Annotated in this window: 105 protein-coding genes and 2 tRNA genes (1 of these 107 cut by a window edge); 69 read left to right on the top strand and 38 right to left on the bottom strand. The window is 35.9% G+C overall.

Features of this window, described 5'->3' with window-relative positions; all coding sequences use genetic code 11:
• Positions 1–53: 53 nt before the first annotated feature.
• Positions 54–707, bottom strand: a complete 654-nt coding sequence (gene upp / locus WFH39_RS02370) for a uracil phosphoribosyltransferase (RefSeq protein ID WP_271162126.1) — start codon at positions 705–707, stop codon at positions 54–56.
• Between the two features lie 83 nt (positions 708–790).
• On the bottom strand, positions 791–2,101 hold the full coding sequence (gene der / locus WFH39_RS02365) for a ribosome biogenesis GTPase Der (protein ID WP_336688644.1): 1,311 nt from the start codon (positions 2,099–2,101) through the stop codon (positions 791–793).
• Positions 2,102–2,411: 310 nt separating this feature from the next.
• Here der and WFH39_RS02360 point away from each other — a divergent pair.
• Positions 2,412–2,482 (top strand) — tRNA-Gln (locus WFH39_RS02360).
• A gap of 57 nt (positions 2,483–2,539) precedes the next feature.
• On the opposite strand, the gene WFH39_RS02355 is transcribed toward WFH39_RS02360, so the two are convergent.
• Together WFH39_RS02355 and katG are read right to left on the bottom strand one after the other, a co-directional pair.
• A complete protein-coding gene (locus tag WFH39_RS02355; RefSeq protein WP_336688643.1) occupies positions 2,540–3,142 on the bottom strand; it encodes a hypothetical protein in 603 nt (200 codons plus the stop codon).
• A 139-nt stretch (positions 3,143–3,281) separates the two neighbouring features.
• Complete coding sequence (gene katG, locus WFH39_RS02350) at positions 3,282–5,561, bottom strand: catalase/peroxidase HPI (RefSeq protein WP_336688642.1); 2,280 nt, start codon at positions 5,559–5,561, stop codon at positions 3,282–3,284.
• A gap of 335 nt (positions 5,562–5,896) precedes the next feature.
• On the opposite strand from katG, the gene WFH39_RS02345 reads away from it, so the two are divergent.
• Positions 5,897–6,358, top strand: coding sequence for a heme-binding domain-containing protein (locus WFH39_RS02345; RefSeq protein ID WP_214590760.1), 462 nt, complete (start codon positions 5,897–5,899; stop codon positions 6,356–6,358).
• A 12-nt stretch (positions 6,359–6,370) separates the two neighbouring features.
• Positions 6,371–6,784, top strand: coding sequence for a thiol-disulfide oxidoreductase DCC family protein (locus WFH39_RS02340; protein ID WP_336688641.1), 414 nt, complete (start codon positions 6,371–6,373; stop codon positions 6,782–6,784).
• Between the two features lie 98 nt (positions 6,785–6,882).
• Here the strand turns inward: WFH39_RS02340 and WFH39_RS02335 are convergent, their stop codons facing one another.
• A complete protein-coding gene (locus WFH39_RS02335) occupies positions 6,883–8,319 on the bottom strand; it encodes an alpha-amylase (protein ID WP_214590762.1) in 1,437 nt (478 codons plus the stop codon).
• A gap of 190 nt (positions 8,320–8,509) precedes the next feature.
• Between WFH39_RS02335 and WFH39_RS02330 the strand changes: the two genes are divergently transcribed.
• Together WFH39_RS02330 and murA are read left to right on the top strand one after the other, a co-directional pair.
• On the top strand, positions 8,510–9,172 hold the full coding sequence (locus WFH39_RS02330; RefSeq protein WP_214590763.1) for a DUF4290 domain-containing protein: 663 nt from the start codon (positions 8,510–8,512) through the stop codon (positions 9,170–9,172).
• Between the two features lie 2 nt (positions 9,173–9,174).
• Positions 9,175–10,482 carry a UDP-N-acetylglucosamine 1-carboxyvinyltransferase gene (gene murA, locus WFH39_RS02325; RefSeq protein ID WP_214590764.1) on the top strand — a complete coding sequence of 436 codons (1,308 nt, stop codon included), beginning with the start codon at positions 9,175–9,177 and terminating at the stop codon, positions 10,480–10,482.
• A gap of 341 nt (positions 10,483–10,823) precedes the next feature.
• On the opposite strand, the gene WFH39_RS02320 is transcribed toward murA, so the two are convergent.
• The 5 genes from WFH39_RS02320 to WFH39_RS02300 all read right to left on the bottom strand — a co-directional run bounded on the left by WFH39_RS02320 (position 10,824) and on the right by WFH39_RS02300 (position 16,541).
• Positions 10,824–11,135, bottom strand: coding sequence for an NIL domain-containing protein (locus tag WFH39_RS02320; RefSeq protein WP_235129732.1), 312 nt, complete (start codon positions 11,133–11,135; stop codon positions 10,824–10,826).
• Between the two features lie 241 nt (positions 11,136–11,376).
• The gene (locus WFH39_RS02315) at positions 11,377–12,042 is read right to left on the bottom strand and encodes a YiiX/YebB-like N1pC/P60 family cysteine hydrolase (RefSeq protein ID WP_336688640.1); all 666 of its coding nucleotides are present in this window, start codon (positions 12,040–12,042) and stop codon (positions 11,377–11,379) included.
• The gene (locus tag WFH39_RS02310) at positions 12,017–12,475 is read right to left on the bottom strand and encodes a DUF1801 domain-containing protein (protein WP_235129730.1); all 459 of its coding nucleotides are present in this window, start codon (positions 12,473–12,475) and stop codon (positions 12,017–12,019) included. The genes WFH39_RS02315 and WFH39_RS02310 overlap by 26 nt, the downstream gene beginning before the upstream one ends.
• 1,446 nt (positions 12,476–13,921) lie before the next feature.
• Positions 13,922–15,346: a hypothetical protein gene (locus tag WFH39_RS02305; protein ID WP_235129728.1), complete on the bottom strand. Its 1,425-nt coding sequence runs from the start codon at positions 15,344–15,346 to the stop codon at positions 13,922–13,924.
• Between the two features lie 10 nt (positions 15,347–15,356).
• Positions 15,357–16,541 carry a hypothetical protein gene (locus WFH39_RS02300; RefSeq protein WP_214590771.1) on the bottom strand — a complete coding sequence of 395 codons (1,185 nt, stop codon included), beginning with the start codon at positions 16,539–16,541 and terminating at the stop codon, positions 15,357–15,359.
• A gap of 199 nt (positions 16,542–16,740) precedes the next feature.
• Between WFH39_RS02300 and WFH39_RS02295 the strand changes: the two genes are divergently transcribed.
• The 4 genes from WFH39_RS02295 to proC all read left to right on the top strand — a co-directional run bounded on the left by WFH39_RS02295 (position 16,741) and on the right by proC (position 20,407).
• Entirely contained in the window at positions 16,741–17,946 is a 1,206-nt protein-coding gene (locus WFH39_RS02295) for a pyridoxal phosphate-dependent aminotransferase (protein WP_076390929.1), read from the top strand.
• Positions 17,947–17,962: 16 nt separating this feature from the next.
• Positions 17,963–18,442 (top strand): hypothetical protein, encoded by a 480-nt coding sequence (locus WFH39_RS02290; RefSeq protein ID WP_336688639.1) that lies wholly within the window; start codon positions 17,963–17,965, stop codon positions 18,440–18,442.
• Positions 18,443–18,446: 4 nt separating this feature from the next.
• The gene (gene murB / locus WFH39_RS02285) at positions 18,447–19,460 is read left to right on the top strand and encodes a UDP-N-acetylmuramate dehydrogenase (protein WP_336688638.1); all 1,014 of its coding nucleotides are present in this window, start codon (positions 18,447–18,449) and stop codon (positions 19,458–19,460) included.
• A 143-nt stretch (positions 19,461–19,603) separates the two neighbouring features.
• Positions 19,604–20,407 carry a pyrroline-5-carboxylate reductase gene (proC, locus tag WFH39_RS02280; protein WP_336688637.1) on the top strand — a complete coding sequence of 268 codons (804 nt, stop codon included), beginning with the start codon at positions 19,604–19,606 and terminating at the stop codon, positions 20,405–20,407.
• Between the two features lie 397 nt (positions 20,408–20,804).
• Here proC and WFH39_RS02275 read toward each other — a convergent pair whose 3' ends face one another.
• Positions 20,805–21,227 carry a VanZ family protein gene (locus tag WFH39_RS02275; RefSeq protein WP_336688636.1) on the bottom strand — a complete coding sequence of 141 codons (423 nt, stop codon included), beginning with the start codon at positions 21,225–21,227 and terminating at the stop codon, positions 20,805–20,807.
• Between the two features lie 55 nt (positions 21,228–21,282).
• On the opposite strand from WFH39_RS02275, the gene lnt reads away from it, so the two are divergent.
• From lnt to WFH39_RS02245, 6 genes are all read left to right on the top strand, one after another.
• Positions 21,283–22,917: an apolipoprotein N-acyltransferase gene (lnt, locus tag WFH39_RS02270; RefSeq protein ID WP_336688635.1), complete on the top strand. Its 1,635-nt coding sequence runs from the start codon at positions 21,283–21,285 to the stop codon at positions 22,915–22,917.
• Positions 22,918–23,108: 191 nt separating this feature from the next.
• Positions 23,109–23,351 (top strand): 50S ribosomal protein L28, encoded by a 243-nt coding sequence (rpmB, locus tag WFH39_RS02265; RefSeq protein WP_002976757.1) that lies wholly within the window; start codon positions 23,109–23,111, stop codon positions 23,349–23,351.
• Between the two features lie 3 nt (positions 23,352–23,354).
• Positions 23,355–23,537, top strand: coding sequence for a 50S ribosomal protein L33 (gene rpmG / locus WFH39_RS02260; protein WP_027379950.1), 183 nt, complete (start codon positions 23,355–23,357; stop codon positions 23,535–23,537).
• 20 nt (positions 23,538–23,557) lie between these two features.
• Positions 23,558–23,707: a DUF4295 family protein gene (locus tag WFH39_RS02255; RefSeq protein WP_087712364.1), complete on the top strand. Its 150-nt coding sequence runs from the start codon at positions 23,558–23,560 to the stop codon at positions 23,705–23,707.
• 197 nt (positions 23,708–23,904) lie between these two features.
• Positions 23,905–24,858, top strand: coding sequence for a signal recognition particle-docking protein FtsY (gene ftsY / locus WFH39_RS02250; RefSeq protein ID WP_087712363.1), 954 nt, complete (start codon positions 23,905–23,907; stop codon positions 24,856–24,858).
• A 69-nt stretch (positions 24,859–24,927) separates the two neighbouring features.
• Positions 24,928–25,188 carry a GlsB/YeaQ/YmgE family stress response membrane protein gene (locus WFH39_RS02245; RefSeq protein ID WP_273075080.1) on the top strand — a complete coding sequence of 87 codons (261 nt, stop codon included), beginning with the start codon at positions 24,928–24,930 and terminating at the stop codon, positions 25,186–25,188.
• 78 nt (positions 25,189–25,266) lie between these two features.
• Here the strand turns inward: WFH39_RS02245 and sppA are convergent, their stop codons facing one another.
• The gene (gene sppA / locus WFH39_RS02240; RefSeq protein ID WP_214590779.1) at positions 25,267–27,024 is read right to left on the bottom strand and encodes a signal peptide peptidase SppA; all 1,758 of its coding nucleotides are present in this window, start codon (positions 27,022–27,024) and stop codon (positions 25,267–25,269) included.
• 20 nt (positions 27,025–27,044) lie between these two features.
• Between sppA and folK the strand changes: the two genes are divergently transcribed.
• From folK to fmt, 5 genes are all read left to right on the top strand, one after another.
• Positions 27,045–27,464 carry a 2-amino-4-hydroxy-6-hydroxymethyldihydropteridine diphosphokinase gene (gene folK / locus WFH39_RS02235; protein ID WP_214590780.1) on the top strand — a complete coding sequence of 140 codons (420 nt, stop codon included), beginning with the start codon at positions 27,045–27,047 and terminating at the stop codon, positions 27,462–27,464.
• Between the two features lie 17 nt (positions 27,465–27,481).
• Positions 27,482–28,597, top strand: coding sequence for an outer membrane beta-barrel protein (locus WFH39_RS02230; RefSeq protein WP_214590781.1), 1,116 nt, complete (start codon positions 27,482–27,484; stop codon positions 28,595–28,597).
• Positions 28,598–28,638: 41 nt separating this feature from the next.
• Positions 28,639–30,099, top strand: a complete 1,461-nt coding sequence (locus WFH39_RS02225) for an OmpA family protein (RefSeq protein ID WP_336688634.1) — start codon at positions 28,639–28,641, stop codon at positions 30,097–30,099.
• 79 nt (positions 30,100–30,178) lie between these two features.
• The gene (locus WFH39_RS02220; RefSeq protein WP_336688633.1) at positions 30,179–32,080 is read left to right on the top strand and encodes a RecQ family ATP-dependent DNA helicase; all 1,902 of its coding nucleotides are present in this window, start codon (positions 30,179–30,181) and stop codon (positions 32,078–32,080) included.
• Positions 32,081–32,179: 99 nt separating this feature from the next.
• Positions 32,180–33,127 carry a methionyl-tRNA formyltransferase gene (gene fmt / locus WFH39_RS02215; RefSeq protein ID WP_336688632.1) on the top strand — a complete coding sequence of 316 codons (948 nt, stop codon included), beginning with the start codon at positions 32,180–32,182 and terminating at the stop codon, positions 33,125–33,127.
• Between the two features lie 116 nt (positions 33,128–33,243).
• On the opposite strand, the gene ribB is transcribed toward fmt, so the two are convergent.
• Together ribB and WFH39_RS02205 are read right to left on the bottom strand one after the other, a co-directional pair.
• Positions 33,244–34,365, bottom strand: coding sequence for a 3,4-dihydroxy-2-butanone-4-phosphate synthase (gene ribB / locus WFH39_RS02210; RefSeq protein ID WP_214590785.1), 1,122 nt, complete (start codon positions 34,363–34,365; stop codon positions 33,244–33,246).
• A 68-nt stretch (positions 34,366–34,433) separates the two neighbouring features.
• Positions 34,434–35,438 (bottom strand): LLM class flavin-dependent oxidoreductase, encoded by a 1,005-nt coding sequence (locus WFH39_RS02205; protein WP_336688631.1) that lies wholly within the window; start codon positions 35,436–35,438, stop codon positions 34,434–34,436.
• A 234-nt stretch (positions 35,439–35,672) separates the two neighbouring features.
• On the opposite strand from WFH39_RS02205, the gene WFH39_RS02200 reads away from it, so the two are divergent.
• The 5 genes from WFH39_RS02200 to WFH39_RS02180 all read left to right on the top strand — a co-directional run bounded on the left by WFH39_RS02200 (position 35,673) and on the right by WFH39_RS02180 (position 38,695).
• The gene (locus WFH39_RS02200) at positions 35,673–36,179 is read left to right on the top strand and encodes a hypothetical protein (protein WP_214590787.1); all 507 of its coding nucleotides are present in this window, start codon (positions 35,673–35,675) and stop codon (positions 36,177–36,179) included.
• A gap of 16 nt (positions 36,180–36,195) precedes the next feature.
• Positions 36,196–36,651 carry a hypothetical protein gene (locus WFH39_RS02195; protein WP_336688630.1) on the top strand — a complete coding sequence of 152 codons (456 nt, stop codon included), beginning with the start codon at positions 36,196–36,198 and terminating at the stop codon, positions 36,649–36,651.
• Complete coding sequence (locus WFH39_RS02190) at positions 36,648–37,340, top strand: endonuclease/exonuclease/phosphatase family protein (protein WP_336688629.1); 693 nt, start codon at positions 36,648–36,650, stop codon at positions 37,338–37,340. Before WFH39_RS02195 ends, WFH39_RS02190 begins: the two co-directional genes overlap by 4 nt.
• A gap of 54 nt (positions 37,341–37,394) precedes the next feature.
• Entirely contained in the window at positions 37,395–38,195 is an 801-nt protein-coding gene (locus tag WFH39_RS02185) for a hypothetical protein (RefSeq protein WP_336688628.1), read from the top strand.
• 62 nt (positions 38,196–38,257) lie between these two features.
• Positions 38,258–38,695 (top strand): hypothetical protein, encoded by a 438-nt coding sequence (locus WFH39_RS02180; protein ID WP_336688627.1) that lies wholly within the window; start codon positions 38,258–38,260, stop codon positions 38,693–38,695.
• 43 nt (positions 38,696–38,738) lie between these two features.
• On the opposite strand, the gene WFH39_RS02175 is transcribed toward WFH39_RS02180, so the two are convergent.
• Entirely contained in the window at positions 38,739–39,110 is a 372-nt protein-coding gene (locus tag WFH39_RS02175; RefSeq protein ID WP_336688626.1) for a hypothetical protein, read from the bottom strand.
• Positions 39,111–39,221: 111 nt separating this feature from the next.
• Positions 39,222–41,348, bottom strand: a complete 2,127-nt coding sequence (locus WFH39_RS02170) for a helix-turn-helix domain-containing protein (RefSeq protein WP_336688625.1) — start codon at positions 41,346–41,348, stop codon at positions 39,222–39,224.
• Positions 41,349–41,430: 82 nt separating this feature from the next.
• On the opposite strand from WFH39_RS02170, the gene WFH39_RS02165 reads away from it, so the two are divergent.
• Positions 41,431–41,871 carry a hypothetical protein gene (locus tag WFH39_RS02165; RefSeq protein WP_336688624.1) on the top strand — a complete coding sequence of 147 codons (441 nt, stop codon included), beginning with the start codon at positions 41,431–41,433 and terminating at the stop codon, positions 41,869–41,871.
• A 150-nt stretch (positions 41,872–42,021) separates the two neighbouring features.
• Here the strand turns inward: WFH39_RS02165 and WFH39_RS02160 are convergent, their stop codons facing one another.
• Positions 42,022–42,558, bottom strand: a complete 537-nt coding sequence (locus tag WFH39_RS02160; RefSeq protein ID WP_214590795.1) for a gamma carbonic anhydrase family protein — start codon at positions 42,556–42,558, stop codon at positions 42,022–42,024.
• A gap of 392 nt (positions 42,559–42,950) precedes the next feature.
• Between WFH39_RS02160 and WFH39_RS02155 the strand changes: the two genes are divergently transcribed.
• The gene (locus tag WFH39_RS02155) at positions 42,951–43,829 is read left to right on the top strand and encodes a NifU family protein (protein WP_336688623.1); all 879 of its coding nucleotides are present in this window, start codon (positions 42,951–42,953) and stop codon (positions 43,827–43,829) included.
• Positions 43,830–43,896: 67 nt separating this feature from the next.
• Positions 43,897–44,919 carry a ferrochelatase gene (gene hemH, locus WFH39_RS02150; RefSeq protein ID WP_214590796.1) on the top strand — a complete coding sequence of 341 codons (1,023 nt, stop codon included), beginning with the start codon at positions 43,897–43,899 and terminating at the stop codon, positions 44,917–44,919.
• A gap of 81 nt (positions 44,920–45,000) precedes the next feature.
• On the opposite strand, the gene WFH39_RS02145 is transcribed toward hemH, so the two are convergent.
• Positions 45,001–46,953 (bottom strand): M4 family metallopeptidase, encoded by a 1,953-nt coding sequence (locus tag WFH39_RS02145; protein WP_235129706.1) that lies wholly within the window; start codon positions 46,951–46,953, stop codon positions 45,001–45,003.
• 451 nt (positions 46,954–47,404) lie between these two features.
• On the opposite strand from WFH39_RS02145, the gene WFH39_RS02140 reads away from it, so the two are divergent.
• Together WFH39_RS02140 and WFH39_RS02135 are read left to right on the top strand one after the other, a co-directional pair.
• Positions 47,405–47,632: a hypothetical protein gene (locus WFH39_RS02140; protein ID WP_336688622.1), complete on the top strand. Its 228-nt coding sequence runs from the start codon at positions 47,405–47,407 to the stop codon at positions 47,630–47,632.
• 51 nt (positions 47,633–47,683) lie between these two features.
• Positions 47,684–47,887: a hypothetical protein gene (locus WFH39_RS02135; RefSeq protein ID WP_336688621.1), complete on the top strand. Its 204-nt coding sequence runs from the start codon at positions 47,684–47,686 to the stop codon at positions 47,885–47,887.
• A gap of 109 nt (positions 47,888–47,996) precedes the next feature.
• On the opposite strand, the gene WFH39_RS02130 is transcribed toward WFH39_RS02135, so the two are convergent.
• The gene (locus tag WFH39_RS02130; RefSeq protein ID WP_336688620.1) at positions 47,997–49,208 is read right to left on the bottom strand and encodes a type IX secretion system plug protein; all 1,212 of its coding nucleotides are present in this window, start codon (positions 49,206–49,208) and stop codon (positions 47,997–47,999) included.
• Between the two features lie 129 nt (positions 49,209–49,337).
• Here WFH39_RS02130 and WFH39_RS02125 point away from each other — a divergent pair, with 129 nt between their 5' ends.
• From WFH39_RS02125 to WFH39_RS02100, 6 genes are all read left to right on the top strand, one after another.
• Positions 49,338–49,976: an MBL fold metallo-hydrolase gene (locus WFH39_RS02125; RefSeq protein ID WP_336688619.1), complete on the top strand. Its 639-nt coding sequence runs from the start codon at positions 49,338–49,340 to the stop codon at positions 49,974–49,976.
• 303 nt (positions 49,977–50,279) lie between these two features.
• Complete coding sequence (locus WFH39_RS02120; protein ID WP_336688618.1) at positions 50,280–51,272, top strand: phosphotransferase; 993 nt, start codon at positions 50,280–50,282, stop codon at positions 51,270–51,272.
• A 26-nt stretch (positions 51,273–51,298) separates the two neighbouring features.
• Positions 51,299–51,667: a hypothetical protein gene (locus tag WFH39_RS02115; protein ID WP_336688617.1), complete on the top strand. Its 369-nt coding sequence runs from the start codon at positions 51,299–51,301 to the stop codon at positions 51,665–51,667.
• 11 nt (positions 51,668–51,678) lie between these two features.
• The gene (locus tag WFH39_RS02110) at positions 51,679–52,074 is read left to right on the top strand and encodes a DUF6678 family protein (protein ID WP_336688616.1); all 396 of its coding nucleotides are present in this window, start codon (positions 51,679–51,681) and stop codon (positions 52,072–52,074) included.
• On the top strand, positions 52,075–52,698 hold the full coding sequence (locus WFH39_RS02105) for a hypothetical protein (RefSeq protein WP_214590805.1): 624 nt from the start codon (positions 52,075–52,077) through the stop codon (positions 52,696–52,698).
• Between the two features lie 50 nt (positions 52,699–52,748).
• Positions 52,749–53,339, top strand: a complete 591-nt coding sequence (locus WFH39_RS02100) for a leucine-rich repeat domain-containing protein (RefSeq protein WP_336688615.1) — start codon at positions 52,749–52,751, stop codon at positions 53,337–53,339.
• 56 nt (positions 53,340–53,395) lie between these two features.
• Here the strand turns inward: WFH39_RS02100 and WFH39_RS02095 are convergent, their stop codons facing one another.
• The 3 genes from WFH39_RS02095 to WFH39_RS02085 are packed head-to-tail and all read right to left on the bottom strand — an operon-like array spanning position 53,396 to position 58,570.
• Positions 53,396–55,834: a TonB-dependent receptor gene (locus WFH39_RS02095; RefSeq protein WP_336688614.1), complete on the bottom strand. Its 2,439-nt coding sequence runs from the start codon at positions 55,832–55,834 to the stop codon at positions 53,396–53,398.
• 26 nt (positions 55,835–55,860) lie between these two features.
• Positions 55,861–57,339 (bottom strand): trehalase family glycosidase, encoded by a 1,479-nt coding sequence (locus tag WFH39_RS02090; RefSeq protein ID WP_336688613.1) that lies wholly within the window; start codon positions 57,337–57,339, stop codon positions 55,861–55,863.
• A 1-nt stretch (position 57,340) separates the two neighbouring features.
• Positions 57,341–58,570 (bottom strand): MFS transporter, encoded by a 1,230-nt coding sequence (locus tag WFH39_RS02085; protein ID WP_336688612.1) that lies wholly within the window; start codon positions 58,568–58,570, stop codon positions 57,341–57,343.
• Between the two features lie 123 nt (positions 58,571–58,693).
• Here WFH39_RS02085 and WFH39_RS02080 point away from each other — a divergent pair, with 123 nt between their 5' ends.
• On the top strand, positions 58,694–59,599 hold the full coding sequence (locus tag WFH39_RS02080) for an AraC family transcriptional regulator (RefSeq protein ID WP_336688611.1): 906 nt from the start codon (positions 58,694–58,696) through the stop codon (positions 59,597–59,599).
• Positions 59,600–59,773: 174 nt separating this feature from the next.
• Here the strand turns inward: WFH39_RS02080 and WFH39_RS02075 are convergent, their stop codons facing one another.
• Positions 59,774–60,328, bottom strand: coding sequence for a thioredoxin family protein (locus WFH39_RS02075; RefSeq protein WP_076390886.1), 555 nt, complete (start codon positions 60,326–60,328; stop codon positions 59,774–59,776).
• Positions 60,329–60,629: 301 nt separating this feature from the next.
• Between WFH39_RS02075 and WFH39_RS02070 the strand changes: the two genes are divergently transcribed.
• The 6 genes from WFH39_RS02070 (at position 60,630) to WFH39_RS02045 (ending at position 68,827) form a co-directional block, all read left to right on the top strand.
• The gene (locus WFH39_RS02070; protein ID WP_076390885.1) at positions 60,630–61,226 is read left to right on the top strand and encodes a TetR/AcrR family transcriptional regulator; all 597 of its coding nucleotides are present in this window, start codon (positions 60,630–60,632) and stop codon (positions 61,224–61,226) included.
• Between the two features lie 361 nt (positions 61,227–61,587).
• Entirely contained in the window at positions 61,588–62,748 is a 1,161-nt protein-coding gene (locus tag WFH39_RS02065; protein ID WP_336688610.1) for an efflux RND transporter periplasmic adaptor subunit, read from the top strand.
• 213 nt (positions 62,749–62,961) lie between these two features.
• On the top strand, positions 62,962–66,144 hold the full coding sequence (locus WFH39_RS02060; protein WP_336688609.1) for an efflux RND transporter permease subunit: 3,183 nt from the start codon (positions 62,962–62,964) through the stop codon (positions 66,142–66,144).
• A 288-nt stretch (positions 66,145–66,432) separates the two neighbouring features.
• Positions 66,433–67,845 (top strand): efflux transporter outer membrane subunit, encoded by a 1,413-nt coding sequence (locus WFH39_RS02055; RefSeq protein WP_336688608.1) that lies wholly within the window; start codon positions 66,433–66,435, stop codon positions 67,843–67,845.
• Positions 67,846–67,948: 103 nt separating this feature from the next.
• A complete protein-coding gene (locus WFH39_RS02050; protein ID WP_336688607.1) occupies positions 67,949–68,281 on the top strand; it encodes a hypothetical protein in 333 nt (110 codons plus the stop codon).
• A gap of 6 nt (positions 68,282–68,287) precedes the next feature.
• Positions 68,288–68,827 carry a GNAT family N-acetyltransferase gene (locus WFH39_RS02045; protein ID WP_336688606.1) on the top strand — a complete coding sequence of 180 codons (540 nt, stop codon included), beginning with the start codon at positions 68,288–68,290 and terminating at the stop codon, positions 68,825–68,827.
• Between the two features lie 23 nt (positions 68,828–68,850).
• Here WFH39_RS02045 and miaA read toward each other — a convergent pair whose 3' ends face one another.
• The gene (gene miaA, locus WFH39_RS02040; protein ID WP_336688605.1) at positions 68,851–69,771 is read right to left on the bottom strand and encodes a tRNA (adenosine(37)-N6)-dimethylallyltransferase MiaA; all 921 of its coding nucleotides are present in this window, start codon (positions 69,769–69,771) and stop codon (positions 68,851–68,853) included.
• A gap of 236 nt (positions 69,772–70,007) precedes the next feature.
• Between miaA and WFH39_RS02035 the strand changes: the two genes are divergently transcribed.
• From WFH39_RS02035 to nadA, 4 genes are all read left to right on the top strand, one after another.
• Positions 70,008–70,226 (top strand): hypothetical protein, encoded by a 219-nt coding sequence (locus tag WFH39_RS02035; RefSeq protein ID WP_336688604.1) that lies wholly within the window; start codon positions 70,008–70,010, stop codon positions 70,224–70,226.
• On the top strand, positions 70,198–71,055 hold the full coding sequence (locus WFH39_RS02030; RefSeq protein ID WP_302715958.1) for a YicC family protein: 858 nt from the start codon (positions 70,198–70,200) through the stop codon (positions 71,053–71,055). The genes WFH39_RS02035 and WFH39_RS02030 overlap by 29 nt, the downstream gene beginning before the upstream one ends.
• 91 nt (positions 71,056–71,146) lie before the next feature.
• On the top strand, positions 71,147–71,713 hold the full coding sequence (gene gmk, locus WFH39_RS02025) for a guanylate kinase (protein WP_214590819.1): 567 nt from the start codon (positions 71,147–71,149) through the stop codon (positions 71,711–71,713).
• Positions 71,714–71,818: 105 nt separating this feature from the next.
• A complete protein-coding gene (gene nadA / locus WFH39_RS02020) occupies positions 71,819–72,838 on the top strand; it encodes a quinolinate synthase NadA (RefSeq protein ID WP_336688603.1) in 1,020 nt (339 codons plus the stop codon).
• A gap of 40 nt (positions 72,839–72,878) precedes the next feature.
• On the opposite strand, the gene WFH39_RS02015 is transcribed toward nadA, so the two are convergent.
• Together WFH39_RS02015 and WFH39_RS02010 are read right to left on the bottom strand one after the other, a co-directional pair.
• Positions 72,879–73,061 (bottom strand): hypothetical protein, encoded by a 183-nt coding sequence (locus tag WFH39_RS02015; RefSeq protein WP_336688602.1) that lies wholly within the window; start codon positions 73,059–73,061, stop codon positions 72,879–72,881.
• 19 nt (positions 73,062–73,080) lie between these two features.
• The gene (locus tag WFH39_RS02010) at positions 73,081–73,278 is read right to left on the bottom strand and encodes a bacteriocin-like protein (RefSeq protein WP_336688601.1); all 198 of its coding nucleotides are present in this window, start codon (positions 73,276–73,278) and stop codon (positions 73,081–73,083) included.
• Between the two features lie 504 nt (positions 73,279–73,782).
• On the opposite strand from WFH39_RS02010, the gene thrA reads away from it, so the two are divergent.
• The 9 genes from thrA to WFH39_RS01965 all read left to right on the top strand — a co-directional run bounded on the left by thrA (position 73,783) and on the right by WFH39_RS01965 (position 82,381).
• Positions 73,783–76,227 carry a bifunctional aspartate kinase/homoserine dehydrogenase I gene (thrA, locus tag WFH39_RS02005; protein WP_336688600.1) on the top strand — a complete coding sequence of 815 codons (2,445 nt, stop codon included), beginning with the start codon at positions 73,783–73,785 and terminating at the stop codon, positions 76,225–76,227.
• A gap of 10 nt (positions 76,228–76,237) precedes the next feature.
• Entirely contained in the window at positions 76,238–77,161 is a 924-nt protein-coding gene (locus WFH39_RS02000) for a homoserine kinase (RefSeq protein WP_336688599.1), read from the top strand.
• 10 nt (positions 77,162–77,171) lie between these two features.
• Positions 77,172–78,473 carry a threonine synthase gene (gene thrC / locus WFH39_RS01995; RefSeq protein ID WP_336688598.1) on the top strand — a complete coding sequence of 434 codons (1,302 nt, stop codon included), beginning with the start codon at positions 77,172–77,174 and terminating at the stop codon, positions 78,471–78,473.
• Between the two features lie 5 nt (positions 78,474–78,478).
• A complete protein-coding gene (gene folB, locus WFH39_RS01990; protein WP_336688597.1) occupies positions 78,479–78,841 on the top strand; it encodes a dihydroneopterin aldolase in 363 nt (120 codons plus the stop codon).
• A gap of 29 nt (positions 78,842–78,870) precedes the next feature.
• Entirely contained in the window at positions 78,871–80,235 is a 1,365-nt protein-coding gene (locus WFH39_RS01985) for a DUF4403 family protein (RefSeq protein ID WP_336688596.1), read from the top strand.
• Positions 80,236–80,260: 25 nt separating this feature from the next.
• Positions 80,261–80,746 (top strand): RDD family protein, encoded by a 486-nt coding sequence (locus WFH39_RS01980; protein WP_336688595.1) that lies wholly within the window; start codon positions 80,261–80,263, stop codon positions 80,744–80,746.
• A 56-nt stretch (positions 80,747–80,802) separates the two neighbouring features.
• Positions 80,803–80,876: transfer RNA gene (locus WFH39_RS01975), tRNA-Cys, on the top strand.
• Positions 80,877–81,112: 236 nt separating this feature from the next.
• Positions 81,113–81,616 (top strand): hypothetical protein, encoded by a 504-nt coding sequence (locus WFH39_RS01970; protein ID WP_336688594.1) that lies wholly within the window; start codon positions 81,113–81,115, stop codon positions 81,614–81,616.
• A 537-nt stretch (positions 81,617–82,153) separates the two neighbouring features.
• Positions 82,154–82,381 (top strand): hypothetical protein, encoded by a 228-nt coding sequence (locus tag WFH39_RS01965; RefSeq protein WP_336688593.1) that lies wholly within the window; start codon positions 82,154–82,156, stop codon positions 82,379–82,381.
• A 408-nt stretch (positions 82,382–82,789) separates the two neighbouring features.
• Here WFH39_RS01965 and WFH39_RS01960 read toward each other — a convergent pair whose 3' ends face one another.
• Positions 82,790–87,253 carry a fibronectin type III domain-containing protein gene (locus WFH39_RS01960; RefSeq protein ID WP_336688592.1) on the bottom strand — a complete coding sequence of 1,488 codons (4,464 nt, stop codon included), beginning with the start codon at positions 87,251–87,253 and terminating at the stop codon, positions 82,790–82,792.
• Positions 87,254–87,679: 426 nt separating this feature from the next.
• A complete protein-coding gene (locus tag WFH39_RS01955) occupies positions 87,680–88,114 on the bottom strand; it encodes a hypothetical protein (RefSeq protein ID WP_336688591.1) in 435 nt (144 codons plus the stop codon).
• A gap of 227 nt (positions 88,115–88,341) precedes the next feature.
• Here WFH39_RS01955 and WFH39_RS01950 point away from each other — a divergent pair, with 227 nt between their 5' ends.
• The 9 genes from WFH39_RS01950 to WFH39_RS01910 all read left to right on the top strand — a co-directional run bounded on the left by WFH39_RS01950 (position 88,342) and on the right by WFH39_RS01910 (position 98,503).
• Positions 88,342–88,884, top strand: a complete 543-nt coding sequence (locus WFH39_RS01950) for a YMGG-like glycine zipper-containing protein (protein ID WP_336688590.1) — start codon at positions 88,342–88,344, stop codon at positions 88,882–88,884.
• A gap of 54 nt (positions 88,885–88,938) precedes the next feature.
• Positions 88,939–90,573: an LIC_10190 family membrane protein gene (locus WFH39_RS01945; protein WP_336688589.1), complete on the top strand. Its 1,635-nt coding sequence runs from the start codon at positions 88,939–88,941 to the stop codon at positions 90,571–90,573.
• Positions 90,574–90,624: 51 nt separating this feature from the next.
• The gene (aroC, locus tag WFH39_RS01940) at positions 90,625–91,695 is read left to right on the top strand and encodes a chorismate synthase (RefSeq protein WP_336688588.1); all 1,071 of its coding nucleotides are present in this window, start codon (positions 90,625–90,627) and stop codon (positions 91,693–91,695) included.
• 17 nt (positions 91,696–91,712) lie between these two features.
• Complete coding sequence (locus WFH39_RS01935; protein WP_308004307.1) at positions 91,713–92,276, top strand: thioredoxin family protein; 564 nt, start codon at positions 91,713–91,715, stop codon at positions 92,274–92,276.
• Between the two features lies 1 nt (position 92,277).
• Positions 92,278–93,030, top strand: coding sequence for a hypothetical protein (locus WFH39_RS01930; RefSeq protein ID WP_336688587.1), 753 nt, complete (start codon positions 92,278–92,280; stop codon positions 93,028–93,030).
• 14 nt (positions 93,031–93,044) lie between these two features.
• Positions 93,045–93,584 carry a TlpA family protein disulfide reductase gene (locus tag WFH39_RS01925; RefSeq protein WP_336688586.1) on the top strand — a complete coding sequence of 180 codons (540 nt, stop codon included), beginning with the start codon at positions 93,045–93,047 and terminating at the stop codon, positions 93,582–93,584.
• 83 nt (positions 93,585–93,667) lie between these two features.
• On the top strand, positions 93,668–94,015 hold the full coding sequence (locus WFH39_RS01920; protein ID WP_336688585.1) for a YkvA family protein: 348 nt from the start codon (positions 93,668–93,670) through the stop codon (positions 94,013–94,015).
• A gap of 237 nt (positions 94,016–94,252) precedes the next feature.
• Positions 94,253–95,632 carry an orotidine-5'-phosphate decarboxylase gene (gene pyrF, locus WFH39_RS01915; protein WP_288460172.1) on the top strand — a complete coding sequence of 460 codons (1,380 nt, stop codon included), beginning with the start codon at positions 94,253–94,255 and terminating at the stop codon, positions 95,630–95,632.
• A gap of 54 nt (positions 95,633–95,686) precedes the next feature.
• On the top strand, positions 95,687–98,503 hold the full coding sequence (locus WFH39_RS01910; protein ID WP_336688584.1) for an aminopeptidase: 2,817 nt from the start codon (positions 95,687–95,689) through the stop codon (positions 98,501–98,503).
• An 80-nt stretch (positions 98,504–98,583) separates the two neighbouring features.
• Here the strand turns inward: WFH39_RS01910 and WFH39_RS01905 are convergent, their stop codons facing one another.
• Positions 98,584–99,444: a lamin tail domain-containing protein gene (locus tag WFH39_RS01905; RefSeq protein ID WP_336688583.1), complete on the bottom strand. Its 861-nt coding sequence runs from the start codon at positions 99,442–99,444 to the stop codon at positions 98,584–98,586.
• Positions 99,445–99,543: 99 nt separating this feature from the next.
• Complete coding sequence (locus WFH39_RS01900; protein WP_336688582.1) at positions 99,544–100,335, bottom strand: T9SS type A sorting domain-containing protein; 792 nt, start codon at positions 100,333–100,335, stop codon at positions 99,544–99,546.
• A gap of 192 nt (positions 100,336–100,527) precedes the next feature.
• On the opposite strand from WFH39_RS01900, the gene WFH39_RS01895 reads away from it, so the two are divergent.
• Together WFH39_RS01895 and dusB are read left to right on the top strand one after the other, a co-directional pair.
• Complete coding sequence (locus tag WFH39_RS01895; protein ID WP_214590837.1) at positions 100,528–103,734, top strand: hypothetical protein; 3,207 nt, start codon at positions 100,528–100,530, stop codon at positions 103,732–103,734.
• A 176-nt stretch (positions 103,735–103,910) separates the two neighbouring features.
• Positions 103,911–104,909 carry a tRNA dihydrouridine synthase DusB gene (gene dusB, locus WFH39_RS01890; protein WP_336688581.1) on the top strand — a complete coding sequence of 333 codons (999 nt, stop codon included), beginning with the start codon at positions 103,911–103,913 and terminating at the stop codon, positions 104,907–104,909.
• Between the two features lie 58 nt (positions 104,910–104,967).
• On the opposite strand, the gene deoC is transcribed toward dusB, so the two are convergent.
• The 5 genes from deoC to WFH39_RS01865 form a co-directional block, all read right to left on the bottom strand.
• Positions 104,968–105,714 (bottom strand): deoxyribose-phosphate aldolase, encoded by a 747-nt coding sequence (deoC, locus tag WFH39_RS01885; RefSeq protein WP_336688681.1) that lies wholly within the window; start codon positions 105,712–105,714, stop codon positions 104,968–104,970.
• A 3-nt stretch (positions 105,715–105,717) separates the two neighbouring features.
• A complete protein-coding gene (locus WFH39_RS01880) occupies positions 105,718–106,188 on the bottom strand; it encodes an Lrp/AsnC ligand binding domain-containing protein (protein ID WP_076390855.1) in 471 nt (156 codons plus the stop codon).
• A gap of 22 nt (positions 106,189–106,210) precedes the next feature.
• A complete protein-coding gene (locus WFH39_RS01875) occupies positions 106,211–107,155 on the bottom strand; it encodes an endonuclease/exonuclease/phosphatase family protein (protein WP_214590839.1) in 945 nt (314 codons plus the stop codon).
• A 378-nt stretch (positions 107,156–107,533) separates the two neighbouring features.
• The gene (trmD, locus tag WFH39_RS01870; protein WP_336688580.1) at positions 107,534–108,205 is read right to left on the bottom strand and encodes a tRNA (guanosine(37)-N1)-methyltransferase TrmD; all 672 of its coding nucleotides are present in this window, start codon (positions 108,203–108,205) and stop codon (positions 107,534–107,536) included.
• Positions 108,202–109,464: an NAD(P)/FAD-dependent oxidoreductase gene (locus tag WFH39_RS01865; RefSeq protein ID WP_235129661.1), complete on the bottom strand. Its 1,263-nt coding sequence runs from the start codon at positions 109,462–109,464 to the stop codon at positions 108,202–108,204. The genes trmD and WFH39_RS01865 overlap by 4 nt, the downstream gene beginning before the upstream one ends.
• Before the next feature lie 76 nt (positions 109,465–109,540).
• On the opposite strand from WFH39_RS01865, the gene WFH39_RS01860 reads away from it, so the two are divergent.
• Entirely contained in the window at positions 109,541–110,392 is an 852-nt protein-coding gene (locus tag WFH39_RS01860) for a glycoside hydrolase family 25 protein (RefSeq protein WP_336688579.1), read from the top strand.
• Between the two features lie 134 nt (positions 110,393–110,526).
• On the opposite strand, the gene WFH39_RS01855 is transcribed toward WFH39_RS01860, so the two are convergent.
• Both WFH39_RS01855 and WFH39_RS01850 read right to left on the bottom strand, forming a co-directional pair.
• On the bottom strand, positions 110,527–111,657 hold the full coding sequence (locus WFH39_RS01855) for an 8-amino-7-oxononanoate synthase (protein ID WP_336688578.1): 1,131 nt from the start codon (positions 111,655–111,657) through the stop codon (positions 110,527–110,529).
• Positions 111,658–111,703: 46 nt separating this feature from the next.
• Positions 111,704–112,219 (bottom strand): DUF1761 domain-containing protein, encoded by a 516-nt coding sequence (locus WFH39_RS01850; protein WP_308196689.1) that lies wholly within the window; start codon positions 112,217–112,219, stop codon positions 111,704–111,706.
• A gap of 270 nt (positions 112,220–112,489) precedes the next feature.
• Between WFH39_RS01850 and abc-f the strand changes: the two genes are divergently transcribed.
• Complete coding sequence (gene abc-f, locus WFH39_RS01845; protein ID WP_336688577.1) at positions 112,490–114,385, top strand: ribosomal protection-like ABC-F family protein; 1,896 nt, start codon at positions 112,490–112,492, stop codon at positions 114,383–114,385.
• Between the two features lie 255 nt (positions 114,386–114,640).
• Here abc-f and WFH39_RS01840 read toward each other — a convergent pair whose 3' ends face one another.
• Positions 114,641–115,343: the 3' portion of a Gfo/Idh/MocA family oxidoreductase gene (locus WFH39_RS01840; RefSeq protein ID WP_336688576.1), read on the bottom strand. 353 nt of this gene lie beyond the right edge of the window; the window shows 703 of its 1,056 coding nt (coding positions 354–1,056); its start codon lies beyond the right edge, outside the window; its stop codon occupies positions 114,641–114,643.

The raw sequence follows: 115,343 nt of genomic DNA, 5'->3' as shown, positions 1-115,343 counted from the left end.
AAATAAAAGAAATTCAGATGTAAAAATGATTCCGAAAAAAAATGATCAGAAATTTATCGCTGTAGTTTTTCGCCATAGCTTAAGTCTCCTGCATCTCCCAATCCAGGAGTGATGTAGCCTTTTGAGGTAAGGTTTTCATCAATAGCTCCTACCCAGATTTTAGCATCGGGATACGCTTTTTCTATGGTTTCTACTCCCTGTCTTGAAGCAATTGCTGCAACAATATGAAGTTCTGTAGGCTTTCCGTTTGTTAATAAATCTTTGATGGCTTCGATAAGAGAAGCTCCGGTTGCCAACATCGGATCGGCAACAATTAAAGGTCTGCCTTCGATATTCGGACACGTTAAATAGTCCTGCTTAATAGAAAAATAATCGTTGGCGTCGTGTTTTCTGTAGGCGGCAACAAATCCACAGTCTGCTTTATCAAGATAATTCAAAATTCCTTCAAACAAAGGAACTCCGGCTCTCAAAATGGTCGTAATAACCGGCTGAACAGCAATTTCCTTTACTTTAATCGTATCCAGAGGTGTCTGAATTTCAATTTCTTTTTGCTCCAGTGTTTTGCTGATCTCGAAAGCAGCAATTTCGCCGATTCTTTCCATATTTCTGCGGAATCTCATACGGTCGTGCTGGATTTCAACATTTCGAAGCTCATTGATCCATGAATTAACTAAAGAAAATTGTTCTGATAAAACGATTGTGTTCATTATTTTGAAAAGCTTTTATCTAAAATATATATATTTAATGAAGAATAAAATCCCTCTCAGAAAAATCTGAAAGGGATTATAATTTATTTTTGTCTGAAATACACTTCGATAGGAACTCCGGTAAACCCGAATTCTTTTCTCAGCTGGTTTTCAGTAAATCTTTTATATGGTTCTTTTACGTATTGCGGCAAGTTACAGAAGAATACAAATTGTGGCGACGGCGTCGGAAGCTGTACACAGTATTTGATTTTAATGTATTTTCCTTTGTTTGCAGGAGGCGGAGTCTGTTCAAAAATTGGAAGCATTACTTCATTAAGTTTTGAAGTTTTGATCTTTTTCTTACGGTCTTCATACACCTGCATTGCCATATCTACCGCTTTCAGGATTCTCTGCTTCGTTAATGCAGAAACGAATAAAATAGGAATATCCTGAAACTGCCCGATCTTATCTTTAATCTGCTTTTCGAAATCACGCATGGTATTCGTCTCCTTACCTTCAATCAAATCCCATTTATTAACAAGAATCACAATTCCTTTTCTGTTTTTCTGAGCCAGACCAAAAATGTTCATATCCTGAGATTCCCATCCCTGAGTAGCATCCACCATGATAATTACCACATCAGAATACTCGATGGAACGGATAGAACGCATTACGGAATAGAATTCCAAATCTTCGCTTACTTTGGATTTTCTTCTCATTCCGGCTGTATCTACCAATACAAACTCGTGTCCGAATTTATTGTAAAGCGTCTGGATACTGTCTCTTGTTGTTCCGGCAACATCTGTTACGATATTTCTTTCCGTATCCAGCAAAGCGTTCGTCATCGTAGATTTTCCTACGTTCGGACGACCTGCAATGGTAATTTTCGGTAAACCTTCGAAAGGATCTTTGTAGTCGGTAGTCGGGAAATCCTTTACCACATCGTCCAGTAAATCTCCTGTTCCTGAACCTGTTGCGGAAGACAAAGTATAATATTTTTCAATTCCCAACTGATAAAATTCTGTAGCAGCCAATTCTTCTTTGGAAGAATCTACTTTATTGATTACGATATAAACCGGCTTGTTTGATCTTCTTAACATCTCGTGGATCTCGAAATCCGTATCTGTAAGACCTTCTTCCACATTTAACATGAAAATGATAGAAGTTGCCTCATCAATCGCCAGCTGAACCTGCTTTGAAATTTCTCCCTGAAAGACATCATCATTGTTTACATCATATCCTCCGGTATCGATTACCGTGAAATCTACTCCGTTCCAGTCGGATTTTCCGTAGTGACGGTCTCTGGTAACACCGGCTGTAGAGTCTACGATGGCCTCTCTCCTTTCCAGTAAACGATTAAAAAGCGTGGATTTTCCTACGTTGGGACGCCCAACGATTGCGACAATATTCGACATAAAAATGTTTAATAATTAAGATTATTAATGGGTTTCTCCAACTTTTGGAGCCCAATTTTTTGCAAAGATACGCTTTTTATTTAATTTGATATTCCGTTAATAACAGTACTGTAGACAGTTCAAGAAATCGTAATGTGGGATGTGTGTATTACTTCAGTTCAGCTAAAATACCGTATGCTGCTTATTTTGAATAAAAAAGTTAAAAAATAAATCTTTGTAAATCAATTAATAATCGATAACTAAGCACTTTTTCTTTCAATATCATTTTTATTTTTAAAATAATTTATATAATTTCGCGTCATACAAATACAGACCCATGGTGTAGCGGTAACACTACTGATTTTGGTTCAGTCATCTGGGGTTCGAATCCCTGTGGGTCTACAAAAAACCGTTAATTATAAATAATTAACGGTTTTTTATTTGTCCAATTTTTCTTCCTTAATATCTCGAAATAATCACCCAAGCCGATCCCGTACTCTGAACGACAATTCCTCTACCCAAATCGCTGTTATTTAAGCCGTAATTTGAAAAATTTCCGCCATTAATCCTGAATGTTCCTGTTATCGTTACATTTCCGGAAGTATCATTAATCAGCTGGTAAACTTTTCCTCTGTTTGTAGAGGTTGCAGAAGGTAAAGTAATATTTCCTCCTACTAAAACAGTATAATCATCTGCTGCAACAGTTCCTGAAGACATTGACTTTATTTTTTGAGTTGCTGCCGCCGACAATAGCTTTATCCATTTCCCGGAACTTCCGTCAAAATAATAATACCCGGAAGCTGTAACATCTACCGTCTGTCCTGCAGGAGAAGTATCTTCCTGAGTAACAAAAACAACGGCTCCGTTTTGTGAGGTGGTATAGTTTTTTGCTCTTAGTTGTGTTCCTGTAATTCGCGGTGCTATAATGCCATCAAATTTTGCCGGATCTGCCGGATTACCTGTAATGTCTAATGTTGCACTGGGATTTTCATTATTGATTCCTATCTGAGCGTAACTAAAAGAGCCTACCAATAATAAGGCAGGAAATAATTTTTTTATCATGTTTAGATTTGTTTTTTTAGCAAAAATATATTTTATTTAAACAAATCCTAATTTTTAGTTGTTAAAATTAAATAAAAACAAAAAAAAGACAACAAAAACCGTTGCCTTTTCAATTATTATGTTAAATATTTTAATTATACTAAATCAGATCAAACCGATCAAGATTCATTACTTTTACCCAAGCTGAAACAAAATCATTCACAAACTTTTCTTTGGCATCCGAACTTGCATATACTTCTGCAATAGCTCTCAGTTCGGAATTCGATCCGAAAACAAGATCCGCTCTCGTGGCTGTCCATTTTTTCTCTCCGGTTTTTCGGTCTGTCCCTTCATACAATTCATTATCATCTGAAGCAGATTTCCACTGAGTACTCATATCCAGTAAATTAACAAAGAAATCATTGGAAAGCACTCCCGGATTCTGCGTAAAAATACCGTGGGAAGAAGCGTCGAAATTCGCATTAAGAGATCTCATTCCTCCGATTAATACAGTAAGTTCAGGAGCTGTAAGTGTTAACAACTGTGCTTTATCAATCAATAAAGATTCTGTAGATACCGAGAATTTTTTCTTTAGATAGTTTCTGAATCCATCTGCTGCAGGCTCAAGATATCCCATAGATTCTACATCGGTCTGTTCCTGTGAAGCATCCATTCTTCCCGGCGCAAAAGGAACGATGATCTGATAGCCACCGTCTTTTGCAGCTTTTTCAACAGCAGCACTTCCTGCAAGAACAATAAGATCTGCTAAAGAAACTTTTTTACCACCTGTCTGATTTTCGTTAAACTCTTTCTGAATATTTTCAAGATTACTTAAAACTTTCTGAAGCTGTGCCGGATTATTTACTTCCCAGTCTTTTTGTGGAGCTAAACGAATTCTCGCCCCGTTTGCTCCTCCTCTTTTATCACTCCCTCTGAATGTGGAAGCCGATGCCCAGGCTGTAGAAACCAATTCTGAAACACTTAAACCTGAATCTAAAATCTTTGATTTTAAAGCTTCAACGTCTGAATTATTGATTAATACGTGATCAACCTCCGGAATCGGATCCTGCCATATTAATTCTTCTGCGGGAACATCCGGTCCTAAATAACGGGCTTTAGGTCCCATATCTCTGTGGGTCAGTTTGTACCATGCTCTTGCAAATGCGTCTGCAAAAGCATCCGGATTTTCATAAAATCTTCTTGAAATTTTCTCATAAACAGGATCAAACCTCAACGAAAGATCCGTTGTAAGCATTGTTGGTCTGTGTTTTTTATCGGGATAAAAAGCATCGGGAATAATTTCTTCTCCGTTCTTGGCAACCCACTGATGAGCTCCTGCCGGACTTTTTGTAAGTTCCCATTCGTTTTCAAAAAGATTTTTAAAGAAATAATTACTCCATTCCGTCGGAGTTTCCGTCCATGTTACTTCCAGTCCGCTAGAAATGGCGTCCGGTCCTTTTCCTGATTTATAGGTGCTGTTCCATCCAAATCCCTGCGCTTCAATTCCTGCTGCTTCGGGCTCTTCTCCCACATGATCTGCAGGTCCTGCTCCGTGTGTTTTACCAAATGTGTGACCGCCCGCAATTAAAGCAACGGTTTCTTCATCGTTCATTGCCATTCTTCCAAACGTATCACGAATATCTTTTGCTGCTGCAATAGGATCAGGATTTCCGTCCGGACCTTCAGGATTTACATAAATAAGTCCCATCTGTACCGCAGCCAAAGGTTTTTCTAAATTTCTTGTGTGAATATCTCCGTCCGCATTATCATCAGTAGGAAGAACTCCTCTGTTTTCTACCACCCCGTCTGAGCCGTGTGCATAGCGAAGATCTCCGCCCAACCATGTTTTCTCTGTTCCCCAATATACATCCTGATCAGGTTCCCAAACATCTTCACGACCTCCGGCAAATCCGAACGTTTTGAATCCCATCGATTCCAAAGCAATATTTCCGGTAAGGATCATTAAATCTGCCCACGAAATTTTCTTACCATATTTTTGTTTAATAGGCCAAAGAAGTCTTCTCGCTTTATCCAGACTTACGTTATCCGGCCAGCTGTTTAATGGCGCAAAACGCTGCTGTCCCGCTCCTGCTCCGCCTCGTCCGTCACCCACACGATACGTTCCCGCACTGTGCCAAGCCATACGGATGAACAAGGGTCCGTAATGTCCGAAATCTGCCGGCCACCAATCCTGAGAGTCCGTCATTAAAGCATGAAGATCTTTTTTTACTTCTTCCAGATCGAGGCTTTTAAAAGCTTCAGCATAATTGAAATCTTTATCCATAGGGTTGGAAAGCACAGAATGCTGACGAAGAATATCTACTCTTAGCTGATCGGGCCACCAATCTGTATTTTTAGTACCGCCTCCTGCAACATTTTCTTTTTTCATCGTTCCGTTGTGAAAAGGGCATTTGCTGATGTCTCCTGAAGTATTTTCCATATCGTTTAAATTTTTATGTTGATTAACAATTTTTTAAATATTGAACAATACAAACATACAACTGTTATAAAATAAATACAATCTATTGAAATTATTTTTACGATAGCTAAAAACAATAATCGGTTTTAAATTACTGTTTTGCAATTCTTTAAATAAATGGATCAGTAATAATTCATTTAAGGTAAGCATTTTTTATCTGAATTTGAATAATATTCAATCTCATATACAGATATTTAGAAACATTAAAGACAAGGCAACGTGTACTGCATTTTAAACTTCTTACATCTCAAAAATTTGACTATCTTTATCTATTCAGAAAACATAAAATTTTAGCAATGAAAAAAATATTGGTCATCGTTCTTGTCGCTTTTATCATTATACAGTTTTTTCCGATCGACAAAACAAATCCTGCTCCTACTCCCGGAATGGATTTTTTAAAGATTAAAAATGTACAGCCGGAAGTGGCTCAACTGATTACCAATTCATGCTACGACTGCCATTCTAATGAATCAAAATATCCGTGGTATTCTAACATTGCCCCTGCTTCATGGATTCTGAAGCATCATATCGACGAAGGGAGAAAAGAACTCAATTTCTCTACGTTTGCCACGTACCTTCCCAAACAGCAGGCTCATAAGCTTGATGAATGTATTGAAATGATCGAAAAAAAAGAAATGCCTCTGGAATCGTATTATATCGGACATCAGGATGCAAAACTTACGGATGAGCAGCGAAAAATACTGGTAGATTATTTCAAAAAAGAAAAAGCTGAAACTGAAAGAAAAATGGCTCTTTAAAAATCAAAAATCATGGAGGAAAAATGGATGGGGAAACATATTGTATTTTTTGACGGTGATTGCGGAGTCTGCAATTTCTGGGTTCAGTGGATTCTTAAAAGAGATAAGAAAGACAGGTTTCTTTTTGCTTCGTTACAGTCGGATTTCGGACAACAGTTCTTAACCGAAAGAAAACTGAATACGGAAGTTTTCAATACGCTTTATTTGTGGAAGCCGAATCATTATTATCTTGAAAAATCCAAAGCCGTTCTGCAAATTGCCCATCTTTTAGGCGGGATCTACAAATTTTCAGCCATCGGAAAAATCATTCCCGGATTTTTAAGCGATCAAATTTATGATGCTGTATCAAGAAACAGAATGAAACTGGCAAATCAGAAATGTTATCTGCCGACTCCTGATGAAAGAAAAAAATTTATAGAAGTCTGATTGATCTTTAAATGATAAAAGCTGTAAATAAATAAATAAATAAATAAAGACTGTTTCAATTACGAAACAGTCTTTTTCATTTTAAAACCTTGATTCTATTATTGGTTTAAAGACCATACAGAATAAGATTTCGGAGCGCATTGAATTTTCACCCATTTATCGCCCTGAGTTGTAGGATACCAGCCTGAACTTCCGGTAAAATCTTTAATCTGCTGACTTGCCCAGTTCGTCTGAATCCATCTTTCCTGCCACGTTGAAGAATTGTTGATATAGACTACCAATCCCGGATTTCCGTTGTAGCCGTTTCTTCTTGCAATATACTCGTCGTTATCCGTATATAAAATAGAAGTTGTTCCGGTAGCTTTATTATTGTGAATCCAGATCAGATTGTTTAATCTCTCCTTGTTTAGCCATTCTTCATAATCTCTGTAAAAAATGGTAGGATACCCTTCATGAGTTAAAATATACGCATAAGCCAACATTTTATTGTAAATGATATCCGTATCATGATTTGCCACGAAAGTCACCGCTTTGAAAGGGTTTCTTTTCCACATCATATCATCATTCAAAGCATTTAAATTATTATTATCAAACGCTTCATCCATTTTATAATAGGCTGCAAAATCGAAAACGGAACTGTTGGCATTATTCGCCCACCATTCCAGCGTGTTTACGTTAGAATCCCATAATTCTCCCACAGAAAATCCTCCCACATTCGCATTCCACTTATTCACCACCCATGGTCCGAAACCTTTTACATAATCGAACCTCCATCCGTCAAACTTCATAACGTTTTTATAATACTTACCAACAGAATCATCTCTTTCCCAAAGCCAGCTTTGCACATAGGGATTGGCATGGCAAAGATCAGGAAAACCGCCGAAAGCGCCCTCATCATTATTACCATAGGCATTCTTGTAAAAATCGTTGTAATTTCTTGTAAACTTTCCTGATGCCACCCCCGAAAAATTGGTCCATGTATTGGTTCCCGTGTAAGGATTCGCCTCCGACTGACCACCGCTGTTATGATTGATGACAATATCAGCATACACCTGCATATTTTCAGTGTGAGCCTGCGTAATTAATGCTTCCAGTTCTGCTCTGGATCCGAAACGTGTTTCTACACTTCCGTTCTGGTTAAAGTTTCCGAAGTCGTAATAATCTGTAGGATCATATCCCATAGAATAAGCTCCGTTCTGTGCTTTTGAAGCCGGAGGAAGCCAGATTGCGCCAATTCCGGCATTGGACCAGTCGGTTACTTTTGCCTTTACAGTATTCCACCAGTTTCCGCCGTCGGGAACATCCCAGTAAAATCCCTGCATAAGAACACTTCCGCCCGGTCCGGCTACGAATTTTGAAGTTGAAGAAGTTCCGGCTCCCGTACTGAAAGGACGCCCGTCGTGATTTGTAACATTCACGATTTTATCATGAATTTCTAACTGTTTTGAGCTTTCGCTAATTGTTTCATCATTGTTCTGGCAAGAACTTACCATACCTAAAGCCAGCAATGAAAGTAAAATGTGTGTTTTTTTCATGTTAAAAATTTTTAATTATTAAAGTATTAACTAAATTACAATTTTATTAAAAAAATTCTAAACTACGTGAAATAATTTTATTTTTTCTTTAAAAATCCCATCAAATCGCTAACAGGACCAATCATTAAAAAATCATAAACTTTTAAGATTTTCGGTACAATTTTTCCATTATTCCATATATTTGCATACTATGGAATACAATACCCAAAGAACTCAGCTTCATTTGCCTGAATACGGCAGAATTATACAACAGTTGGTTGAACGTTGCAAAGAGCTTCCTACAAAAGAAGAGCGAAGCGAAATGGCAATGGCAATCATTGATTTTATGGGTCAGAGAAACCCGCAATTGAGAGACGAAGAAAATTATAAACATAAACTTTGGGATCATCTTTACATTTTAGCCAACCATGATCTGGATGTAGATTCTCCCTATCCTTTCCCTACAAAGGAAGAACTTGAAGAAAAACCAAAAAGGATGGAATATCCTAAACTTCAGGGAGATTTTAAATTTTACGGGAAAAGTATTCTTCAGTTAATAGAAAAAGCAATCGAACTGGAACAGGGCGACGAAAAGGAAGCGCTAATCGAAGTGATTGCCAATAATATGAAGAAGTCCTACAATGTATATAATAAGGAACACGTAACAGATGATGTTATTTTCCGTCATCTGAAGGAACTTTCGGAAAACAGGCTGGATCTTACCGGAATAGATTCTCTTGAAAAGAGCAAAATCTACTACACCACCAACAATAACAACCGAAATAATAACAATAACAACAGGAATAACAACCGAAACAACCAAAACAACAAAAGAAGACACAACAACAATAACAATCATAATAAAAGAAAGTAAACATGAGTGGAACATTTCAAATAAGAGGAGGAAAAAGACTGCAAGGCGAAATTACTCCACAGGGGGCTAAGAACGAAGCTCTTCAGATTCTTTGTGCTGTTTTGTTGACTGATGAAGAAGTTAGAATTAAAAATATTCCGGATATCCATGACGTTAATCGATTAATTGAGATTCTGGGTGATTTTGGAGTAAAGGTTACCAAAAACGGACACGGAGATTATACTTTTAAAGCAGACAAAGTAAATTTTGATTATATAAAATCCAGCGAGTTTAAAAAAGACGGCGCAAAACTGAGAGGCTCGATTATGTTGATGGGCCCTATGTTAGCCAGATATGGTGAAGCGTACATGCCGACTCCGGGAGGTGATAAAATCGGAAGAAGAAGATTAGACACCCATTTTCAGGGACTTGTAGAGCTTGGTGCTGAATTTCATTATGATGAGGAGGAATATTTTTACTCTTTAAAGGCAAAGGAACTGAAAGGGAAATTTATTTTGCTTGAAGAAGCTTCCGTTACGGGAACGGCAAATATTGTAATGGCTGCCGCTTTGGCAAAAGGAAAAACCAGAATTTATAACGCTGCATGCGAACCTTATCTTCAGCAGCTTTGTAAAATGCTGAACAGAATGGGAGCCAATATTTCAGGAATAGGTTCCAATTTATTAACTATTGAAGGCGTTTCTCATCTTCACGGAACGGAACACACAATGCTTCCGGACATGGTGGAAATCGGTTCCTGGATTGGTCTGGCTGCGATGACGAAATCTGAAATCACCATTAAAAACGTCAACTGGAACCAGCTTGGTGTTATTCCGAATACGTTCAGAAAGCTCGGGATTCAGCTTGAACAGAGCAATGACGATATTTTTATTCCGGCTCAGGAAAATTATAAAATTCAAAAATTTATCGACGGATCTATTTTAACGATTTCCGATGCTCCGTGGCCAGGATTTACGCCCGATTTATTATCGATTATTTTAGTCGTGGCAACTCAGGCAAAAGGAAGCATTCTCGTTCACCAAAAAATGTTTGAATCCAGATTATTTTTCGTGGATAAGTTGATTGATATGGGTGCGCAGATTATCCTTTGCGATCCGCACAGAGCAACAGTAATCGGGCTTAATCAGGAAACTCCGCTGAGAGGAACCACGATGGTTTCTCCTGACATCAGAGCAGGAAATGCACTTTTAATTGCTGCGCTTTCCGCGGAAGGAAAATCTATTATTCACAATATTGAACAGATCGACAGAGGATATGAAAATATCGACGGCAGACTGAAAGCAATAGGAGCGGATATTGAAAGAATTTAATTTTTATTTTAAAAATATTGAGACCACTTTTTAGAGTGGTCTTTTTTTACTTATTGAAAGTTTGTAAGCTAAACAAAGGCACTTCCTTTATTTAAAAAACACAAAAATGGTATTACTTTGATCAATTTTACGCCTTTGTATATCTTAAAAGCTGAATTCCTGATAATTGAATCTCTATGTTTAACATGGCGTTTAAAAAGACTTATCCCTAACTCAGGCTAAAATAAGATGTAAAAAAGAATTATAAAAATTTAAGAGAATCTTAATTTTAATGAAAAATAAAAACGACCGTTCACAAAAATGCAACGGTCGTTTGTCGTAATTAAAACTATATGAATCTCTTAAGTGTACTTTCTGCAGATATATTCTACAGTAGTACTCAAAAGCCTATTTTTTTCAAGATAAAATTCTAACTTCTTAAAATCTTCTGAAGTTACATTAATATATAACTGAACTGTACCGAAACTTCTTCCGTCCACATACTCAACATTTGCAGATAACACCTTATGACAAATCCCGAACTGTTGGTAAATGGTATTCATTAAATGTTCAAATTTCATTTTACCATTCAGCTCTATTTCCAGTATCCACTCTTTTTTTGGCACATTTAATGGGGTTGGTAAAACCTGTAGTCCCGGATTTGGTGTAATCATAACTCAATATTTTAAGGTTAGACTTTCAGAGAAAACTGAGTTTCAGAATCTGCATCTTATTTCTCTGCGTTAATTGTATGACAAAAATAGAAAAAAATATTAGTCTACCAAATTAGTAGGGTAATATTTTTTTTAATTTTATTACATTTTTGCGGTGATGTTTAATTTTAGGTTAAAATCATTTGATTTTTTTTCATAAAAAAAACGAGCTTAGCCCGTTCTTATTCAATCTGAATATAATTTATTTTTTATTTAGTTCCATTATTCTTTCCAGCTTTTCGGAAGCAGCCAGACCATTTGGATTACATCCTAACTCTCCTTCAGGAACTTTCAGATTTTTCTTTTGATAGAATTCTTCCCAAAAAGCATTTGTTTTTCCTGTTTTCGGATCGATGAAGGTCATTGGTTCCAGCTTAAAAATATGATCTTCCCGAAAAGCTCTTTCTATAAAATCTGAACAGTAATACGAGTTTTCATCCAGAATATAATTGAAGTTATATGGTTTCCCTAACATGGAATTTGCCTTTTCAAGCGCGGAAGGAATCGATTTTTGATATTCGGATTTCAAACGGTATATTATAATCCGCTGTCCTTCTTCCGACTGATCTTTCAGGAAATCATTCATTTCCTGCTTTTGCGAACCGCCTTTTGGAGCGGCATGAAGCACGAAAATTCCGTCTTTACTTTTTTCCACAATACCGATGTGGTCGAAGGAAGCATTTTTCTGCTTTTGGGTGACATTATTGATTGCCCCTGAAAGTCCCGTTTCTTTTGCCGTTACAAAAAGTAAATCTCCGTTTTTCAAACCTGAAACCTGCGAGTTTTTACAGGCTGTAATCACGATAAAAAGGAAAAAAGCCGTAAAAACTTTCAGTAAAAAATTATTTCTTTTTAAAATTGGTTTCATAAATATCAATCCATTCTTCAACAGTCATTTTTTTGCTCATTTCTGCCAGTAATTCCATCGGAATATCTTCCATTTTTTTGAAGCGGACGCAGGATTTCCCCATATCCAGCTTTTTTTTGGAATGTTTCGGAAATTCTTCTACAAACCAGTTCAGCAGTTCGGGTTTCGCATACATTCCCATATGATACAACGCAACGAAATTTTTCTGGGAGGCAATGCTGATGAAAGGCAAAGGCGATCCGGGTGTACAGTGATAACCGTCGGGATACGTTTCCAGAGGAACTGCCCAACCGATCATTCCGTAGCTTGAGCCCTGCGTAAAACCTTCGGGTAAATTATCATTAATTGTATTAAACATTTTTCTGAATATTTCCTGTCTTTCTTCGGGAATCTGGGAAATATAGTCGTCAACGGAAACGGATGGAATCTGCATATTTTTCAGTTTTAATAATTCTTCAAATTAACAAAATTTTAGTGGAACAGGATTTTAAATGAATTACTTTGTTTTAACTTTTTTGATTCGTAGGTTTTAATCATGATTCTTCATTGAACACAAAGCTCACGAAGGTTTTTTAATTACTAAACTTTTTTAGGTTCACAAAGCCGTTACACTTAACAAAGAATAAGGGAAAGTTTTTTTAAGTTTTTGATTCGTAGGTTTTAATCTTGATACTTCATTGAACACAAAGCTCACAAAGGTTTTTTAATTATTAAGTGTTTTTAGGTTCACAAAGCCGTTACACTTAACGAAGAATAAGAGAAAGTTTGTTTCAACTTTTTTGATTCGTAGGTTTTAATCTTGATGCTTAATTGAACACAAAGCTCACAAAGGTTTTTTAATGATTAAGTGTTTTTAGGTTCACAAAGCCGTTACACTTAACGAAGAATAAGGGAAAGTTTGTTTTAACTTTTTTGATTCGTAGGTTTTAATCTTGATGCTTCATTGAACACAAAGCTGAAGAAGGTTTTTTAATTATGAAACGTTTTTAGGTTCACAAAGCCGTTACACTTAACAAAGAATAAGGGAAAGTTTTCTTAACTTTTTTGATTCGTAGGTTTTAATCTTGATGCTTCATTGAACTCAAAGCTCACGAAGTTTTTTTAATTATGAAATGTTTCTAGGTTCACAAAGCCGTTACACTTAACAAAGAATAAGAGAAAGTTTTCTTAACTTTTTTTGAGTCGTAGGTTTTAATCTTGATGCTTAATTGAACACAAAGCTCACGAAGGATTTTTAATTATGAAATCAGTTTACACTTTTTATTTAACCGCAAAAGGTTCAAAAGATAAACTAAATGTTTATTTAAAGCTGGTGATTATAAATAAAAAAGATCATAATAGTTTTTAAAAATTTTTGATTTTTATTCTTTTGAGCGCTTTGATTATTCCGGAAATTCGCTTTATCATTATCTTTTGCATCTTTTGCGGTTAATTCCGAAATTAATTTAAAGAAGTTCCTAAAATATGCTCACTCCGGCGTTTTAGCTTCGGAGGTTTCCGAAATCATATTCCTTTTGGCGAGATGATTTCGGCAGTTCCCGATAGTATATAATCTTGGGCGGAATACCCTCGGAGAGTTCCGAAAGTTTACTCCTTTTGGCGAGATGGTTTCGGCAGTTCCCGAAGGCTTCCTCCTTTCGGCGGTGGCTCTGGAAAGGCGATTGCTTAATTGAACACAAAGCTCACAAAGTTTTTTTTAATTATAAAATGTTTCTAGGTTCACAAAGCCGTTACACTTAACGAAGAATAAGGGTTTTGAGAATATTCAATTTTATGGTTTTGCAACGATTTCTCATCTTCAAACTGAAACTATTTTTAAGTCAAAAAAAATCAGCCCTAAAAATTTAAGGCTGATTCTTTCAATATTTTTTTGATTAAATTATTTCACAAAATTGTAAACGCTGAACATCTGAACGTCTTTCCCGTTTTTGTTCAGAAACAATAATTTATTGTTTGCCGGAACAAATTGTACTAAGTTTCCGTCTGTGAAACCATAATTCTGGAAGAAATTTCTCCCTTTATAATCGAGTGTAAGTTCTTTCGGAGCCAGAGTGCCAAAATCGAAAGATTTCATGGAGAAACCTGTATTTCCGAATGCTCCTTTCGGATAGAATGCAGAAACATACAGATTGTCTCCGGATTCAATCACCTGAACTCTTCTTCCCGAAGGATTGCTTCCAAGCGGTACAAACTGCTTTACTTCTCCTTCTTTATTGAATTTCATTAAAACGCCCACATCAAGCTTATATTCAGGATCCGGAAAACGGTTCATTGCAGTCGGCATCGGTCTCGAAATTGTTTCCTGCTGCACCGCCATTAAAACCTCATCCCCTTTTACGATGGTTTTAATCACTTTCACATCGTTCATATCTTTCGCTCCCGCAAGATTGGTATTGCTGATTACGGCTTTTCCGGATTTGATGTCGTAGAACATTACTGTTCCGAAGGTACTTCCGCCCATCGTAACTGCCTGATTTTTTCTTCCGAAGGTTACCAGATAATCGCTGTCATTTTTGCTGATGGCATATAATTTTTCAGGAATATATTTATCGTCAAAAGGCAGATCTTTATCTTCCGTGTTGGAAACCATCTCTATTTTATAGGATTCTTTCCAGCCTGCTGCTTTACGAAGCAGTACAATTTTTCCGGAGTTGGTCAAGGTCAAAGATTTTTCCACATAATCGCTGCTTAAAGAAATTTCTTTGTTCCAAAGCGGCGTTAATGTTCTTAAATCAATCACCAAAGCATCATTGATGTTATCTGTCTTTTTCGTGGCATATCGGTCGTTGAAAACGGCTGCATATTTTCCGTTCTCAGAAAAAACTACGTAGGTCGTTCCCGATTTGTTCGTAGATTCAATTGTATATTTCGCAATACTTTTTGTGGTAAAAGTTCCCGATTTTTTGCTGAAGACGTGCTGAAAAACCTCTTTTCTGTTTTCTTTTCCGAAATATTCTTCCGTAAATGCCACAAAACGGTCTTCATCAATCTGCTGAGAACCCAGATAATTGTGAAGAACACCATTGGTTTTATTCGCGTAATCCTGAATGTAAGTATCTACAAGGCTTCCGTTCTGATCGAGTTTTCTCATCAGCAGTTTTTTATGCGGAAATACGTTTCTCATCAATCCGTCGATATTAATTGCGCTGAACATATAAGAATTGTAATCGTCTGCCAAAACCAGCTTTTCGTCGGTTTCAAGATTGTCGTCCGTAGTAAATTTTGTTCCCTCCACCACTTTTACCTGAGCAAATGCGCATACAGAAGCGGTAATCATTACAGAGGCAATAATCTGTTTAATCATATTATTTTCTTTAGTTATTATAAATTTTTTCTTCTAATCTTTTTAATTCGAGGTTGGCATCATAAGACAGCTTAATGTCTACCAAATGTTCCTGAAGTTCGTTTAAATATTTTTCTGCTTCTGTGTAATTTCCCAAAGCAAGATTCAGCCTTATTAAATTGAAGTAAAGGTACTCTCCTATTTTCTGATTGTAAAGGGCTTTTTTATCATTGTAATTTACTTTTCCAAGTGCTGTTTTCCACATTTCGATTCCCTTCTGCATATTTTCCATGGCTACCTTATTGGGAGCGTAATCGGATTTTGCCTGAAGCTTTTTAAGATTGGTGGTTACATAGATATACGCTTTTTCCAGATCATCGTAATCCCCTTTATTTTTTACCGTTTCTAAAGTTACCGATGAATTGATGGTCTGATATCCGAAATTGTCGTTGATGATATTTCTTGTACGGTCCATTGTTCTCTGCAGATATCTTTTTTCGTGGACATTGAGGTTGATTTCGTTTGTAGGTACACTTGCAATTTCGGCAAAGTCTGAAAAATAGGTTTTGTCCAATTTCACCACTCCGTTCTGTTTTCCGACAATTCGCACCGGCTGATTGGCAAATGTTTTTCCCTGATTGTCCTGAAAATTGGTTCTCTCCATTTCAACAAGCACATCAAGATAGTTCCCGCCTTTAGAAAAACCCGCTACATCCATCTGTGAAGCAAGAATTTTATTATCGACAATGAGAGCATCTTTAAGATCGGGCTGTCTGTACACCGGCATCGGCGGAATATTGAGAACAGGTCTTGAAGGCAGCCTTAAAATTGGCGCTCCGTTTACAGCGGCTATTTTTTCAACCGCAGATAATTTATTGTACTCGGCAGATTCAAGCTTGAATTTCTCCTGAAGCTTTTTCACTTCTGCTTCATAATCTTTCAGCCTTTCCTGATGTTCGATCTTTGCTGTTTCTACATTCGTCTGATAATTATTTACCTGATTCTGGTACTCTTCTTTAGACATCCTTAAAACATCATCTTTTGTAATATTATAAGGAGATTTTACCGTGATGGTGTAATTTCTGTTGGCAAGATCTGTTGTAAAAACAGGCTCTTTCAGCAACTGAAAACTGATGGTTTCTTTATCAATTCTCTGTCCGAATACAGACTGAACCGAAAACAAAACGACAGGAAAAAGTAAATTTAATTTCTTCATATATCTATTTAAGTTCCGCGCAAAAGTAAAATAATTTATTAACAAAACACTTTCTGTATCTATTATTAAGGAAATATTCATTTTACAGGAACCCTTAAAGCAAAACATTCAACTTAACCCGTTAAAATTCTTTCTTTATAAGCTTTATTTCTTTATTGCGAAATTATATCTTATTTTTGCCATACAAATTTTTTGAACAATGCCGAATATTTCAAACAGAGCACTCCACATGCCGCCATCGCCGGTAAGAAAATTGGTTCCTTTTGCGCTAAAAGCGAAGCAGAAAGGGACAAAAGTTTATCACCTTAATATCGGGCAACCGGATATTGAAACTCCGGAAACGGCACTTAATGCTTTAAAAAATATCGATTTAAAAGTATTGGAATACGCGCTTTCTGAAGGAAATATCGACTACAGAAAAGCACTTACAGAATATTATCATTCTTTGGATTTCACAGATCTTACACCGGATAATTTCATTGTAACCAACGGAGGATCAGAAGCTTTAAATTTCGCCATCTCTACTTTGTGTGATGATGGTGATGAAGTAATTATTCCTGAACCTTATTATGCCAATTATAACGGATTTACAAGTACTTTCAATGTAAATGTAGTAGCGATTCCTTCTACCATTGATACTGGTTTTGCACTTCCTCCGGTTGAAGAATTTGAGAAAAAAATCACCGAAAAAACAAGAGCCATCGTTATCTGCAACCCCGGAAATCCTACCGGTTATCTTTACACCCGTGAAGAACTTCAGAAATTAGCAGAGATTGCTTTAAAATATGACATCGTAGTTATTTCAGACGAAGTATACAGAGAGTATGTTTACGACGGAAAACAGCAGGTTTCTATGCTGGCTTTTCCTGAACTGGCAGAAAACTGCATCATTATCGATTCAGAATCAAAACGCTATTCAATGTGTGGCGTAAGAATCGGATGTATGATTACCCGTTCTAAAAAAATCCATGATGCGGCTATGCTTTTTGCACAGGCAAGATTAAGCCCTGTTTTATTGGGACAGATCGCGGCAACGGCAGCTCACCAGAATGACGGAGCTTACATCAGAGCGGTAAGAGAAGAATACACCCACAGAAGAAATGTTCTTGTCGATTTACTGAACGCCATTCCGGGAGTAATCTGCCCGAAACCGAAAGGCGCATTCTACTGCGTTGCGGAACTTCCGGTAGACGATACTGAAAAGTTTGCGCAGTGGCTTCTGGAAAGCTATTCCCACAACAACGAAACCATTATGGTGGCTCCTGCAGGAGGATTCTACAGCAATCCGGAACTGGGGAAAAAGCAGGTAAGAATTGCTTACGTTCTGAAAGAGGAAGATTTAAGAAGAAGCGCAGCAATCCTTAAAGATGCTCTTGAAAAATACAAATCAGAATTCAGTCTTTAATTTAAACGAACATAATATGTCAGCAATAAAATATCATAGTTTGAAATTGTTCTCACTATTTATTTTATTGCTGATATTTTTTTCATGTAACAGCAAGAAGGAAGAAAATTATTCCGGAAACGCCAACGAAATTATTTCGATAAGCTATTCGGATATCGGCGGAGATCTCGGAAATTACAAAATCGTAAAAATTAACAAGGATTCTGTTTTTGCAGAACAGGGAGTTTCAGCAAAGAAAATCCATAAAGAATGGAAATCTGCAATAACCCCGCAAATCTGGAAAAGAGTAACGGCGTCTCTTAATATAAAAACGTTAGACAAAATCGAAAGCTCTCCCAGCAAACAGCCGGTTGACGGATTTGATGAAACTTTCCAGATCAGAACACCGAAGAAATACCACGTTTATGTAAATTCGTATTCAGATACCATTTATTATCAACAGCTTCAGAAATTAAAAGACCAGATTAACGCCCTCCTTCCAACAGAATATAACTAAAATAATGCACGAAAATTATTCACTAAAGCCATACAATACTTTCGGGGTAGATGTAAAAGCAAGATATTTCACCGAAATACATACCGTTGAAGAACTGAAAGAAGCCATTAGTTTCTCCAATTCTCATTCGCTTACTACTTTATTTTTAGGAGGCGGAAGCAATGTTTTATTTACAAAAGATTTTGACGGACTGGTGATTAAATTAAACCTGAAAGGAATTTCCGTGCTGCCTGTAAATGAAAACGAAGTTTTGGTAACCGCAAAAGCTGGCGAAAACTGGCACGAATTCGTGATGTTCTGTCTGGATAAGAATTTTGGCGGACTGGAAAACCTTTCTTTAATTCCGGGGAATGTAGGAACTTCGCCGATGCAGAATATCGGAGCTTACGGAACTGAAATTAAAGATGTTTTTTATGACTGCAAGGTTTTAAATCTTGAAACACTGGAAATTGAAACTTTTGATCTTGAAAAATGCAGATTCGGGTACAGAGACTCAATTTTTAAGCAGGAAGGAAAAGGAAAATATGTGATTTTAGAAGTTTCGTTCAGACTTACCTTCCGAAATCATAAAATTAAAACAGAGTACGGTGCCATACAGTCTGAACTTGAAAGTTTAGGCATTGAAAATCCTAGGATTCAGGATGTTTCCAGAGCGGTTATCAATATCCGGCAAAGCAAATTGCCTGATCCTAAAGAAACAGGAAATGCGGGAAGTTTCTTTAAAAATCCGACGATTCCTTTGGCTCAGTTTGAAGTATTACAGCAGAAATTTGAAAATATTCCGGGATATCCGAACGGAAATTCTGTAAAAGTTCCGGCAGGATGGCTGATTGAACAATCCGGCTGGAAAGGAAAACAAATAGGAAATGCTGCCTCTCATAAGTTGCAGGCTCTGGTCATCGTTAACGCAACAGGAAACGCAACCGGAAAGGAAATTTTTGATTTTTCGACGGAGATTATTAATTCCGTGAAAGAAAAATTCGGGATTGAACTGGAAAGGGAGGTAAATATTATTTAAAAACATTTCCAAAAAGATCTTTCAATTTGTTATAAAAATTAATCACTAAAACTATTTAAAATCCAACCTGTTGTGATTTTCATGATTTTAAACAATTTTACTAACTTTAGAACTAATTATCAGAATAATAAAAACACACAAATATGAAAATAGCAATTCTCGGAGCGGGAAATATGGGCTTATCCTTTTCAAAGTCTTTTTTGAAATACGAACTGATAAAGCCTGAAAACCTTCATTTAATTACAAGAAACCAGTCTAAATTTTCTAAAATCTCGGAAGAATTTCCAAAGTCTAAGATCTCTACTTTTGATGAAGTGAAAGATTTAAATGCAGATTTAATTATCATTGCCGTAAAACCTCAGGATTTTCAGCATGTAGCGGAGAATTTCCGGTTTCAGTTAAAAGAAAACCAGATGGTTTTATCGATTATGGCAGGAATTAAGATCGAGAAAATTCAGAAATTATTAAATCATCCATTGGTTGTAAGAGCCATGCCCAACTCTCCTACTCTTCTGGGAATGGGAATTACAGGCTACACTTCTGCGGAAGGAATTTCTTTCAGCCAGTTAATCAATATCGAAAGACTATTAAATTCTACCGGAAGATCTGTTTATCTGGAGAATGAAGAATTGTTAGACAGCGTTACCGCGCTTTCGGGAAGTGGACCTGCCTATTTTTATTATATTATCGATGCGATGATAAAAGCGGGGGTAGAAATGGGAATTGAGGAAAATCTTTCTCAGCTTTTTGTAAAACAGACGATGTTGGGAGCGTATCATTTAATCAACAATTCGGATAAAAGTCTGGAAGAACTCATAAAAGATGTGGCTTCCAAAGGCGGAACCACTGAAGCTGCCCTGAAATCATTCAATGAAAATAATTTAAAGGAAATTCTGAAGGATGGAATTCTGAGTGCAGAAAAACGCGCGAAGGAACTGAACGGATAATCAGACTTTTTCAGAGGATAAATAAAAATCGACTTCAGCCTGAATTTATACAAGTTTCGGCTAAAGTCGATTTTCTTTTTTTAACCTGAGTTCGGAATAAGTCTTCTTAAACGCCAGGTTAAACAAAGAGATTCAATGATTATCAGGAATTCAGCTTTTAAGATATACAAAGGCGTAAAATTGATCAAAGTAATACCATTTTTGTCTTTTTTAAATAAACGAAGTGCCTTTATTTAGCTTACCAACTTTTAATAGGTAAAAAAATCTTTTGTTTTGCTTTGCGATAAATCAATACAATACTACAAATCAATTATTTAAACTTATTTCTTATCCGAACTGAGTTTTTTATCATTAAAATGAACTAAAATCCATTCCTGTTGATGTATTCTTAACTATTTCAAGCCAGCCAGTTTGGAAATCGTTTTTCGATAAAATTCTTCATCAAAAACCCTAAAAATACCCCAAAAGTATTCAGAATAATATCATCCACCTCAAAAATTCCCATTCTGGAAAAGTACTGAAGTGCCTCCACAATGGTAATTGTCGAAATAAATGTAAAAAGGAGATTCTGTAAATCCTGAAGTTTAGGAAAAATCCAGCCTAGAAATCCGAAGGGAATAAACATTACCACATTTCCCACAACAATGGTCACGATTTCTTTCCATGAAATACATCCTTTAATGAAATTGATGGTAGAAAATATCGGCTCTATGGTTAACAGATTATCTTCCATCTGCGTTCTGCCCATCCCGAAAAACATGAGGTACAGCAAAAACAGCGTATAAGGAACAATAATGATTTTATAAAATTTCTTTAACATCGTTTGCAAATTTATTCATTTCAAAAACATTAAATTTGTATGTTAAATCAATTTAATGAAATACGTTTTACTTACGCTCATTTCAGCGATGCTTTTGTCCGTTTCGTGGCCTACTTACGGCGTTCCGTTTTTTATATTTTTTGCGCTTGTTCCGCTTTTGATGATGGAACACGGCGTGTCTAAATTTTCAGATTACAACAGAAAAAGCTGGGTGGTTTTCGGACTTTCCTACCTCTGTTTTGTGATCTGGAATGTGGTAACAACAGGGTGGCTCTATGGTTCCAAAAATCCGGACGGAAGCCATTCTATGATGGCGGTTGTATTTCCGGTTCTGGTCAATTCTTTCCTGTATTCATTGGTTTTCCAGTGCTATCACTGGTACAAAAATGCACAGGGTACGTATTGGGGATTAGGATTTCTGATTGCGATCTGGATGAGCTTTGAAAAGTTCCATTTAGGATGGGAATTAACATGGCCATGGCTGAATCTTGGAAATGTTTTTTCCGATTATCCTAAACTTATCCAGTGGTACGATACTTTGGGCGCAACCGGCGGAAGCTTCTGGATCCTGCTCATTAATGTATTGATTTTCTACACTGTAAGAATCTGGGAAGCAGGAAGAAAAAGAAAAGAACTTATTAAAAATAGCTCCATTGTTGCCGCTTTAATCATTATTCCGATGATTATTTCTGTGGTGAAATATAATCAATTTGATGAAAAACCCATCGGAAGCGTTAATGTACTGATGCTTCAGCCTGATCTGGATCCGTACGCAGAAAAATACACGCAGGACAGCTTAACGATTGAAAACGATCTTTTAAGCCTTGCCGAAAGAAATTCTAAAACAAAAATAGACTATTACATTGCCCCCGAAACTGCGCTTCCGGGAAGAGGTTCTATTTCGGAAACCGCTTTTGAAAAGAGTGTTATTTTAAACAATCTTAAAGGATTTTTAACTAAACATCCGGGTTCGGTTTTCGCAACAGGAATTTCTTCGCATCGTTTTTTTACAAGTGAAAAAAATCTGCCGAAAGAAGCTTATCAGATTCATACAGGACTTTGGGTGGAAAGTTTTAATTCGGCGGTGCAGGTTATTCCGAACCAGAAAGTAGAAGTATACCACAAAGGAAAACTGGTTCCGGGTGTGGAAATCTTCCCCTATATGAACTATTTAAAGCCTCTTTTGGGTGATGCGATGATTAATCTGGGCGGAACAGTAGCTTCTCTGGGAACAGATAAAGAAAGGGTTGCTTTTTCAAATCCTTTCAACAAAGGAAAAATTGCTCCGATCATCTGTTATGAAAGCATTTACGGCGAATTTACGGGAGAGTATGTAAAAAAAGGCGCCAATTTTTTAGCCATCATGACCAACGATTCATGGTGGGGCGTTACAGAAGGGCATAAACAGCTTCTTTCCTACGCAAAATTAAGAGCTATTGAAACCCGAAGAGAAATCGCAAGAGCTGCAAACAGCGGAATTTCTGCGCATATTAATGCGAAAGGGGAAATCATGGAAGATACTTTTTACGGCGATAAAACCGCTTTATTTTCTAAAATAAACCTGTATGATGGGATGACTTTTTATACGAGATCAGGAGATCTTCTGTCAAGATTCTCCATTTTTGCTTTAGGATTTCTGCTGTTTTATTTTTTAATCCGCTGGTTTCAGAGAAAGACACAAAAGGCTTAAAAATTATTATTTCCGGAATATGAAACAGATCATTCTTAAAGCCAGTGCGTGCTGTGAGTGATATTACCAGAAATCGGGATTAATAATCTGTATATTATTTATAAATAATTTTGTAAAAGATTTGTCTATCTGAAAAATTCTTCGTTATTTTGCACACTCAAATATTATAGTACAAATAAGAACATCGAGATATGTCAAGAATTTGCCAAATAACAGGAAAGCGTGCAATGGTTGGTAACAACGTTTCTCACGCTAATAACAAAACGAAACGTCGTTTTGAAATTAACTTATTAGAGAAGAAATTTTACCTTCCGGAGCAGGATAAGCACGTAACACTGAAAGTATCAGCTCATGGATTGAGAGTGATTAACAAGATTGGAATCGAGGAAGCTATTGAAAGAGCTACTAGAAACGGATTGATAAAAAAGAACTAAATCATGGCAAAAAAAGGAAACAGAGTTCAAGTAATCCTTGAATGTACAGAGCACAAAGAAAGCGGTATGCCAGGAATGTCAAGATACATTTCTACAAAAAATAAAAAGAACACTACAGAGAGATTGGAATTGAAAAAATACAATCCTGTTCTTAAGAAAGTTACAGTTCACAAAGAAATCAAGTAATTTATAAAATATAATTTACCATGGCAAAGAAAGTAGTAGCAACCCTACAAACCGGGTCTAAAAAAATGACCAAAGTGGTGAAAATGGTGAAGTCTCCAAAATCAGGAGCTTACGTTTTCGAAGAAAAAGTAATGAATGCAGACGAAGTTGACGGTTATTTGAAAAAATAATCTCCACTTTATTTACAATATAAAAAACTACTCATATTTTGGGTAGTTTTTTTTGTTATCTTTGCTTTTAATCTAATCTGGAAGTCATAAGCCGGGGGCTGGAAGTTTATTACACATCATTGTAAAGTAAGATTGTAAACTTTAATCCTCCATCTCCCGCTTCCATCATTAAAACATAAAATTCCGTAATTCATAAGATGAGTTGGTTTAAGAATATTTTTAAAAAAGAAGAAAAAGAAACGTTAGATAAAGGATTGGAAAAATCCAGCCAGGGTTTCTTTGAAAAAATGACGAAAGCCGTAGTCGGCAAAAGCAAAGTAGATGATGAAGTTCTTGATGATCTTGAAGAAGTACTCATTGCATCCGACGTCGGCGCATCTACCACCATCAAAATTATAGAAAGAATTGAAGAACGCGTTGCAAGAGACAAATACGTTGGTGTAAACGAACTTGATAAAATCCTTCGTGAAGAAATCTCAGGTCTTCTGCTTGAAAATCCACACGCCGGAACCGGAAATATCGACACTTCCAAAAAGCCTTACGTCATTATGGTTGTTGGTGTAAACGGGGTAGGAAAAACAACCACTATCGGAAAACTGGCACATCAGTTTACCTCAGAAGGAAAAAAAGTGGTTTTAGGAGCAGCAGATACCTTCAGAGCCGCTGCAGTAGACCAGTTGGTAATCTGGAGCCAAAGAGTGGGAGTTCCTATTGTAAAGCAGGAAATGGGTTCAGATCCGGCTTCCGTTGCTTTTGATACGGTACAGAGTGCGGTTGCCCAAAATGCAGACGTGGTTATTATTGATACGGCAGGAAGACTTCACAACAAGATTAATTTGATGAATGAACTTTCTAAAATCAAGAGAGTAATGCAGAAGGTGATTCCGGATGCTCCTCATGAGATTTTACTGGTTCTTGACGGTTCTACCGGTCAGAATGCTTTTGAACAGGCAAAACAGTTTACAGCCGCTACGGAAGTTAATGCTTTAGCCGTAACCAAACTCGACGGAACTGCAAAAGGAGGGGTTGTTATCGGAATTTCAGACCAGTTCCAGATTCCTGTGAAATATATTGGCGTTGGAGAGAAGATGCAGGATTTGCAGTTGTTTAATGGTACGGAGTTTGTAGATTCTTTTTTCAAGAAAAGATGATGTAAAAATCATGTTTTCCCAACATTATTAATGAACTAAACATAAATATTAACATTAAAAAATGCAACTATGGGATTTATAACATGGATTATTTTCGGACTATTAGCGGGAGCTATCGCTAAAGCAATCATGCCAGGGAAACAAGGGGGCGGAATGCTTATTACCATGATTCTTGGAATTGTAGGAGCCTTCATTGGAGGTTCAATAGGTGTTTATCTTCTTCACTGGGGAGATGTAGATTCTTTCTGGAACTTCAGAAGCTGGATCTTAGCCATCGGAGGTGCTTTAATTGTTCTGTGGATCTACGGAATGCTTACCAAAAAAAGCTAAATTAGATTAGGATAAAAAATTAAAACGGCGGATTTGAAATTCAAATCCGCCGTTTCTTGTAAAATATATATAATTTAGTTAGTTGATTTTGATCTGGTAAGGCATTTCCATTTTCACTTCAGACTGTAGTTTTCTTTCTTCTACGATCTGTTCTAAAAGTTCATAATTTGCTTTTCCGATTTTGTTTTTCACCACTCTTGCAGAAATATCATCTTCATTAAGATCTTTAAAGATCTGCTCGAAAGGGGTCATGCTTTTAGGATAAGAAGAAACCTCGTAAGATTTTAATCCTGCTTTTTGAGCAGCAAATTTTACGGCATCATTCAATGTTCCCAATTCATCAACAAGACCAATCTGTTTGGCTCTTGTTCCGCTCCATACTCTTCCTCCTCCTACACTGTCGATCTGTTCAAAAGTCTGTTTTCTGTTCTGCGTTACAAAATGCACGAATCTTTTATAAGTTCCTTCCACACTTCTTGTAATCAAACTCACCCCATAAGGCGTAACTCCGTTTAGAGAAGAATAATATTGAGAATTCGCATTGGTAGAGACAATATCTGAACGGATTCCGTTTTTATTCGCAATATCTTTGAAGTAAGGAATTACTCCGAAAACGCCGATCGATCCTGTAAGTGTATTGGGTTCAGAATAAATTTTATCTGCCGCCATTGCGATGTAATACCCTCCGGAAGCGGCATAATCTCCAAAGGAAACAATTAATGGTTTTTTCTTTTTCAACTGCTGAAGTTCAAACAAAATTTCATCCGAAGCGTTTGCACTTCCTCCCGGAGAATTAATTCTGAAAACGACCGCTTTCACTTTATCATTATCCTGAAGCTCTTTAATGTATTTAATATATTTCTCGGAATGGATATCATTATAATCGTCTCCTCCATTAATAGAACCTGAAGCATACAAAACCGCTACTCTGTCTCCCGATTTTTCATCATCAGAATAAGAAGCAATATATTTTCCTAAAGAAATTTTATTTAACTTATCGTCTCCTGATAAATTTAACTTCGATTTAATTAATTGATCGTATTCTGTTTTCTGAATAAGCTTATCTGCCAGTTTATATTTTAAACTTAAATCAGGAATCATTCCGTAAAGACTGTCCACAACCGTTCTGAACTGTGCCGTATCTATTTTTCTGGAAACCGCCATTCTTGAAGAAGTGTTTTTCCAGATATCATTTAAAAGTGTGCTTAACTGCTCTTTATTTTCCGGAGAAATATCGTTTCTCAGAAAAGGTTCAACAGCAGATTTAAATTTGCCGTGACGGATAACTTCAATCCCGATTCCGTATTTATCGGCAAAATCTTTATAAAAAGCGACTTCCGTTGCCAGACCTTTAAGTTCGATCATTCCCGAAGGATTAAGATAATACTGATCCGCAACCGATCCTAAATAATAAGCTGCCTGAGAAACCGTATTTCCATAAGCATAAACAAATTTTCCACTCTTTTTAAAATCCTGAATAGCATTTCTGAGATCGTCAATCTGAGTAATTCCTGCATTTAAATAATCGGCTTCAATGCTTATTCCTTTGATATTATCATCGGTTTTTGCTTTTTCGATGGCTTCAATAGCATCATAAATCAACACATTTTTTGTCTGTTCACTAATATTAAAAAGTCCTTTCTGCTCTTCTGTAGGACTATCTATTATATTGGTTTTTAAATTAATCGTAAGGACAGAATTTTTCTTTACCACTACGGATTTCTCACTTCCCATCGCGCTAAACACAAGCATGATGACGAAAAAGAAGAAAAACACAGCGCATAAGATGACAATTGCCACTATATTTGCCAGTACATTTTTAAAAAAACTTTTCATAAATCAATCATTTTAATAATATGTCGCAACATAAAGTCGTTTTGTTACTCGGAAGTAATCTTGGAGATCAAAAAAAAAATCTCGAAACCGCTATAAAAAAACTGCAAAATGGTGGAAATGAAATATTAAAATTAAGTGAATTTTTAATATCCGAGCCCGTAGAATTTGCCAGTTCTAATATTTTTTGTAATATTGCACTGATAATGTTGACTCATCTTTCGCCTATTCAACTGCTTGATTTTGTTAAAAGTATTGAGCAAGAAATGGGAAGAACTAACGATTCTAAAGCTTCAGGAGGATATTCTGATAGAGTAATAGACATAGATATCGTTACATATAATGAATTAAAATTTGTCTCAGAAAGATTGGAAATCCCTCACAAAAAGCATCTTTTTGAAAGAGAATTTTCCAGAACATTATTAAAACATTTTATCAAATAAAACATAAAACATATTGTATGAAATTAGGTTTATTATTATTGGCTACGTTGCCTATCGCTGCTTACGCACAAGATAGTATAGCTGTTACTTCAAATGATAGGTATCCAAATACATTCTCTTCAGGTTCTGCCAATGTTCAACCTTTCGACACAAAAGCTAAAAGATTTAACGACTGGTCTGTATCAGTAGGTGGAGGTGCTGCTTTTATGGTACACTCCGATCTTAAATCTATTACAGATAAAAAGATCAACTGGGGATACAACACTTATGTAAGCTTAGACAAACAGATTAACCACGTTGTAGGAATCAGCCTTATTTATCAGAGAGGTGAAACCAATCAAAGAGGGCAGCTTGAAGGAGCTGCAGGTGTAGCTGCCGGAGTTGCAGAAGCAAAAACAAAATATAATCAGGTTGCTTTAATGGGAGATGTTAACTTTTCTAATCTCTTAAGAAGAGTAGACAATCATTCTCCATACAGATGGGCACTGCACGGTTATGCAGGTATCGGTTTAATGAACTATAATACCTCTTTATATGATAATAATGAGTTCAGATGGAGCACTACTCCTGCCAGAATTCCTTTATTTATCAACCAAAAATTAGACATCAACTCAGTTTATTATCAGTTTGGTGCCGGTTTGAAGTATAAAGTTTCGAAACTTATCGACATTGAAGCAAGAACAATGTATATCATCAGTGGAGACGATGAATTCGACGGTGGCGGTAACGCAGGTCCGGCAGATTATGATGTTACTTCAAAAGTTTCAAAATATAATATGCTTAATAAAAGAAGATCAGACAATGCATGGACTGTTAACCTGGGAGTTTCTTTCAAATTAGGAAAACACAATTCTCACCTTGCATGGCACGATCCGCTTCAGGAAGCTTATTACAGAGCCTATGTTCTGGAAAACAAAAGCACAGATCTTGTAGTTTGTGAAAAAGGAGATCTTGATAACGACGGAGTATGCGACGATTGGGACAGACAGCTTGATACTCCTGCAGGAGCAAGAGTAGACGGAGCCGGAGTTGCTTTAGACATGGATCTGGATGGCGTAATCGATTTATATGATAAGTGTGTAACGGTTCCGGGACCGGTTGAAAACCAAGGTTGTCCAACTACAACTAAATAACTATAACTAAATCATTTAATTAACTAAATAAAAAATACACTATGAAATTAAGTTTAGCAATTGTTGCATTAGCACTTACTGTTCCTACAGTTGCCTTTGCACAGGACTCAACTGCGGTAGTTTCAAACGGACAATATCCAAATACGTTCTCATCGGGCTCTGCAAATGTTTCCCCGTTTACCAATAAATCTAAACGTTTTAACGATTGGGCAATCTCTTTCGGTGCTGGTGTACCTTTAATGCAGTCTTCAGATTTAACATCTATAAAAAACGGAAACGGTAAAAACCTTTTTGGTTATTCTGCATATGTGAGTATTGATAAAGCTATTACTCACGCTTTTGGTATTAATTTACAATATGACAGAGGTGAAACCAGACAAGGATGGTTCAATACCAAAGATTCTGCCCCTAGTGATGCCTCTGCAACTCAGCACGTAGGAGCAAGAACGCAATATGATGCGATCTCATTATTAGGAGATATTAACTTCTCAAACCTATTCAGAAGAGTTGATAACCATTCTCCTTACAGATGGGCTTTACACGGATATGCAGGTGTGGGAACAATAGCATACAGAGCTTTCCAGAAGGATGAAAAAGGACAAAGACTGGCTGCGGAAATTAAGCCGTTCCAGCTTGGTTCAATGTTCGCTCAGGCAGGTGCCGGTGTGAAATTTAAAGTAAACAGAAGAATCGACATAGAAGGTAGGTTAATGTATGTAATGACCGGAGATGATGAATTCGATGGTGGAGGCCGTAAATACGATCCGATCAACCAGCGTGAAGAGCAGGTTTCGGATAACTTCTTTAATGCTACTTTAGGGGTTTCTCTTAAACTTGGAAAACACGAATCTCACTTAATGTGGCATGATCCGCTTCAGGAGATCTACTATAAACTAGATGTTTTGGCTAACAAAAACCAGGATATTGAAGTTTGTAAGAAAGGAGATCTTGATAATGATGGTGTTTGCGACGATTGGGACAGACAGCTTGATACTCCTGCAGGTGCAAGAGTGGACGGTGCAGGTGTAGCTCTTGATACGGATCTTGACGGTGTAATCGATCTTTACGATAAATGTGTAACCGTTCCGGGACCAGTTGAAAACCAAGGCTGTCCTACAACAGCTCCTACTCCGATTGGACCTGTAACTGATTCTACAAGAACTCTGGAAGGAATTGAATTTGATCTGAATTCAGACAGAATTTTACCTTCTAACACTCCAATTCTTAACAACGCAGTAAATTACATTAATTCTTCCAGTGGATCTTACACAGTAGTTGGAGCAACAGATACAAGAGCTTCTGATGCATACAATCAAAAACTTTCTGAAAGAAGAGCGAACAATGTAAAAGATTATTTAATTAAAAACGGAGTTCAGTCTGGTAAATTAAACGCAGTAGGTAGAGGTGAAAAAGACCTTAAATATCCTGAATGCGACCCTGCTACGAAATGTCCTGAATGGAAAAACAGAGCAAACAGAAGAGTTTACTTCGAAGCTAAATAATAAAAAATTATTATTAAATATATAAAAGCCATGCATTGCGTGGCTTTTTTTGTAAGAATACTTTTATTACTTTTATCCTATGATTTCTCAGCAAGATTTTCAAGAGCTAAAATTTAAAACCCTGAAACATTTTTGGGGGTATGATGGTTTTCGCGATTCTCAGGAAGCAATTATAGATTCTGTCATTAATGAAAAAGATACTCTTGTCCTGTTGCCTACAGGAGCCGGAAAATCTCTTTGTTATCAGCTTCCCGCTTTATTAAAAGAAGGAACCTGTCTGGTTATTTCCCCTTTACTCGCCTTGATGAAAGATCAAGTAAACCAATTGAAATCGAGAGGAATTGAAGCAGAATATCTGTCTTCGGAACTGGATGAATATGATGCTGAAAATATCTATGACCGATGCAAAGAAGGACTGACAAAAATGCTGTATGTCTCTCCTGAAAGAATCACCAATAAACAGTTTCTGCAGAATATTGAAGAAATTGAACTGTCATTCATTGCAGTAGATGAAGCGCATTGCATCTCAGAGTGGGGACAGGATTTCCGTCCGAGTTATCAGAATATCAAAGAATTCAGAAAAAACAATCCTGAAATTCCTTGTCTGGCTTTAACCGCAACCGCTACGCCAAAAGTTCTGGAGGAAATAAAATTAAAACTGGAATTAAAAAATCCGCAGGTTTTTCAGAAAAGTTTTAAAAGAGACAATATTAAAATTTTCATGGAAGAAGTTTCGGATAAATTTCAGAAAGTCTTCGATATTTTAAAATTCTCCAACGAATCGGGAATCGTTTATGTAAGAACCAGAAAAGAGGCTGAACTTCTCAGTGAATTTCTGAAAAAAAATCAGCTTAAAAATGTAGATTACTTTCATGCCGGTTTATCTACGAAAGAAAAAAATACCAAACAGGAAATATGGAACAGAAGCAGTAACCATGTTTTAATTTCCACCAATGCTTTCGGGATGGGAATTGATAAGGATAATGTACGTTTTGTACTGCATTACTCTCCTGCTCCTTCCATTGAAAATTATTATCAGGAAATCGGGCGTTCCGGAAGAGACGGAAAAGAAAGTTTTGCATTTCTGCTTTGGAATAAGCAGGAACTTTTAAATTTTGACCAAATTTTAAAGAACCAGATTCCCAATAAAGCTGAGTTTTTAAAAATCGTTACTTACCTCTACTCTATTTTTCAGGTTGCTGAATTTGAACTTCCGGAAAAAGTTTTTCAGCTAAACATCAACGGAATTTATAATTTCACGAAACTTTCGAATGCGAAGATCAGAAATGTTCTCAATTTTCTTCACAATCAGGAAATTATCTATTTTAACGAACATAAAAGTCTTTCATCACTACAACTTTTGATGGAAGCCTATGAAATCGATCAGCTTCCTCGAAAAGATGCCTATTTTTTAGAACTGATGCTTCGTACGATTTCCGGAATTACTACGCATAAAGTGATGTTCAGTGAACAGCAGGTAAGCGGAAAAATCGGATCAAGTGTGGAACTGATTAAAGAAAGACTAAAAGAACTTCAGCAAAAAGGATATGTAGAATATATTGATGGGGCTTTAACCAGCGTAAAATTTCTGAAACCAAGAGATGAAAGGTTAAACAGCTCTGTGTACTGGAAACTTTTTGAACATATTCAGAAAAATAAAATCCAAAAGTGGGAAGAAATGAAATTTTACATCGAAGATGAAAAATACTGTAAAATGAAGCTCATCCTAAACTATTTCGGTGAAAAAAACGCTAAAAACTGTGGGCAATGCTCTGTCTGTGAGCGAAATAAACAGTCGATTTTCGGGAAAAACATTTCACACCAGATTCTGAATCTGCTCGGCAAAAGACCTTCAACCATTGAAGAACTTTCTATTCAGCTAAGCTATCATTCAAAAGAGAATATTCTGGAAAATTTAATTTTTCTGCTGGATACCGGAAAAGTAAAAATGCTGAATTTCAGAACGTATGCTTTGGCTTAAGATACTTCAGTAAGCTCAGCATTACATTTTTCTGATTCCAACTATCAATTTTAAAATTCAAATCTTTTAATCCTTCCTCAAAGACCTTATCTTTGCACTATGAAATCATTGAAAGTAGTATTTTTAGGAACTCCGGAGTTTGCCAAAGCTTCTCTGGAAGCCATTCATCATTCTCATCACGAAGTTGTGGGCGTTGTAACGGTTGCAGATAAAGCGAGCGGACGAGGACAAAAAATCAATCAGTCTCCGGTAAAAGTTTTTGCCGTAGAAAATAATCTTCCTGTTTTTCAGCCTGAAAAGCTTAGAAACCCCGAGTTTTTAGAGGAATTGAGAAAACTGGAAGCCGATGTTTTTGTAGTGGTCGCTTTCAGAATGATGCCGAAAGTTTTGTTTGAAATGCCTAAAATGGGAACTTTCAACCTTCATGCTTCTTTACTTCCCGATTACAGAGGTGCTGCACCGATCAATTATGCGATTATCAACGGTGAAGAAAAATCAGGAGCTACAACGTTTTTTATCAACGAAAAAATAGATGAAGGAAATATTCTGCTTCAGGAAGAACTTCCCATTTTACCGGATGAAAATGCGGGAAGTCTTCACGACAGACTCATGGAAATGGGCTCTGAACTCGTGGTAAGAACATTAAACGGATTGGCAGAAAATTCAATTACAGAAAAACCACAGCCTCAAGTTGAGCATCCGAAAAATGCCTTTAAAATTTTTAAAGAAGATACAAGAATCGACTGGACGAAAAATTCGAAAGAAATTCATCAGTTTATTTTAGGAATGTCTCCTTATCCTGCAGCTTTCACCACTTTAAAGATAGGCGAAGAAGAAAAAGGACTTAAAATTTTCGGTGGAAAATTTGAAATTTTAGATCATGGAAAAACAGCAGGAAGCTTGGAAATCTCTAAAAACGGATTTAAGATTTTTACCCAAGACGGCGAATATTTTCCATCAGAATTACAGCTTGAAGGAAAAAAGAGAATGAACATCAAAGATTTCCTGAACGGTTTCAGGAATTTCGACGAAATAAAAATGGCTTGAGAAATCAAGCCATTTTTATTTCGTCGAAGTGAATTGTCAACAGTGAATTCATTTCATTATCAATTTTAGCATTGTATTCACTTGCAGAGCAAAATTAACCATTCACAATTCACATTTTATAGCTGCACCATTTCAGTCACCTCAACATCATATCCGCCAACCTGCGGCTTCACATTAGGATTCTGGGTAATTACTTTAAATTTATTAATTCCCAGATTTTTCAGTATCTGTGTTCCGATTCCGTAATCTCTGTAATTGAATGCCAAAGTCGGATGCTGCTGTTGTCCGTCCTGATAATTAAGGAACTGCTGAAGCTTTCTTAATGTATTTTCAGAGTTTGAAACATTATTAATGAAAACAATGGCTCCTTTTCCTGCTGCATTTACCATGGAGGTTACTTTTTCCAACTGAGGTTTCTCTCCGTTATTCAGTCTCGTTAAAACATCAAAATAAGAATCTGATGACTGAACTCTTACCAAAACAGGCTCATCAACCGTCCATGAACCTTTGGTTAAGGCAAAATGGATCTGATCGTTGGATGTTTCTCTGAAAGCAAAGAAATCGTAATCTCCGTAAGCGGTTTTTACTTTTCTTTCTTCAATTCTTTCAATAAGATTTCCTTTTTTAAGCTGATAATGAATTAAATCTTCAATGGATACTATTTTCATATCATGTTTCTGTGCAAAAGCATAAAGCTCAGGAAGACGGGACATAGAACCGTCTTCATTCATGATTTCACAGATTACCCCTCCTTCTTTAAGACCTGCAAGACAAGTTAAATCTATTGCAGCTTCTGTGTGCCCTGCTCTTTTCAGAACACCTCCTTTTTTGGCTCTTAACGGGAAAATATGACCGGGACGCATGAAATCTGTAGGCTTGGATTTTTCATCCATCAAAGCCAGAATGGTTTTTGCTCTGTCGCTTGCAGAAATTCCGGTAGAAGTTCCGTTTCCTAAAAGGTCTACAGACACCGTGAAAGCGGTTTCTTTCGGATCGCTGCTTCGGCTTACCATTACTTCAAGACCAAGCTCATCACATCTTTTTTCAGGAAGCGGCATACAGATAAGCCCTCTTCCGTGAAGCGCCATAAAATTGATAATTTCAGGTGTTGTAAGCTCTGCCGCACAAAGAAAATCTCCTTCGTTTTCTCTGTCTTCATCATCCACTACTATGATTATTTTACCATTTTTAAGGTCTTCTATTGCCTCTGGAATAGTATTTAACTTAATATCAGACATTTTTACTTTTTAAATTTGTGCAAAGATACTTATAAAAATATGCATCTCCCAATATTATAAATTCTTTATTATTCGCCAAATACGGAGTTTTTAGCTTTTCTGAAAATATGATAAGACTCCAGTCTTTTCTGATGGTCATAAATATGAGAATTAATCATCAGTTCATCAACATTGAATTTTTCCTGAAAACTTTTCAATTTCTCTTCGATTTCACTCTGATCTCCAATGAAAGTGTATCTCAGTTTCTGCAAAACCATGGATTTTTCCATGGGCGACCAGATATCGTCCATATCATCAACCGGCGGCGCAAAAGGCTTTCTGTCGTTTCTTACAATATTAATGAAAGCCTGAAACAAAGTTGTTGACATTTTATGCGCTTCTTCCGAAGTTTCCGCAGCAATTCCGTTGACACAGGCAATAATGTAGGGTTTGTCTAAATATTTTGACGGTTCAAAATGTTCTCTGTAAATATTAAAAGCCATTTCCATCTGCTCCGGCGCAAAATGTCCCGCAAAAGCATACGGAAGCCCCAATTCTGCTGCCAAAAAAGCACTGTCTGTACTGGAACCTAAGATATACATCGGGATATCCAATCCCTCTCCCGGAATGGCACGAACCAAAGCATCACGGTTTTCTTTGGAAAAATATTTCTGTAATTCTAAAATCTGTCTTGGAAACTGCTGGTTGATCAATGCCGGATTTCTTCCTAAAGCCTGAGCGGTTAAACCATCCGTTCCGGGAGCTCTTCCCAAACCAAGATCAATTCTTCCCGGAAAAAGAGATTCAAGAGTTCCGAACTGTTCGGCAATCACTAATGAACTGTGGTTCGGAAGCATAATTCCTCCGGAACCTACTCTTATTTTTTTGGTTCCGTTGGCGATAAAACCAATCAGAACGGAGGTTGCAGAACTGGCAATGCTTTCCATATTGTGGTGTTCGGCAAGCCAGAATCTTTTATAATCTAAATGTTCAGCATGGCTGGCTAAAGATAAGCTGTCCTGAAAAGTATCATGAACAGTTTTTCCCTGCTTTACAGGGGCAAGATCCAATACTGATATTTCAAAATTTTTCATATCGGGATATTTTGTTTAGACAAAAGCATTTCATAAACTTTTGTCGGTTTCATTATTTTAAATTTTTACCCAACAAAGATAAGACTAATAAACTTCATTAGTTACTTTTTGTAATCGATAGGATTAATGGTGAGGTTCAGGGAAAAACTATGGGAAATCAGGCTAATATTAAATCGCTTTTTTGAATAATCACTTTTTGTATATTTGGTATTGATTTCAATTCAAAATTTAACCATGAAAAAACTCTTATTTCTTATTATCATTTTAATTTTTACAGGAAAAATATTTTCTCAAAAAAAACTGAATATTCCTACTACATTTCCCACCGAATATGGAACATTTACTTTTCCTTTAGGTTCAAAAATTATTTTAGAACTGAAAGAAAATGGCAATAAATATGAATACCGCGTTTTGAGCATGGAACCTTATAAAGAATATTATCCTTTAAGTAAGGAGAAGGATATTTTCTCAAAAGATATTAAAGAAAATACGATTGAAGTTTTTTTCACAGGAGCTTACTATAACGAAGGGAAGGAAGATAAAGACTGGAAATCTCTTTTATCTTTAAAAAGCAATGTAAAAACATCTTTAATCTATAAAGCGGATATAAAATATTATTTCAAGGATGAATTTGAAAACACCTCTATTTCAGGAGTTTTTCCCAAGGCGAAAATGAATGAAATATGGGGTCATAAAATTGATTTCATTACTTTATATGACTTTGAGAAATTAAAAAGATAAGATCAATAATTAAAACATGAAACCGAAAATAAGATATATCGAAAACAAATCTTCCGGTCATCACGGATCTGCGTGGATTGGTTGGGTTGAATTTTCAAAATCCGGACAAACGGTATATTTCAATAATAAGGCTATTAAAAAACTTAAAATTCCCGGCATTTCGGGAAATCATTTTGATATTGAAACCGGTGAAGAATATTGGGTTTCCGGAGTGAAGAAAAATGGACAGGACAGACATCAACTTGGCGGCGGAAAGATTATGATCGACAGAAAATCTGTTCCTGAATATTTAAAACTCGTTGATTTTACTGTTTTAGATGAAAATACATATACGCTGATTGATTTTGCAAAAACCGATAAGCAAAGATTTAATGAAATAGAAAATGAAGAAATATTCTTCAAAGATACAAGTCGTCATGCAAGTTATTATGACAACAATCAACGGAAATTAATTTTAAACAGGGAATATTGAAAATTGCAACCCTCAATATCGATTGGGCAATAAAAAAGAAATCTTCAGGAACCGCAGAATTTCTCAATCAGTTTGACTTTGATTTCCTTATTCTTACGGAAGCCATTGATCTTGATCTTCAAAATTTTCCGTATCAATATCTCTGTTCGCCGATTCCTGAGAACACCGTTTATGAAAATCTCAATTATTCGGAATATTTAAAAGGAGAAAAAGCTTTCCGGACAGTTTTGTACTCTAAAATTCCTTATTCGAAAAAATATGCTGTAACGGATGAAAAAACTAATCTCGCTTTGGAATTTGAAACAGAATTGGGAAAAATTGTTTTCTATTGTACGATTATCGGAACTTGGTTTAACCGAAAACCTTTTGTGGATATAGAATTGCAGAATACCATTCGCGATTGCCGAAAAATTGAAGCTGAAAACAAAAATATTTTTATCGTTGGTGATTTTAATACATCCTTCCGAAAAGGAGAGGAACAATTTTCAATTAATTTAAAAACAACAGAAGCTTTAAAAAATCTTTTTGATGAACTGAATATCATCCCTGTAACTTCAGAAATTAAAGAAAATATTGACCATATTGTGATTCCGAAAGATTTTTCAGAAAATACAGAATGCGGAATTTTTGTGGATAAAAATGTGATGAGTGATCATAAAGGCATTTCTGTTTCGATGGAAAAATTTTAATTCTTTTAATATATTCCTTTTATGTTATATCTTTATTATTCTAAAAACTAAACGGTGAAAAAGAAAAGTGTAATCTTACTGCTTTTATTCATTATAAGCTGTGAAAAAAACAAAATTGTAAAAGAGACAACTGAAAACAAAGATTCACTGACTGCAAACACAAATATTTTTTCAAAGATTGCTGAAGATAAACAGAAAAAATATGAAAGTCAAAAAATAAAAAATTTAAATTCAAAACATTATACAACACTCGATACTGTAGTGATACGTAATGAAAATGATTTTTTATTAAAACTGAGCAGACAAGATTTCAACAAAATAATCGATAATCACCCTGAATTTTTCGATGAAATAATCCAAAGTCCAGATATTACTTACCGAAATTTTGGTTCAGATTTCAGCAGTGAAGCCGGACAAGATCAGTATTATAATCTGTACGCTTATTTTCTGGCACAAAAAAACGGAATAGAAAAGAATGCCCGACATCGTAAAAAATTAATCAGAATTTACTCTGCTATCAATTCGATTTTTGGCTATCTCGCGAATGGCGGAACATTTTTCGGGCATCAGCAATCCCGCCTTGTTGCAGATGCTGAATATGCTGTCTATCTTCATTCTGAATCAGATAACAGTCAATCCAAAGATGAATATGATGTTTCAAAACAAAAGAAACTTTATATACAGTCTCTGAGACAAAGGATCGACGACGAGGTTAAAATTGATAAAGAATCTACAACAAAGGAAAAAACTGAGCGGATTCAGGAGCTCAATGGATTTGTTAACGAAATTGATCTCTTGATTACAAATTTATTTTATCTTCGATGTGCACAGCATTTTCAATGTAATTACTATTAGATTTTCAAAAAATTCAGCAAAAGAAAAAAATAACATATAACGATTAAAAAAAATAATTGAAAATGAAAAGCATTTATCTACTTCTTTTATCCTTTCTGTTACTAAACTGCAACTTCAACCAGTTTTACAAAGACCGGGAATCCGATAAAGCAGATGGTGAAAAAGTGCCGCAAAAGTTCTACTGGGAAATTCGATACGGTGGAAATCAGGATAATATTTTTAAGCTGTTCGGAGAAAAATTTTTCAGTGTAACGAGTAAAGAAAAACTTATAGAACTTTTAAATGTGACGGGACAAATCGGTCCTGTTGGAGAATATAATCTTTCTCACTGGGAAACACTGGTTGTAAAAGGCAGCAATCCCAAGAGTGAATATCTTTTCGTTTACGATGTGAAAAGAGGAACTGAAAAAACACAGGAAACTTTCACTTTAGAAAAAGATGAAAACGGAGATATAAAAATTGTAGGCTATCGTGTGAATCAGGATATGCTTAGCAAATAAAAAAAAGGTCAGTAATTTTCTCAATTGCTGACCTTTTATTTTTTTATTTTTCTTCGGTATAGCGTTTAAACAACTGTTTTTCCTTACCTTCCATTTTATTCTGAATCACCAAAACATCTTTGCTCAGTTCCTGAATTTCAAATGTTTTTTCTTTTCCCAGTAACGTAATTTTCAGGTTTCCTTTGGTTCTTTCAATTTTATAAGGTCCGTTCATTCCGCCGATCATCCCGTTGGAAGCCTGATCGATCATTTCAAGACTTGCCGTACTGTCTTTTTTAAAGGTGAATATTCCGGTGGAATTGCTGTTCGCAATGGATTTCTGCGACCATGAACCAATGAGGAGATCGTAATTGAATTTGGAATCGTGATCTGCATTCAGCAAGAAGGCAAACAAAAAAGTAAATAGATATTTCATTGTGATGAGGATTTAAGACCTAAAAATACAAAAATTCATCTGGATTTTATTCTTCCAAAATTTTATAATAAAAAAACCTGTGAGGTTTGTGGCTGATAAATCAGCAATATTTTATTGATTTTTCTCTTTCAGATAATTAAAGTGATTGATCAGAATACGGATTTCGTTAAATTCAAAATGACTTGGGAGAACATTTTTCCACTCCGTTAAAGTTTCTTTGGGATCTTTGTAGAAAATATCTTCAAAGGCTTTTATTTTATCCGAAGTAACCACTCTTGAAATATCGAGCAATCCCTGTTCTGCAAATTTTGCGAGATGACCAATCACGGTTTCTTTCACCAAACCTCTTTCCAGAGCGATTTCCCCGATGGTTTTCCCCTGCTCAAACAACTGGAACGTGAGAACCTGAGAAGGAACTTTTGCGACTTTCATGCTCACTTCCTTGTTATTGATCTCATCCAGAAGTTTTGTTTCCAGCAAATGAATTTCCTTTAAACTGTTTAAATATTCTTCAATGTCTTCCAGCCAAACCCGGAAATCTTCATTATACTGTTTCAGACCTTTTGTTCCTTTAATTTCGGCATAAAAATCTTTCAGCGGACTGAAAACCTTATCTCTGATTGCGGTAAAAAAGAAATTCACCGCACCTTTGGTTTTGCTTTCAATTTCAGACCATTCTTCTTTCTGCTCAATGAAATTATTCACCTTTTGGGAAATAACCCTTTCCAGTTTTTCGAAAATCTTGCCGAGATTGACGATTTCAGGTTTTAACTGGTTATACAATTGTTTCGTCTTAAGATGATCCAGACTTTTTGTAACGATTGAAAGATTGTTCCAGTCTTCAACTTCTTTTAAAAGCCACTGAGAATCGACTGCACGAAGTACTTTTCTGATGCTGTAATCGTATTTTTCGTTATTTAAAATCTTTTCAACCTGATCATTCGCAACTGTATCGGTATGGAAATGCATAATTCTGTTGTCTTTAAAAATAACTTCGGGCGTAATTTTAGATTTCAGAACAATCCCTTCCAAAGTACGGCAACGCGATAAGGCAACATATACCTGTCCTGCGGTAAAACTTTTTCCGGCATCAATAATCACCCGGTCAAAGGTTAAACCCTGACTTTTATGAATGGTAACCGCCCATGCTAATTTTATCGGAAACTGTTCGAAACTCCCCAAAACTTCTTCTTTGATATTTTTATCGGTATCCAGAAAATATTTTTTCTGTTCCCAGACTTCACGCTTTACGGTAATTTCCCTTTCGCTTCCGTCGAGAATTACTTTAATTTCGTTTTCGTCCAACGCAGAAATTTCGCCCAGCTTTCCGTTGAAATATCTTTTTTCTCCGGAAATATCATTTCGGATAAACATGATCTGCGCTCCGATTTTCAGGTCTAAAAACTGTTCGTTCGGGAACTGATTTTCTTTAAATTCTCCGAAAAGTTTCGCTTCGTAGGTTTTAGAAGTTATTTTTATTTCGTCGAGTTTTTCCTGATTGATATCGTCTGCCATTTTATTGTGCGAACAGAGATAAACATAAGGTTCGTCTCCGGAATTAAAATCCGGATCATATCTTTCATTTAACCTTTCAAAATCTATATTCGCAATATCTCCGTCACGGATCGCATTAAGAATCGCAAGAAAATCTTCATCCGACTGACGGTAAACTTTGGTTAACTCTATCGTAATCAATGGGATTTCCTTAATCGCATGACTATCAAAAAAGAAAGGCGAATTGTAGTACATTTTAAGAATATGCTCATCCCTCACAACCGGCGGAAGCTGATACAAATCTCCGATGAACAACATCTGAACCCCTCCAAAACGCTGATTATTTCTACGGATAAATCTCAGAGAAAAATCCATCATATCCAGAACATCAGATCGAAGCATGGAAACCTCATCAATAATAATTACTTCTACTTCCCGCAAAAGTTTAAGCTTATCTTTTCTGTATTTGAAATGAGGCATCAGGTCTGCAATATTATTTGCCAGACTGGTATCAATTCTTTCCGTAGTTGGTAAAAACGTTCTCAATGGCAGTCCAAACATAGAATGAATGGTTACGCCACCTGCATTAATGGCTGCAATTCCTGTAGGAGCCACAACGATGTGTTTTTTTCTGGTACGCTTTACAAAATCGTTGAGGAAAGTCGTCTTTCCTGTTCCTGCTTTTCCCGTTAAAAATACGCTTCGGTTGGTATGTTCTATTAAGTCAAAAAAATGATTGTTCATCGCTGTCAAAATTACGGAAATGAAACTTAAAATCCTTATCTTGGCATAAGTTTTGAAAATTTTGAAACAGAAAAAAGTTATTATGCTAAAACCTCTTTCTTATATTTCTGCTCTATTATTCAGTATCTCGGTAGTATTTGTTTCCTGCGGAACCGCAAAAGAAGCAAACGCCAATCTTCCTCAGGATATCGCGGAAAGACCTGCCGATGAAAGCAGCCAGAAATACGATCAGGCACAGCTCGACAGAATTCGGGTTTCCATAGAATCTGAAGTTGCAAAAGAAAAATGCACAAATGCAAACGAGTGGGCTTTTGCTCCGATAGGCGCTAAATCCTGCGGCGGACCTCAATTCTATATTGCCTATCCTAAAAAAATGGAAGAAAGTATTTTAAGCAGAATTGATGATTATACTGAAAAAGTAAAAGCATTTAACCAGAAATACGGAATTATGTCGGACTGCATGATGGTGAATCCTCCAACCGCGATTAAATGTATAAAAGGTAAAGCCGAACTTATTTACTAATTAAAACCATTAAATTCTTTCAGGAATTTCATTAAGAATAAAAAAAGCATTGCTGAAATTTTTAGCAATGCTTTTTTATTTTCATGAATTTGAATTTACTGTGAAAATTTACCTGCGAAGCAAATTCACCATCCATCATTGAATTAAAGCTTATCCTTCTACATTCTTCACGTTTTCTTTATACCATGAAGAATATTTTACGTAATTATCTGCAATTCTGTTCACTTCCCCTTCCAGAAGCTGCGAATTAATATCTTTGATTTTTCTTGCCGGAACACCGCCCCAGACTTCTCCGGATTTCACATGGGTTCCCTGCGTTACCACAGAACCGGCACCGATGATTGAGTTTTCTTCCACAAGACAGTCGTCCATCACAATCGCTCCCATTCCGATAAGCACATTGTCTTTAATGGTACATCCGTGAACAATTGCGTTGTGACCGATAGATACATTATTTCCGATATTCAGAGGATGTTTCTGATAGGTACAGTGTAACATTGCATTATCCTGAACATTTACTTTATTCCCCATTTTGATGTAGTGAACATCTCCTCTAATCACCGCATTATACCAAATGCTGCAGTCTTTTCCCATGGTAACATCGCCAATGATTGTTGCTGTTTCTGCCAGAAAAGTATTTTCTCCTATTTGTGGTGTTTTACCTAAAAGTTCTTTTATTAAAGCCATATGTATGTAGTGTTAATTTAACAAATTTAAAAGCGACACATAAAGATAAATGAGCATTCCTCCTATCACTGATACTATTATTTCTAAAAAAAGAATGGTTAGTTTACTTTTAATAACATATTGAAATCCAAAATCAATGATTAACAATAAAACGGGAACAAAGATTCCAAAAAACAAAACCACTCCATAAAGCAAAAACTCCCCTTCTGTTCTACAAGCTGTATACATAGCAAAAATGAAGAGTATCAGAGCGAGAATATTAAATAAGGAAATTTTATAACTGAAATTCATGGATTCAAATCAATAATAACACTAATAGCAAAAATCTAACTATCCATTTTCTTCAATCCCACTTCTTATGCGTATTTTTGTATCTCAAATTTAAAGAAAAAATGCGTACGATACTTATAGAGCCAACCGAAAACCCGAAAGTGATGAAATTTGTAGCAGATTACAACCTCATTCCGGGATCTTTGGAGTTGGACAGAGATTCAGATATTTCAGAAATTCCGATTGCTCAGGAGCTTTTCAATTATCCGTTTGTGGAAAGAATTTTCATCACGGCAAATTTTGTGGCAGTTGCAAAACAGGATACCGTAGGATGGGAACATGTGGCAGAAAGCCTTAAAAATGTAATTGAGGATGAATTGCTTGCTAACCCTAGAATTTATCTTCAGAAGAAGAAAGAAATGTACCAGATTTATGCGGAAATGACTCCGAACCCGAATGTAATGAAATTTGTTTCGAACAAATTATTGCTTGAAGGTTTTGTAGAAGTAAAATCGAGAGAGGAAGCTGAAGGTGTTCCTTTGGCTCAGGCAATTTTCAATGAATTTGATTTTGCGAAGGAAGTTTTCATTTCAGATAATTTTGTAGCAGTTACGAGAGACAATTCTGTGGAATGGCATCAGGTAATGATGACGGTTCGTGCATTAATTGCAGAATACCTACAGAACGGCGGCGAAATTTCAAATATTGAGGCTCAAAAGCATGAAAATCCTGTTGAAAAAATCATCAACAGAGAATATACAGACGACGAACAGAAAATCTCAGATATTTTAAATGAATATGTAGCTCCTGCAGTAGAAAACGACGGCGGAAAAATTTCTTTAATGGAATATGACAAAGAAAATAAAACCGCAAAAATGCTTTTACAGGGCGCTTGTTCCGGATGTCCAAGCTCAACAGCTACATTAAAAGGCGGAATTGAAAATATTTTAAAACAGTTTGTTCCGGATTTAGTAGAAAAAGTGGAAGCTGTAAACGGATAAAAAACATAAGTAATCAGTAATAAGCACTATTAAATTACTCATTACCATTACTCATTATTTATATTTTATGAAAGGAATTTTATTAGTAAATCTTGGTTCGCCGAAGTCTACGGCAGTAAATGATGTAAGAGAATATCTGGATGAATTCCTGATGGATGAAAAAGTGATCGATTATCGCTGGTTCTTCCGTGCACTTCTGGTACAGGGAATTATCCTGAACACAAGACCGAAAAAATCTGCGGAAGCATATAAAACGGTTTGGACGGACGAAGGTTCGCCGCTTATCGTGATCACAGAAAAAATTCAGAAGAAGCTTCAGAAAGTGGTGGATGTTCCTGTGGAAATCGGGATGAGATATGCGCAGCCAAGTATTGAAGCCGGAATTCAGAAACTGGTAGATCAGGGAGTTTCCGAGATTGTACTTTTCCCGCTGTATCCTCAATATGCAATGAGTACCACAGAAACGGTGGTAGAAAAAGCAGAGGAAGTAAGAAAACAAAAGTTTCCGAAGGTAAAGATCAATTATATCCAGCCTTTTTACGATCGTGATATTTACATCAACTGTTTAGCGGAAAGCATCAGAGAAAAACTTCCTGAAAATTTCGACGCTTTGCAGTTTTCTTATCACGGAGTTCCGGAAAGACATATTTATAAAACCGATCCTACGAAAACGTGTAATCTGAACGACTGCTGTTCCAGAGAAAGCAATCCAAGTCATACGTTTTGCTACCGTCACCAATGTTTCAAAACAACGAATCTGGTGATTGAAAAACTGAATCTTCCCAAAGAAAAAACCATTGTTTCTTTCCAGTCGAGATTAGGAAAAGACAAATGGATCGAACCTTACACCGATGAAACACTGGAAACCATTCCTAAAAAAGGAGTGAAAAATCTGGCAATTGTCTGTCCGGCTTTCGTTTCAGACTGCCTGGAAACACTGGAAGAAATTTCAGTGGAAGGAAAAGAGCAGTTTTTACACGGCGGAGGAGAAAATTTCCATTACATTCCCTGTCTTAATGATGAAGACCGATGGATTGAAGTGGTAAAAACACTTTGCGAAGAAAAGCTTCATGAGTTTTATCTGGTATAATACCTTTTAAAATCAAGATAATAAAGAAGACCACAGGAAAATCCTATGGTCTTACTTTTTTTAATTATGATATTACTACTGTTATTTTTTAATTAAGTTTCCTGCTTTTTGTCCATTTACAGTTACTACATAAATACCAGGAAGCATATTACCCGGAAGCTGAATTTCCACTCTGTTCGCTCCATCTGTTAATTTCACCTTTTCGGAAATTTCTCTTTTACCGGTAAGGCTCATTACTTCTACTACTCCGCTTCCTTCTTTACCTTCAAATGATACGGTAAATTTATCGGTTGCCGGATTTGGACTTATTGTGTATAATGAAGCATCTGAAGCGGCAGTTTTTCCTGCAGCAGACGTTCCGCCTCCTACTCCCACAGCATTCCATGCATTGGTAACCTGAGTAACTTCAGCACTTCCTGCACCGTATAAATCTGCAGCAGCCTGAAGAGAATACGTTCTTGCATTCAGATAAGTTGAAGAAGAGGATAAATATGTTGTAAGAGTTCTGTAAGCGATAGCTGCCGCTTTATCCAGACCGATCCCCGTAACATTGTAAGCAAATCCTTTATCATTAGTTCCGGTTCCTCCTGTTACTAATAAATAGTACCAGAAATTAAGAACTCCTGAATTCGTATGAACTCCACAGTAATCATTGGTCTGAGTAGGACTTGCACAACCTGTTGTGGTAGTTGCTTTCCAGTACGTTCCAAGATAAGTGTCCGGCTGTCCGTAAGCATTAGGGTTTGCCATGTCTCTGATTACATAACTGAAATCTTCTCCTAATTTCCAACTATTTTGTGTAGGTCTTGCCCAACGCTCTATTGAATTTCCAAAGATATCGGAGAAACCTTCATTTAAAGCTCCAGATTCTCTCTGATAAGCAAGATTTGCTGTTTTAGAAGTCATCCCGTGAGTGATTTCGTGACCACAAACATCCAAAGCTGTAAGAGGTTTTCCTCCGTTTGTTGTGGAACTTCCGTCACCATACGTCATTCTGGTTCCGTCCCAGAAGGCATTAAAATAATTGGTAGAGTAATGTACATACGATTTTATTGCAAAATGATTGTTATCGATACTCTTTCTTCCGAATTTAGTATACAGATAATCCAACGTCATTTCTGCTCCCCAATGTGCATCAGTTGCATATTGATCTTTGTTGGTATTAACGTTATTCCATGTATTATCCGCATCTGTAAAATCTACTGCCGAAGCATAGTTGGTTCCTTTTTTAAGGTCAAAAGTCTGAACAGCCGTTCCGCCGTTTCTTCCTGTTTCTCTTAATCTGTAGCTTCCGTTATAAGAATCTGTAACGATGCTTCTGGTTCCGCTGTAACCTGTAACAGCTGTTCCCGGGGTATTAACTTCGTGGATAATTGCATCAACTCCCAATACCTTACCGTCTTTTGCGTCTACAAAAACATATTGTCTGCTTAATGGCTTTTCAGCATAGATGTCGAATTTGTAAGCCAGCTTCAAATCCTTCATTTTATCATCAGCAGGATCAGAATAATAAACCACTTCTCCTTTAGGAGCGAAAGATGCACTGGCATCATTTGATTCTTTTTTAATAAATTCTTCCTCTTCTTTATTCTGCCATTTGTAAGAATCTGCGCCTACAAATGCCATCGCGTTCTGTAATGCGATGCTTTCGGAAATTTTAGCACTTTTTTCTAAGTTTTTAGGAGTCTTAACAATCCATTTTCCGGATTCTCCTACAATTTTGCCGTCTTTGGTCTGTACAGCCATCATCCCGTATTCTACAGGAATTCCATCGATGGTCTGCTGAAATCTGTGCGTTTCAAATCCCAACTGATCTTTTTCAAAACCCAACTTGCGACCCTGAGCTTGGGATAGTCTTTGTGAAGTTTCATCAAATAAAACCGGACTGCCCTGAAAAGCAGGTCTGTCTTTTTCGAATCTCATAAAATCTGCATGCAGTCCGTCTTTAGCCGGAATTAGTTTAGACGGTACATTTTGTCCGAAAACAAAAGAACATACAGCAACACTTGACACTAAGATAAATTTCATTTTCATAATAAATATTTATTGGTTTTAAATTTAATTAACAAAAGATTTATATCAAATTAACGAAATAAATATTAAATATTCAATAGAATTTATAAATCAGCAAAAAAATCATAATCACAATTTTACAATAAAAAACTTCTTTAATGTAAAATTTAATCATTAAACATATTTTATGTTAAAATATTTAACATAAATAATTAATTTATGAATTATTTTTTTCACTATGCAGGGCATTATAATTCAAAGCTGTATGAATTATATAAGAAAAGCCTAGAAATTTAAGACCTTGTTGAAAATATAAAAAAAACATACACACCCCTAAAAAAAGTAAATTTTTTTTAAAAAAACTAAAAAACAAACAAAACACCCCCTTTTTAAATGACAAATATTTTGGAAATAAATATTTTTTATTACCTTTACCCTATAAATCACATTGCTAATTAAAAAGACAGATCAGATGAATGCAACTGCCGAAATTCTAAAAAATAAAATCGAAAACTTAAATCCGGAAATGCTGGAAACTTTTGCAAAGATGGTAGAAAGCCTTGAAGTGAAAAATAAAACAGCGATATCGCAATTTTATCTGGACGAAATTTTATATAGAATTCAGTTTCACAGAGAAAATCCCGACACTAAACTGGACTTCTACGAAAATATCTCGGAGCTGAAAAAGTACTGTGCCTAAACAATGAATGTACTGCTCTCTTCTATTGCCAAAAACGACATAAGACTGCTTATGAGAGTTTTTAATGCGGAAAAAGAATATAAAGGAACTGATTTTTTAGAAGAATTAAAAGAATGTGTAAATGGAATTTCAAAAAAAGAGAGAAAAAAGATTCAGGAAACTCTCGTGGAAACAATGCCAGATTTCCCAGTAAATATCCATTATCTTTTTGAAGATGAAGAAAACATTTTAATAACTGCCGTATTCAAAACATAAATCACCAAAACTTCCAGACTATTATTATATTCAAACCTCACGGATTTATCTGTGAGGTTTTTTAGTTAATGACATTACTATTTTTGCATGAAATCAATCGGCTGTAAAATCATCTCACCGGCGTTCTGAATTCGCCATACCCCATTAATCCGTCATAATTTCTTCCGAAAGGGGCATAATATAAAAATCCTTGATAAAGATTTTCCGTTTGCCAGAAATTACCGTTCACTTCACCGAAATTAAGTCTTCCATCGGGATTTTTTGTTGCCAGAATATAGTTGTAAAAACCCTGCTTCAGATATATTTTTGCAACATATTTTTTTAATGTCTCATCATACTGCATCTGGTTTTCTTTGCCTGGTTTAAAATTATTGAACCCTCCCAAAACAAAAATTTCTTTGTCTACCGGCTCAGAATCAAGGTAAAAATGTACCCATGAATAATCTGCTTCTCTCGTAGCATCCCTTTCTCTTCCCAGATCATTTCTACGGTAATACCACGCGCCGTTAACATCCGGCTGATACTGATAATTCAGCGGGAAAGCCCACACCGGATGAAGATAAGTCTGGTTAACTCCGTCCAAAAGTTCGGTTGCACGAACCATATCTGCAGCCATGTTCATATTCTTATTATCGAAATAATAAAATTCATTATTCCCGGGAAATATCAAGGAAAGCTGCTGAAAAAGAAGCTGGTTTCCCAATGTCGCACTAGGTTTTAAATTATTTATTGTAACATTCGGATTATTGTTCTGCATTACATTCAGCGTCATGGAATTTACATTCGATGTTATATCTCCGCCTTTGGGAACTGCTTTCACTTCTATCCTTTGGTTCGCATCCGGATTTCTTGCATCAGCAAATCTTGAAACCCCTATTGCTAAAGTTGCTGCATCTTCCACCACATAAAATCTTCTTTTGAAAAGCGGTTTTTCAGCAGAATCTTTATACACAATAAGCTCAAAATTCCCGGATATTTTCGGCTGCATTTTCTCGTTCGGGAAATTCAGCGTATAGTGCGTATATGATTGCAGCGTATTGAAAGAATACTGAAATTTATCCAGCAAACCATTTAAACTTCCATTGGCAAATTCTGTAAAAAAGAGATTATCGTCTTCCCAGTTTCTGTTGTAATGCTTTATGGTATATCTGTAAATTTCGCTTGCGTTGGTAAGATCATCGAAACTTAAAACCAACTGCTGATTAAAATTAATAACCGGTGTTTCGTCATTGGTCTGTGGATTAAACAATTGAATACTCTGGATATTCTGTCCAAAAACCAGTCCGCCCAAAGAAAGTAAAAGTAGCTGCAATGTTTTCATTATGACGAAGATAAAGAAAAATCGTTTTTAAACATACAATACGGGAATCTTTATCAATTAAAAATTTATTAAAACTTTTAAACCAAAACTTTTGTAGCTACCTTTGTTTCCAATAAAAACATTCAGAATATGCTTCAGATCCAAGGTTTCGTATTCAATTTTGCAAGCGAAAACACTTATATCCTTTATAACGAAAATAAAAAAGCATGGTTATTTGATCCCGGAAATATGAACGGACAGGAAACCAAAGCAATCGAAAATTTCATTTCAGAAAATGAACTGAAAATTGAAAAAATTCTTTTAACGCACGCTCATATTGATCATGTTTTGGGCTTACAATGGGCTTTTGACACGTATAAAGTTCCTGTTCTGATGCACAGAGAAGACAAAGAAGTGCTGGATATGTTCCAGATCAGCGGGATGAGGTTTGGTTTTGAGCTGGATCATATTCATGTGGAAATTCAATATATTAATGAGGGTGACGAACTGGATTTTGACGGAGAAAAGTTTAAAATCTATCATGTTCCGGGACATTCTCCGGGGAGTGTGGTTTATCATAACGAAAACCAGAAATTCATTATTTCCGGTGATGTTCTGTTTGAAGGAAGCATCGGAAGAACCGATCTTTATAAAGGAAACTACGAGCAGTTAATTGAAGGAATCAAAACCAAACTTTTTATTCTGGATAATGACACTCAGGTTTTCTCCGGACATGGAAATCCCACGAAAATCGGGTTTGAGAAGGAGTATAATCCGTTTTTTAAGTAAGACTGTTTGAGTGTGGGTGAACTAAGAGAGTTTAGATACGAACCTTTCTGTTTTAATCTAAATTGATTTGCATTTTGTTACAAACAAGGTTGTTTTAAACTACATTCATTTGCATTTGATTACAAACAGGGTTGTTTCAGAATACCTGCATTTGCATTTCATTACAAACAGATTGTTTCAGAGTTATGTAAACTGCATTTAGTTACAAACAGGGTTGTTTTAGGCTACCTGCACCTGCATTTGATTACAAACAAAGTTGTTTCATATAAAGTACTGTTCACTTACGGATATAAATATAAATTAATGACAGAAAAATTTCCTGCTATAAACAGTACGCTTGATCCCGTACATCTCGGATATCTTATTCAGCAAAAATACGGACTAAGTGACAAAACAAAATGCTGCATTTTCCGCCTAGCCATGAATCATTTGTACATTATTCATGATGAGGAAAAGAAATTTGTTTTCCGAGTGTATACTCATCATTGGCGGACAAAATCTGAAATTGAGGAAGAACTAAAGCTTCTCCTTCATTTAAAAGACGAAAACCGGCAGGTTGCTTTTCCGATTGCAGATAAATTCAGTGACTATATTCAGGAAATTGAAGCCCCGGAAGGAAAAAGATTTGGGGTTTTATTTTCTTATGCGAAAGGCATAAAGACAGCAAAATTTTCTTCTGAAACAAGTTTTCTGATCGGACAGGCTTTAGCCAGAGTTCATCAGTCGGCAGAGCATTTTGAACTGAACAGGATTTCTTATGATGCGGAAAACCTGCTTACAGACCCTGTTGAAAAGATAAAAAAATTCTTTAACGATGGTAATTCCGAAGTTATTTTTCTGGAGAAATTATCTGAATTTTTAAGCCTTAAATTCGAAACTTTCGACAGACAGAAAATGAGATACGGAAGCGTACATCTTGATGTCTGGTTTGATAATCTGCACATTGATAATGAAAAGGAAGTTACTTTTTTCGATTTTGATTTCTGCGGAAACGGCTATTTATGTTTTGATATTTCTTACTTTCTGTTTCAGCTTCTGGCAACCAACCTGAACGAGGAAGAATATCAGACAAAAGCAGAAAGTTTTTTACAGGGTTATGAAACGGTAACAACAATCAGCAACGAAGAAAAAAAGTTCTTATCTTACGCCTGTTTAGCTGTCATGACGTATTACATCAGTGTGCAGTGCGACAGATTTGAATTCTGGACAAATATCTTTCTCAACGAAGATCATTTAAAAAGGATGGTTGGAAATTTAAAACGCTGGATGGCTTATCATTCTATTGAAATTGAATAACCTTCATAAAACAAATAACTAAAAATATGGAACAGGAATTAAACAAATACATTGGTACCGATGGAATTATTGAAGTACAAAACAGAGAACGGAGTGCCTGCAAATTATTATCCACAGAACGTACAGATCACTCTGTTATTTTAAATTTTGAAAGTATTTTTCCGGTAAGAGAATTAAATTTTAATGATGTTCCCGATTGGAATATTGAGCTTTCCCGAACAGCTTTTGGAAAAAACTTCACTTTCATCGTTGACGGACAGATTGAAGAGCCTGATAACAATACAATAAGATTTACAGAAAACGAAAGAAATTTAACCGTTACCATAGATTTTAACGAAGATAGAGTAAGAGAAACGATGCTAAAATACATTGACGAGCTTATCCCTAAAAAATAAACAGGTTATCTATGGACAAACTGGAGAAAGAAATTCTGAAACGAGTTTCCTACATGAACAACTCAAAATGGTTCAGGTTACTGACAGAAATACGGGATACAGAAATAAATATTCAGTCTGCGTACATTAAATTTTTGCTGAACGACAGAAAATACAAATTTCATCTTGGAGGTTTTAATGAGAAAGGTTTTGGGGATGTAAGCGAACTGGGACCATTCAGATATAAAGAAATTGAATGGATTCTGATTCCTAAAAGACATGAAACGGAACGCTGGAACAGAAATGAAAAACTGACATCAGAATTTTTTTTTCAGCCGATAGAAAAAATTGAACAGATCATAAAGAATATGGGACTGTTGGAATATGAAATAACAGAAGAAGGACTGAGAATTTTTGGATATAAATAAATGGCAGTATCACATAAAGGAAAGAGAAAAATTATTTATAAAGATAAACTGTATCTGTGGTATATTATACCGGATGATGACTACGATTTTTTATTTTATTTAAAAATTATTTCTGATGATCAGACGTTGTATTTATCATATGAGACAGATCAGGCGAACAATCTTTTTATACAGCCAAAAATAGGAATTGTAAAAAGTGAAAAACTGAAATCAGGACGATACAAATTTTCACCACGCATTCAGGACAAAATATTTTCTAATTATAATGTAAGGCTGATTCTTGATTGGCATGACAGTCAGGACGGTTCGGCAATCCCTGAAGTATTTAAAATGCCTAAAAATCCTTTTGAACATATTGATTTTAAAAGCGGAACTATAGTTTATATTGTTAAAGATTTTTCAAGATCAAACCTGAAATCGGATATGTTAGAAGTTTCATATTCTCAAAACTACTTACTTATTGCAGGTTGGCATGGTTCTGAAAGAGGCTATCATATTACTATAATAAAAAATAATGATGATAAAAATCCTGTTGCAGAAACACATCAAAGTTTTTTTGAACTGGAAGAAGCTATTACGTCTGCTGTTACCATGATTGAAAACTGGATTAATGAAAAAGGATAATTATCAGTAATTACAATTTAACTTAAGATATAAAATTAAATTCTTGAATTATGCTCTTTTTTAAAAAAACTAAATTTTTGTCCTTAAGCGAAGCAATGCAAAATCCAAAGAATTGTAAAAAACTTAGTCTACTGTGTATAGAATACAATCTAAAGGACAAAGGTGCCATTTTTTCGCAATTTATCAACTTAAGAACCTTAGAAATTCAGGCACATCCTTTTATTTATGATTTGGATGATTTTGAACTTCCGAAAGAAATTGCTGAATTGAAAAAATTAAAAAAAATTTCACTCCTAAATCTTCCATTAAAAGTTTTTCCTGAATGGCTCACCCGAATAAAATCGTTACAGTATTTAATGATTCGAGGAAATGATATTGATACAGTTCCTGAGACAATATCGCAATTAGATCAATTAAAAACATTACGTATTGAAAACTGCGAACTGAATAAATTACCAAAAACCCTCAACCAAATGTTAAACTTAAAATATTTAGGTTTGAGCGAGACAAAACTTACAGATTTAAATCCTGATCTTTTTCCAAAAAATTTAAAAGAAATAAATTTATCCGGCTCAAGAAGATACAAAGATGATGATTTTGAAAATTTGAAAAGAACAATGAAAAGAACTAAGATATATTAAAATAAAAACCGTCAGAAAAATCCTGACGGTTTATCAATTGTATGAAGAAAGTAATTTTAGAAATCCAGCGTAATAGAAGCTCTTACCGCAGCACCCATAATTGGTCTTGCCATAATAATTCCGTCTCCCGATGGAGATCCGGCTCTTGGATCACCTTCTGTAATACCGATAGTATTAAAGATATTGGTTCCGTCTACCGCAAAACGGATTTTGCCTAACTGATAAGAAGTTCCAGCTCCAAATTCTGAGAAAGAAGGCAGAGTCTGCGCATTTTTCTCATCCTGAAAACGTTTTCCGTAATAATTCATGCTTACATAAGCTCTCCATTCTTTGGTAAGATTTACCGCAGGAGAAATATTGAAGTAGAATTTCGGCATTCTTCTTACCGTATTATCATTGTAACTGAATGTTGTTCCGTCTGCATTTCTTCCTGTGAAATCCTTATATCTCGGATTTTGGATCGTTCCGTTGAACGTTACTTCAAACACATTATTGAATAATCTTGCGTATCCTTCAAACTCAACCCCTAAGTTTGATGTATTTGCAAATTTGTTCTCTGAGCTTCCGTCTGAATACACATCCGTAAATGAAAGATTTTTCAATGTAGAATAGAACGGAATTACAGCCACATCAAACGTTCTTGAATAGTATTTATACCCCACTTCCAACTGATTGGTTGTTACCGGCTTTACAACAGATAAATTATTCATATTGTTGTAGTACGCTTCCTCATTCGGAGATCTGAAACCATTAGAGAAACGTGCATACACTGCATTTTCTTTATTGATTTTATAATTCAGCGCCGTTGTGAAAGAAACTTTGTTTACATCGAAATTCCAGTAAGTGTATTTATTGCCTAAAACAGACATATTTTCGTCCGCAGTGGTTGTTGCAAAACTGTGCGTTCCGTCAGTAGTCAATCCGGAATTGTTAAGATTTCCGCTCGTTGTGTTCACACCGTAACCCTTGTAGAAATCGTGGCTGTAACGAATTCCTCCGTTAAAACTCAGATCATCGGTAATATTATAGTCTAAATTCAGATAAAGATCATTCAGACTTCCCTGGATCTGAGAATCTCTCAACAGGAACGACATATTGGTAACCCCATTGTATGTTTTAGAATAACCTACACTGTTTGGCGTTAATGAAGTATCTACCAAATTCAGCAATTCCGGTTTATCGGTAGCCGTTGTTAAAATATTGCTCCAGTTCCAGTATTGATGAGACTTCCAGTTAGATTTGTAGAAACCTGCCGTTACATTTCCTTTATCGAATTTATAATTGAACTGCAAATCGTTGACGAAATTATTCATCTGCTTATCGATTGCCCAGAAACCTAATTTCTGAACGTAGCCCGGATTTACCACTGCTCCGTTGCTTACCATTGAATATTGGAATGTATTTCCTGCAATTCCTGCTCCTTTGGCGAAATCAGCCGCGCTTTGAGGTCCGCCTGCAGGGAAAATTCCCGTATAATTCATATTGATATTGGTATATCTTGTCTTGTTTAAAACAGAGAAATTATTACCCAGATCATACTTAAATTCTGCACCTAAAACATCAACTTTCGGATGAATTCCGTCCTCTAAATTTCTGCTGAAAAACCCTCCGCCTACTTGTGGAATGTTCAACTGACTGATGTTTCTGTAGCTATAGGTACCGTAATTAGCATCAAAACCGGAAAATTCTTTCAGATCATTTCCGTTCTGTACCAAAGGAATCGGAAGGAAGAATGTATTTCTGTCATCCAGTTTTTTGTAATAGATTTTAGCATAGCCTTTATCGAAAACATATTTCAGATTCATTCTGATCTGTCCGCCCTGATTGGCTTTAAAACCTGTCTTTCTGATTCCGTCATCTGTTCTGTAAAAACCTCCTACATTGAAGAATAATTTGTCCTGAACCAAAGCTCCTCCTACGTTTACATCAGTACGCATTAATCCATAAGTACTGGTTTCCAGTTTTGCCGTTCCTCTGAAATCGTTCCCTCCTTCTTTGGTAATAAAGTTAATTAAACCTCCCGGAGAATTGTTCGCAAAAATAGAACCTGAACCTCCTCTCAAAGCTTCTAATCTGCTTACCGAATTGTCTACACGGAAGAAATTATCTGCATTGGCAAACTGTAATGCTCCATCTTCGAACACCGGAAGACCGTCTTCCTGAACCTGTACAAATTCATACGCTCCCGCAGAAGGAATACCTCTTGCGAAAAGGTTGTTTCCTACTTCACCACCGGAAGTTTCTACCGCAAAACCGGGAACACGCTGTAGTAAAGCTGCCGCACTGATCGGGTTTTGTTTCTGAATTTCTTTTGCTGTAAAAGTAGAAATCGCCGTACTCGATTCTATTTTCTTTTTTGGGTTAGAGTTACCCGTAATAACCACCTGTTCGATGGAAGCCGATCTTGTGGAATCCTTAGGAGTTTCCTGAGCGTATGCATTATTGTAATACAAGGTTGCGATACCGGCAAGTAAAAACATCGATCTTTTTTTCATAGCCTTATTTGATTTTTATTTGTTTGTTAATTCTTTTTTAATTTGAGATACACTCCGTTTGTCCATCCGAAACCATCCTGATTGGGATATTCTCCGCCTCCTGCAACGGTTTCTATGTCTAAAGCATTGTATTTTTCCATCAGTTTTCCGGTGTTTTTATATACCCTTTCCACGTTGCTACACCAGTTGTTTTTAATTTTTTCAGCAAGATCATCAAATCCGTAGTTTTTCATCGACTGATAACCCAGCCATTGATACGGCGCCCAGGCGTTTGGAAAATCCCATTGCTGACCTGTGTTTTGAGTCGTCGTTACTAAACCTCCCTGATACAGAAATTTTTCTTCAATATTTTTCGCAACAGCTTTTGCCTGATCTTCACTGGCGATTTTCAGGAACAAAGGATAAAGAGCAGCAATATGTTCAGACGGTGTGTTTGTGTTTTTTTGAGTATGATAGTCTTTGTATGTTCCGGAAGTTTGGTCCCAGAAATACTGATCTATCATTTGTCTTCGCTTTGCTGCCCTTTCAGAATAATCAATTTTTCTTTCATTTAATTTTTGAAGCGATGAAGATTTTGCCAATGTTTCTTCCAAATGCCATAAAAGGCAGTTCAGATCAACTTCAGCAAGATTCAGCGTTTCAATAGTCTGTATATGTTCCCCGTCTGCAAACCATCTGCTGGAAAAATCCCAACCCGATTCACAGGCGCTTCTGATGTTTCTGTAAAATTCTTCTCCTGCATTTTCACTGTCTTCAATATCAATTAAATAACTTTCAGGGCGCGGGATGTTTTCAGCATCATAATACCTGTTCAATACATCTCCGTGAATTGTTTTCACTACTCTGTTTACCGCCGAACCATTTTCCAGTTCTTCTGTTCCATTCATCCAGAAAGCATATTCTTTTTCTAAAGTATTGTGATATTTGATGTAAATATTTTCGTCTTTCGTTGTTTCAAAAAGCAGATCCAGCATCAACGAGAAATAGGGCGGCTGAGAACGACTTAAGAAATGAGTTCTGCTTGCATTCGGTACAAATCCCACATTCTGAATGAGATAAGAACAGTTTTCAATAATATTTTCCATCATTTCCACTCTTCCGGAAATCTGAAGTCCCAACATGATGTAATAACTGTCCCAGTAGAAAAATTCATTGAAGCGACCTCCCGGAACCACATACGGTTTTGGAAGTTTCAGCAACGTTCCTTTTTCCTCATAAGATGTTCTTGTCAGTTCATCCCATAATTTTTCAATATGTTCTTCAATCGGGAGATGATTTTCCCTCTGAATCGAAATTTTAGCTCCTAAAAAATCGAAATTTGACAGGACAAATTCTTTCAGATTAAAATCTTCCGACTGTTTCCCTTCTTCATATTTTGCATTAATTTCTTCGACCGGAAACAAGGGAACCGCATCCGTCATCATCTTCTGATCTTCAAAAACCTCTGATCTCTGCACATCATCAAAAAGAGCCTGAATTTCATATATATATAACTGCTTCTTCATTTTATTTTTTAGGATTTATTTTTAATTTATTCATAATAACTGCTGAAACAATCAACAGGGAAAGCGGTATTAACGAAAGGTAAAATGCCTGCTGTCCGCTGAATTCCTGAAACACAAAACCTGTAATAATCGATCCGATGGTTCCTCCGATTGCAGAGAAAACCACAATTAAACCCGACATTGCGCTGTGTAAATATTTGGGAATCGAGGCTAAAATTACAGAGTTGATACTTGGATAAATCGGAGCCAAAAGACCGCCCATCAAAGGAAATAAGTAAACAACCAACGGAGCATTTAACCAGGTTGTTCCCGCATCAATACTAATATTGTGAGTTAATGGCAGAACCAATAAGATACTTATGGCAAAACCTACCACGCAAAACGAAACCACATAAATCCAGCTGAACTTTTTAGAGAAGAATCCCGAAAGAAATCTTCCCAGTGCGAAAGCTCCCGCCAAAACCGCTCCCGCCTGAATACTCATGGAAGTCGGAACTTTTAAAATTTCCTTGTAAAAAGTCGGCGTCCAAGTCTGGAAACTCTGCTCTACCAAAACAAAAAGGAAAGCGCACAGTAAAAAGAACAGGACTTTTTTATAACTGAATAAACTCACACTGTTTTTTAGATCTCCAAGCAAGTCCGTTTTTTCGCTTCTCGCTTCATGCTCGTCTAATTTTGTGAAGAATAAAAACAAAAATGAAAGTGTGGAAATCCCTCCCAAAAACCAATACACATTCAGCCAATGGGTTGATCTCGGATTATGGTCATCTATGAATAAGCTGAATAAAACATTTCCCATTAATACGCCGATCATAAAAAAACCTTCCAGATAACCCATAAAACTTGAATGCTCCTTATCTGAATCCGTTACCAAACCAATAGAAGTGAAAACGGAAATTTTAATTAACGCAAAAGAAACCCCGACAATCGTAAACAATAATTTGAAAAACCAAAACGCATTGGCAAAAGGCATTACGAAACACATGCAGCTCACCAAAAGCAAGGCGATCAGCATCGATCTTTTGATTCCTATTTTGGGTAAGAACGAAGCCAGAATGAATGAGCAGATCGCAATCGGCAGATCTTTAAAACCCTCCAGAACGCTGGCTGAAGATTTGGAGATCCCGAAGTTTTGCTGCATCTGTAAAATCACCGTTCCTACAGAATTCAGGAGAATCGCAAAAACGAAATAATTTAAAAATAAAACCGCCTTAATATTGAAATTTTTCATTCATATAATTTCTTGTGGGCTAAGATATAAGCATTTGCCTTAACGTTAATTTAACATTATAAATGAATATTTGAACCATATTAATATAATTATTATTTTAGGAAACAAATTATGATTAACTAAATGAAAGTCACTTTTGAACGCGTAATCCCCGATGAAAAGAGCTCTTTTCGCACGATCCACAACAATTCTCCCATTTCAGAATTCAAATGGGAATATCATTATCATCCCGAAATTGAACTTGTGTGTGTGGTTTCCGGGAGCGGAACGCGCCACGTTGGTTATCATAAAAGCAATTATACGAACGGAGATCTGGTGTTAATTGGCTCCAATATTCCTCACTCCGGTTTTGGACTGAATTCTATCGATCCGCATGAAGAAATTGTTTTACAGTTTAAGGAAGAAATCCTGCAGTTTCCGCAACAGGAAGTTGAAGCAAGATCCATTAAAAATCTTCTGGAGCTGTCAAAATACGGAATTCATTTTCATGATGAGGTTCACATCAATATGCTTCCGAAACTAAAGCTGATGTTGAAATCTGAAGGCTACAAAAGATATCTTTTATTGCTGGAAATTCTTTTTGAGCTTTCAAAATGTGATGATTACGAACTTCTGAACAAGGAAATTATGCCTTACACGATTATTTCCAAAAACAAAACAAGACTGGAAAATATTTTCACTTACGTGGAACATCATTATGATAAAGAAATTGACATTGAAGATGTTGCCAAACTTGCCAATCTCACTTTACCCGCATTTTGTAATTTTTTCAAAAAAGCAACCCAGATTACCTTCACCGAATTTGTGAACCGGTACCGCATCAATAAAGCCTGTTTACTGATGGCACAGGATAAAAGTATTTCAGAATGCAGCTATAGCTGTGGTTTTAATAACGTAACGTATTTCAACAGAATGTTTAAAAAATATACCGGAAAAACACCTTCAGAATTCATGAAAAATTTTCTACAGAACAGAGTGAATGTAGATTTAAAGGTAGAGGAAGAAGTAAAAATAAAAGCCAGTTTTTAGCAAAATAAATTGTGGATAACTCTGTGGATAAAATTGTGGATAACTTTTTTATCTGAACTTAAATAACTCATTTTCAAATTAATACAAAATAAAAAAAGCTGTTCTTTTTGAACAGCTTTTTTATATTTGAATTGCAAAGCCATCAACTGACAACCTGCCACAATCAACCAAAAATTACTTCCACTTGATATTGCATCCCATGCTTGGTTTCTGAATTTCTTCCTGCGGTTCTCCCAACAAAAGATTTTCGAAAGCAATAATCAGATCTTCTCCTGTTACTTCTTTGTGATTTCCCGGTCTGGAATCGTCCATCTGTCCTCTGTAGATCAGATCCAGTTTTTCATCAAAGAAAAAGAAATCCGGTGTGCAGGCTGCATCATACGCTTTTGCGATTGCCTGACTTTCGTCGTATAAATAAGGGAAATCAAACTTTCTTTCAATTTGGAATTCAATCATTTTTTCAGGAGAATCTGCGGGATATTTTTCCACATCATTCGAATTGATGGCGATAAATTCAATTCCTCTTTCGTTGTAATCTTCATACAGTTCGGTTAATTTATCAATTACATGAAGAACAAACGGACAGTGGTTGCACATAAAGATCACCAAAGTTCCTTTTTCGCCTTTCAGATCATCCAAAGACTGAATTTCGTTACTTTTTGACGGGTTCGGAAGCTCAAAAAAAGGAGCTTTTGTGCCCAATTCAATCATATTTGAAGGAGTATTCATAACTTTTTTATTTGGTTACAAAGATATAGAATTTCTTGATTATTATAGTATGGAGGATGGATACGGGAAGATGGAAGTCTCAGAAATTACACTCGATTGAGTGGGACTATAAACTCTATTAATTTTTACAATAATAAAAAAATCAACATATTAAAAGTACTTCCAGCTCCCATCCTTCCGGCATCCAAGCCAAATTACAAACATCTTCAAAGCCTTACTTTAAAAGTTAAAGCGTAAAATTTGTTTGGAAGTTATCCTCAAAAGTTTGTAGTTTTGCTAACACTGTTAGTAATTAAAAATCATGGGTCTGCACGAACGTCGGCAAAGAGAAAAAGAAAATATACGCGCCAGTATTCTGGATGCTGCGTTTTCTTTGGCTAAAACCGAAGGATGGGCATCCCTTTCCATGAGAAAAATTGCCGATGCCATAGAATACAGTGCACCGGTAGTTTATGATTATTTTGAAAACAAAGAAGCTATTTTGTATGAAATTTCGCTGAATGGTTTCAACTGTTTACACATAGAGTTGCTGAAAGCCCAGAGAGAATATGAAGCTCCGGACGAACAACTGAAAGCTATTGTGGATGCTTACTGGAAGTTCGCATTTAAAAACAAAGAGTATTATCAGCTAATGTTCGGATTGGGAATGCAGTGCAGCGGAAAAGGAATGATGAAGGAAGAATTTTCTTCTTTCCAGAATATGCTTTACGAGTGTACGTACGAGATTATTAAGAAAAACGGATCCAATCCGGATAATGCCTGTCACATGTCGCACGCCCTGTTTTCAGCAGTACATGGCTTGATTTCGATCATGATGATGCGTAATGACGATATTCCTTCTACGATGAACAAAACGACTCTTGATGAAACAGTTTCTGCTTTCATTAAGTCTTTGTAAATTTTTTTGAATTAAAAATTAACACCGTTAGGAATATTAACATCAATTAATATAAAGTATTCATTTAAACCGAATTTAAAATTAAAAAAACAATCATGTAGAATGTAACCAATGAATTGATAATCATTTTTTGTCCTGAATAATTAACACCGTTAGCAAAAGTAACACACTTCACACCTCATCTAAATCATATCTAACCAACATTAAAAAGTTCTTCTCATGGAAACAACGATCTAAAATCACATTAAGAATTTTGAAATTTTTTTTAAACTAAAAATTAACACCGTTAGAAAAAATAACATAATTCAAATTAAAAACATCACTACTTAATTTAACATTTCATTAAAAATTTAAACTCAAAATGAAAATATTTGGAAAAATAAGACTCATTGCACTGATCTCAAGTATTATTCTTTTACAAAACTGCACAAAGGCTGCAGAAGGAGCCAACGCTGCACCACCCGCTCCTGAACTTCCTGTTTACACCGTTATTTCATCACCGGCAACAACCTATCAGGAATTTCCGGCTGCTTTGGAAGGAAAAAATAACGTGGAAATCCGGTCTCAGGTCGACGGATATTTAGATAAAATCTATGTGGAAGAGGGCGCTTATGTAAGAGCCGGACAGCCATTATTTAAAATAGATTCCAGAGCTTACGGAGAGCAGATGAATATGGCAAATGCCAATTTACAGGTTGCCAATGCCAATATCCAGAAAGCAAAAGTGGAGGTTGACAGATTAGAGCCTTTGGTTGCTGCAAAAGTCGTATCTGAGGTACAATTGAGAACTGCAAAAGCAAATTATGCAGCCGCACTTGCCGCCGCTTCACAGGCAAAAGCATCAGTTGGAGGAGCAAAAATCAATATCGGATTTACAACGATTACAGCTCCGGTAAGCGGATACATTGGAAGAATTCCTCACAAAAAAGGAAGTCTGATCTCCAGAACAGATGTGAATCCCTTGACTTTATTATCAGACATCAGTGAGATTTACGCCTACTTTTCTTTAAGCGAACTGGATTTTATCGCTTTTCAGAATAAATATGAAGGCGCAAGTTTAGAAGAAAAGCTGAAAAATATGCCCATGGTAGAGTTGGTGATTGCAGACAACAGCATTTATCCGCAAAAAGGAAAAATGAGCATCGTAGACGGACAGTTTGACAAATCTACAGGAGCAATCAGTGTTCGTGCGGTTTTCCCAAATACCAACGGAACGTTGAGAACCGGAAATACAGGCAGAGTTCGTATGCCTCAATTGATATCGAATGCTGTCATTATTCCTCAGGAATCTACGTTTGAGATTCAGGATAAAACTTATGTTTATGTAGTTGGTAAAGACCAGAAAGTAACCGGTAAGCCTGTAAAAATCTCAGGAAAAACTGAAAACTATTATTTTATTTCCGAAGGAATACAGCCGGGAGAAAAGATTGTATTCACAGGAATCGGAATGTTAAAAGATGGTGCTTCTATCAAGCCGAAAGCGATTTCATCCGACAGCTTACTGAAAGCAAAACCATTATAACCGTTTAAACTTCTTTAACCACAAAAGTTTTTAAGCACTTAAGTTATTGTAAGTTAAAAAGCAATCGCTCAATAAGTACACATAAGGTTTTGAAAATCTTTGATTTTCAGCTAAAGTGAACTTCATGCAAAGTTTTTAATTAAACTAAAAGCTATTTAAGTGTTAAAAATTTAAAGCTAAAAAGTTTAAACCACATTAAAAAATAAACTTCTTATGTTAAAACAATTTATAGAAAGACCGGTACTCTCTACCGTGATCTCCATAATACTTTTATTATTGGGGGCGCTCTCCCTCTTTAATTTACCCATTGCCCTCTTTCCGGATATTGCTCCGCCGAGCGTTCAGGTAACGGCTTTTTATCCGGGAGCCAATGCGGAGGTTGTTGCGCGCTCTGTAGCCACGCCTATCGAAGAAGCTGTGAACGGGGTCGAAAATATGACATACATGACTTCCAACTCCAGTAACGACGGTACGATGACGCTGAATGTTTTCTTCAAGCAGGGTTCTGATGCAGATAATGCGGCGGTAAATGTACAAAACCGTGTATCGAAAGCGATGAGCCAGCTTCCGCAGGAAGTTGTTCAGGCGGGAGTTTCTACGCAGAAAGTACAAAACAGTATGATCATGTTCATGGGGTTATCCAGTAACGATCCTAAACAATACGACGAACTTTTTTTACAGAATTATCTGAAAATTAATATCATTCCGCAGATTCAGCGTATTCCCGGCGTTGCTCAGGCGCAGGTTTTCGGAACGAGAGATTATTCTATGAGACTCTGGCTGAAACCGGACAGATTAGCCGCAAACGGACTTTCGCCTCAGGAAGTTCTGAATGCAGTGAAAGATCACAATTTAGAAGCCGCTCCCGGTCGTTTGGGACAGGGAAGCAAGGAAACTTATGAATATATTTTAAAGTATAAAGGGAAATTAAACAAGAACGAAGACTACGAAAACATTGCTATTAAAGCCAATACAGACGGTTCATTTTTAAGATTAAAAGATGTAGCAAGAGTAGAATTCGGATCTTATACCTATACAGCAGCTAACAGAGTGGACGGGAAACCGGTAGCCGGATTTGCGATTATGCAGACTGCCGGTTCCAACGCCAACGAGATCTTAACGGAAATTGAAAAACAGGTAGATCAGTTCAAAACCACGCTTCCAAAAGGAGTGGAACCGATCATCATGTATAATTCTAAAGATTTCCTAGACGCGTCTATTCATCAGGTTGTTGAAACTTTAGTGATTGCATTTATCCTGGTATTTATTGTAGTGTATATTTTCCTTCAGGATTTCAGATCTACTTTAATTCCTGCCATTGCCGTTCCGGTTGCGATTATCGGTACATTCTTTTTCTTACAGTTATTTGGTTTCAGTATCAATATGCTGACTTTGTTTGCCTTGGTACTCGCGATTGGTATTGTAGTGGATGATGCAATTGTTGTGGTAGAAGCGATTCACTCCAAAATGGAACATACCGGAATGCCTGTGGAACAAGCCACCACAAGTTCGATGAGTGAAATTTCCGGAGCGATTATTTCCATTACTCTGGTGATGTGTGCCGTATTTATTCCGGTTGGTTTCATGCAGGGACCTGCAGGAGTTTTCTACAGACAGTTTGCCTTTACACTGGCAATTGCCATTATGATTTCTGCGGTGAATGCCTTAACATTAAGTCCGGCTCTTTGTGCTTTATTATTAAATGATCCTCAGGGAGAACACGGTGAACATGGAAAAAAAACAGGTTTCGGAGCGAGATTTTTCAATGCTTTTAATACAAGCTTTAATAATTTAACGAAGAAATATATTTACAGTCTTAAATTTTTAATTAAAAACAAATGGGTTGCCGTTGGAGGACTGATTTTACTGACTGCTGCAAGTGTTTTCTTAATTAAAAAAGCACCGTCAGGATTTATTCCTACTGAAGATCAGGGTTTCATTTTGTATGCCGTGAATACTCCTCCGGGAAGTTCATTAGACAGAACACATAACGCAACAGAGCAGATTGATAAAATCATCAACGGTGAAAAAGCGAAAAAAAATCTCTGGGTTGCAGACGGTCTGAATTTCATCAGTAACGCGAATGCCTCTCCGTATTCCGCAGGTTTTATTAAATTAAAAGACCATGATCAGCGAGGTGAAATCAGTGATCCGGATCAGATTGCAGCAGGATTAACGGGGAAAGTTTCGCAGGTAAAAGATGCCAGTGCATTCTTCTTCAACTTCCCAACCGTTCAGGGATTTGGTAACGTTTCCGGTTTTGAATTTATGCTTCAGGACAGAACGAACGGCTCTTTGGAACAATTAGGAACCAACACTCAGGCTTTCATCGGAGAATTAATGAAGCGTCCGGAAATTGCATTTGCTTTTACAACGTATGCAGCAGGAAATCCTCAATTCACAATTGAGGTTGATAATGATAAAGCCAATCAGTTAGGCGTTTCAATTACAGAATTGATGCAGACGATGCAGATCTATTACGGAAGCAGCTTTGTTTCAGATTTCAACCGATTCGGAAAATACTACAGAGTAATGGCTCAGGCAGATATTCCTTACCGTACGGATGCGAATTCTTTGGAGGGAATTTATGTTAAAAATAAATCCGGCGAAATGGTTCCTGTAAAAACATTGGTGACTTTAAAAAGAAGTTTTGGACCTGAAACGGTGACCAGAAACAATTTATTCAATGCCGTTACAATTAACGGAACACCGAAGCCGGGTTACAGTACCGGAGATGCGATTAAAGCAGTGGAAGAAGTAGCACAGAAATCACTTCCGAGAGGTTATGGTTACGAATGGACGGGAATCACCCGTGAAGAGATTAAAACAAGCGGACAGACTGCATTTATCTTTATGCTGAGTATTTTGTTTGTCTATTTCTTATTGGCAGCGCAGTACGAAAGTTATATTCTTCCGTTTGCCGTTATTTTAACGATTCCTACTGGTATTTTCGGAGTATTTGCTTTCACAGGGCTGGCTGGAATTGATAACAACATTTACGTTCAGGTCGGATTGATCATGCTGGTCGGATTATTGGCGAAAAATGCCATTCTTATTGTAGAATTTGCCGTACAGCGAAGAAATGCAGGAAGATCTTTATTAGAATCTGCACTTCAGGCTTCGAGATTACGCTTGAGACCGATCTTAATGACCTCGTTTGCCTTCATCATCGGGATGCTTCCGTTAGTTTGGACTCAGGGAGCCTCTGCAAAAGGAAATCATTCAATCGGGATGAGTACTGTGGGTGGAATGTTGACAGGAGTTGTATTCGGAGTATTCATTATTCCTGTGATGTTTGTGATTTTCCAGTATTTACATGAAAAAATGCCGAGCAGAAAAAAGAAAAGACTTCAAAGACAGAAACTGGAGGCAGAACTTTTAGCAGCAGCTCACTAATATATGATTGACAAAACTTTGAGATTTTCAAACAGGAATTTAAACGCAAAGATTTATTATTAATTGCGAATATTTTTAAAGGAGCAAAGAAAGCGACAAGTCGCTGATGAAGCTGGATGATTAAAGTTCGCTTCTTAAAATCAATTTTATTGATTAAATCTTTGCTCTCTTAAATATTTTACATCAAAAATTTTCCTTTGCGTTAAAAAATTTCAAAACAAAAAGTAGAAAAAACTGCTTTGAAACAATTTCTCAAAGTTTTGTAATCCATTAAAAATTTAAACCTTTATGAAAAGAATAAAAAATATCATCATCACTTTTGGACTGGCTTTGGTTTCAGTCTCCTGTGTGTCGAAACTGGCATACAAGGAGCCTGAACTGGAGCTTCCCGAAACTTTTAAATATACCGCAACAGCAGATACAGCAAGTGTTGCGAATCTGGAATGGAGACAGTTTTTCAGCGATCCGATGCTGCAAAATTTAATCGAAAAAGGAATTAAAAACAACTATGACTTACAGATTGCTTTAAAACAGGTTGCTTCTTCACAGGAAAAACTGAAACAGGCAAAGTATCTTCAGTATCCTGATGTTGGTTTCGGAGTTTCCACACAGATTTCCAAGCCTTCCAAAAACAGCATGAACGGACAAAGTTTGAACCTATTCTTAGGAAAAAGCTATGTTGAAGATTACAATGCAGCATTCAATTTGTCTTGGGAAGCAGATATTTGGGGCAAAATTAAAAATCAGCAGGAAGTTTCAAAAATGCAGTATCTGCAGACTTACGAAGCAACAAAAGCCATTCAGACACAGGTTGTTGCAGCTATTGCACAGGGATATTACAATCTGTTGATGCTGGACAAACAATTGCAGATTGCCCAATCTAATCTGGAACTCAGCAACCGTACGCTTTCTCTTACAGAAAAATTATGGCAAAGCGGTGACACCACTTCTCTGGGAGTTCAACAGGCAACGGCTCAGAAACAATCGACTGAACTTTTGATCACACAATTGGAGCAAAATATTGCCATTCAGGAAAATGCATTGAGTATTTTGGTGGGTGAAAATCCGGGAAAAATCAGTAGAACGATTGAAATGTCTGAAACTTCTTTGCCTAAGGATATTTCGGCAGGACTTCCCGCAGCAATGGTGAGTCGTCGTCCCGATGTCCGTCAACAGGAACTTGTTTTGCTGGAATCCAATTCTATGATAGGAATTGCGCAGGCAAACATGTACCCTTCATTGAAAATTACGGCAAACGGTGGAGTCAATTCATTTAAAATTGATAACTGGTTTCAGATTCCTGCTTCATTGTTCGGGTCTGTTTTAGGAGGATTGACTCAGCCGATTTTCCAGAAAAGACAATTGAAAACGGATTTAAATGTTGCTAAAATCCAGAGAGAGAAAAACGTATTGGCGTTCCGTCAGTCAGTTTTAAATGCGGTAGGAGAAGTTTCTGATGCTTTGGTTTCCAATGAGAGTTTAAAAGTTCAGGAAGAAAAAGCAACGGAACAGGTAGCAACCTTAAAAAACGGAATCAAAAGTGCCGAAATGCTGTACAAAGGCGGAATGGCAAATTATTTAGAAGTGATAACAGCTCAGGGAAATTCTCTGCAGGCAGAACTGAATCTTGCGTCCGTAAAAAGACAGAGATTGAGCAGTATTGTAGATTTGTACCGGGCTTTAGGTGGCGGTTGGAAGTAGTAAATTTAAATTATATTGTTAATAATGCGGTCTTTCGGGGCTGCATTTTTTGTTTTAATTTAACATAAAGATTATTTTTGTATCTTATAAAAAAATTAATAACATGAATCAAAACTTAGTCGTATTTTCGAATTTTAGACAAAAATTATCTGGACAACACCAACTTAAAAATGGCAATGAAACTTTTACGGGTCTTATTATTTACAATTTTAAAGGACAATCACTAAAAGAAACTTTAGAAGTTACCGTTCGATTAACCACAAGTGAATATGGAGAAATTTCAATCGATGATGGCAATATACTTAACTCAAATATAGTTCATATGGATTTCAGTCCCAATTGGCAAGATTACTCAGTTAATAATGATGGGATTTTAACCATCAATGGTAAATCTGCAAAATGCGGCATTTATGAAGTTAAAATAATTCAAATCTAATAAGTTATGCCTGAAATATCAAAAGAATATACACTTTTAAAACAAAATATAGACATTAGATTTTTAGAAAAAATATTGTTTGAATTTGAATCTAAAAATAAGGATTTATATATTGAAATTCATCACCAAATTTCTGAGGAGATAATTAATGACTATATTAAATTTTGTATTGAAGCAGAGAATAATACACTTGGTTTATTACGGCTAGGTGAAGTATCAAAAATTTCAGTTGAAAATATCAGACAACAATATAATTTAAGAACAGAAGACAAATTTTATTTTGATGTATTAATCTTTAATGAAGATAGAAAAATAATTGGAAAATTAAATTCGTGGGGGTACAAAAAAGGAGGTCCTTATCATATATTTCATATGTATGTAAAAGAAACACATAGAGGAAGAGGACTTGGAAAATTACTATTATTTAAAACAATTAAAATTGCACTTGATAATATTCCTGAACTATCAAAATTTGACCTTCAAACACATGAAAGCAATGTGCCTGCACAAAAAACAATATGTCAAATAGGTTTTGTTCTAAAATAGTACAGTGTGTCATTTCAAAAAATTTATTTCAAAGCCTCTTTATTAATATATTCAATCAACCCCTCAAAATCCTCCTGTGAATATCCCAACTGCAAATAATGAATATCATCCGCTTTTCTGTACCAAGTCAATTGACGTTTTGCGTACCTCCGGCTGTTTTTTTTAATTTCGGAAACGGCAAAATCAAGATCCCATTCTCCATCAAAATATTTAAATAATTCGGAATAGCCAACCGTATTTAAAGCGGTGAGATGTTTAAATTTCTCAATACTTTTTGCTTCTTCCAGCAAGCCTTTTTCCATCATCATATCCACTCTCCTGTTAATCCGGTCGTACAACTCTTCTCTCGGCGCTTCAATTCCGATACGGATGGTTTTAAAATCTCTGGAATCCTGTGAAACAGCTATTTGTTCAGAATATTTTTTATTCGTCTGCCAAATAACATCGATAGCCCGTAAAAGTCTTCTGTGATTGTGAAAATCTACTATGGCAAAATATTCGGGATCAAGCTCTTTCAGAATTTCCTGAAGTTTTTCGATTCCTTCATTTTCGAAAATTTCCTGTAATTTTTTCTGATTGTTTTCATCCGCTTCAGGCAAATCATTCAACCCTTCAATCACCGCTTTTTCATACATCATGCTTCCACCAACTAAAATGACGGTATCATGTTTTTCGAAAAGTTCACTGATTTTTTTTAAGGCATCTTCTTCATATTGCCCGATCGAATAATATTCTTCAACGGAAAGGCTTCCGATAAAATGATGAGGTGCTTCGGCAAGTTCTTCAGCAGACGGTGAAGCCGTTCCGATTTTCATTTCCCTGAAAAACTGTCTCGAGTCACACGAAACAATCTCTGTGCTGAAATGTTTTGCCACATCAATTGCCAGTCTTGTTTTACCAATTCCGGTGGGTCCTACAACAGAAATTAAATTTTTCTTTTTCACCGCGCTAATTTACGAAAATGAGTGAATTCTGTTTTACCGAAAAAAAAGACAATATATTTCCATGTTTCTTAGGTAAGTTAAAAATTTACAAAATGATTGCATGAACTTTTTATTCTAAAAGAAACCATTTAATTTAAGGAGTTAAGTACAATTAAGAATCAAATAGATTTTTAGAAAATATTATGACTTAAAGCAGAGCTCACCTTAATATCCTAAACTCCTTAAATTAAATCTTAATGTTCCAAATAAACTTTCCTACTACTAAAGACTTACTTTCTGGAAGATTAGAAGAACGAAGATGGAAGTTAAAATCGGTATTCAATAATATCCACAACAATCTTCCCGCTTCCTTCTTCCCTCTTCCAGCTTTCAACATTAGCAAAACTATAGACTTAAATGTTTATCTTTGTAAGACAATAAAAAACTATGATTTTATCAATGACCGGCTTTGGTAGAGCCGAAGACGTTTTTGAAGGCAAAAAAATTACCATCGATATTAAATCCCTGAATAGCAAGAGCTTCGATTTAAATATCAAAATTCCTTTGAGATATAAAGAGAAGGAATTTGAGGTAAGAAAAATTCTGAACGATAGAATAATCCGTGGAAAAGTAGACTGCTACATCAATATAGAAAATCTTGAAGAGTCCAACGATGTAAAAATTAATAAAAGTTTAATTGATTCTTACATGAAGGAGCTGAAAAACATCGCTTCAGACGGACCTGATTTCGAATATCTGAAAATGGCGGTAAGGCTTCCGGATGCGATTACTTCAAGACCTGACGAATTATCTGAAGGAGAATGGGAAGCTTTGGCAAAAATTGTAAATGCTGCCGTGGATCGTTTTGAAGAATTCAGAAGAACGGAAGGTAAAATTTTGCATGAAGAACTTGAAAGAAATATTCAGAATATTGATAAATACTTAGGTGAAGTTATTCCGTTCGAAGAAGACAGAATTTCTGCCGTGAAGGAGCGTTATCAAAAAACTTTAAAAGAGTTTGAGAATGTAGATGAAACCCGTTTCTATCAGGAAATGGCTTATTTTACAGAAAAACTGGATATTTCGGAAGAAAAAGTAAGACTTTCCCAACATTTGAAATATTATAAGGAAGTAATGGACAATGAAGATTTCAACGGGAAAAAACTTGGATTTATTTCTCAGGAAATCGGTCGAGAAATCAACACATTAGGTTCCAAAGCCAATCATTCGGAAATTCAGAAACTGGTAGTCATGATGAAGGATGATCTAGAGAAGATTAAAGAACAAACGTTAAATGTGCTTTAAATTCAACGTTTAATGCTTAAAATTCAACGTTAAAAACTTTGGATAAGCAAAATAATTTTGAATAATAGATTTTAACTTTAAACTAAAAACTTTGAATAATAAAGTTATCATATTTTCTGCACCGTCAGGAAGCGGAAAAACAACATTGGTAAAGCATTCTCTGGAGGTTTTTAATGAACTGAAATTTTCGATTTCATGTACAACAAGACAGCCGAGAGGCAGTGAAGTTCATGCAGTGGATTATCATTTTTTAACGCCCGATGAATTCAGACAGAAGATTGCTGAAAATGCTTTTGTAGAATTTGAAGAGGTTTATACCGACAAATACTACGGAACATTAAAATCCGAAGTAGAAAAAATCTGGAACGAAGGAAAAGTGGTTATTTTTGATGTCGATGTAAAAGGCGGAATTTCCTTAAAGAAATATTTCGGAGAACAGGCTTTGTCGATTTTCATTGAACCGCCTTCCATTGAAGAACTGGAACGAAGATTGATCTCAAGGAACACAGATGATGCAGAAACCATCAAAACGCGTGTGGCAAAAGCAGAAGAAGAAATGTCTTACGCGAAGGAATTTGATAAAATCGTCATTAACAGCGATCTGAACGAAGCAAAAAAAGAAATAGAAAGTTTAATAAAAAATTTTATTGGAAGTTAAAGACCGGATGATGGAAACGGGAAGCTTGAGGTTTATTAAACAACTTCAAAATTCTAATTTTAATTCCTGAATTTTAATTTCTGATTCTAAAACATTGAGGTTGATATGAGTACCGAAACATTAGAAAAAGCTAAATCTGCGATTCCTGTAAGAGGATTTCTGGATATAAAAGATATAGCAATTCCTCAAGGAGAAGAGCTTGTACAGGCGATTCTTAAATTGAAAGAAGAAAAAAACGCCATTATTCTGGCGCATTATTACCAACCCGGAGACATTCAGGATATTGCTGATTTTCTGGGAGATTCTCTGCAACTGGCAAGACAGGCAAAAGATACGGATGCAGATATGATTGTTTTCTGTGGAGTTCATTTCATGGCGGAAGCGGCTAAAATTCTGAACCCGACTAAAAAAGTAGTTCTTCCCGATACAATGGCAGGATGTTCATTGGCAGACGGATGTTCCGGAGAAGGTTTGAGAAAAATGCGCGAACAGCATCCGAATGCTTTGGTGGCAACCTACATCAACTGTAACGCAGAAACGAAAGCGGAAAGTGATATTATTGTTACCAGCTCAAATGCTGAAACGGTAATTGAAGCCTTACCGAAAGACCGGCCGATTATTTTTGCACCGGATAAAAATTTAGGAAGATATTTATCTCAGAAAACAGGACGCGATATGATTCTTTGGGACGGAAGCTGCATCGTTCACGAAGCATTTTCTATGGAAAGAATTGCAAAACAACTGGCAGATAATCCGGATGCAAAATTAATTGCACACCCTGAAAGTGAAGAAGCGGTTTTAAAACTGGCTCATTTTATCGGTTCAACTTCTGCCCTTCTGAATTATGTTGAAAAGGATGACTGTCAGAAATTCATTATTGCTACAGAAGAAGGAATTCTTCACGAAATGAAAAAGCGTGCTCCTCATAAAGAATTAATCCCTGCTTTGGTTTTTGATGAAAGCTGTAACTGCTCGGAATGTTTCTACATGAAGCGTAATACCATGGAAAAACTGTATTTATGTATGAAATATGAGCTCCCGGAAATTATCATCGATGAAGATTTAAGATTAAGAGCTTTAAAACCTATTGAAGCGATGCTTGATCTTTCTAAAAGTATAAAATAAATAAAAGCACTGTTTTGGCAGTGCTTTTTTGTTCTTAAGATTAATTTTCAAAACAGTCTGCGCTTACATCTACGCACATCTGACAGTTTTGTGATAATGCGAAGTAACTTGCACATGAAGCTGAATATTCCGGTCCGTTTCCGTAATTATTCTGAACAGGACATCCCGCACAACTTGTTGCTCCTTTGATTTCTTTTAATTTTGATCTTGATAGTTTTTTCATAATAATTATAATTAAGTTTTTAACCTTCCAGAATTAAGCAGCTATTGGGATTAGACGGATCATAATTGTTTAGATAAAGACAAACTCTGTGTCCTTTAAGATCTGTACATACCGCACAGCCTTTAGGTCCACAATCCGAATCTACCACACAATTGTCTGTAATACCTCCGCTAATGGAGCGAAGATTTTGTCTGCTTAGTTTTTTTAGATTTTTCATATAATTAATTTGTTTTGGTGAATGCCTAAAATTAATAAAAAAACACAACAAATCACCTTCTGTTGATAAAATAATTCCTTTTTCCTAACAATCTTTTAATAAGATTACTATTTGTTTTAAGATATTTTAGAATAAAGCCTATTATAAAGCACTATTAAATATTTAAAAATCAAAAACTTAATCAACAGATTAGTACTTTACAGGATGTTGATTGAATAAAAAAATTAGTTACAATTTGTGAAACTAATTCAATTAAATTCAACCAACCAAGTAAATTATTCAAAAAAATTTGTACATTTGTTCATACAGCAATGAATTTTTTAATAAACATATCTGATATTTCCACTCCGATTTTCTCAATTTCGGAAGTATCTTTTGTTTCTATTATTGCTACAACAACTACAACTACCCCATAACGGGGTGCATTTTCACATATCATGATAAGTCTTCGTGCTCTTTTTTCTAAAGAGTAAAATTCAATTTTCTATAATTAAAAAACAAATAATGAAAGTTTTAAAATTCGGGGGAACTTCAGTTGCCCATTCACAAAATATAATGTTAGTAGAAAACATTATTAAAAAAGAATCTCAGAAAAACAGAATCATCGTTGTAGTTTCAGCACTTCACGGGGTTACAGATCAATTGATAAAGGCTGCAGAAGCCGCTTCCCACAATAATGAAAATTATCTTCAAATCCTTAAAAATCTCGAAGAAAAACATTTAGATCTTGTTAAAGACCTGATTCCTTTTTCAGAACAAAGTTCATGGCTCAGTTTCGTAAAAAAACATTTTAATGATATTGAGGACATCTGTAACAGCATTTTTATATTGAAAGAGTTTACAGACAGAATCAAAGATAAAATTACGTCATATGGCGAATTTCTTTCTTCAAATATTATTACAGCCAGACTGAAATCAAATGGTTCGGATGCTTGCTGGATGGATTCTCACATCGTTACAGACAGTAATTTCACCAATGCAAAAGTAAATTTTGAAGCCACAGAAAATAATCTCAGCCAATTTCTGAATGAAAATAAAAATCAGATTATTATCACTCCGGGATTCATTGCAAAAGATGCAAAAGAAAATGCCACAACATTAGGAAGAGGCGGTTCAGATTACACGGCGTCAATCATTGCTTCTGTTCTCCATGCAGATGAACTTGAGATCTGGACTGATGTAAGCGGAATGATGACTTCAGATCCGCGATTGGTTTCCAATGCAAAACCTATTGTTGAAATTTCATATTCTGAAGCGATGGAACTTTCTCATTTTGGGGCAAAAGTTTTGTATCCTCCCACCATTCAGCCGGTAATGGTGAAAAATATCAACCTGAGAATCAAAAATACTTTCGATCCGGAAGCTCAGGGAACATTAATTTCTCATCATGTAAAAAAATCTCATTTTGAAAATGAACAAATTGCTGTCGGTGTATCCAATATGAGCCACGTTGCTCTGCTTACTGTAGAAGGAAGCGGAATGATAGGCATTCCCGGAGTTTCCGCAAAACTATTCCAGTGTCTAAGTCAGGAGAAAATTAATGTCATTTTAATTACCCAAAGTTCTTCAGAACACTCTATTACAATTGCAATCAGCGAAAAAGATATTTTCAATGCAAAAAGTGCCATTGATTCTGCTTTTGAAGATGATTTAAAGCTGAAAAGAATTGATCCGGTAAAAATAGAAACAGATCTTGCCATTGTTGCTTTAGTGGGAGAAAACATGAAAAGCAGAAGCGGCGTGAGTGCCAAAATGTTCGGTTGTCTGGGAAATAACGGCATCAATATCAGAGCAATTGCACAGGGATCATCAGAAAAAAATATCAGCATTGTTATATCAGAAAAAGATATTACAAAAGCGGTTAATGTATTGCATGAAGAATTTTTTGAGTCCGAAATAAAACAAGTACATCTCTACATCTGCGGAACAGGAAATGTGGGAATGAAGTTAATTCAGCAGATCTATAGCCAGAACGAATATCTTAAAGAGCACCTTTCAGTTAATTTAAGAATTGCAGGACTGTCCAACAGCCGTAAGATGATTTTCTCAGACAAAGGGATTTCAGAAAATGAATTTACCAGCTTCGATCAAAATGGTCAGGAAGCTTCTGCGGAAAAATTTGCGCAGGAAATTATTTCAAGAAATCTAAGAAACTCTGTCTTCGTAGATGTTACAGCGAGTTCCGAAGTTCCGAATATCTATGAGCAACTTCTGAAGAAAAGTGTAAATATTGTTGCGTGTAATAAGATTGCCGCTTCTTCTGATTTTGAAAATTATAAAAATTTAAAAAATACAGCCAGAAACCACAGTTGTCAATTTCTGTTTGAAACCAATGTGGGAGCAGGATTGCCGATTATCGGAACAATTAATGATCTTATCCGAAGCGGCGATAAAATTACTTCGATTCAGGCGGTTCTCAGCGGAACTTTAAATTTTGTGTTCAACAATTACGACGGAAGCAGGACATTTTCTGAAATTGTTGCTCAGGCTCAAAAAGGAGGTTATACAGAGCCCGATCCCCGACTTGATTTGGCGGGAACAGATGTTGCCAGAAAAATTCTGATTCTTGCCAGAGAAGCAGGTTATTCCATTGAATTTAATACCATTGAAAATGAAAGTTTTCTTCCTGAAGAATGCATGAAAGGAACCGTAAACGACTTTTATGATGCACTTTCCAAGTATGAAGATCATTTCAGGAATCTTTTGGAAGAAGCAAAAAGTAAAGGCAAAATTTTAAAATATGTTGCTGAATTTAAAGAGGGAAAAGCAAAAGTAGGATTAAAGCATATTGCTCCGGAAAGCGATCTTTTTCACCTGTATGGAAAAGATAATATCGTAATTTTCAAAACGTTGAGGTATTATGAACAGCCTCTTGTTGTAAAAGGTGCGGGAGCAGGTGCAGAAGTTACAGCAAGTGGTGTTTTCGCAGATATTCTCCGTTCTGTTTAAAAATTGAGTTATGAAAAAAGTTAAATTAAAAGTTCCTGCTACCATTGCCAATCTGGTTTGCGGATTCGATATTTTAGGAATGGCAATCCATGAACCGTTTGATGTAATGGAACTGAAACTGCTGGAAACCTCTGAGATCATCATCAGACACACAGACGATTTCGGACTCCCAGAAGAAACGTCAAAAAATGTTGCCGGAAAAGTTTTATTGAAAATTCAGGAGGAATTAAACCTTAAAAACGGCTTCGAGGTAATCATCCATAAAAAAATAAAACCCGGAAGCGGATTGGGTTCCAGTGCGGCAAGTGCAGCAGGATCCGCTTTTGGAGCCAACTGGTTGCTGGGAAATATTCTCTCTAAAGAAGAAATGATTTATTTTGCCATGTTTGGTGAAGAATTAGCTTCAGGAGTAAAACATGCAGACAATATCACGCCCTGTATTTTTGGTGGAATAACATTAATCAAATCTTCAAATCCTATTGATATTATTCCGCTGAATTCTCCGGACTTATTTGTAACGGCGGTTCATCCGCAGATTGAAGTAAAAACTTCTGATGCAAGACAGATTCTGAAGAAAAATATTCTGCTGAAGGATGCCATAGAGCAATGGGGAAACATTGCAGGTCTGGTTGCCGGAATTCAGAACAATGATTTCGAACTGATCGGTAGAAGTTTAAAGGATGTTATCGTAGAACCCGTAAGAAGTCTCCTGATTCCTAAATTTAATGAAATAAAAGAAAAAAGTCTCGGTTTAGGTGCTTTAGGCGGAGGTATTTCAGGTTCCGGACCTTCGGTTTTTATGCTTTCCGAGAATGAAAAAATTTCATACGAAATAGCAGAAATGATGAAATCTGTTTACAGTAAAATCAACATTGAAAGTTTCGCCTATGTCTCTAAAGTAAACCCTAAAGGAATAGAAATTATTGAAGAATAAAAATCAGCCTATGAAGTATTATAATTTAAAAGATAAAGAAGAAGTTGTTGATTTCAAAACAGCTACCATAAAAGGACAGGGAAAAGAAAAAGGACTGTTTTTCCCAGAATACATCCCATTATTTGAAAAAGATTTTATTGAAAATTTAGACCTTTACAGCGATGAAGAAATTGCTTACCGATGCATGAAAGATTTTGTGGGCGACGAAATTCCTTCGGAGATTTTAAAAGAAATCGTTTCAGAAACCATCAATTTTGAAATTCCGTTGAAAAAAATCAATGAAAACATCTATTCTTTAGAACTTTTTCATGGTCCAACTTTAGCCTTTAAAGATGTGGGAGCCCGATTTATGAGCCGCTGTCTGTCTTATTTCCTGAAAAGTGAGAATAAAAAAGTAACCGTTTTGGTGGCTACATCCGGAGATACGGGAGGAGCCGTTGCGAATGGATTTTATAAAACTGAAAATATTAATGTGGTTATTCTTTACCCAAAAAACAGGGTAAGCGAAGTTCAGGAAAAGCAGTTAACGGCACTCGGCGAAAACATTTCTGCTTTAGAAGTTGACGGCAGCTTTGACGATTGTCAGAATTTAGTAAAACAGGCTTTCTCGGACGCAGAAATTAATTCAAAATTATTTTTAACATCTGCCAATTCCATAAATGTCGCAAGATGGCTTCCTCAGCAAATTTATTATCTGCTCGCGCTGAAGCAATGGAAAAAAACAGAAAAAGAGAAGCCTGTTATTTCCGTCCCAAGCGGAAACTTTGGTAATCTGTGTGCCGGAATTTTAGGTTATTTCCGGGGACTTCCTGTTGAACATTTTATTGCGGCATGCAACGAAAATGATGTTATTCCCAACTATTTAGAAACAGAAAAACTACAGATAAAAGAAACAGTAGCCACACTTTCTAACGCAATGGATGTAGGAAATCCGAGTAATTTCGTGAGAATTTTAACGCTTTTCGGGAATAAGTTTCAGGATATAACGGATATGATTTCAGGATATTCTGTGGATGATGAAAAAACATTAGCTGCGATTAAAAATGTGCATGAAAAATACAGTCATCTGCTCGATCCTCATGCTGCAGTTGCGTATGCTGCTATGGAAAAACACTTTGAAGACAATCCTAAAAAGGGCTTTATTCTGGGAACCGCTCATCCCGTAAAATTTCCTCAGGCAGTAGAAAAAGCCATTCAGACTTCAGTAGATTTACCCGAGTCTTTAGAATTATTAATGAAAAAAGAGAAAAAAAGTGTTGAAATAAATCCAGATTTTGCAGAATTAAAACGATTTTTGCTTACAGAAATTTAAGAGTTATGAGCAGGATTTATTTAGAAAATGTAAAAATATATGCTTACCACGGTGTTCTTCCTGAAGAAAATATTGTTGGTACCTATTATATTGTAAATGCAGAACTTCATACCGACCTCTGGAATGCAGCAGATTCTGATGACCTTAAAGATACCATCAGTTACGCAGAAATCAACGAAATCATTCATGAGGAAATGAAAATAAAATCTAAATTGCTGGAACATGTAGCAGGAAGAATTATTTTTGCAATACATGAAAGGTTTCCGCAGGTAGATTATATTAAATTAAAAATTACCAAAACAGCTCCGCCGATGAAAGGGGAAATGACGGGCGCAAGTATAGAGCTTGAAAAAAGCTTTAAGCCTTAAACTAAATATTTATTAAAAAAATAACACAATTGAAAGTTGTAAAAATAGTATTTCTTCTGTTTTGTACGGGTATTTTCGGGCAGGCGAATATCAGCACAGAAATTCCGGACTATAATTTTCCGAAAGTGCGGTCTAATATAACGATGCCTGTGAGCATTCCGCTTTCAGAGATCAGCAACCTGATTAATGCATCGGTAAAAGATCTCATTTATCAGGACGATTCTTATACCGATAATAATAATGACCAGTTTAAGGTAAAAGTCTGGAAAACCCGCCCTATCCGGCTCGTGGGAGGAACCAATCAGAATATACTGATCGAAGTTCCTTTAAAAATATGGGCAGAAAAAGGCATCGGAACGCTGGGACTTTATACGTACCAGAACACCACTTTTGAAACGGTGATGTCTTTTAATGCAGCATTAAATTTTCAGAATAACTGGATTATTACGACCAGCACAAAACCCAACGGTTTCCGATGGGTAACACAGCCTGTTCTGGATTATGGTAAAATTAAAATCCCAATTACTTCTCTGGTTGAAAAAAGTCTGGTGGAACAACAGCAGAAATTCTGTAAAACCATCGACAGCCAAATGGCAGCACAGCTTAATTTTCAGCAATATGCAGTAATGGCTTGGAATGCATTTTCACAGCCTTTTAATATTTCTGAAGAATACAAAACCTGGCTGAAAGTTTCTCCGGTAAAGGTAAATATGACACCGCTAAAGTTTTATGCCAATCAGATTGATACTACGATCGGGATTGATGTTTTTTCTGAAACTTTTACAGGAAGCCAGCCTGCTTCAACACCGCCTATAAAATCGGCTCCAAACTTTACATTTATTTCTAGTTTGGGAAACCAGTTCCTGCTTCAGACGACCGCTAATATTCCGTATACGGAAGCGACCAATATTGCGAGAAATATGTTTTTGAATAAGGAATATGATGTAAGAGGTTCATCCGTAAAAATTAAAGATATTAAAGTATACGGCGTTGATGATAAGGTAATGATAGAGGCAGAAACCGAAGGGTATGTAAACGGAAAAGCGTTTATTTCCGGGATTCCTGTGTATGATGAAGCGAAAAAGAAAATTGTATTGTCTAATACAAAATTCAACCTGAAAACAGCCAATATTCTACAGAAAACAGCGACGCTGCTCTTCAGAGGAAGAATCGTAAAAATGATCGAAGAAGAATACGGAATTCCTACTCAAGAACTGGAAAATAGTTCAAAGAAAAGCATCGAAGAAGCATTAAATAAAGAATATTATAAAGGTTTAAAAATGAACGGAAAAGTATTCAGCCTCAAACCAAGTAAAATCCTTCTCAATCCTTACGGAATTACTGCCGTTATTGATACCAAAGCCACTTTAAAATTAACACTAACAGGAATTTAAAATTTATAAAAACTAATATAACCTCATGAAACATTTAAAAATTGTAGAATTCAATAGATCCAGTAAAGGAAAAAGATTTGCAAATTATATAATAGATCTTATTATTTTTTACATATTACTTTCATTAATTTTTGCTTTTTTAATCTTGATAAGTCCTGCTTTCAACGGATGGCTTTCAAATGCAGGCGAAATCGAACAAAGACTTCTAAGTATCGCGTCTTATGCTATTTATATGTTTTCAGTGGAAATGATAACCGGAGGAAGAAGTGTTGGGAAGTTTATTACAGGTACTAAAGTAATGATGATTGACGGAACGAAACCTACTTTTGGACAGTTGCTTTTGAGAAATATTTTCAGGTCTATTGTTTTAATAGATCAGCTTTCGTTTTTAGGAGAAAATGGATTTCATGATTCCTGGAGTAATACGCGAGTTATTGATATTAAAAATTATGAGACTGAAAGACAGGCAAAAAGCGAAATAGAGAGCATTGGCACGAAAGAAATTGCTTAAAAATTTTTGTTCGAAAATAAATTTTACTATATTTGCACACCTCAAAAATGGTAAATGGTACTTTGGCCGAGCGGCTAGGCAGTGGTCTGCAACACCATCTACAGCGGTTCGAATCCGCTAGGTACCTCCAAAAACCCTAACTCATTTACTACAATGTTTTAGGGTTTTTTATTTTTACTATTTTACAACCAATTTATAACGAAGTTTTAAGCCTTTTTAATTTTAGTTTTTAATATCGGATATTGAACTTCTCTATCTGTATGGAATAAACATGATGAGTAAGCTGCCAAAATAATTATTTCTCTTGTGAGGTTTTCCGTAATAGGAGATTACAGAGATTTTATATATTGCAGAAAATTTTTAACTATGAAAAAAACCTTATTATTTTCAGCTATTTTGATTTATTCAATTATAAGTGCTCAACAAATATTAAAAACAAATGAAGGTAGGTATGTTATATTAAAAAATGATAAAACTTGGGAATATACAGAAGCACCAACTGCTTTCACTAAATCCGATGTTGTATATAGTGAACGGGGTATCTCAATGTTTAACAAGACGATAAAGCTAAAAAATGGTAAAAATGAACTTGTTGATGTAGAATTGGAAGTTGCTTTAGTTAAGGATTATGCGGAAAATTTAAAGTTTGACAAGATTGAGTCAATGATAGAATCAACATTACTGGAAGCGAAATACAGCTTAAAAAATAAGTCAACATTCAGCCCAATAAAAATAAGTTTTATGATTAGTGACGAAAAAGGAGTTGCGTTAATGCTTGAATATTCAGGACAAAATGATTATGGCGCTATGAAAGATGCAACAAAACTGACGTTTTTTACATTAGACGGAGTTCAGACTAAAACTTATTAATAATTAGCAAAGCTCCAAACGGAGCTTTATTTCTTTGTTATTTTATTTAAAAAATAGTTAAAAGTGTCAAAAAGACATGAAATAAATAGGTGAGAACTCCTTGCTTTTTCCCGACAATTCATTATTTAGACATTCACATTCGAAAACAAAAAACTTCCCAGAACAAACTGAGAAGTTTAAAAAACTGTTTAAAAACGAATGGAAATTGAATGTGTAAAACTACAATAAAGCCTTTCTAAACGAGTATGACCAGAGTCATAATACAAAAACCTCCCGCAAACGGGAGGCAAACTTACTGAGATACTAAAACATTTATATGTTATATTTCTAAAATTAATTATAATATGTTCTCCATTTTATGATTCCAGTCATATAAATAATTCCAATAACCGGCAACAAAAAAAAACCATAAAACACTAAACCTAAACTCTTTACATATTATATTTTTTAAGTTTATAAATATTACATAATAAAAATTATTGTATAAAACATTATATTTTTCACTAAATAATGATTAAATTTGCGTAAACTAAAATCATGACATTCAACGAAGCATTAAAACACAAGAAAAACATTTTAAAAAATTCCAGCGAGTTTACAAAAACGCTGTATGATTATATTATTATTCCAAGTATCGACGAAGAAGGTATTAAATACATTGAAGATTTTAAAAAATCTCCCGATTCTTTTATGGATGAGAGCTGTAAGAGATACAGCAGTAATGATAGGTTTAAAGTATTTTTATTTACTAAAAACCAAAACTAAAGCTTCCGTTTTCCCTTCTCTATTGCTATATTTTCCGCAAAAACAAAAAATCCCCGTATTTCTACGAGGATAAAAACTAATAACCATGAAAACTCAAATTAAACATGAGTGACTGCAAATTTATGAAATGTTAGTTTTACATACATCTATATCGAATATTAATTCCATCAATTAACAATTTTTATCAAAGATTAAAAAACTGTTAATATCCTTATAAAAGGATATATTTTCTTTAATATTCAACCCATTCCCCTTTTATTGCTGCGGTTACAGACCTATAGCAAATTAAACATTACTAGGTTTTCTTATTCTTTTAACAATCTAAGTTTTAACACTTATTAAGAAATAAAAAAAAAAATAAGCCCCCATTGCTGAGGGCTTATTTGGTGTGTAAACTATTAATTATTGTTATTCCTTAATGAACTTTTTCTGTACAGTTCCTTTAGAATCTTCAATATCGATTACATAAACTCCATTAATTAATGCATGAACATCAATTTTGTTGTTTAAGATAACTCCCGTTGATACCACCTGTCCTGCTGAATTATAAATCTTATAATTCGCTCTGCTGCTGATATTCTTAACATTCAGTACAGAACTCACAGGGTTCGGATAGATTAATATATCCGTCTGATTAATCGGGTTAGGAACAGGAAGCTTAGAAATTCTTACCGTGTAATCTTCTACTTCGCCATTCGGGAAGTTGGTACAATTTACAGGAATAACATCTTTGCCCATTGCTACTCTCATCACTACATATTTGTAGTCTACCAGACTGATGAATGCATCTGCAGGTACCGTAAATGTAGTGCTCGCAGTAGGATTACTGTTTGGTCCGTCAGCAAGGATTCTTTCATTAATATCGAAATATCCGTTTCTGTTGAAATCGATCCATACTGCAACTCCTGCTTTATTGTTTCCTGACAGTTTTTTATCAATTACGATTTTATTGTCGGAAGACCCCTGAATCAGTTCAATAAATTTAGCCGGAACTCCTGTATAATCTGTATAATTAGATCCTACGGAAGTATTCGTCATCTGAGGTTTACCATTTGGCGTTACCGTTACTTTAGAGATATACTCTGAAGTTGTTGTTCCGGTAGATGCCATCTGACAGTAAACAATTGTTGGTGTCGTGAAGAAATAAGGCAGTGTATATGTACCCGGAGTTCCGCTACAAACGTTTGCTACCTGCATTTCATATTTAGTCAGTTCCAATAAACCTGTAAGGGTAATCGTATTGGTATTAGACGGTACCATTGTCCAGCTCGGAATACCTACTTTTCTGTATCTCAGGATATAAGTAGCACCCGGGAAAGGATCCCATGTTACCTGCGCCGTAGTTGGAGTAATCGCTGTAATAGTAAGTCCCGGAGGAGGTAACTGACACGTTCTTTCCGTAGTAAACACTTTAGGATTAGACCAAGTGTTAATAGTGGTTTCTCCATTACAGATATTCGCCACCTGTACTTCATATGTAGTGTACGGAGTTAATCCGGTAAGAGGATATGTATTTAAAGGAGGTGCGGTGATATTCACCGTAGTCCATGTTCCTGTACCTACAATTCTGTATCTGATTACATAAGTAGCACTTGATACAATTGGAGCCCATGTTACCAATGCAGAGTTTGTCGTAATATTAGTTACCGTTACACTCGGCGGCGTAGGATCACATCTTGTGGTAAACACAGCCGGAGTAGCAGTACCTTCAGTATTGTTACAAACCGCAACTACCATTACATCATATTTTGTAGCAGGATCTAAACCTGTAGTTATTGTATAAGATGTTGCCGGCGGCGCTATTACAACTGAAGAATTCACCCATGGTGTCGTTCCGTTCTTTCTCCAGTATACTTTATAACCCAGGTTATCAGGAGAAGGAGTCCAGTGTACAGTAGCTGCATTGTGAGCAATAGCATCTACATAAACATTCGTAGGCGCGGTTGTAGAACAAGGCTTAATGATAAATGTAAAGTCTACATAATTTCCATAAGGAGCCGGTCCGCATGGAGTTACCGTACCGATATAAGACGCTGCAAATCTTGCTCTGTAAGAACCTGAAGGACGACCCACAGAACTTATCGGAGCGTTAGCAACAGAATTTATATAACCTCCGGAATAATACACCTGCTCAGTAGCCGGATCAAATACTAAATCATTATTCCAGTCGATCCAGATATAATAATAATAAGTACTGGTTCCCGCATTCATGGAAACGTTGGCTACTCCTCCCGGTAATACTGAGAAACTGGTAGCAGAATTGTTTACATAGGCACTATAAGCAGTAGCCGTATAGTTCAGGTTTGTAAATCCGTTTGTAGTGGTAATCGTTTTTAAATAATTAGTTGTTGATGAAGAACCTCCCGTAGGAACACAATAATTTGTATAAACCGTACGTGGTCCTGACCAATAACTAATATCTGAACTGCTACATCTTGCTCTTACCCAAAAATAATACGTTGTACTTGACGCTAATCCGGTTACCAACTGGCTAGGTCCCGTTACACCGCTATATTGAGGAACTGTTGCTGCTGTAGGAGCAACTCCCGTAGTATTGTAATAAACATCATAACCGTTTGCCGGTGGTGTAGCCGGAACAGTCCACTGTATGGTTGCACTTGATGTCGTTGCATTTGCAATCACAAGACCTGTAGGAGGAAGACACGTCGGAGGAGCTACAACAGATAATGTAAAATCTACATAATTTCCGTATGCAGCAGGTCCGCAGGCACTATTTGCACCAATAAACGATGAAGAAGTACGAACTCTGTAGTTTCCTAAAGGCTGTCCTGCAGGGATTGCAATATTTGCCGTTGCCGTTGCAGTATAAGTAGTGGTTGCTAAAATAGTTTCTCCCGGATCGTTAAAGTCAAGATCATTATTCCAGTCTACCCATACATAATAAAAATAGGTACTTCCACCGGATGTCGCCAAGTTCGTCGTTACTGTAAATCCTGGTGAACTTAATACAACACTAGGACTATTTACATAAGCCTGATACGAAGAAGCTGTATAAGCTAAGTTTGTCCATCCGCCTGTAGTGGTAATATTATTCAGATAATAAGTTGTTGAAGAAGAACCTCCCGTAGGAACACAGTAATTTGTATAAACCGTACGTGGTCCTGACCAATAACTAATATCTGAACTGCTGCATTTCGCTCTTACCCATACATAATACGTTGTACTTGAAGCCAAACCGGTAATCAGCTGGCTAGGTCCCGTTACACCGCTATATTGAGGAACTGTTGCTGCTGTAGGAGTAACCCCCGTAGTATTGTAATAAACATCATAACCGTTTGCCGGTGGTGTAGCCGGAACAGTCCACTGTATGGTAGCACTGGATGTTGTTGCCGTAGTGATCGTAAGACCAGTCGGAGGCAGACACGTTGGAGGAGCCACAACAGATAAAGTGAAATCCACGAAATTTCCATACGGAGCTGGTCCGCACGAAGTATTTGCACCAATAAATGATGACGATGTACGAACTCTGTAGTTTCCGACAGCCTGTCCTGCAGGAATTACAATATTCGCGGTCGCGGTTGATGTATAAGTAGTGGTCGCAAGAATCGTTTCTCCCGGATCATTAAAATCCAGATCGTTATTCCAGTCTACCCAAACGTAGTAATAATATGTACTTCCACCCGAAGTAGCCAAATTCGTAGTCACTGTAAATCCTGGTGAACTCAATATCACACCCGGAGAGTTTACATAAGCCTGATACGAAGAAGCTGTATAAGCAAGGTTAGTCCATCCGCCTGTAGTCGTAACATTATTTAAATAATAAGTTGTAGAAGACGTACCACCTGTAGGAGTACAATATCCTGTATATACAGTAATAGGTCCTATTAACGAACTTTGAGCCGTTGAACTGCATTTTGCTTTAATCCATACGTAATACGTTGTATTAGCAGCTAAACCGGGAATTGTATAACTCGTTGCAGTTCCTGCAATACCCGTAATCTGTGGCGTTGCGGGAGGAGTTGTGGTGGTGCTGTAATATATTTCATAACCGTTTGCCGGAGGGGTTGATGCTGCCGCCCAACTTACAGAAGCACTGGAAGTAGTAACTGCTGTAGAAGTGAAACTAGACGGTCCAAAACAAGATGGCGGAGTCCATGTATAAATAAGACCATCCGAAGGCATTCCCGGAGTAGCAACAGTTGTATTAAATGATTGACTGCCTGTATTTGCCGTTGCTAAAGCAGAAGCCGTAAATAATGCTGTGGTAGCATTCTGTCTGTGATTAAAATCGGCATTGCTTGATCCTCTTAATCCTACCTGAGTAGTTCCGCTTACGGAAGTATTACCTATAAGATAACTTCCGCCTTTGTACACTACAGCAATCGTATTAGTAGTTTCTCTGAGTCTGATCTGAAAAGAAAAAGTATAAACACTCGTTGTAGAAGTTGAGTACGCTGGTCTGAAATCTGACCACTGTACTACGATTTCTCTGTTAGGAGCTGTACCTACAACCGCCCAACTGATACTTCCTGTCTTAGAATTAATATTAAAAATTGAATTTAAATCTTTACCCCATGCAGAAACAGCTCCTGCATAAGTTTCCGTACTGGAAATCGGGCTGTAAGTACCAGCTCCGGGAGCTGTTGCCCCAAAAGTAATAAATCCGTTTGTTGATACATTAATAGAAGAATAATTACTTCCGTTAAAAGAAACAGGGAAAGGAAGAGTAACCGGATAAATAACATTATCCAGAGAGGCTGCTCCTGTACTTCCCGTTGCAGTTGCCAGTACCGTTGCCGTACCCGGCAAATCTGTATAGGTTCCCGTAGACTGAGAAAAACTATAAGAACTTACCTGCGCACTCAGTATATACGAAAGTGCCAAGAAAAAAAACAATAGATATTTTTTCATATTAATAAATATTAGATCCTTATAAGGATATGAGAATTATAAATTTTGTTTAAGAAGTTATTTCCTGAATACGAACTATCCAAGAAACTGAAATTGTGATAAAATTGAAAAAAAGTAAAAAAATTCACCATAGGCTAGAAATTTATTATTTACTGCAAATCTAACGCGTTTTTTAATAATACATAGTATAAATTACAATATTTTTACAAAAAACGCATCAAATTTTAACTATACAGTTCATTAACTTAGAATATTCATTTTTTTAATAACGTCATCTTTTCTGTTTTATTATAACACATTTCCGACCTTAATAAATTCATGTTTAATAATAATCCAGTGTAAATAAAATAAAATTCTGTTGGCTAAATTAAAATAGCCTCCCGATTAAGGAGGCTACACAAACTAATTTTTAAAGTAAATTTTAAATTATTCTTCCCATGCGATAGGAACATAAATCGTGACATATCCATCAGAATCTACTTTGGCTTCAGAAACCTCTGCCGTTACAGATCCGTATCCTACCCATCCGCCTTGTCCCTGAGTTGCTGTGAAGGTATAAGTACCTTCCGGAAGACCATCAAAATATTGTGGCAAAGACTGCATTCCGCTACCTCCATAGGTTTCAAAAGTTTCTCCGGTTACAGTATTGGTTGCTACAAAGTTTCCGAGATCATAACTCCCCGAAAGTGTTTTAGTGCCATTTTGATTCTGTAATCCAAACCGGATCTGGTAAGTTTCTGTCTGGGCAACAGATTGAGAAGGTGAATGTTTTTTTTCAGAATCATTTTTAGATGCCGAAAATGAGCTTACAGCAGCAATTACGCCTGCAAAAAGCACAACTTTTACAATTGAATTTTTCATAATAATGTAATTTGGTAAATCAAATATAAAAAATTCATATTAATCCATTTTTAAGTGAAAATAAATAAATTTTTACATTTCAAAACCGTTATCAATAAAGGAATTGAATAAAATATTAAGATTCATTTAAAAATTTTAACATTACTTAACGGATTTTGGCTTCATAATTGAAAATAGAAATAACATCGAAATTGGATTGACTTAAAATCCTTATAAAAATTTGAGTTATGAAAAGTATAGTATTAACAGGACTGATGTCTGTATTTTTACTGACCGCCTGTAAAAAAGACGACCAGATAGCCCAACAATCTTTGGAACAGCAGAAAATTGAGTTCCAGATGAGACAATTGGAAATTGAGAAACAAAAATTAGCCATTGAAAAAGAAAAAATGGCTTATGAAGCACAGAAAAAAGCCGACAGTGTTTTAGAAGTTCAGCAAGCGAAAACAGCGGCAGCCAATGCTAAACCGCAGGTAATAAGAGAAACACGTACAGTATACAGAGACAGACCGAGCAGAAGTTCTTCTTCCAACAGCGGGACTTATGCCAATAACGGAACTTCTTCCCAGACCACCGCAAAGAAAAAAGGGATGAGTGAAGCCGCAAAAGGTACCATTATTGGTGCTGTAGGAGGAGCCGCTTTGGGAGCAATTGTTAACAAGAAAAGTCCGGGAGCGGGTGCTGCCATTGGTGGTGTAATTGGTGGTGCTACCGGTTATACTCTGGGTAGAGCGCAGGACAGAAAAAGCGGAAGAGTCCAGCCAAGATAATTTTATTTTCACGATAACAAAAAAAGATTGCTTATTTTTAGGCAATCTTTTTTTATGATTCTACTTTTTTTTTCTACACTTTTGCTTCTTCCTGTTTTAATGGGAATAGGAAAAATTACAGAAAATTTTTCAGGAAAATTATGGGAAGGCGTATCCGGAAAAATATTTTTGGGAATTCTTGGAATAAGTTTACTGTGGACAATTGCTGCTTTTTTTATCCCTTTAAACAGCTATGTAGAATTTTCTACAATTGCCATAGGATTGATTTATTTTTTTAAGGATAGACTTTATAAAGATTTTACCGCCTTTTCAAAAAAAGATTTTTCGCTGATTGCTGCAATTTCATTAATTATTGTATACTGCGGATCTTTTTACCCTTATATTTTAGACCATTTCGGATATTATGTTCCCACCATAAAATGGCTGAAAGAATTGGGTTTGGTAAAAGGTATTTCAAACCTTGATCTCACGTTGGGACAAATGTCGGTCTGGCATATTTTCCAGGCGGGATTTTCCAATTTTTCTGATCCGTTTTTAAGAATCAATTCAGTTGTACTGATTATTTATACCTTATATATAATAGAAAAGAAAAGCTGGATTCAGCTTTGCTTTATTCCGGTTTTACTATTGTTCTGCCAGTCACCAAGTCCGGATCTACCGGTCATTATTTTTTCAGTCATTATTTTAAATGAAATCTTAAGAGGAAATAAGCAGACCACTCTCCTATTCGCTTTTTCGGTTTTTGTTTTTATCATTAAACCTACTATGATCTGGCTGCCGGTTTTGAGTTTTCTCTACTCTGTTTTTATTTTGAAATCTAGCTTAAAAAATTTAATCTTCGGAATTTTAATCGGTTTCCTGTTCTTTGTTAAAAACATATATACTTTCGGTTATCCGGTTTTCCCTGTTTCAATAATAGACTTAGGAGTAAGTTGGAAACCTAACCCTGAAGTTTTAAAAATATCTTCTCAGTTTGCCATTCAGAAAACATATGATATGCAGTATTCATATAAAGAAATTCAGAAATTTTCTGCTATTGATTACATCAGAAACTGGATTTTTTTAAACGGAATCAAAGCAAAAATAAATTTGCTTTTTATTATAAGTTTAATCATTTTAACAGTTTTTACCTTCATCAAAAAAAACAGAATCATTACTTTTATCTGTATCTCGCTTATTATTAAAAGTATTTTGGTTCTTCTTTTTTCAGCACAGTACAGATTTTTTATGGATGTCTTTTTCGTGATCTTCTTTATCCTTTTCACAGATTATTTTAACCAGAAAAAATCTCTTATTGTATTTTCTGGTTTAAGCATCATCTTTGTTAGCTTTTTAACTTTCCCGAATATTTTGCAGACGTATTTTCCAAGCTTCAATCCCGGAAACTTCATGGGAAAATTTGAAAAAGAACAGTTCTACAAACCTTCCGTATATGAAAGCACAAAGTTTGATTCTTTCAGGGTTGGTAATTTAAATTTTAATGTTTCTTCTAATTATCCTTTTAATTACGATTCTAAAATTCCTGCTATTTCCGCAGGCTACGTTTCACAGGATGAAAAACTCGGGATATTTCCTCAATTAATTGATGATAAAAACCTGAAAAAAGGATTCGTCTGGAAAAAATTAAATAATGAGGAAGGAAAACAGGCAAAATCTGTTATTTATACTATCAATCCTCGTGGTAAATAGATCATATCTCACGAGCCTTTTTATCTGAAGAAAAAGCCTTAAATTTGTAGTATGTTAAATACTTTAGGTAATCTTCTCAGTCTTACAACATTTGGAGAGAGTCATGGTCTGGCTTACGGTGGAATCATCAATAATTTTCCGGCAGGTTTAACGGTAGATTTCGATAAAATTCAGTACGAATTGGATCGCAGAAAACCGGGGCAGTCTGCCATCGTAACCCAAAGAAAAGAAAGTGATACGGTGAAATTTCTTTCAGGAATTTTTGAAGGAAAAACAACAGGAACTCCTATCGGATTCATCATCGAAAACGAAAATCAGAAATCAAAAGATTATGATCATATTGCAGAATCTTATCGTCCGAGCCACGCAGATTTTACTTATGATCAGAAATACGGATTGAGAGATTATCGCGGCGGCGGAAAATCTTCTGCAAGAGAAACCATCAACTGGGTGGTTGCCGGAGCTTTAGCAAAACAGTTTTTATCGGATATCGAGATCAACGCTTACGTTTCTTCCGTAGGGGAAATTTTCTGTGAAAAACCTTATCAGGCTTTGGATTTTTCGAAAACCGAAACCAATGAAGTACGTTGTCCGGATGCGGAAACGGCAGAAAAAATGATCGAAAGAATCAAGGAAATTAAAAAAGAAGGAAACACGATTGGCGGAACAATTACCTGCGTGGTTAAAAATGTTCCTGTAGGAATCGGCGAACCGGTTTTCTCAAAACTTCAGGCTGAATTAGGAAAAGCCATGCTGAATATTAATGCGGCAAAAGGTTTTGAATACGGAAGCGGTTTCTGCGGTGCCAAAATGACGGGGAAAGAACACAATGACCTTTTCAATGAAGATTTTACCACAAAATCCAATCTTTCAGGTGGAATTCAGGGGGGAATTTCCAACGGAATGGATATTTATTTCCGTGTGGCTTTCAAACCTGTAGCAACCATTTTAAGACCTCAGGAAAGTGTGGATAAATACGGAAATCCGGCAATTGTAGAAGGAAAAGGACGTCATGATCCATGTGTTCTTCCGAGAGCCGTTCCGGTGGTGGAAAGTCTGGCGGCGTTTGTTCTGGCAGATTTATTCCTCATCAACAAAACAAGAAACATCAATAATTTTTAAACATCATAATTTTAGCAGTGAAAAATTACTGGGATAAAGGCATCTCTTTCGAAGAGTATGTGGAAATCGGAAAACAGAGATTAGAAAACCCTTCCGATCAGCAGGAAGCAGATTATAAACCTTATTACGAACTTGGACTTCAGAGAATCGACAGAACGTTAAAAAAGTATGTGGCGGATGAAGAACAGCTAAAACAGTTAGAATCTAAAAATTTCGACGGTAAAATTTTAATTATTTCTGAGGTTTGGTGTGGTGATGCAAGTGCGACCGTTCCGGCTTTGGTTAAATTTTTCGAAGGTAAAAATGAGGTTCGTATTTTTCTGAGAGACAGCGATAAGAGTTTAATCAGTCAGTTTTTAACGAACGGAACTGAATCGATTCCGAAAGTAATTATTCTGGATAAAGATTTTAATGTTAAAAATTCCTGGGGACCGCGTCCGAAATTCGGAACAGAACTTCTGATGAAATACAAGGCTGATCCTGAAGTATATACTAAAGATCATTTCTATAACGATCTTCAGGTGTATTATGCGAAGAACAGAGGAAAAGATGCCGTTCAGGAAATTTTAGAACTGTTGTAATATGTCGAAATTTTTCAGATTTTTTGCTGTAATTCTATGCATTTCGAGTTTTTTGAATGCTCAAAATTCAAAGCTTGAAAATAAAGAATTATTTTTCTCAAAAGAATATGAAAAATTTTCTCAGAATGACGACTACGATGGTAAAGAATCTCAGTCTTTACATTTTTCTGCAGAATTCAAAAAATTCATTTCCGAAAATCCTGAAACACTCTCGTATAACTTTAAAAATCTGAATAATAAAGTAAACGTCATTACCTCCGAAGATAAAAAACTCAGATTTTATGTTTGGGATACAGAATTGGGAGGAACGATGAAAAGCTTCGATCAGATCATTCAATATTCCTCAAATGGAAAAGTAAAAACCATTTATAATAAAGAACAATCTGATACTCCTTATTTTATTTCGGAAATTATAAAAGTTCCTCTTAATAATCAGATGTATTATCTTGTTATTTCTAACGGAATTTTTTCTACGAAAGATATGGCTCAGGCAATTCAGGCATTTACAATCCGAAAAGATCAGTTAATTGATTCTGATAAGATTTTTAAAACAAAAACAACAACTCTCAATAAAATTCAGGTTGATTTTGACTTTTTCAGCGTTGTTGACAGACCGGAACGTCCGCTGAAACTGATTACATTTGATAAAAACAAATTGTATATTCCAATTGTTAATAAAGACGGTGTTGTTTCAAAAAAATTTCTGGTTTACCAGCTTAATAATAATTACTTTCAATATATTGGGACAAAATAAATAATATAGATTTAATGAAAAAAAATATAATTTACATTGTACTGATTGCAGTTATTGGCGTTATCGCATTTATTCCGGGAGTAAAGGAGAAACTGCAGGAAGCATTTTTTCCGGTAGCAACGATTGAAAATGCGGTACACATCAGCGAAGAAGATTATGATATTGATCTGAAAGGAATTAATGTTCCCGATACCAATCTTAAAGCTTTTAAAGACAAGGCGGTTTTCCTTAATTTCTGGGGAACATGGTGTGCTCCGTGTAGAAAAGAATGGCCTTCGATCCAGAAACTGTATGACACCAGAAAAGATCATGTAAATTTTGTTTTAATCGCCATGGAAGATAAAGAGGATGCTGTAAGAAAATTTCTGAAAGAAAATAATTACAACGTTCCTGTATACATTGCGCAAAGTCCGATTTCCGAGAAAATACTTCCGAAAGTGTTTCCTACAACCTATTTGCTGGATAAAGACGGACGAATTTTAATTAAGGAAGATGCTTCAAGAGACTGGAACACAGAATCTACCCATCAGTTTATAGATAATATTATTAAATAATTTTAACTAAATTTTGTAAATTATTGGTACAGAATTTGCGAAATTTACAGAGTTAAAAAAAATTATTTAAACCTAAACACAAAATGAAGTATTCTAAACTGAATCTGGCAAAAGAAGCGATCAACCATAAAGGTTTCGTGAAAAAAATTCCTGATATTTTCAGAATGATAAAAATGTGGAGAAAAGGAGAATATCCGATGAGATCTCTTGATATTATTCTGCCGTTGTTGGGACTGTTATACGTGATCTCCCCGATTGATCTTCTGCCGGAAGTTGCCGTCCCAGTGATCGGCGTTTTGGATGATCTTGCTGTTTTATCACTGGCAATTCCAAAGCTGATTAAAGAGGTAGATAAATTCCTTCTTTGGGAAACCGAGCAAAAATATAATTCGGGCACCACGAAAATAATTGATGCCGAAATTGTAAAATAATTTTAAAATAATAATTAAAAGCCATTCGTTATACGAGTGGTTTTTTTATGGAGAAATGTTAAAAGTGAATCGTAATTTTTAATCTCGCAGATTTTATTGATTTCAAAGATGTCTATATTTTTAATTTTTGTGTTATCCGTGAAAACATTCGTGTCATTCGTGTTAAAAAAACAGAGCAAAATTCACAATTGACATTTAACATCATTTCCTTAAATTTGCAACATCTAATAAAAAATAATGGAAAGTAAAAAAGAATTCTTTTTGGAGTGCTACAAACTGGGCATCATTAAATTCGGAAGATTTACCCTGAAAAGCGGAATCGAAAGCCCTTTTTATGTAGATTTAAGACCTTTGGCTTCAGATCCGAAAATTTTAAAAAATTTAGCCAATTATTTACTGGATATGCTTCCTCTGGATAATTTTGATCTGATCTGCGGAGTTCCTTATGCAGCACTTCCGATGGCTACAGCAATGTCTCTGGAAAGCTACATTCCGTTAATTATTAAAAGAAAGGAAGCGAAAAACTACGGAACTAAAAAACTGATCGAAGGAATTTACCAGAAAGGGCAAAACTGTCTTTTGGTGGAAGACGTGATCACCTCCGGAAAATCTTTAATTGAAACCATTGCAGAAGTTGAGCAGGAAGACATCAAAGTTGCAGACATTGTTGTGGTTTTAGACAGAGAACAGGGCGGAAAAGAGCTTCTGGAAAGCCGTGGTTACAGAGTTCATACACTGTTCAATATTTCTGAAGTCTGCACCATTCTTCGTGAAAACGGTGAGCTTACGGATGATGAAGTAAAGAGAATTCAGGATTTTTTACAGGGAAACCACATTCAGTTTGAAGAAAAAATAAGACCTTCTTACGAACAGAAATTAGAAGCCGCACAGCATTCCGTTTCCAAAAAATTACTGGAAACTGCTTTAGCAAAACAATCTAATTTAATCGCTTCAGCAGATGTTACCACCACTCAGGAATTATTAGATTTAGCTGAAAAAGTGGGACCACACGTTATTGCTTTAAAAACTCACATCGATATTATTTCGGATTTCGAATACGAAAAAACCATTACTCCGTTAAAAGCTCTTGCTGCAAAACACAATTTCCTTTTAATGGAAGACAGAAAATTTGCAGACATCGGAAACACGCAGGAACTTCAGTTTACAAGCGGTGTTTTTAAAATTACAGACTGGGCAGATTTTGTAACGTCACAGGTGATCGGAGGTTTTGAATCTTTAGACTGTTTCAAAAATGTAGGCGTTGTAGCCATCATCGGAATGTCTTCGAAAGGAGCGTTAACTACAAGTGCGTATCGTGAAGAAGCGTTAAAAATAGCTTCATCGCACCCGAATGTTATCGGAGGAGTATCTCAAAATGCACTTCCTGAGGAAATGTTATTATTCACGCCGGGTGTAAATTTAGCCGATTCGGGAGACGGAAAAGGACAGCAGTACAATACTCCGGAACACGTTTTCAAAACACTTCATACAGATTTCATTATTGTAGGAAGAGGAATTTACAAAGCTGAAAATGCAGAACAGGCAGCGCAGACTTATAAAAACGAAGGCTGGAAAGCATATTTAAATTCTTTAGAAAAAAAAGCAGTTCAGCAGTAAAATCTTTGCGGAATCTCTGCAAAATAAGTTATATTTGATACTTTATCAGGAATTTTGAAAAGAATCAGTATTTGTCTTATTTTGTTTTTGGGTGTTGCAGAAGTTTCTGCACAGAAAGATAGTATTTACATTGGGGCTAAATTATCTCAGGATAAAAAGAAGCTTGATGTGACCGAAGAAATTGTGTATTTCAACAATTCGGAGAAAGATCTCAACACCATTAAGCTTTTGAATTGGGTCGCCGCTTACAACAGGCGCGGAACTTCTCTGGTCTACCGAAAACTGGAAGACAGAAATACCGATCTTCATTTTGCTAAAAAAAATGAGCTTGGTAAGCTGCTTAATTTACAGGTTAAAAATTCAGGCGAAGAAATTCCTGTAGGAGAAACTTCAGAGGAAAATATTTTTCTTCCTTTGAAAGAAACTCTGAAACCCGGAGAAAAAGTAAAACTTCAGCTTCAATATCAGATTCAGCTTCCTGATAAGAAATTTACAGGATACGGAACTTCTGATACCAACGTAGCGTTAAAATATTTCTTTATTGTTCCGGATCGCTTTGATCCGGACAATATTTCCAAAAGAGATTACGCCGACATCGAAGAAACCGTAAGTTATAATACATTCTGGACGGTAAACTTAGATCTTCCGGTTAATTATTTTGCAGAAAGTAATCTTTTACAGAGACAGATCAATTCCTTCAACGGTTATTTGGATTCCGATCCTGAGTTTCTGATTTCTCAAAATGAGTATCCATCCATTAATATTAATACAAATGATATTCATACAGAAATTAAATTCGGTTATAATTTAAAGCCTGAAGAAAAAGAAAGTCTGGAATTTTACCTTCCTCTTCATTTAAAATTTATCAAAGAAAGAATAGGATCAATTCCTGAAAGAATTTTTATTTCGGATAAATTCAGGAGTAAAGAAGATTTTTTCGGAAATAATGACATTACCTTCTGGAAATTCAGATTTCAGCTTTTTACCGATGCTGAAAAAACAGATCTTGATTATTTCGGAATTGTTGCCAAAAAAGTTTTGGATGAAATTATCATTACCGACCAACAGGATCATCACTGGTTCCGAAACGGACTGAAATCTTATCTGGAAATTCAGTACCTAAAAAAATTCTACGCCAACACCAAATTGCTGGGAAATTTTCCTGAAACGAAAATTTTCGGGGTAAAACCTTTAAAATTATTTCATGCTTCGGATGTAAAACTGACCGAAAGATATGGTTTGGCATATCAATACATCATGTCTCAGAATCTGGATCAGAAAATTGATGAAAATTATTCTGACCTGAGTAATTTTAACGATATGGCGATCAGTAATTTTGAAACAGGAACCCTTTTCAATTATTCCGCCGACAAAATGGGTTACGGAAATTTTGAAACTCTTGTAAAAGATTTCATTGCTAAAAATACCGACAAAGAGATTAATCCTGCTGATTTCTTAAAAGAATTGGCAGAAAAAGATAAGAGAACAGCCTACCTCCCGGAATTTCTTGAGCATAAAAACAGGGTAAATTTTAAGCTGAGAAAATTTAAAAGAGAAGGTGATTCGCTGAATGTAACCATCCAGAAAAATACTGCTGCAAACATTCCGGTGAAATTGCAGACAACGTCAAAAAATGGTAAAACCACAGAATATTGGGTTGAAACAGAGGAAAATCAAAAGTCAAAAAACTTTTCTATTCCTGCTTTAGACACCTATAAAATAACGCTGAATGACGATTATATTTTCCCTGAAGCAAATTACAGAGATAATTTTCTGTATGCAAAAGGTTTCTTTTCAAACATGCGGAAAATAAAGCTTAAACTGATTAAAGATATTCCGAATCCTGAATTCAATGAGATCTATATCAATCCAAGAGTACGTTTCAGCAATACGTATGATAAATTCCTGATAGGATTTAATTTTAAAAACCAGTCGTTTTTTGATCAGAAGTTTCTTTATTCACTTACTCCGACTTACAGTACCGGAACAGGAAAACTGACAGGTTCAGGAGCTATTGCTTACTCATTTCTTCCCGCTGAAAGTATTATCCGAAGCCTGACTTTCGGAGTTTCCGGATCTTATTTTCATTATGATTATGATCTTGCCTACCGAAAAGCTTCCATTTATTCGAATTTAAATTTCCGAAAAAACCCGAGAAGTACGGTGAACAGAAGTTTAGGCGTTTCTTATAATTATTTTGAAAGAGATCTTAACGCCTTGATGATTGCCAATAAGGACTATGACCAGTACAGTCTCTGGAGTGTTGGATATGGTTATAATGACAGCCAGAGTATTCATGAAAAAAGTTTGGGCGTAAGTACGCAATGGATGGAAGATTTTCATAAAGTAACCGCAGAAGGCTTTTACCGATGGGAATTTGCACCAAGACAAAAATTGAGTGTACGTTTATTCGCAGGATATTTTATTAAAAACAATACAAGAAATAATACTTTCAATTACGGGATTTCCAGAGTTTCAGACTATTCTTTTTCCTATAATTTACTCGGACAAAGTGCGACAGGCGGAATTCTTTCCCAACAGTATGTTTTGGCAGACGGAGGATTTAAATCTTTTATTCCCGGAAGTGTAAATAAATGGATTACTTCGGTAAATGTAGATACGAGTGTATGGAAAATTTTCCACGTCTATGCAGATGCAGGAGTCTACGACAACAAAAACCAATCGACGAAATTTATCTGGGACAGTGGCGTAAAAGTAAGAATTATTCCGGATTTCCTTGAAATTTATCTTCCTGTGCAATCTTCTTTGGGTTTTGAACCCGGCTTTAAAGATTACGGAAAAAGAATAAGATATACTTTAATTCTTAATCTGAGTTCTATTATTAATGCAGCAAGAAGAGGTTGGTATTAAAAAATAACTGAAATTACTTCATAAAAAAGCCTCAGATTTGAAATCTGAGGCTTTTATTATTTTAATGCTTAAGAGCTAAATTAGTCTTTCAGGATTTTTTGAGAAACTGATTTATTGTTTACAGTACCTGTTACAATGTAATTTCCTTTTTGTAATTCAGCAACGCTTACAGACTCATTTTCTTTTACTGAAGCTGTTTTAACAATTTGTCCTAACATATTGTATACTTTTACATCTTTAGCTGCAGATCCGAAAGTAATTTCATCATTCTTAACGAAAGTGTTTTTAACGAAGTTACCCCCTTTTACTGTGGATAAATCTGTAACGGCTAAAGTTCCTGCTGTATTTTGAGGAGTAGGAGCTCCAGCTGCAAAATCTACATTATTATTATTGGTATCGCCTGAAATTCTTGCTACAGAATTGGTATTTGAAGGGGCCGGAGCTGGTCCTGCACCTTCATACTGACTTGCTGTCGCTCCAAATCCAACAAAATCAAGTACATTACTATCGGTAGGTGAAGTAACCTGCGTTGCATTACTAGCCAAAGCAACTTTTCCTGCTGTTGCCGACATTGCAAAACCAGCAGTAGTATTAGTCCCAGTTCCGAAATTTGTTGGAATAGGAGCAATATAATCCGGAGTCGGAAGATTTGTTGTTCCTGCGTTACCTAAGGCTTCCTGAACCAGGTAAGTCTTCCCGGGTGCTAAAGTAATATCGGGTAGAGTATGATACTGCGCAAGAGGATTCGCAGCCGATCCATACTGTAAGGTTGCTCCGCTTAATGTTATAGTTGTTGATCCTATATTCTTTAATTCAATAAAATCATTCTTATAAGTAGAACCGCTATTTCCGCCGCCGCCATAGATTTCATTAATTACAATTTGGGCGTTGCTTAGAGCTGATACTCCAATAATACTCAAAACAGTAAAAATCTTTTTCATAAATTTAAAACTTTAATTATTAATAATTTACATGAACAAAGTTACAAAAAAACCACCATTTATATAAAATGATGGTATGTATTTAACATATTATTAAAGTTACTTCTTTATAACTTTTTGTGAAATATTCTTTCCGTTAACCAAACCTGTAACGATATAGTTACCTTTTGATAAATCAGATACATCTACTGCCTGATTTTCTTTTACTGAAAATGTTTTCACTACTTGTCCTAAAAGATTATAAATACTCACATTTCCGGTCATTCCAAAATTTATTTCAGAATCTACCAAAGTATTTTTAACAAATAAATTTTTATTTGTTCTCGTTTCATTAGTTGCTAATGAACCACTTGAAGTACCTACAACTTTAACGTCATCAATTCTGTAATTTCCAGTATTACTTGTAACTGAAGACCATCTAAGACTTAAGGTTGCTACATTTTCAGTCTGTACAGGTAACTGAATAGCCACTCCTCCATTAACCAGAGCCCAGCTATTTCCATTTTTAGTATAGGTATAAGTAACATTATTCCAAGTGGTACCATCAGTACTCCACTGAAAATCGACATTCTGAGCAAATGCAGTTGTTCCTCTTCCACCCCAAATAATATTGATGTTGTTGTAACCTACAGTCGATAAATTAGAATAAGTTAATGTATGAGTTACTCCGTTTGTACCTGTTCCCGCAAATACAGCATTACTACCTCCCGATGCTCCGGTATATCCACTTGAAACAGAAGCTGTATTAGCATTCCATCCGGCAGTAGTACTTGTACTTGTCCATCCGGCAGGTAATGTAGTGGTTGTGCCAAAATTTTCAGATAAAAGTGTAGTTTGAGAAAATCCAAGAGTAGCAAAACCTAATAGAGCTAGGAAATAAAGTTTTTTCATGACTTAAAAATTTTAATTATTAATAATTTACAAGCCAAAATTACGCCATTTTTTTTTAGTAATGCAATAATTAGGTTAATTTTCTGTTAATAATACTAAAACCCTTTCCATAAAGTATTTTTAAGTATTTTTACGCATTATTTTTAAGATTTGCGAAATTTTATTCTGATATTCGTATTGTTGTTCGTGGGCATGTTTTCGGGAAATGCCCAGATATTTACATGGAAAAATCCCAATCTTCCGCAATCTAATCTTAAAAATGACAGTCTTAAACAGGACAGCATTCTCGCAGCCAGATTTGAGCAGGATATTTTCGCAAAAGATACGCTGGATTTTATAAAAACCAATAACAGAATTCTTGTAGATGAAGGTGTTCTTGCAAAAAATGATAAAAAAAGATTTTTAGGAGAATTAAACTCCAAAGGATCTATCATTCGCGGAATTACATTTGGTAACAATCAGGGACAGTCTGTACAAAGTTCTATGGATTTACAGATTTCCGGAAGACTTTCAAAGGATGTGACTATTCTTGCGAGTATTTCGGATCATAATCTCCCGATTCAGGCGGATGGATATACACAAACGCTTGAGGAATTCGACAAAATTTATATGCAGCTCAATATCAAGGATAAATCGATATTGAGAGCGGGACATCTGGATTTGGTTGAAGCTAAAAATTATTTCGCTAAATATCAGCGAAGAAGTATGGGACTCGAATTTCAGACGGAATTCGGGAAAGAAAACAAAACATTTGTGGATGTTTCGATGGGGGTTGCGCGAAGTGAGTTTCACAGAATCCGTTTTCAGGGGGTGGAAGGAAATCAGGGACCTTACCGTTTAACCGGAAAAAATGGCGAACAGTTTATCACCTTAATTTCGGGTTCTGAACAGGTTTTCATCGATGGTATTCTCATGAAGCGTGGTGAAAATCAGGATTACATCATCAATTACAACACCGGAGAAGTTACTTTTACCAGTTTCCGACCGATTTTCCAGCAGAATTTCATTACCATATCGTATAACTATACCAACAGAAATTATTCCAGATATTTATTTACCGGAAAAGTTGAGCATAAAAGGGAAAAGCTTAAGCTCGGACTGAACTGGTTTATGGAAAACGACAATAAAAACGCACCGTTGTCTTTAAATCTTTCACAGGAAGATCAGCATATCCTTGCAGAAGCCGGAAACAATCCAAATTTAATGTATGCTCCTTCCGGAGTGGTTACAGAATATGATGTCAATAAGATTTTGTATAAGCTGGTTCAGGGTTCGGGAGGAAATTATTATGAGTTTTCAACCGATGCCACACAAACTTTGTACAGTGTTTCTTACACCTATTTCGGAGCTAATTTAGGAGATTACAAAATTACACAGACCACCAACAACGGACGTGTTTTCGCATACGTTGGTCCTAACATGGGAGATTATCGTGCCGTAAGAAAACTTCCTTCACCGGAAAAATCACAGGTGTATTCTGTAAATTCGGAATATTTATTGAAAGACGGAAAAATAGGAGCCGATATATCTTTGAGCAATTATGATGTCAATTTATTTTCATCAAAAGATTCTCAGCAGAATATAGGATATGCATGGAGAGTTTTCGGAAACAAAACCTTCACCAAAAATAACTGGAAAGGAACTCCGAATTTCGAATATCAATATATTGACAAGCAGTTCCACATTTTAGACCGCATTAATGATGTGGAATTCTCCAGAGATTTCAACCTTGCACAGGAATTCAGCGGAAGAACACAGAACAGATTTATTTTCAGCTTTTTGAATAAATGGAACAATAAATCTACCTTAAATTACAGAATCAATTATCTTGACGAACAGGAAACCTATAAAGGCATAAAGAATGATCTGGATTTTGGATGGATCAGCGGTAAATTTTTTACAAAAGGAAATTTATCTTATCTGAATACCAATGCTGTACTTCAGGACACAAAATTCATCCGAGGTGGTGCTTCAACAGAGTTTACCGGTAAAAAAGGAAGCTGGGCGATTGGCGGAAGCATGGAACACAACGAAAAGAAGTACAATGATACGCAACTGATGGATGTTACCAGTTTCAGCTGGAAAGAACTTTTTGTTCAGAAAAAAATCGGAGACAGCACAAGAACCAAACTATTGGCGAAAGTTTATATGCGCGACAATGATTCTGTGAGAGATAACCGACTTCAGAATATGAATAATATTCTGGGAATTATGGCAGAAAGCCAGATCATTAAAACAGAGAAAACAACGCTGAATGCACTACTCCACTACAGAAAATTCTTTTACCAGAATCAGGATGTGGATCTTTCCAGAAACAATGATTTTGTAGTAGGAAATATCCTTTACAATCAGCAGCTTTTCAAGAACGGAATGCGTTTGCAGGCTTTCTATGAACTTGGGAACGGACAGGAAGCACAAAGGGAATTTCAGTATATTAAAGTGACGGACGGACAGGGAATTTACAAATGGACGGATTACAACGGAGATGGCGTTCAGCAGCTTGATGAATTTGAAATTGCCGAATATTCCGATTTGGCGCAATACATCAGAATTTACACGAATTCCGTGCGTTATATCCCTTCCAATAAAAATAAAATTCAGCTCGCTTTATTTGTGAATCCATCGATTGTTTTTAATTCTGAGAATAAATTTTTAAAACGCTGGAATTTCAATATTTCATTAAACTCACAAAATTCATTCTTCAAAAAAGATAAAGTTCTGGTTTTGAATCCTTTTGAGAAGAGTGATGACATGATTCTTAAAAATCAGAATATTCTGGCTTCCGCACAGTTCAGTCCGACTGACAAATCCGGCTGGAACGGAAATTACCGTTTCATCTCCAATGATAACCTCATCAATGCGAATTTCAGTAATGAGGAGCGCGAACAGGTTTCGCATTTCCTGAATATCGGCTATTGGTTTAATAAAGAATTCCGTATCGACTGGGAAAATTCGGTTCATGATATTCAAAATTCTTCACAGTTATTTTCTACAAGAGATTACCGTCTGAATAATTTTGAAACAAAACCAAAAGCAACCTATAAGTTTACCGATGCCATTCAGGCAGAACTTTCTTCGGCATTCCGCCAGAAACAGAGAGTGGATGGAGAAGAATTCCTCAAAGCTTTTGATGTTACGGGAACGATTCAGTGGGAACGCAGAAAAACCTCTATCAGAGGAAATTTCTCATTCATCAATAATAATTTCAACGGCAATAATTTCAGCATTGTCGGAAACCAGATGTTGGATGGATTAAAACCGGGGAAAAATCAGGTTTGGAGTGTTTTCATTCAGCAGGCAATTAATTCTTTCCTTCAGCTAAATTTAAATTATGAAGGCAGAAATTCCGGAGACCGTACGATTCATATCGGAAGTATGCAGGTGAAAGCGAGTTTCTAAAGCCGGAGGTTTTTGAGTTGGAGAGTTTTTGTGTTGGAGGGTTGGAGTGTTTTAGATTTCTTGCTTAGTATTATAATTTACCTGAGATTTTCGTTTTCTACACTTCTTATTGACAGCAATTACATTAATAGAAATTATCAAATTCTGAAATGCTCAGAAATTCGTAAATTTGCACCATGATAAAAATTGGCAATATAGAACTGCCGGAATTTCCGCTTTTGCTTGCACCGATGGAAGATGTGAGTGATCCGCCGTTCAGAAGACTCTGCAAAATGCACGGAGCAGATTTAATGTATTCGGAGTTTATCTCTTCGGAAGGGTTAATTCGTGATGCTATCAAGAGCAGAAAAAAGCTTGATATTTTCGATTACGAAAGACCTGTCGGAATTCAGATTTTTGGAGGTGACGAAGAAGCAATGGCAATGTCTGCAAGAATTGTGGAAACGGTAAATCCGGATCTGGTTGATATCAATTTCGGATGCCCTGTAAAAAAAGTGGTCTGTAAAGGAGCAGGAGCAGGAGTTTTGAAGGATATTGATCTTATGGTTCGTCTTACCAAAGCTGTTGTACGTTCTACAAGCCTTCCTGTAACGGTAAAAACGCGTTTGGGTTGGGACAGTACTTCCATTAATATAGATGAAGTGGCAGAACGTCTTCAGGAAACAGGCATCAAAGCATTAACCATTCACGCGAGAACCCGTGCGCAGATGTACAAAGGGGAAGCTGACTGGGAACATATTTCAAGAATTAAGCAAAATCCTAATATAGAAATTCCGATTTTCGGAAACGGAGATATCGACTCTCCTGAGAAAGCGTTAGAATACAAACAGAAATATGCGTGCGACGGAATTATGATCGGTCGTGCAGCGATTGGCTATCCCTGGATTTTTAACGAAATCAAGCATTTCTTTAAAACCGGAGAGCATTTACCGGCTCCTGCCATTGAAGACCGTTTACTGGCGGTTCGTCAGCATGCAGAATGGAGTGCAGAATGGAAAGGCGAAAGATTAGGACTGGTGGAAATGAGACAGCATTACAGCAATTATTTCCGTGGAGTTCCTCACTTTAAAGATTTCAGAAAGAAATTTTTAGAAGTATTCACTTTAGAAGAAATGGATGTGCTGATTAAAGAAACACAGGAGTTTTATACAGAATATTTAGCACAACAGGCATAAAAAATGAAACCATCAATAGTAAGTTGATGGTTTTTTATTTTCATTGTTTAGTTTTTATCTAGTATCCTTCTGAAGACGTTTGATTTTTAATTAAAGCCAATGCCGAAGAAGTCCCGATTCTTTTTACTCCAAGATTAATCATTTTTTCTGCATCTTCCGGAGTTCTTACTCCGCCCGCAGCTTTTACAGGAAGTTTTCCTGCATTATCGAGCATGATTTTTATTCCTTCAAATGTTGCTCCATTTGGCTTTCCTTCTTTTGTTTCGTAAAAGCCTGTGGAAGATTTCACAAAAATTTTAGATAAATCATTTTCGGAAAAATTCTCTTCTGCCCAATCAGAAATATTTTTGGTAAGATCAGCAATTTGCTCATTGGTTAAAGCTGCAATCTCAATGATCCATTTTGCAATTTTGTGATGTTCCAGACTAAGCCTGGTGCATTTTACAAACTCATTTTTTACAAGCTCAAGATCACCTTTCAGATAAGCACTGTAATTGATCACAAAATCCAGTTCATCTGCTCCGTCAGCAATTGCTTTTTCAGCTTCTGCAAGTTTTTCATCTACAGAGCACGTTCCTTCATGAAACCCGATCACCGTTCCAACGACAACATCTGAATTCTTTTCCTGAATATACTTTTTAATCTCAGAAACATAATCCGGACGGATCATTACGGCAAAAATACCATGATCGATCGCTTCCTGTGTAAGTTCGATATCTTTCTGTAAAGTTTCTTCCTGTGAAAGTCCTGACTGTGCAGGTGTTTTCAAATATGTTGAATCCAGATATTGTGCAATATTCATAATCTATTATACTTTCAGTTGTCTGTAAATACCCTGCTCCAAAGATATGAAAGTTTCTGTTCTTATAACGCCTTTCAATTGCTGAAGTTTACTAAGAATCTGCATTAGATGATCGTTGTCTTTACAAAGAACTTTAAGAAAAATGGTATAATTTCCTGTGGTATAATGCGCTTCTACCACTTCATTAATATCTTTCAGGGATTTTACCATATCCGGATAATGGCTCGGCTGATCCAGAAATACACCAATGTAAGAAATTACTTTGTATCCTATCTTTTTAGGATTCAGAAAGGATATGGAGTTTTCTATAACCCCTGCCTGTTCAAGTTTTTTTATTCTTTGGTGAACCGCCGTCGTGGAGATTCCTACATTTTTTGAAATATGAGCTAATGATGATTTGGCATTATCCATCAGCATATAAATTATTTCCTTGTCAATTGAATCTAACTGATAACTCGTGTTGTTTGAATTTTTCATTCTTTCTACTTTATTTATGTTTTTACATCTGTTTACAAATCCCTAATTTTATAAAAACCGGAAAATGATCGCTGTAGCCTCCCAAATACCTTGTTCCCGCATACGTTCGGTAAGGTCTGCCTGCAAACTTTCTGTCGCGGCTGCTGAGTTTTTCAGAATTGAATATTTTTGCCTCCTGAAATTCAAGAACATGATCATCATTAAAGAACGACTTCGATAAAATGATCTGATCGTACAGCAGTCCCGATTTATAATGAAAAGTAGAATAATTTCTTGTGGAAAACAGATGCTGGAAAGGATTTTCCAATATTTTTACTCCTGCATCGTCAAAAAGAATTTTTACTAAATTTTCATCATCTGGGTTTTCATTAAAATCACCGCACAGAATTACATTTTCTTTGCTATTGTTTACAACATTTAAAATTCTTTCACGGATCTCAGAAAGTATAAAGGCTCTTTTGGGCTTATTAATATCTTTTTCGCGCTTAGAGGGAAGGTGTGCAATAAAAATATTAATAATCTCTCCTTTATATCTTACTTTCGAATAAAGAATATCTCTTGTTGTATCGTAATTTTCTGTGCTTCTGTTTATAATTTCAAAGAAGAATGTAATAGCTTCAGAATCTATTATTTCCACTTTGTTTTTATCATATAATAAGGCAACATCTACCCTTCTTTCATCCATAGAATTGTAATGCACAATTCCATACTCTGAATTAAAAGGTTCCATCTTCACAAGATCCTCCAGAACTTTCCTTCCGGAAACTTCGGAAAGACCGATTATAAAAGGCAATACTCCATTCTCTTCCTTCATGAGCCTGAAAACATGTGCAATTTTTGAAAGTTTGTTCCGGTATCTTCCCTCATCCCAGTTCCTGAGTCCCGATATAGTTGGGTCCAACTTGTGCATTGGTTTCGGATCCGGTAAAAATAAGTTTTCAACGTTGTAAAAACTAAACAACTCCATTAGCACATTTTCTGATTTCAAACAATTACCTTTTTTTATTTAAAATGAATATGTAAATTTATTATTTTATTTAATATATCGTTAATAATTTTAACAAATTTGCAAAATTAATTTATTATTCAAATATAAGCATTTAAAAGAATTATTTAAATCAAATAGATAAATTTAATTAAAAATATTATGCACAATCTAACATATGCTTTATACCCAAAATAAAACGGTATTTTTAAATTTAATTTTTCTGTAGAAGAAATTCTATGAACAGCTAGGTAATAAGAATTTTTTCAACCATTTTTAAACAACAACTATTGTTTGCTGCTGTAAAAATTTATAAAAAAATCAGTTGCAAATTTAGGACAACGATAGGTTTTATCTATTTTAAAGAAGATCAGGACGTTTTTCTGTGGTGATTCTTACCGCTTCATCGTGCCTCCATTCTTCAATTTTGGCAAAATTTCCGCTCAGTAAAACTTTTGGAACTTCCAGACCTTTGTAAATTTCCGGTCTTGTATAAATCGGAGGAGATAAAAGATCGTCCTGAAAACTGTCCGTTAAAGCACTTTGTTCATCATTCAGAACACCCGGAAGCAAACGGATTACAGAATCTGCAAGAACACAGGCTGCCAATTCTCCGCCGGTAAGTACATAATCGCCGATTGAAATTTCTTTCGTGATGTGCAGATCTCTTACACGCTGATCAATGCCTTTATAATGGCCGCATAAGAAAATCAGATTATTTTTAATGGAAAGTGTATTCGCAATTTTCTGGTTCAGAGTAACTCCATCCGGCGTAAGATAAATCACCTCATCGTATTCTCTCTGGGATTTTAATTCTGAAATACAGTTGTCCAAAGGTTCCACCATCATCACCATTCCTGCACCGCCGCCGTAAGGTTCATCATCAATCTGTTTTTTTTTGTTGATTCCCCAATCTCTCAAGTGATGAAAATGCACTTCTGCCAAACCTTTATCAATCGCTCTTCTTAAAATAGAAGTTTTAAACGGACTTTCCATCAGTTCCGGAAGTACGCTTATTATATCAATTCTCATTGTACTGTTTCGTTTTTCTTATTTGGCAAAATTATCAATCTTAAAGAAGAATCTTTATTAAAATAGCTCCACATCCAGTTAAAGAACACGGCAAGCTTGTTTCTTACACTTAAAATAAGCATTAAATGTAAAAACATCCAGAAATACCACGCAAGAAACCCCTGAAATTTAATAAATGGTAAATCTACAACTGCTCTGTGTTTTCCGATGGTAGCGAGAGAACCTTTGTCATCATACTCATACTCAACCCATTCATTTGGATTTTTCTTTAAAAGGTTCTTTCCTAAATTTTTTGCCTGATTAATTGCTACGTTTGCCACCTGTGGATGACCCTGCGGATATTTCGGAGTTTCCATATAGGCAATATCTCCGATTGCAAAAACATTATCGTAGCCTTTTATTTTATTGTATCTGTCTGTAATATATCTGTTTTTGACCAATTTTTCGGCAGGAAAACCATCTACAACGTTTCCTGTAACTCCGGCTGCCCAGATTACATTATTGGAAGGAATGGTTTTTCCGCTTTTCATATACACTTTATCACCATCATAATCCGTAACGTATTCCTGACTTAAAAATGTAACGCCTAAATCTTTTAAATATTCTTCAGATTTCTGCTGTGCTTCAGGACTCATTACCGCCAAAGGCTTTTCTGTAGAACTTACCAGAATAATTTTCAGGTGATCAAAATTCATGTAAGGATAATCTCGCGGCAGAATTTCTTTTTTCATTTCCGAGAAAGCTCCGGCTAATTCTACTCCGGTTGGTCCGCTTCCTACAATTACGATGTTCCAGTTTCCGTCATCGCTACGGCTTTTTTCAAGAATCAGCTTTTCAAAAGTCATTAAAACATGATTTCGGATGCTGATCGCTTCCTGAGTATTTTTCATCCCGAAAGCTTTCCCTTCAAGATCTTTATTTCCAAAAAAATTGGTTTTGCATCCTGTAGCGATAATTAATTTATCGTAGGTAAATTCTGCTTCATCGGTAATGACTTTATTATTTGCAGTATCGATTTCCTTAACTTCCGTGAGGCGAAACTGGGTATTTCTGGAACGCTGAAAAATTTTTCTGAAAGGAAAAGAAATATTGGAAGGCTCAATCCTTCCGCATGCGACCTGATAGAAAAGCGGCTGAAACATATGATGGTTTACCCGATCCAGAACAATAACTTTTTTGTTCCTGTTATTCAACGTTTTCGCAAGCTGCAGCCCCGCAAAACCTCCTCCTATGATGATGATCTTTTCGCGTGTTTCCATAGTACACAAATTTACTGATTTTATTTAGCATTTAGAAGTGAAAAAAGCTAGTTTTGTAAATCTTTATTCACAAACGATGTACAGCAAAAAAACCGCCAAAAAGATTCATAAAAACCGCCGGAAAAAATATCTTTTACGAAGAAAAATCGTACTGGCTATTTTAATTGTTGCGCTTATCGGAACAGGGTTGTATTTAAGACAATCCATAAGTTATTATTACGCTTTATATTTCAATAAATTTACTCACAGAAAGCTTCACAACAGTGAAACGGAAACGCTGAGAATTCAAAAAATCCTTTCTAATAATTTAGATAAAACTTATGGGTTTGATGTGTCGCATTATCAGAATAAAGAAGATATCAAATGGGACAGCCTTACTATCGGAAACAAAACTATTCCGCTGGAGTTTGTGGTGATGCGTGCAACGATGGGAAACCTAAATGCCGACAAACATTTTTCAGATTTCTGGGAGCAGGCTAAAAAACAGAATTTAATCCGCGGAGCATACCATTTTTACAGGGCAGATGAAGACCCTGTTATTCAGGCAAATAATTTTCTTGAAAATGTAAAGCTTGAAAGCGGAGATCTTCCTCCGATTTTGGATATTGAGAAAATTCCGAAGCGCAAAACGAATAAAAAACTGGTTGAAGACCTTAAAGTGTGGTGCAAAATTGTTGAGGAAACCTACGGCGAAAAACCAATCATTTACACCTATTATCATTACTACAAAGATTTCCTGAAGGGCGAATTTGATGATTATCCGCTCTGGCTTGCGAATTACAATGATGTTCCGGCTCCTTCTCCCGATGCAGACTGGAATTTCTGGCAGTTTACAGAAAACGGAATCGTGCACGGAATTAACACCAAAGTAGATCTGGATATTTACAACGGAAGTTCGTGGTCCTTGAAGAGACTGACTCTGGATTAATTTTTTTTCCGGTGATTTTGCATATTTTAAATTTTGGCTAAAGCCAATCGAAAAACCTGATATTGTTAACGGGCTGAAGCCTGTTTCTATTGATGAAAACATCAAACTAAAACCTGTGTGAATTCTGTATAAAACTATTTAAACGGCTTTCTTTGAATCCATTCGGTTTTTGGAGAAACAGAAGGAAAAATAGTTTTCAGGAAAGGATTAATCATGAAGTTTTTATGCTTTATTAAACCAAAAATTTCAGTCGGTTCCGCGCCGATCGTTGATTTTATCTCTAAAGCCGTTCTTCCTAGAATAATTCTTTCAGACCGATTGTCAATTCCAAATTTCACCATATCCAAAAGCATATTAAGATAGATCTGCTTTTCTTTCTGACAGTCTTTTTTGTAGCCTAAAAAGTAGGTATCGACATCTTTATTGTTGATAATCATCGTATAAAAGCCGATAAGTTGATTTTCTGAAAGATATCCGAAGACTCTGAAATTTTCTCCTAGATTTTCTTTCATGCTTTCAAAATGATTTTCTCTGAGAAAAAAAGTATTGAAAGGCGCGTTTTCTGCGACATTCTGATAAAGAACATTCATTTCAGACTGATATTTTTTGATCATGTCTAAGCTAAATTCTTTCTTAACGATTCCTTCCAGTTTCTTTTTGGCAGTTTTGGCTCTTGCCCTGTATTTTTTCGAAAAATCATTGATATAATCCTCAAAATTCTTCCAGTTTTCTCTTATCCGAAGAATCATATTCGGCTGAACGGAAAATCTGAAGTATTTCCGATGCTTTTCTCCTTCAAAGTATTTCAGAAAATTCGACTGGTAATCTTTATAAATCACCAGAGATGTTTTTCTTATTTCGTTCTGCATTTTTATCACCGCTTCATTGAGCAGCAAAATAAATTCTTGAGCAGTAATTTTTGAAGGATCAAAATAAAATCCGTTCTGTCCGGTAAGCATATTATTTCCTAAAATCATCACATCTTTACCGAATTGTTTTGCCATAAAATTCCTGATGGTACAGAACACTTCATTTTTCTGAAATGTTTTATGCTGAATAAAATCTAGATATTGAAACAAAGCACCGCCAATCAGATCATTTTCTTTGAAAAAACCAACAAAAAAACATTCCATATTCTGAGGTCGGGAATGTTCTAAAGCACAGAAGTATTCTTCGGAAAGCAGGATATTATGATTTCCGATCACCATATTCCACTCTTCCGGCAAATCGGCAGCTGAGTGATAAATTTTTAAATTATATGACATAAAAAAGGCTACGCAAAAGTAGCCTTAACTTTTTAAAACATTACATTTATTTTTGTGTTGCCCAGTGAAAACCGTCCGGAGCATACCAGCCGCAGATAATTCCGCCCATAATGGTAATGCAGACCGTCCAAAAAGCAGCGTTAATTAATGTATATTTCCACGATTTTCTTTCAAACATCGCATTGATGGCAATCATGGGAAGTACAAATAAAAATCCCGTCATGGAAGAATGCAGTGCACCGTGGCCAAAGGATCTGTAAGCCATTCCGTAATCTTTCATGAAGGCATGATAAGAAGGATTGGCGTTCATTTCATCTCCGCCGACCATTCCGAGCGCGCCAAACTGATGAATGGTTACAAACTGTAAGAACAAAGCCATTAAAGCTGATAACATGATGGAAAAAATAAAAACTCCGATCATGGAACCCTTCATTTTATCTTCGGTTAAACCGACTTCTTTCATCCATGCTTTTCCGAAAACTTTAGGATGATACCAGATAAATCCCATTATTAAAGGGACAAGTGCGGCTGCAAAAACAGCCCAATAGTTGATTTGCATCATAGTTTTAATTTTTAATAATCTTAGGAATATAAATCTACATTAAAAATCAATTCAAAATACATTAAATTCAAAAAAATATCTAATTTTAACTAAAATTCATCAAACAAAACACAATTAAATAAAACAACAATCAACACATACGATTAATTAATCATTATTCTATACTAAGAAAACAATCTGAATCCCTTTGAACTTGACCTCCGCTTTTCTGATACATTTTCGTACTTTTGCGGCTCAGTTTAAGTTTCAAAATCTAACCATCAGACTATAATGAATTACGTTTCTGCCGAAAATCTTACCAAATCCTACGGAATAAAAGTTTTATTTGAAAATATTACTTTTCATATCAACGAAGGGGATAAAATTGCTATTGTTGCCAAAAACGGAAGCGGAAAATCCACTCTTCTTAAAATCCTGATGGGAAAAGAAATTGCAGACAGCGGAACGGTAATCATCAATAAAGATATTCAGGTAGTGCTGTTTGATCAGGAAATAGATTTTGACCCGAATCTTACCATTGATGAATTTATGATGACTTTAGATTCGGCTCCGATTATGGCGCTGAAAAATTATCATCAGTCTCTGCATTCCACAGACAATGATTTCATTGAAAAAGCTCTTCTTGAAATGGAAGCGCATAAAGCGTGGGATCTGGAAAATGAAATGAAGCAGATTCTTTCGCAGCTAAAAATCACCGATCTGGAAGCTAAAATGGGAACACTTTCCGGCGGACAGATCAAGCGCGTTGCTTTGGCAAAACTGTTAACGGAAACCAGAGCCGAACACCGCCATACTTTATTAATTATGGATGAGCCGACCAACCACCTCGATGTGGAAATGGTGGAATGGCTGGAAAGTTATCTGAGTAAGGCAAAAATAACTTTACTATTGGTAACGCACGACCGGTATTTCCTCGACAGCGTTTGCGATACGATCTGGGAAATGGAAGACAGAAATCTTTACATTCATAACGGTTCTTACGCGACGTATCTTGAAAATAAGATGATCCGCGAAGATAATATGAATGCGACGATTGATAAAGCCAACAACCTTTACCGAAAGGAACTGGAATGGATGAGAAGGCAGCCGAAAGCAAGAACTACAAAATCCAAATCCAGAATTGATGCTTTCTACGAAACAGAAAAAGTCGCCAAAACAGACACGAGAAAACAGGGATTAGAGCTTGATTTTGAAATGAAAAGGCTTGGAAATAAAATTCTTGAGCTTAAAAATATTGACAAAAGTTTTGGAAGTAAATTGTTGCTGAAAGATTTCAGCTATTCTTTCCAGAGAGGTGAAAAAGTAGGAATTGTAGGGAAAAACGGAGCTGGAAAATCTACTTTGTTAAATATTATTCAGGGGTTTGAAAAGGCTGATAAAGGAGAAATTGAAACCGGAGAAACCATCCATTTCGGATATTTTTCGCAAAAAGGTCTTACGTATAAAGAAGATGAAAGAGTAATCGACTTCATTAAAGAAGTTGCCGAATTTTACCCTTTAGCCAACGGAAAAAGTCTTTCTGCCTCCCAGTTTTTAAGATTGTTTTTATTTGATGATCAGACGCAGTACTCTCCTATTTCTAAGCTTTCGGGTGGTGAAAAAAGAAGACTTCATCTGATGTATATTTTATACCAGAATCCGAACTTTTTGATTTTTGATGAGCCTACCAATGATCTTGATCTTCCGACTTTAACGGTTCTTGAAAACTTTTTGCAGCAGTTTCAGGGTTCATTAATCATTGTGTCGCACGACAGGTATTTTATGGACAGAATCGTAGATCATATTCTTGCTTTTGAAGGCGAAGGCAAAATTCGTGATTTTACGGGCAATTTTTCCGAATACCGCGAAGCGAAAAGCAAAGAAGATGCTTTGGAGAAATCTGTTTCCGTAAAATCTGAACCTGTAAAAGAAACTGTTCCGGCTGTAAACAATACAAACGTAAAAAAGAAAAGACTTTCCTTTAAAGAACAGCGTGAACTCGAAACCATCGAGAAAGAAATGCCGGAATTAGAAGAAAAAAGAGCGAAAATATTAGATCAGCTTAATAATGAAGCAGATTACGAGAAAATATCCAAACTTTCCGCCGATCTGGAATCTATCTCTGGAACTTTGGAAAACCATGAAATGAGATGGCTTGAACTTCAGGAGATTTTAGGTGAAGCGTAGTTGGGTGTGAGGGTTTGAGAGTTTGAGGGTTTGAGTGTGAGAGTGTTTGAGAGTATGGGAGCGTTATATTTTAATTCATATTAAATTTTCTTACTCTAAAAATCCTGCTTTAAGATTCATAACTCTAAACTGCAATAAAACTCCCAAACTCTAAAACCCTCAAACTCTCAAACTCTCTCACACTCACACCCTAAAACTCTAAGACTCTCACACCCTCAAACTCTAAGACTCTAAAACTCTCTCACCTTAAAGACTCTACAAGTAAATCACTTTCTCCTGTCTAGAACTTTCCACGGCCGCATCGATGATTTTCATATTTTTGATGATTTCTTCCGCAGGTGAAGGCAATGCGTATCCGAAAACGATAAATTCGTAGATCTGCTGATAATAATTCATGTAATTTCCCGGTTCGCTTGAAGTAAGGATTCTTTCGGTTTCTTTATTTTCATTTAGATAATTCAGAATCCCATCGGTTTCCGTTAAAGGTTTTGTCCATTCTTCACCATATTCCGGAATGGCTCCTGCAACGAGTTCATTTTCCTGATGATCGGTTCTTTCCTGCAAAAAACTTCCTTTTTCTCCGTGAATAGCATAAGCAAAATGCGCTTCTTTGGTGAATACCGAAGATTTCAGCCTTACCCTTAAATCATTCGGATAAAATAAAATAATTTCAAAATAATCGTTGGCAAATTCTTTTCCTTTCATGGAAAAAACATCAGCAAAGAGTTTTTCGGGAAACCCGAAATACTGAACTGCCTGGTCCACCAGATGCGACCCCAAATCGTGCAGAGAACCGGAACCTACAGCTTCAGGATTTTCCTTATGCGCTTTTCCGCTTGGTTCGGTACGGAATCTGTCGAAACGGATTTCCGCCTCCTTGATATTTCCCAGTTTTCCTTCATTGATGATTTTCTGTACCTGAAGATAATCGCGGTCGAATCTTCTGTTTTGGTAAACG

The organism is Chryseobacterium sp. MMO-72 (assembly GCF_037146035.1).
GTDB lineage: Bacteria > Bacteroidota > Bacteroidia > Flavobacteriales > Weeksellaceae > Chryseobacterium > Chryseobacterium indicum.
Note: the sequence above shows the minus strand (reverse complement) of the source record. Positions and strands in the feature narration are given on the sequence as shown.

Bases quoted from the DNA above. Each gene is read 5' to 3' on its own strand.
- sppA (WP_214590779.1), bottom strand. From the start codon at position 27,024: ATGAAAAGTTTTTTTAAAAATGTACTGGCAAATATAGTGGCAATTGTC.
- WFH39_RS02015 (WP_336688602.1), bottom strand. From the start codon at position 73,061: ATGAAAAAACTATCAAGATCAAAATTAAAAGAAATCAAAGGAGCAACA.
- WFH39_RS02195 (WP_336688630.1), top strand. From the start codon at position 36,196: ATGAAACCGAAAATAAGATATATCGAAAACAAATCTTCCGGTCATCAC.
- abc-f (WP_336688577.1), top strand. From the start codon at position 112,490: ATGAATTACGTTTCTGCCGAAAATCTTACCAAATCCTACGGAATAAAA.
- WFH39_RS02165 (WP_336688624.1), top strand. From the start codon at position 41,431: ATGCTAAAACCTCTTTCTTATATTTCTGCTCTATTATTCAGTATCTCG.
- folK (WP_214590780.1), top strand. From the start codon at position 27,045: ATGTCGCAACATAAAGTCGTTTTGTTACTCGGAAGTAATCTTGGAGAT.
- WFH39_RS02255 (WP_087712364.1), top strand. From the start codon at position 23,558: ATGGCAAAGAAAGTAGTAGCAACCCTACAAACCGGGTCTAAAAAAATG.
- thrA (WP_336688600.1), top strand. From the start codon at position 73,783: ATGAAAGTTTTAAAATTCGGGGGAACTTCAGTTGCCCATTCACAAAAT.
- WFH39_RS02085 (WP_336688612.1), bottom strand. From the start codon at position 58,570: ATGAAAAATTTCAATATTAAGGCGGTTTTATTTTTAAATTATTTCGTT.
- murB (WP_336688638.1), top strand. From the start codon at position 18,447: ATGCACGAAAATTATTCACTAAAGCCATACAATACTTTCGGGGTAGAT.
- WFH39_RS02170 (WP_336688625.1), bottom strand. From the start codon at position 41,348: ATGAACAATCATTTTTTTGACTTAATAGAACATACCAACCGAAGCGTA.
- WFH39_RS01930 (WP_336688587.1), top strand. From the start codon at position 92,278: ATGTCGAAATTTTTCAGATTTTTTGCTGTAATTCTATGCATTTCGAGT.
- rpmB (WP_002976757.1), top strand. From the start codon at position 23,109: ATGTCAAGAATTTGCCAAATAACAGGAAAGCGTGCAATGGTTGGTAAC.
- WFH39_RS02335 (WP_214590762.1), bottom strand. From the start codon at position 8,319: ATGAAAAAAACACACATTTTACTTTCATTGCTGGCTTTAGGTATGGTA.
- WFH39_RS02205 (WP_336688631.1), bottom strand. From the start codon at position 35,438: ATGAAAAATTTTGAAATATCAGTATTGGATCTTGCCCCTGTAAAGCAG.
- WFH39_RS01905 (WP_336688583.1), bottom strand. From the start codon at position 99,444: ATGAAAAAGATTTTTACTGTTTTGAGTATTATTGGAGTATCAGCTCTA.
- WFH39_RS01895 (WP_214590837.1), top strand. From the start codon at position 100,528: ATGTTTTCGGGAAATGCCCAGATATTTACATGGAAAAATCCCAATCTT.
- WFH39_RS01875 (WP_214590839.1), bottom strand. From the start codon at position 107,155: ATGGAGTTGTTTAGTTTTTACAACGTTGAAAACTTATTTTTACCGGAT.
- WFH39_RS02310 (WP_235129730.1), bottom strand. From the start codon at position 12,475: ATGCAGATTCCATCCGTTTCCGTTGACGACTATATTTCCCAGATTCCC.
- lnt (WP_336688635.1), top strand. From the start codon at position 21,283: ATGAAATACGTTTTACTTACGCTCATTTCAGCGATGCTTTTGTCCGTT.
- WFH39_RS01925 (WP_336688586.1), top strand. From the start codon at position 93,045: ATGAAAAAAAATATAATTTACATTGTACTGATTGCAGTTATTGGCGTT.
- WFH39_RS02180 (WP_336688627.1), top strand. From the start codon at position 38,258: ATGAAAAGCATTTATCTACTTCTTTTATCCTTTCTGTTACTAAACTGC.
- WFH39_RS02000 (WP_336688599.1), top strand. From the start codon at position 76,238: ATGAAAAAAGTTAAATTAAAAGTTCCTGCTACCATTGCCAATCTGGTT.
- WFH39_RS02130 (WP_336688620.1), bottom strand. From the start codon at position 49,208: ATGAAAACATTGCAGCTACTTTTACTTTCTTTGGGCGGACTGGTTTTT.
- trmD (WP_336688580.1), bottom strand. From the start codon at position 108,205: ATGAGAATTGATATAATAAGCGTACTTCCGGAACTGATGGAAAGTCCG.
- WFH39_RS02115 (WP_336688617.1), top strand. From the start codon at position 51,299: ATGGAACAGGAATTAAACAAATACATTGGTACCGATGGAATTATTGAA.
- der (WP_336688644.1), bottom strand. From the start codon at position 2,101: ATGTCGAATATTGTCGCAATCGTTGGGCGTCCCAACGTAGGAAAATCC.
- WFH39_RS02300 (WP_214590771.1), bottom strand. From the start codon at position 16,541: ATGAAGAAATTAAATTTACTTTTTCCTGTCGTTTTGTTTTCGGTTCAG.
- hemH (WP_214590796.1), top strand. From the start codon at position 43,897: ATGAAAGGAATTTTATTAGTAAATCTTGGTTCGCCGAAGTCTACGGCA.
- ribB (WP_214590785.1), bottom strand. From the start codon at position 34,365: ATGTCTGATATTAAGTTAAATACTATTCCAGAGGCAATAGAAGACCTT.
- WFH39_RS02315 (WP_336688640.1), bottom strand. From the start codon at position 12,042: ATGAAACCAATTTTAAAAAGAAATAATTTTTTACTGAAAGTTTTTACG.
- WFH39_RS02200 (WP_214590787.1), top strand. From the start codon at position 35,673: ATGAAAAAACTCTTATTTCTTATTATCATTTTAATTTTTACAGGAAAA.
- WFH39_RS02095 (WP_336688614.1), bottom strand. From the start codon at position 55,834: ATGAAAAAAAGATCGATGTTTTTACTTGCCGGTATCGCAACCTTGTAT.
- aroC (WP_336688588.1), top strand. From the start codon at position 90,625: ATGTTAAATACTTTAGGTAATCTTCTCAGTCTTACAACATTTGGAGAG.
- WFH39_RS02050 (WP_336688607.1), top strand. From the start codon at position 67,949: ATGAATCAAAACTTAGTCGTATTTTCGAATTTTAGACAAAAATTATCT.
- WFH39_RS01970 (WP_336688594.1), top strand. From the start codon at position 81,113: ATGAAAAAAACCTTATTATTTTCAGCTATTTTGATTTATTCAATTATA.
- WFH39_RS01980 (WP_336688595.1), top strand. From the start codon at position 80,261: ATGAAACATTTAAAAATTGTAGAATTCAATAGATCCAGTAAAGGAAAA.
- ftsY (WP_087712363.1), top strand. From the start codon at position 23,905: ATGAGTTGGTTTAAGAATATTTTTAAAAAAGAAGAAAAAGAAACGTTA.
- WFH39_RS01900 (WP_336688582.1), bottom strand. From the start codon at position 100,335: ATGAAAAAACTTTATTTCCTAGCTCTATTAGGTTTTGCTACTCTTGGA.
- dusB (WP_336688581.1), top strand. From the start codon at position 103,911: ATGATAAAAATTGGCAATATAGAACTGCCGGAATTTCCGCTTTTGCTT.
- WFH39_RS01880 (WP_076390855.1), bottom strand. From the start codon at position 106,188: ATGAAAAATTCAAACAACACGAGTTATCAGTTAGATTCAATTGACAAG.
- WFH39_RS02155 (WP_336688623.1), top strand. From the start codon at position 42,951: ATGCGTACGATACTTATAGAGCCAACCGAAAACCCGAAAGTGATGAAA.
- WFH39_RS02070 (WP_076390885.1), top strand. From the start codon at position 60,630: ATGGGTCTGCACGAACGTCGGCAAAGAGAAAAAGAAAATATACGCGCC.
- WFH39_RS02110 (WP_336688616.1), top strand. From the start codon at position 51,679: ATGGACAAACTGGAGAAAGAAATTCTGAAACGAGTTTCCTACATGAAC.
- WFH39_RS01855 (WP_336688578.1), bottom strand. From the start codon at position 111,657: ATGTCATATAATTTAAAAATTTATCACTCAGCTGCCGATTTGCCGGAA.
- WFH39_RS02135 (WP_336688621.1), top strand. From the start codon at position 47,684: ATGAGAGTTTTTAATGCGGAAAAAGAATATAAAGGAACTGATTTTTTA.
- WFH39_RS02290 (WP_336688639.1), top strand. From the start codon at position 17,963: ATGTCAGCAATAAAATATCATAGTTTGAAATTGTTCTCACTATTTATT.
- WFH39_RS02230 (WP_214590781.1), top strand. From the start codon at position 27,482: ATGAAATTAGGTTTATTATTATTGGCTACGTTGCCTATCGCTGCTTAC.
- WFH39_RS02140 (WP_336688622.1), top strand. From the start codon at position 47,405: ATGAATGCAACTGCCGAAATTCTAAAAAATAAAATCGAAAACTTAAAT.
- WFH39_RS02175 (WP_336688626.1), bottom strand. From the start codon at position 39,110: ATGAAATATCTATTTACTTTTTTGTTTGCCTTCTTGCTGAATGCAGAT.
- WFH39_RS02055 (WP_336688608.1), top strand. From the start codon at position 66,433: ATGAAAAGAATAAAAAATATCATCATCACTTTTGGACTGGCTTTGGTT.
- nadA (WP_336688603.1), top strand. From the start codon at position 71,819: ATGAGTACCGAAACATTAGAAAAAGCTAAATCTGCGATTCCTGTAAGA.
- WFH39_RS02220 (WP_336688633.1), top strand. From the start codon at position 30,179: ATGATTTCTCAGCAAGATTTTCAAGAGCTAAAATTTAAAACCCTGAAA.
- WFH39_RS02305 (WP_235129728.1), bottom strand. From the start codon at position 15,346: ATGATTAAACAGATTATTGCCTCTGTAATGATTACCGCTTCTGTATGC.
- upp (WP_271162126.1), bottom strand. From the start codon at position 707: ATGAACACAATCGTTTTATCAGAACAATTTTCTTTAGTTAATTCATGG.
- WFH39_RS02120 (WP_336688618.1), top strand. From the start codon at position 50,280: ATGACAGAAAAATTTCCTGCTATAAACAGTACGCTTGATCCCGTACAT.
- murA (WP_214590764.1), top strand. From the start codon at position 9,175: ATGAGTGGAACATTTCAAATAAGAGGAGGAAAAAGACTGCAAGGCGAA.
- WFH39_RS02075 (WP_076390886.1), bottom strand. From the start codon at position 60,328: ATGAATACTCCTTCAAATATGATTGAATTGGGCACAAAAGCTCCTTTT.
- rpmG (WP_027379950.1), top strand. From the start codon at position 23,355: ATGGCAAAAAAAGGAAACAGAGTTCAAGTAATCCTTGAATGTACAGAG.
- WFH39_RS02060 (WP_336688609.1), top strand. From the start codon at position 62,962: ATGTTAAAACAATTTATAGAAAGACCGGTACTCTCTACCGTGATCTCC.
- WFH39_RS02320 (WP_235129732.1), bottom strand. From the start codon at position 11,135: ATGATTACACCAAATCCGGGACTACAGGTTTTACCAACCCCATTAAAT.
- WFH39_RS02355 (WP_336688643.1), bottom strand. From the start codon at position 3,142: ATGATAAAAAAATTATTTCCTGCCTTATTATTGGTAGGCTCTTTTAGT.
- WFH39_RS02035 (WP_336688604.1), top strand. From the start codon at position 70,008: ATGTTCCAAATAAACTTTCCTACTACTAAAGACTTACTTTCTGGAAGA.
- WFH39_RS01850 (WP_308196689.1), bottom strand. From the start codon at position 112,219: ATGATGCAAATCAACTATTGGGCTGTTTTTGCAGCCGCACTTGTCCCT.
- WFH39_RS02105 (WP_214590805.1), top strand. From the start codon at position 52,075: ATGGCAGTATCACATAAAGGAAAGAGAAAAATTATTTATAAAGATAAA.
- WFH39_RS01945 (WP_336688589.1), top strand. From the start codon at position 88,939: ATGATTCTACTTTTTTTTTCTACACTTTTGCTTCTTCCTGTTTTAATG.
- WFH39_RS01950 (WP_336688590.1), top strand. From the start codon at position 88,342: ATGAAAAGTATAGTATTAACAGGACTGATGTCTGTATTTTTACTGACC.
- WFH39_RS02160 (WP_214590795.1), bottom strand. From the start codon at position 42,558: ATGGCTTTAATAAAAGAACTTTTAGGTAAAACACCACAAATAGGAGAA.
- proC (WP_336688637.1), top strand. From the start codon at position 19,604: ATGAAAATAGCAATTCTCGGAGCGGGAAATATGGGCTTATCCTTTTCA.
- pyrF (WP_288460172.1), top strand. From the start codon at position 94,253: ATGGAAAGTAAAAAAGAATTCTTTTTGGAGTGCTACAAACTGGGCATC.
- WFH39_RS02295 (WP_076390929.1), top strand. From the start codon at position 16,741: ATGCCGAATATTTCAAACAGAGCACTCCACATGCCGCCATCGCCGGTA.
- WFH39_RS02125 (WP_336688619.1), top strand. From the start codon at position 49,338: ATGCTTCAGATCCAAGGTTTCGTATTCAATTTTGCAAGCGAAAACACT.
- WFH39_RS01960 (WP_336688592.1), bottom strand. From the start codon at position 87,253: ATGAAAAAATATCTATTGTTTTTTTTCTTGGCACTTTCGTATATACTG.
- WFH39_RS01920 (WP_336688585.1), top strand. From the start codon at position 93,668: ATGAAGTATTCTAAACTGAATCTGGCAAAAGAAGCGATCAACCATAAA.
- WFH39_RS02275 (WP_336688636.1), bottom strand. From the start codon at position 21,227: ATGTTAAAGAAATTTTATAAAATCATTATTGTTCCTTATACGCTGTTT.
- WFH39_RS02010 (WP_336688601.1), bottom strand. From the start codon at position 73,278: ATGAAAAATCTAAAAAAACTAAGCAGACAAAATCTTCGCTCCATTAGC.
- WFH39_RS01860 (WP_336688579.1), top strand. From the start codon at position 109,541: ATGTACAGCAAAAAAACCGCCAAAAAGATTCATAAAAACCGCCGGAAA.
- WFH39_RS01955 (WP_336688591.1), bottom strand. From the start codon at position 88,114: ATGAAAAATTCAATTGTAAAAGTTGTGCTTTTTGCAGGCGTAATTGCT.
- WFH39_RS02225 (WP_336688634.1), top strand. From the start codon at position 28,639: ATGAAATTAAGTTTAGCAATTGTTGCATTAGCACTTACTGTTCCTACA.
- WFH39_RS02065 (WP_336688610.1), top strand. From the start codon at position 61,588: ATGAAAATATTTGGAAAAATAAGACTCATTGCACTGATCTCAAGTATT.
- WFH39_RS02330 (WP_214590763.1), top strand. From the start codon at position 8,510: ATGGAATACAATACCCAAAGAACTCAGCTTCATTTGCCTGAATACGGC.
- WFH39_RS02090 (WP_336688613.1), bottom strand. From the start codon at position 57,339: ATGAAGAAGCAGTTATATATATATGAAATTCAGGCTCTTTTTGATGAT.
- WFH39_RS02345 (WP_214590760.1), top strand. From the start codon at position 5,897: ATGAAAAAAATATTGGTCATCGTTCTTGTCGCTTTTATCATTATACAG.
- WFH39_RS02100 (WP_336688615.1), top strand. From the start codon at position 52,749: ATGCTCTTTTTTAAAAAAACTAAATTTTTGTCCTTAAGCGAAGCAATG.
- WFH39_RS02245 (WP_273075080.1), top strand. From the start codon at position 24,928: ATGGGATTTATAACATGGATTATTTTCGGACTATTAGCGGGAGCTATC.
- WFH39_RS02030 (WP_302715958.1), top strand. From the start codon at position 70,198: ATGATTTTATCAATGACCGGCTTTGGTAGAGCCGAAGACGTTTTTGAA.
- fmt (WP_336688632.1), top strand. From the start codon at position 32,180: ATGAAATCATTGAAAGTAGTATTTTTAGGAACTCCGGAGTTTGCCAAA.
- thrC (WP_336688598.1), top strand. From the start codon at position 77,172: ATGAAGTATTATAATTTAAAAGATAAAGAAGAAGTTGTTGATTTCAAA.
- katG (WP_336688642.1), bottom strand. From the start codon at position 5,561: ATGGAAAATACTTCAGGAGACATCAGCAAATGCCCTTTTCACAACGGA.
- WFH39_RS01865 (WP_235129661.1), bottom strand. From the start codon at position 109,464: ATGGAAACACGCGAAAAGATCATCATCATAGGAGGAGGTTTTGCGGGG.
- WFH39_RS02145 (WP_235129706.1), bottom strand. From the start codon at position 46,953: ATGAAAATGAAATTTATCTTAGTGTCAAGTGTTGCTGTATGTTCTTTT.
- WFH39_RS02080 (WP_336688611.1), top strand. From the start codon at position 58,694: ATGAAAGTCACTTTTGAACGCGTAATCCCCGATGAAAAGAGCTCTTTT.
- WFH39_RS01965 (WP_336688593.1), top strand. From the start codon at position 82,154: ATGACATTCAACGAAGCATTAAAACACAAGAAAAACATTTTAAAAAAT.
- WFH39_RS02045 (WP_336688606.1), top strand. From the start codon at position 68,288: ATGCCTGAAATATCAAAAGAATATACACTTTTAAAACAAAATATAGAC.
- WFH39_RS02340 (WP_336688641.1), top strand. From the start codon at position 6,371: ATGGAGGAAAAATGGATGGGGAAACATATTGTATTTTTTGACGGTGAT.
- folB (WP_336688597.1), top strand. From the start codon at position 78,479: ATGAGCAGGATTTATTTAGAAAATGTAAAAATATATGCTTACCACGGT.